This is a genomic window from Dactylosporangium sp. CA-139066 (assembly GCF_050936175.1).
Lineage (GTDB): Bacteria > Actinomycetota > Actinomycetes > Mycobacteriales > Micromonosporaceae > Dactylosporangium.
Genome location: NZ_JBNJNH010000001.1, coordinates 3,751,246 through 3,863,953, shown reverse-complemented (window position 1 = coordinate 3,863,953; position 112,708 = coordinate 3,751,246). Strand labels below are relative to the sequence as shown.

The 112,708-nt window shown below is 73.5% G+C and carries 101 protein-coding genes and 3 pseudogenes (2 of these 104 running past the window's edge); 48 read left to right on the top strand and 56 right to left on the bottom strand.

Annotation, left to right across the window (positions count from 1 at the left end; genetic code table 11):
- Positions 1 to 629, top strand: the 3' portion of a protein-coding gene (locus ACQEVU_RS17660; protein ID WP_433324739.1) for a carbohydrate ABC transporter permease. Its footprint begins 199 nt before the window's first position; only the last 629 of its 828 coding nucleotides appear in the window; its start codon lies beyond the left edge, outside the window; it ends in the stop codon at positions 627 to 629.
- A gap of 307 nt (positions 630 to 936) precedes the next feature.
- On the opposite strand, the gene ACQEVU_RS17655 is transcribed toward ACQEVU_RS17660, so the two are convergent.
- Positions 937 to 1,665, bottom strand: coding sequence for a GntR family transcriptional regulator (locus ACQEVU_RS17655; protein WP_433324737.1), 729 nt, complete (start codon positions 1,663 to 1,665; stop codon positions 937 to 939).
- Positions 1,666 to 1,762: 97 nt separating this feature from the next.
- Between ACQEVU_RS17655 and ACQEVU_RS17650 the strand changes: the two genes are divergently transcribed.
- Together ACQEVU_RS17650 and ACQEVU_RS17645 are read left to right on the top strand one after the other, a co-directional pair.
- On the top strand, positions 1,763 to 2,239 hold the full coding sequence (locus tag ACQEVU_RS17650) for a hypothetical protein (protein ID WP_433324735.1): 477 nt from the start codon (positions 1,763 to 1,765) through the stop codon (positions 2,237 to 2,239).
- 555 nt (positions 2,240 to 2,794) lie between these two features.
- Positions 2,795 to 4,111: a cellulase family glycosylhydrolase gene (locus tag ACQEVU_RS17645; protein WP_433324733.1), complete on the top strand. Its 1,317-nt coding sequence runs from the start codon at positions 2,795 to 2,797 to the stop codon at positions 4,109 to 4,111.
- Position 4,112: 1 nt separating this feature from the next.
- On the opposite strand, the gene ACQEVU_RS17640 is transcribed toward ACQEVU_RS17645, so the two are convergent.
- The 3 genes and pseudogenes from ACQEVU_RS17640 to ACQEVU_RS17630 all read right to left on the bottom strand — a co-directional run.
- A complete protein-coding gene (locus tag ACQEVU_RS17640; RefSeq protein ID WP_433324731.1) occupies positions 4,113 to 4,367 on the bottom strand; it encodes a LuxR C-terminal-related transcriptional regulator in 255 nt (84 codons plus the stop codon).
- Positions 4,292 to 6,412, bottom strand: a complete 2,121-nt coding sequence (locus ACQEVU_RS17635) for a hypothetical protein (protein ID WP_433324729.1) — start codon at positions 6,410 to 6,412, stop codon at positions 4,292 to 4,294. The genes ACQEVU_RS17640 and ACQEVU_RS17635 overlap by 76 nt, the downstream gene beginning before the upstream one ends.
- Before the next feature lie 38 nt (positions 6,413 to 6,450).
- Positions 6,451 to 6,579: pseudogene (locus ACQEVU_RS17630) on the bottom strand (hypothetical protein); the annotation flags it as partial.
- Positions 6,580 to 6,683: 104 nt separating this feature from the next.
- Between ACQEVU_RS17630 and ACQEVU_RS17625 the strand changes: the two are divergent.
- Complete coding sequence (locus ACQEVU_RS17625) at positions 6,684 to 6,932, top strand: hypothetical protein (RefSeq protein ID WP_433334970.1); 249 nt, start codon at positions 6,684 to 6,686, stop codon at positions 6,930 to 6,932.
- 34 nt (positions 6,933 to 6,966) lie between these two features.
- Here ACQEVU_RS17625 and ACQEVU_RS17620 read toward each other — a convergent pair whose 3' ends face one another.
- Positions 6,967 to 7,518 carry a hypothetical protein gene (locus ACQEVU_RS17620; protein WP_433324727.1) on the bottom strand — a complete coding sequence of 184 codons (552 nt, stop codon included), beginning with the start codon at positions 7,516 to 7,518 and terminating at the stop codon, positions 6,967 to 6,969.
- Between the two features lie 36 nt (positions 7,519 to 7,554).
- On the opposite strand from ACQEVU_RS17620, the gene ACQEVU_RS17615 reads away from it, so the two are divergent.
- Positions 7,555 to 8,130, top strand: coding sequence for a TetR/AcrR family transcriptional regulator (locus tag ACQEVU_RS17615; RefSeq protein WP_433324725.1), 576 nt, complete (start codon positions 7,555 to 7,557; stop codon positions 8,128 to 8,130).
- 28 nt (positions 8,131 to 8,158) lie between these two features.
- Entirely contained in the window at positions 8,159 to 8,446 is a 288-nt protein-coding gene (locus tag ACQEVU_RS17610) for a DUF1996 domain-containing protein (RefSeq protein WP_433324723.1), read from the top strand.
- Between the two features lie 99 nt (positions 8,447 to 8,545).
- Here the strand turns inward: ACQEVU_RS17610 and ACQEVU_RS17605 are convergent, their stop codons facing one another.
- From ACQEVU_RS17605 to ACQEVU_RS17595, 3 genes are all read right to left on the bottom strand, one after another.
- The gene (locus ACQEVU_RS17605) at positions 8,546 to 9,178 is read right to left on the bottom strand and encodes a rhomboid family intramembrane serine protease (RefSeq protein ID WP_433324721.1); all 633 of its coding nucleotides are present in this window, start codon (positions 9,176 to 9,178) and stop codon (positions 8,546 to 8,548) included.
- A 124-nt stretch (positions 9,179 to 9,302) separates the two neighbouring features.
- Entirely contained in the window at positions 9,303 to 9,920 is a 618-nt protein-coding gene (locus ACQEVU_RS17600) for an NAD(P)-dependent oxidoreductase (protein WP_433324719.1), read from the bottom strand.
- Positions 9,920 to 10,723, bottom strand: coding sequence for an inositol monophosphatase family protein (locus ACQEVU_RS17595; protein ID WP_433324717.1), 804 nt, complete (start codon positions 10,721 to 10,723; stop codon positions 9,920 to 9,922). The genes ACQEVU_RS17600 and ACQEVU_RS17595 overlap by 1 nt, the downstream gene beginning before the upstream one ends.
- 71 nt (positions 10,724 to 10,794) lie before the next feature.
- Between ACQEVU_RS17595 and ACQEVU_RS17590 the strand changes: the two genes are divergently transcribed.
- Complete coding sequence (locus tag ACQEVU_RS17590; RefSeq protein ID WP_433324715.1) at positions 10,795 to 11,685, top strand: LysR family transcriptional regulator; 891 nt, start codon at positions 10,795 to 10,797, stop codon at positions 11,683 to 11,685.
- Positions 11,686 to 11,899: 214 nt separating this feature from the next.
- On the opposite strand, the gene ACQEVU_RS17585 is transcribed toward ACQEVU_RS17590, so the two are convergent.
- The 7 genes from ACQEVU_RS17585 to ACQEVU_RS17555 all read right to left on the bottom strand — a co-directional run bounded on the left by ACQEVU_RS17585 (position 11,900) and on the right by ACQEVU_RS17555 (position 19,558).
- Positions 11,900 to 13,078, bottom strand: a complete 1,179-nt coding sequence (locus ACQEVU_RS17585) for an MFS transporter (RefSeq protein WP_433324713.1) — start codon at positions 13,076 to 13,078, stop codon at positions 11,900 to 11,902.
- Between the two features lie 54 nt (positions 13,079 to 13,132).
- The gene (locus ACQEVU_RS17580) at positions 13,133 to 13,501 is read right to left on the bottom strand and encodes a hypothetical protein (protein ID WP_433324711.1); all 369 of its coding nucleotides are present in this window, start codon (positions 13,499 to 13,501) and stop codon (positions 13,133 to 13,135) included.
- Between the two features lie 124 nt (positions 13,502 to 13,625).
- The gene (locus tag ACQEVU_RS17575; RefSeq protein WP_433324709.1) at positions 13,626 to 14,018 is read right to left on the bottom strand and encodes a nuclear transport factor 2 family protein; all 393 of its coding nucleotides are present in this window, start codon (positions 14,016 to 14,018) and stop codon (positions 13,626 to 13,628) included.
- Between the two features lie 35 nt (positions 14,019 to 14,053).
- Positions 14,054 to 15,616, bottom strand: a complete 1,563-nt coding sequence (gene murJ / locus ACQEVU_RS17570; protein WP_433334968.1) for a murein biosynthesis integral membrane protein MurJ — start codon at positions 15,614 to 15,616, stop codon at positions 14,054 to 14,056.
- Between the two features lie 98 nt (positions 15,617 to 15,714).
- Positions 15,715 to 18,495, bottom strand: a complete 2,781-nt coding sequence (locus ACQEVU_RS17565; protein ID WP_433324707.1) for a hypothetical protein — start codon at positions 18,493 to 18,495, stop codon at positions 15,715 to 15,717.
- 56 nt (positions 18,496 to 18,551) lie between these two features.
- A complete protein-coding gene (locus tag ACQEVU_RS17560) occupies positions 18,552 to 19,031 on the bottom strand; it encodes a GNAT family N-acetyltransferase (protein ID WP_433334966.1) in 480 nt (159 codons plus the stop codon).
- A 161-nt stretch (positions 19,032 to 19,192) separates the two neighbouring features.
- A complete protein-coding gene (locus ACQEVU_RS17555; RefSeq protein ID WP_433324705.1) occupies positions 19,193 to 19,558 on the bottom strand; it encodes an STAS domain-containing protein in 366 nt (121 codons plus the stop codon).
- A 166-nt stretch (positions 19,559 to 19,724) separates the two neighbouring features.
- On the opposite strand from ACQEVU_RS17555, the gene ACQEVU_RS17550 reads away from it, so the two are divergent.
- Genes ACQEVU_RS17550 through ACQEVU_RS17540 form a run of 3 tightly spaced genes read left to right on the top strand, consistent with a single transcriptional unit; the run spans position 19,725 to position 22,740 of the window.
- Complete coding sequence (locus ACQEVU_RS17550) at positions 19,725 to 21,269, top strand: SpoIIE family protein phosphatase (RefSeq protein WP_433324703.1); 1,545 nt, start codon at positions 19,725 to 19,727, stop codon at positions 21,267 to 21,269.
- Positions 21,266 to 22,288 carry a cobalamin B12-binding domain-containing protein gene (locus ACQEVU_RS17545; RefSeq protein ID WP_433324701.1) on the top strand — a complete coding sequence of 341 codons (1,023 nt, stop codon included), beginning with the start codon at positions 21,266 to 21,268 and terminating at the stop codon, positions 22,286 to 22,288. Before ACQEVU_RS17550 ends, ACQEVU_RS17545 begins: the two co-directional genes overlap by 4 nt.
- The gene (locus ACQEVU_RS17540; RefSeq protein ID WP_433324699.1) at positions 22,285 to 22,740 is read left to right on the top strand and encodes a GNAT family N-acetyltransferase; all 456 of its coding nucleotides are present in this window, start codon (positions 22,285 to 22,287) and stop codon (positions 22,738 to 22,740) included. Before ACQEVU_RS17545 ends, ACQEVU_RS17540 begins: the two co-directional genes overlap by 4 nt.
- On the opposite strand, the gene ACQEVU_RS17535 is transcribed toward ACQEVU_RS17540, so the two are convergent.
- The 12 genes and pseudogenes from ACQEVU_RS17535 to ACQEVU_RS17480 form a co-directional block, all read right to left on the bottom strand.
- Positions 22,697 to 23,353: a hypothetical protein gene (locus ACQEVU_RS17535; RefSeq protein WP_433324697.1), complete on the bottom strand. Its 657-nt coding sequence runs from the start codon at positions 23,351 to 23,353 to the stop codon at positions 22,697 to 22,699. The genes ACQEVU_RS17540 and ACQEVU_RS17535 overlap by 44 nt on opposite strands.
- 9 nt (positions 23,354 to 23,362) lie before the next feature.
- Complete coding sequence (locus tag ACQEVU_RS17530; RefSeq protein ID WP_433324695.1) at positions 23,363 to 23,818, bottom strand: hypothetical protein; 456 nt, start codon at positions 23,816 to 23,818, stop codon at positions 23,363 to 23,365.
- Between the two features lie 48 nt (positions 23,819 to 23,866).
- A complete protein-coding gene (locus tag ACQEVU_RS17525) occupies positions 23,867 to 24,856 on the bottom strand; it encodes a hydroxyacid dehydrogenase (protein WP_433324693.1) in 990 nt (329 codons plus the stop codon).
- Between the two features lie 2 nt (positions 24,857 to 24,858).
- Positions 24,859 to 25,746 carry a carbohydrate ABC transporter permease gene (locus ACQEVU_RS17520; protein WP_433324691.1) on the bottom strand — a complete coding sequence of 296 codons (888 nt, stop codon included), beginning with the start codon at positions 25,744 to 25,746 and terminating at the stop codon, positions 24,859 to 24,861.
- Positions 25,743 to 26,630, bottom strand: coding sequence for a carbohydrate ABC transporter permease (locus tag ACQEVU_RS17515; protein ID WP_433324689.1), 888 nt, complete (start codon positions 26,628 to 26,630; stop codon positions 25,743 to 25,745). Before ACQEVU_RS17515 ends, ACQEVU_RS17520 begins: the two co-directional genes overlap by 4 nt.
- A 59-nt stretch (positions 26,631 to 26,689) precedes the next feature.
- Positions 26,690 to 28,012, bottom strand: coding sequence for an ABC transporter substrate-binding protein (locus ACQEVU_RS17510; protein ID WP_433324687.1), 1,323 nt, complete (start codon positions 28,010 to 28,012; stop codon positions 26,690 to 26,692).
- Between the two features lie 121 nt (positions 28,013 to 28,133).
- Positions 28,134 to 29,036 (bottom strand): aldo/keto reductase, encoded by a 903-nt coding sequence (locus ACQEVU_RS17505; RefSeq protein WP_433324685.1) that lies wholly within the window; start codon positions 29,034 to 29,036, stop codon positions 28,134 to 28,136.
- Positions 29,033 to 29,689 (bottom strand): ThuA domain-containing protein, encoded by a 657-nt coding sequence (locus tag ACQEVU_RS17500; RefSeq protein ID WP_433324683.1) that lies wholly within the window; start codon positions 29,687 to 29,689, stop codon positions 29,033 to 29,035. Before ACQEVU_RS17500 ends, ACQEVU_RS17505 begins: the two co-directional genes overlap by 4 nt.
- Entirely contained in the window at positions 29,686 to 31,095 is a 1,410-nt protein-coding gene (locus ACQEVU_RS17495; RefSeq protein ID WP_433324681.1) for an aldehyde dehydrogenase family protein, read from the bottom strand. The genes ACQEVU_RS17500 and ACQEVU_RS17495 overlap by 4 nt, the downstream gene beginning before the upstream one ends.
- 270 nt (positions 31,096 to 31,365) lie before the next feature.
- Positions 31,366 to 31,787: pseudogene (locus ACQEVU_RS17490) on the bottom strand (ISL3 family transposase); the annotation flags it as partial.
- 114 nt (positions 31,788 to 31,901) lie between these two features.
- Entirely contained in the window at positions 31,902 to 32,822 is a 921-nt protein-coding gene (locus ACQEVU_RS17485; protein ID WP_433324679.1) for an SDR family NAD(P)-dependent oxidoreductase, read from the bottom strand.
- Complete coding sequence (locus tag ACQEVU_RS17480) at positions 32,819 to 33,145, bottom strand: DUF1330 domain-containing protein (protein WP_433324677.1); 327 nt, start codon at positions 33,143 to 33,145, stop codon at positions 32,819 to 32,821. The genes ACQEVU_RS17485 and ACQEVU_RS17480 overlap by 4 nt, the downstream gene beginning before the upstream one ends.
- Before the next feature lie 413 nt (positions 33,146 to 33,558).
- On the opposite strand from ACQEVU_RS17480, the gene ACQEVU_RS17475 reads away from it, so the two are divergent.
- Together ACQEVU_RS17475 and ACQEVU_RS17470 are read left to right on the top strand one after the other, a co-directional pair.
- Positions 33,559 to 34,164, top strand: coding sequence for a TetR/AcrR family transcriptional regulator (locus ACQEVU_RS17475; RefSeq protein WP_433324675.1), 606 nt, complete (start codon positions 33,559 to 33,561; stop codon positions 34,162 to 34,164).
- A 453-nt stretch (positions 34,165 to 34,617) separates the two neighbouring features.
- Positions 34,618 to 34,806, top strand: a complete 189-nt coding sequence (locus ACQEVU_RS17470) for a hypothetical protein (protein ID WP_433324673.1) — start codon at positions 34,618 to 34,620, stop codon at positions 34,804 to 34,806.
- A gap of 168 nt (positions 34,807 to 34,974) precedes the next feature.
- Here the strand turns inward: ACQEVU_RS17470 and ACQEVU_RS17465 are convergent, their stop codons facing one another.
- Complete coding sequence (locus ACQEVU_RS17465; protein ID WP_433324671.1) at positions 34,975 to 35,877, bottom strand: hypothetical protein; 903 nt, start codon at positions 35,875 to 35,877, stop codon at positions 34,975 to 34,977.
- Positions 35,878 to 36,171: 294 nt separating this feature from the next.
- Here ACQEVU_RS17465 and ACQEVU_RS17460 point away from each other — a divergent pair, with 294 nt between their 5' ends.
- Genes ACQEVU_RS17460 through ACQEVU_RS17450 form a run of 3 tightly spaced genes read left to right on the top strand, consistent with a single transcriptional unit; the run spans position 36,172 to position 38,487 of the window.
- Entirely contained in the window at positions 36,172 to 36,753 is a 582-nt protein-coding gene (locus ACQEVU_RS17460) for a dihydrofolate reductase family protein (RefSeq protein ID WP_433324669.1), read from the top strand.
- Positions 36,754 to 36,796: 43 nt separating this feature from the next.
- Positions 36,797 to 37,219, top strand: coding sequence for a YciI family protein (locus ACQEVU_RS17455; protein ID WP_433324667.1), 423 nt, complete (start codon positions 36,797 to 36,799; stop codon positions 37,217 to 37,219).
- Between the two features lie 2 nt (positions 37,220 to 37,221).
- Positions 37,222 to 38,487 (top strand): RNA polymerase sigma factor, encoded by a 1,266-nt coding sequence (locus ACQEVU_RS17450; RefSeq protein WP_433324665.1) that lies wholly within the window; start codon positions 37,222 to 37,224, stop codon positions 38,485 to 38,487.
- Positions 38,488 to 38,626: 139 nt separating this feature from the next.
- On the opposite strand, the gene ACQEVU_RS17445 is transcribed toward ACQEVU_RS17450, so the two are convergent.
- The gene (locus ACQEVU_RS17445; RefSeq protein ID WP_433324663.1) at positions 38,627 to 39,196 is read right to left on the bottom strand and encodes a DUF1349 domain-containing protein; all 570 of its coding nucleotides are present in this window, start codon (positions 39,194 to 39,196) and stop codon (positions 38,627 to 38,629) included.
- Between the two features lie 27 nt (positions 39,197 to 39,223).
- The gene (locus tag ACQEVU_RS17440; RefSeq protein ID WP_433324661.1) at positions 39,224 to 39,415 is read right to left on the bottom strand and encodes a hypothetical protein; all 192 of its coding nucleotides are present in this window, start codon (positions 39,413 to 39,415) and stop codon (positions 39,224 to 39,226) included.
- Positions 39,416 to 39,663: 248 nt separating this feature from the next.
- On the opposite strand from ACQEVU_RS17440, the gene ACQEVU_RS17435 reads away from it, so the two are divergent.
- Complete coding sequence (locus ACQEVU_RS17435; protein ID WP_433324659.1) at positions 39,664 to 39,786, top strand: hypothetical protein; 123 nt, start codon at positions 39,664 to 39,666, stop codon at positions 39,784 to 39,786.
- Positions 39,783 to 40,742 (top strand): ricin-type beta-trefoil lectin domain protein, encoded by a 960-nt coding sequence (locus ACQEVU_RS17430; RefSeq protein ID WP_433324657.1) that lies wholly within the window; start codon positions 39,783 to 39,785, stop codon positions 40,740 to 40,742. Before ACQEVU_RS17435 ends, ACQEVU_RS17430 begins: the two co-directional genes overlap by 4 nt.
- Before the next feature lie 2 nt (positions 40,743 to 40,744).
- Here the strand turns inward: ACQEVU_RS17430 and ACQEVU_RS17425 are convergent, their stop codons facing one another.
- Positions 40,745 to 41,269 carry a hypothetical protein gene (locus ACQEVU_RS17425; RefSeq protein ID WP_433324655.1) on the bottom strand — a complete coding sequence of 175 codons (525 nt, stop codon included), beginning with the start codon at positions 41,267 to 41,269 and terminating at the stop codon, positions 40,745 to 40,747.
- Between the two features lie 285 nt (positions 41,270 to 41,554).
- On the opposite strand from ACQEVU_RS17425, the gene ACQEVU_RS17420 reads away from it, so the two are divergent.
- Together ACQEVU_RS17420 and ACQEVU_RS17415 are read left to right on the top strand one after the other, a co-directional pair.
- Entirely contained in the window at positions 41,555 to 42,475 is a 921-nt protein-coding gene (locus tag ACQEVU_RS17420) for a DNA-processing protein DprA (protein ID WP_433324653.1), read from the top strand.
- 898 nt (positions 42,476 to 43,373) lie between these two features.
- On the top strand, positions 43,374 to 45,290 hold the full coding sequence (locus tag ACQEVU_RS17415; protein WP_433324651.1) for a multicopper oxidase family protein: 1,917 nt from the start codon (positions 43,374 to 43,376) through the stop codon (positions 45,288 to 45,290).
- Between the two features lie 19 nt (positions 45,291 to 45,309).
- Here the strand turns inward: ACQEVU_RS17415 and ACQEVU_RS17410 are convergent, their stop codons facing one another.
- The 4 genes from ACQEVU_RS17410 to ACQEVU_RS17395 form a co-directional block, all read right to left on the bottom strand.
- On the bottom strand, positions 45,310 to 46,521 hold the full coding sequence (locus tag ACQEVU_RS17410; RefSeq protein ID WP_433324649.1) for an ROK family transcriptional regulator: 1,212 nt from the start codon (positions 46,519 to 46,521) through the stop codon (positions 45,310 to 45,312).
- An 89-nt stretch (positions 46,522 to 46,610) separates the two neighbouring features.
- Positions 46,611 to 47,507 (bottom strand): M48 family metalloprotease, encoded by an 897-nt coding sequence (locus ACQEVU_RS17405; RefSeq protein ID WP_433324647.1) that lies wholly within the window; start codon positions 47,505 to 47,507, stop codon positions 46,611 to 46,613.
- On the bottom strand, positions 47,504 to 47,887 hold the full coding sequence (locus ACQEVU_RS17400; protein ID WP_433324645.1) for a BlaI/MecI/CopY family transcriptional regulator: 384 nt from the start codon (positions 47,885 to 47,887) through the stop codon (positions 47,504 to 47,506). The genes ACQEVU_RS17405 and ACQEVU_RS17400 overlap by 4 nt, the downstream gene beginning before the upstream one ends.
- Positions 47,888 to 47,959: 72 nt before the next feature.
- Positions 47,960 to 49,546, bottom strand: a complete 1,587-nt coding sequence (locus ACQEVU_RS17395; protein WP_433324643.1) for a sensor histidine kinase — start codon at positions 49,544 to 49,546, stop codon at positions 47,960 to 47,962.
- Between the two features lie 137 nt (positions 49,547 to 49,683).
- Here ACQEVU_RS17395 and ACQEVU_RS17390 point away from each other — a divergent pair, with 137 nt between their 5' ends.
- Positions 49,684 to 50,520 (top strand): glutamate decarboxylase, encoded by an 837-nt coding sequence (locus tag ACQEVU_RS17390; protein ID WP_433324641.1) that lies wholly within the window; start codon positions 49,684 to 49,686, stop codon positions 50,518 to 50,520.
- A 198-nt stretch (positions 50,521 to 50,718) separates the two neighbouring features.
- Here the strand turns inward: ACQEVU_RS17390 and ACQEVU_RS17385 are convergent.
- Positions 50,719 to 51,123, bottom strand: a pseudogene (locus ACQEVU_RS17385) (CoA-binding protein); the annotation flags it as partial.
- A 151-nt stretch (positions 51,124 to 51,274) separates the two neighbouring features.
- On the opposite strand from ACQEVU_RS17385, the gene ACQEVU_RS17380 reads away from it, so the two are divergent.
- On the top strand, positions 51,275 to 51,481 hold the full coding sequence (locus ACQEVU_RS17380; RefSeq protein ID WP_433324639.1) for a DUF1918 domain-containing protein: 207 nt from the start codon (positions 51,275 to 51,277) through the stop codon (positions 51,479 to 51,481).
- Between the two features lie 105 nt (positions 51,482 to 51,586).
- Complete coding sequence (locus tag ACQEVU_RS17375; RefSeq protein WP_433324637.1) at positions 51,587 to 52,585, top strand: Acg family FMN-binding oxidoreductase; 999 nt, start codon at positions 51,587 to 51,589, stop codon at positions 52,583 to 52,585.
- Between the two features lie 21 nt (positions 52,586 to 52,606).
- Here ACQEVU_RS17375 and ACQEVU_RS17370 read toward each other — a convergent pair whose 3' ends face one another.
- Both ACQEVU_RS17370 and ACQEVU_RS17365 read right to left on the bottom strand, forming a co-directional pair.
- Positions 52,607 to 53,260: a phosphoribosyltransferase gene (locus ACQEVU_RS17370; RefSeq protein ID WP_433324635.1), complete on the bottom strand. Its 654-nt coding sequence runs from the start codon at positions 53,258 to 53,260 to the stop codon at positions 52,607 to 52,609.
- Between the two features lie 129 nt (positions 53,261 to 53,389).
- The gene (locus ACQEVU_RS17365) at positions 53,390 to 54,517 is read right to left on the bottom strand and encodes a site-2 protease family protein (RefSeq protein WP_433324633.1); all 1,128 of its coding nucleotides are present in this window, start codon (positions 54,515 to 54,517) and stop codon (positions 53,390 to 53,392) included.
- A 206-nt stretch (positions 54,518 to 54,723) separates the two neighbouring features.
- Between ACQEVU_RS17365 and ACQEVU_RS17360 the strand changes: the two genes are divergently transcribed.
- From ACQEVU_RS17360 to ACQEVU_RS17345, 4 genes are all read left to right on the top strand, one after another.
- Positions 54,724 to 55,572 (top strand): universal stress protein, encoded by an 849-nt coding sequence (locus ACQEVU_RS17360; protein ID WP_433324631.1) that lies wholly within the window; start codon positions 54,724 to 54,726, stop codon positions 55,570 to 55,572.
- A 138-nt stretch (positions 55,573 to 55,710) separates the two neighbouring features.
- Positions 55,711 to 56,409 (top strand): hypothetical protein, encoded by a 699-nt coding sequence (locus ACQEVU_RS17355; RefSeq protein WP_433324629.1) that lies wholly within the window; start codon positions 55,711 to 55,713, stop codon positions 56,407 to 56,409.
- A gap of 123 nt (positions 56,410 to 56,532) precedes the next feature.
- Complete coding sequence (locus tag ACQEVU_RS17350; protein ID WP_433324628.1) at positions 56,533 to 57,174, top strand: MgtC/SapB family protein; 642 nt, start codon at positions 56,533 to 56,535, stop codon at positions 57,172 to 57,174.
- A gap of 113 nt (positions 57,175 to 57,287) precedes the next feature.
- Complete coding sequence (locus ACQEVU_RS17345; RefSeq protein WP_433324626.1) at positions 57,288 to 58,175, top strand: universal stress protein; 888 nt, start codon at positions 57,288 to 57,290, stop codon at positions 58,173 to 58,175.
- 38 nt (positions 58,176 to 58,213) lie between these two features.
- Here the strand turns inward: ACQEVU_RS17345 and ACQEVU_RS17340 are convergent, their stop codons facing one another.
- Positions 58,214 to 58,780: a CBS domain-containing protein gene (locus ACQEVU_RS17340; protein WP_433324624.1), complete on the bottom strand. Its 567-nt coding sequence runs from the start codon at positions 58,778 to 58,780 to the stop codon at positions 58,214 to 58,216.
- 72 nt (positions 58,781 to 58,852) lie between these two features.
- On the bottom strand, positions 58,853 to 59,314 hold the full coding sequence (locus ACQEVU_RS17335; protein WP_433324622.1) for a Crp/Fnr family transcriptional regulator: 462 nt from the start codon (positions 59,312 to 59,314) through the stop codon (positions 58,853 to 58,855).
- 257 nt (positions 59,315 to 59,571) lie between these two features.
- Between ACQEVU_RS17335 and ACQEVU_RS17330 the strand changes: the two genes are divergently transcribed.
- Positions 59,572 to 60,843: a phosphoribosyltransferase family protein gene (locus tag ACQEVU_RS17330; protein ID WP_433324620.1), complete on the top strand. Its 1,272-nt coding sequence runs from the start codon at positions 59,572 to 59,574 to the stop codon at positions 60,841 to 60,843.
- A gap of 25 nt (positions 60,844 to 60,868) precedes the next feature.
- On the opposite strand, the gene ACQEVU_RS17325 is transcribed toward ACQEVU_RS17330, so the two are convergent.
- Positions 60,869 to 61,186, bottom strand: coding sequence for a hypothetical protein (locus tag ACQEVU_RS17325; protein WP_433324618.1), 318 nt, complete (start codon positions 61,184 to 61,186; stop codon positions 60,869 to 60,871).
- A gap of 212 nt (positions 61,187 to 61,398) precedes the next feature.
- Here ACQEVU_RS17325 and ACQEVU_RS17320 point away from each other — a divergent pair, with 212 nt between their 5' ends.
- From ACQEVU_RS17320 to ACQEVU_RS17310, 3 genes are all read left to right on the top strand, one after another.
- The gene (locus tag ACQEVU_RS17320) at positions 61,399 to 62,460 is read left to right on the top strand and encodes an Acg family FMN-binding oxidoreductase (protein ID WP_433324616.1); all 1,062 of its coding nucleotides are present in this window, start codon (positions 61,399 to 61,401) and stop codon (positions 62,458 to 62,460) included.
- Between the two features lie 204 nt (positions 62,461 to 62,664).
- Positions 62,665 to 62,988 (top strand): STAS domain-containing protein, encoded by a 324-nt coding sequence (locus tag ACQEVU_RS17315; RefSeq protein WP_433324614.1) that lies wholly within the window; start codon positions 62,665 to 62,667, stop codon positions 62,986 to 62,988.
- A 66-nt stretch (positions 62,989 to 63,054) separates the two neighbouring features.
- Positions 63,055 to 64,476, top strand: a complete 1,422-nt coding sequence (locus ACQEVU_RS17310; protein WP_433324612.1) for a serine/threonine-protein kinase — start codon at positions 63,055 to 63,057, stop codon at positions 64,474 to 64,476.
- A 4-nt stretch (positions 64,477 to 64,480) separates the two neighbouring features.
- Here the strand turns inward: ACQEVU_RS17310 and ACQEVU_RS17305 are convergent, their stop codons facing one another.
- Both ACQEVU_RS17305 and ACQEVU_RS17300 read right to left on the bottom strand, forming a co-directional pair.
- Positions 64,481 to 65,923 (bottom strand): GGDEF domain-containing protein, encoded by a 1,443-nt coding sequence (locus ACQEVU_RS17305; RefSeq protein WP_433324610.1) that lies wholly within the window; start codon positions 65,921 to 65,923, stop codon positions 64,481 to 64,483.
- Between the two features lie 521 nt (positions 65,924 to 66,444).
- Positions 66,445 to 67,689, bottom strand: coding sequence for a PP2C family protein-serine/threonine phosphatase (locus ACQEVU_RS17300; RefSeq protein ID WP_433324608.1), 1,245 nt, complete (start codon positions 67,687 to 67,689; stop codon positions 66,445 to 66,447).
- A 137-nt stretch (positions 67,690 to 67,826) separates the two neighbouring features.
- Between ACQEVU_RS17300 and ACQEVU_RS17295 the strand changes: the two genes are divergently transcribed.
- The 3 genes from ACQEVU_RS17295 (at position 67,827) to ACQEVU_RS17285 (ending at position 71,598) form a co-directional block, all read left to right on the top strand.
- On the top strand, positions 67,827 to 68,234 hold the full coding sequence (locus ACQEVU_RS17295; protein WP_433324606.1) for an ATP-binding protein: 408 nt from the start codon (positions 67,827 to 67,829) through the stop codon (positions 68,232 to 68,234).
- Positions 68,235 to 68,326: 92 nt separating this feature from the next.
- Entirely contained in the window at positions 68,327 to 70,000 is a 1,674-nt protein-coding gene (locus tag ACQEVU_RS17290) for an alpha-amylase family protein (protein ID WP_433324604.1), read from the top strand.
- Positions 70,001 to 70,029: 29 nt separating this feature from the next.
- The gene (locus ACQEVU_RS17285; protein ID WP_433324602.1) at positions 70,030 to 71,598 is read left to right on the top strand and encodes a nucleotidyl transferase AbiEii/AbiGii toxin family protein; all 1,569 of its coding nucleotides are present in this window, start codon (positions 70,030 to 70,032) and stop codon (positions 71,596 to 71,598) included.
- A gap of 7 nt (positions 71,599 to 71,605) precedes the next feature.
- Here the strand turns inward: ACQEVU_RS17285 and ACQEVU_RS17280 are convergent, their stop codons facing one another.
- Entirely contained in the window at positions 71,606 to 73,066 is a 1,461-nt protein-coding gene (locus ACQEVU_RS17280; protein ID WP_433324600.1) for a sigma-70 family RNA polymerase sigma factor, read from the bottom strand.
- Between the two features lie 616 nt (positions 73,067 to 73,682).
- Here ACQEVU_RS17280 and ACQEVU_RS17275 point away from each other — a divergent pair.
- Positions 73,683 to 75,104 (top strand): endo-1,4-beta-xylanase, encoded by a 1,422-nt coding sequence (locus ACQEVU_RS17275; protein ID WP_433324598.1) that lies wholly within the window; start codon positions 73,683 to 73,685, stop codon positions 75,102 to 75,104.
- A gap of 54 nt (positions 75,105 to 75,158) precedes the next feature.
- On the opposite strand, the gene ACQEVU_RS17270 is transcribed toward ACQEVU_RS17275, so the two are convergent.
- From ACQEVU_RS17270 to ACQEVU_RS17255, 4 genes are all read right to left on the bottom strand, one after another.
- Positions 75,159 to 78,425 carry a glycosyl hydrolase family 95 catalytic domain-containing protein gene (locus tag ACQEVU_RS17270; protein ID WP_433324596.1) on the bottom strand — a complete coding sequence of 1,089 codons (3,267 nt, stop codon included), beginning with the start codon at positions 78,423 to 78,425 and terminating at the stop codon, positions 75,159 to 75,161.
- Between the two features lie 14 nt (positions 78,426 to 78,439).
- Entirely contained in the window at positions 78,440 to 80,953 is a 2,514-nt protein-coding gene (locus ACQEVU_RS17265; protein ID WP_433324594.1) for a galactose-binding domain-containing protein, read from the bottom strand.
- Between the two features lie 201 nt (positions 80,954 to 81,154).
- Positions 81,155 to 81,439 (bottom strand): hypothetical protein, encoded by a 285-nt coding sequence (locus ACQEVU_RS17260; RefSeq protein ID WP_433324592.1) that lies wholly within the window; start codon positions 81,437 to 81,439, stop codon positions 81,155 to 81,157.
- A gap of 30 nt (positions 81,440 to 81,469) precedes the next feature.
- Positions 81,470 to 82,711, bottom strand: a complete 1,242-nt coding sequence (locus ACQEVU_RS17255) for an ROK family protein (protein WP_433324590.1) — start codon at positions 82,709 to 82,711, stop codon at positions 81,470 to 81,472.
- 80 nt (positions 82,712 to 82,791) lie between these two features.
- Between ACQEVU_RS17255 and ACQEVU_RS17250 the strand changes: the two genes are divergently transcribed.
- Entirely contained in the window at positions 82,792 to 83,640 is an 849-nt protein-coding gene (locus tag ACQEVU_RS17250) for a LacI family DNA-binding transcriptional regulator (RefSeq protein WP_433324588.1), read from the top strand.
- Positions 83,641 to 83,657: 17 nt separating this feature from the next.
- Here ACQEVU_RS17250 and ACQEVU_RS17245 read toward each other — a convergent pair whose 3' ends face one another.
- Together ACQEVU_RS17245 and ACQEVU_RS17240 are read right to left on the bottom strand one after the other, a co-directional pair.
- Complete coding sequence (locus ACQEVU_RS17245) at positions 83,658 to 84,269, bottom strand: dihydrofolate reductase family protein (RefSeq protein WP_433324586.1); 612 nt, start codon at positions 84,267 to 84,269, stop codon at positions 83,658 to 83,660.
- A gap of 44 nt (positions 84,270 to 84,313) precedes the next feature.
- Positions 84,314 to 85,156, bottom strand: a complete 843-nt coding sequence (locus ACQEVU_RS17240) for an AraC family transcriptional regulator (protein ID WP_433324584.1) — start codon at positions 85,154 to 85,156, stop codon at positions 84,314 to 84,316.
- A gap of 241 nt (positions 85,157 to 85,397) precedes the next feature.
- On the opposite strand from ACQEVU_RS17240, the gene ACQEVU_RS17235 reads away from it, so the two are divergent.
- The 5 genes from ACQEVU_RS17235 (at position 85,398) to ACQEVU_RS17215 (ending at position 92,073) form a co-directional block, all read left to right on the top strand.
- A complete protein-coding gene (locus ACQEVU_RS17235; protein ID WP_433324582.1) occupies positions 85,398 to 86,705 on the top strand; it encodes an ABC transporter substrate-binding protein in 1,308 nt (435 codons plus the stop codon).
- A gap of 60 nt (positions 86,706 to 86,765) precedes the next feature.
- Positions 86,766 to 87,698: a carbohydrate ABC transporter permease gene (locus tag ACQEVU_RS17230; protein ID WP_433324580.1), complete on the top strand. Its 933-nt coding sequence runs from the start codon at positions 86,766 to 86,768 to the stop codon at positions 87,696 to 87,698.
- The gene (locus tag ACQEVU_RS17225) at positions 87,695 to 88,522 is read left to right on the top strand and encodes a carbohydrate ABC transporter permease (protein ID WP_433324578.1); all 828 of its coding nucleotides are present in this window, start codon (positions 87,695 to 87,697) and stop codon (positions 88,520 to 88,522) included. Before ACQEVU_RS17230 ends, ACQEVU_RS17225 begins: the two co-directional genes overlap by 4 nt.
- The gene (locus ACQEVU_RS17220) at positions 88,519 to 91,071 is read left to right on the top strand and encodes a glycosyl hydrolase 2 galactose-binding domain-containing protein (RefSeq protein ID WP_433324576.1); all 2,553 of its coding nucleotides are present in this window, start codon (positions 88,519 to 88,521) and stop codon (positions 91,069 to 91,071) included. Before ACQEVU_RS17225 ends, ACQEVU_RS17220 begins: the two co-directional genes overlap by 4 nt.
- A 390-nt stretch (positions 91,072 to 91,461) precedes the next feature.
- On the top strand, positions 91,462 to 92,073 hold the full coding sequence (locus tag ACQEVU_RS17215) for a hypothetical protein (protein ID WP_433324574.1): 612 nt from the start codon (positions 91,462 to 91,464) through the stop codon (positions 92,071 to 92,073).
- On the opposite strand, the gene ACQEVU_RS17210 is transcribed toward ACQEVU_RS17215, so the two are convergent.
- The gene (locus ACQEVU_RS17210) at positions 92,058 to 94,781 is read right to left on the bottom strand and encodes a CHAT domain-containing protein (RefSeq protein ID WP_433324572.1); all 2,724 of its coding nucleotides are present in this window, start codon (positions 94,779 to 94,781) and stop codon (positions 92,058 to 92,060) included. The genes ACQEVU_RS17215 and ACQEVU_RS17210 overlap by 16 nt on opposite strands.
- An 81-nt stretch (positions 94,782 to 94,862) precedes the next feature.
- On the opposite strand from ACQEVU_RS17210, the gene ACQEVU_RS17205 reads away from it, so the two are divergent.
- Positions 94,863 to 95,216 carry a hypothetical protein gene (locus ACQEVU_RS17205; protein WP_433324570.1) on the top strand — a complete coding sequence of 118 codons (354 nt, stop codon included), beginning with the start codon at positions 94,863 to 94,865 and terminating at the stop codon, positions 95,214 to 95,216.
- Here the strand turns inward: ACQEVU_RS17205 and ACQEVU_RS17200 are convergent.
- Positions 95,213 to 97,474 (bottom strand): hypothetical protein, encoded by a 2,262-nt coding sequence (locus ACQEVU_RS17200; protein WP_433324568.1) that lies wholly within the window; start codon positions 97,472 to 97,474, stop codon positions 95,213 to 95,215. The genes ACQEVU_RS17205 and ACQEVU_RS17200 overlap by 4 nt on opposite strands.
- Positions 97,475 to 97,616: 142 nt before the next feature.
- Here ACQEVU_RS17200 and ACQEVU_RS17195 point away from each other — a divergent pair, with 142 nt between their 5' ends.
- A complete protein-coding gene (locus tag ACQEVU_RS17195) occupies positions 97,617 to 98,414 on the top strand; it encodes a polysaccharide deacetylase family protein (protein WP_433324566.1) in 798 nt (265 codons plus the stop codon).
- On the opposite strand, the gene ACQEVU_RS17190 is transcribed toward ACQEVU_RS17195, so the two are convergent.
- Complete coding sequence (locus tag ACQEVU_RS17190; protein ID WP_433324564.1) at positions 98,415 to 101,810, bottom strand: CHAT domain-containing protein; 3,396 nt, start codon at positions 101,808 to 101,810, stop codon at positions 98,415 to 98,417.
- Between the two features lie 6 nt (positions 101,811 to 101,816).
- Positions 101,817 to 103,643 carry a WD40 repeat domain-containing protein gene (locus ACQEVU_RS17185; protein ID WP_433324562.1) on the bottom strand — a complete coding sequence of 609 codons (1,827 nt, stop codon included), beginning with the start codon at positions 103,641 to 103,643 and terminating at the stop codon, positions 101,817 to 101,819.
- A 47-nt stretch (positions 103,644 to 103,690) separates the two neighbouring features.
- On the opposite strand from ACQEVU_RS17185, the gene ACQEVU_RS17180 reads away from it, so the two are divergent.
- Genes ACQEVU_RS17180 through ACQEVU_RS17170 form a run of 3 tightly spaced genes read left to right on the top strand, consistent with a single transcriptional unit; the run spans position 103,691 to position 106,329 of the window.
- Entirely contained in the window at positions 103,691 to 104,245 is a 555-nt protein-coding gene (locus ACQEVU_RS17180) for a restriction endonuclease (RefSeq protein WP_433324560.1), read from the top strand.
- Positions 104,242 to 105,552 carry a CoA transferase gene (locus ACQEVU_RS17175; RefSeq protein WP_433324558.1) on the top strand — a complete coding sequence of 437 codons (1,311 nt, stop codon included), beginning with the start codon at positions 104,242 to 104,244 and terminating at the stop codon, positions 105,550 to 105,552. The genes ACQEVU_RS17180 and ACQEVU_RS17175 overlap by 4 nt, the downstream gene beginning before the upstream one ends.
- A gap of 12 nt (positions 105,553 to 105,564) precedes the next feature.
- Positions 105,565 to 106,329 (top strand): class I SAM-dependent methyltransferase, encoded by a 765-nt coding sequence (locus ACQEVU_RS17170; RefSeq protein WP_433324556.1) that lies wholly within the window; start codon positions 105,565 to 105,567, stop codon positions 106,327 to 106,329.
- On the opposite strand, the gene ACQEVU_RS17165 is transcribed toward ACQEVU_RS17170, so the two are convergent.
- Complete coding sequence (locus ACQEVU_RS17165; protein WP_433324554.1) at positions 106,330 to 108,711, bottom strand: hypothetical protein; 2,382 nt, start codon at positions 108,709 to 108,711, stop codon at positions 106,330 to 106,332.
- 87 nt (positions 108,712 to 108,798) lie between these two features.
- Here ACQEVU_RS17165 and ACQEVU_RS17160 point away from each other — a divergent pair, with 87 nt between their 5' ends.
- From ACQEVU_RS17160 to ACQEVU_RS17150, 3 genes are all read left to right on the top strand, one after another.
- Positions 108,799 to 110,619: a hypothetical protein gene (locus tag ACQEVU_RS17160; protein ID WP_433324552.1), complete on the top strand. Its 1,821-nt coding sequence runs from the start codon at positions 108,799 to 108,801 to the stop codon at positions 110,617 to 110,619.
- On the top strand, positions 110,616 to 111,824 hold the full coding sequence (locus tag ACQEVU_RS17155) for a CHAT domain-containing protein (RefSeq protein WP_433324550.1): 1,209 nt from the start codon (positions 110,616 to 110,618) through the stop codon (positions 111,822 to 111,824). Before ACQEVU_RS17160 ends, ACQEVU_RS17155 begins: the two co-directional genes overlap by 4 nt.
- A 77-nt stretch (positions 111,825 to 111,901) precedes the next feature.
- Complete coding sequence (locus ACQEVU_RS17150) at positions 111,902 to 112,450, top strand: hypothetical protein (RefSeq protein ID WP_433324548.1); 549 nt, start codon at positions 111,902 to 111,904, stop codon at positions 112,448 to 112,450.
- A 22-nt stretch (positions 112,451 to 112,472) separates the two neighbouring features.
- Here ACQEVU_RS17150 and xylB read toward each other — a convergent pair whose 3' ends face one another.
- On the bottom strand, positions 112,473 to 112,708 hold the 3' portion of the coding sequence (gene xylB / locus ACQEVU_RS17145; protein WP_433324546.1) for a xylulokinase. It continues 1,150 nt past the right edge of the window; the window shows 236 of its 1,386 coding nt (coding positions 1,151–1,386); its start codon lies beyond the right edge, outside the window; its stop codon occupies positions 112,473 to 112,475.

The following is a 112,708-nucleotide window of genomic DNA, read 5'->3' as shown; positions in this document are numbered from 1 at the left end:
GCTTCTTCCTGAACTCGGTGTACGTCACGGTGCCCGCCGTCGTCGTCACGCTCCTGCTGGCCTCGATGGTGGCGTACGTGGTCTCCCGCGTCGGCTTCCGGTTCAACATCGCGCTGCTGATCCTGTTCACCGCCGGCAACCTGCTGCCGCCGCAGGTCATCATCACGCCGCTGTACCGCATCTATCTGGCGCTGGGCCTCTACAACTCCTACGCCGGCCTCATCGTCATCAACATCTCCTTCCAGCTCGGCTTCTGCGTCTTCGTGCTCAGCAACTTCATGAAGACGCTGCCGACCGAGATGGACGAGGCCGCACTGCTGGACGGCGCCTCGCTGTGGACGCGGTACTGGCGGCTCACCATGCCGCTGTGCCGCCCCGCGCTGGCGGCGCTCGCCACGCTGCTGACCACCTGGATCTACAACGACTTCTTCTGGGCGATCACGCTGATCTCCACCGGCGACCGCCGGCCCATCACCTCCGCCCTGGCCAACCTGCAGGGCCAGTTCGTGGCCAACCAGAACCTGATCGCCGCGGCCGCACTCATCGCGGCGACCCCGACCCTGGTCGTCTACGTCCTGCTGCAGAAGCAGTTCATCGCCGGCCTGTCCCTCGGCTCGTCCAAGGGCTGACCGGCGGCTCGGCGGTGCCGGATCGGCCGCCGTGGTGCCTGACGCCGCCGGGCGGGCCGTCACACGGCCCGTCCGGGCGGAATCCGTCAGGTTGGGCGCGAATCTGCCGATCGAGGGGCAGACACCCGTGAGGTGGTGGTCAGCCGGTCGATCAGTTCAGCATCCGTCATGTCCACCTCCTGGGGCGCAGCTCTGCTCGACGTTCCGCACCTGCCGCGGATCGCTGCCGCAGCGGCAGCAGACGAAGTCGCCGTCCTTGACCATGTTCAGTTGCGCGCCGGCCTGGCTTGATCTTTGACCGGCCAAACTAGTGGGCCCGCCGTGCGCGGCGGCGGGCGCCCACGGTGTCGCCGGGGGCCGGGTCGCGCAGTGCCATCAGGGCGATCTGCTCGTTGTGGGCGAGGTGCTGGTGCACGGCGGCCGCCACGACGTCGGGGTCGCGCTGCCGGAACGCGTCGAGGAGCTCCTGGTGGGCCCGCTCGCGCCGCCAGTGCTCATCCGGGTCGAGGTCGAGGCGTCCGAAGCCGATGCGGATGTAGCGCTCGGCAGCCCGCCACAGCGTCAGCAGGATCCGCACGTCCCAGCTGGTCGCGGCGGGGGCCAGCAGGGCCAGGTGGAACTCGTGGTGCGCCTCGTAGATCTCGTGGATCGTGCGCCGCTCGTCGCCGAAGTCGGCGACGACGTCCTGCAGGCGGTCCAGGTCGGCCGCCGACAGCAGCCGGCAGGAGCGCTGGGCGATCTCCGGCTCCAGGCGGCGGCGCAGCCGGTAGATGCTCTGCAGCTCCTCGAGGTCCAGCGGGGCCACGACGGCGCTGCGGCCGGGGCGCATGTGCACCAGGCCCTGGCTCTCCAGGCTGCGCAGCGCCTCGCGGACCGGGATGATGCTGACCTGGAGCTGCTCGGCGATCTGGCGCAGCGAGAACTCACGCCCGGGTGCGAGGTCGCCGGCCAGGATCGAGCGCCGCAGCTCGGCCATGACCTGCTCGGCGACGGACCGGGACTCGATCGGGCGGACCACCGCAGCGGAACGCTCCAATGTCGCCTCCATCCGCGTGACGGGCGGCATCAACTATAACGGCGCCCGCCTCTGGAAACCGCCATCGAGACCGCTGCTATATGTGATAACAGGTCCCATGACGATGACCGCGGCGGAGGCCGAAATGCAGTGCGCAACCGTCGTCGACGGCAACGGCGACACGCTCCTGCCGGGGCTCATCGACACCCACGTGCACGCCAATGAGGAAGCTCACCTGCGGGCCTACGCCGCGGCCGGCGTGACGACCGCACTCGACATGACGGCGCCGCACTTCGAGGCGGCCATGGCGCTCACGGGCCGCCCGGCCCGCCGAGCCTGCTCAGCGCCGGCCGGCGAGCGGCCCCGGCTCGATGTTCGTCACCACGATGGGGTTTCCGGCCTCGACCGCGGTCGCCGGGCCGGGCGACCGCGGCACGGTTCGTCGCCGACCAGGTCGCCGACGGGCGCGCCCGGCTGCGTCCGCGACGCCGAGTGCCCCGACGAGATCGGCGTCACCACGCGCTTCAACGACCTCATGTGCGGCTGGTCGCCTCACGGCGGTACGCGACCGCCTACCGGGAAACGGCACGAATGAGCGCGGTCATGATCGAGACGAATCCCTTGATGATGGCGATCGTCAGGCTAAAAATGCCCGAAATAAGGGAGATGACGATTCCCATGTCGACCTTCAAAACCCCTCGGCGTCTGCAACGACAGGAACGTAAGGCATCGTGCCGGTACGCGTTCGGACGGTCACCATCCGAACGCACGGACACAGCGCGGCACAGGGACGACATCGCAGACCGAAGAGGTCGCCACCGCATCACTCGGGCGATGCGTTCCGGGAACCGGCACGGCGACGATGCGGGCGAGGCCGTTTGCTGGCTGAGGCGTACGGGAACGGCGCGACCGGACGCAGAGGCTACCCCCGGCACCGGTCGGAACTATCGCGACCCACCGGCTGGCCACCGACAGAGCTGTGGCCGGACACCGTCATCGCGAGCCACAGCCGAGCAACGACGAGGTGCGCGTGACCTACGCACACCGATCACTCTCGTGGGTCGGCGCCGCGGCCTTGGCCGGCAACCAGCGCGGCGGTTCACCCCCGCCGGGGTCATAGGGGCGGCCGGTACGGGTAGCCGAGTGAGGCGTGAGGCTCGTGCTGGTGGTTGCGTGCCTGTCGATCGGATTCAGCGGGCTGGTCGCCGCGCGCATACCGGTCGAGGTGCGCGGACAGGAGACGCCGCGGACCGGTATCCACGTACGCGGCGGTCGGCTCGTGGAGGCCAACGGCAGCGACCTCGTGCTGCGCGGCGTCAATCACGACGTCATGTGGTACCCCGACAAGCATGACGCGTTCGCCGCGATCAAGGCCGCCGGAGCGAACGCGGTACGGGTACCGCTCGGCTTCGGGCACCAGTTCCGGGAGGCCACGCCGGACGAGGTGGCGGACGTGGTCGCGGTCTGCCGGCAGAACCGCCTGATCTGCATCCTCGACGCGCAGGACACCGCCGGATTCGGTGAGGAGAAGAAGGCCGCCACGATCGACCAGGCGGTCCAGTTCTGGCTGGGGATGCGCCGCGTGCTGGAGGGCCACGAAGACCACATCATCATCAACATTGCCGCCGAGCCGTTCGGCAACGGCACCACGTGGCCCTGGGTGGAGCAGACCTCCAATGCGATCCGCGAGCTGCGCGCGGCCGGCTTCAGGCACGCGCTGATGGTCGACGCGCCCGGCTGGGGCCAGGACGAGTCGTTCATCATGCGGGACAACGCCGAGAAGGTTGCCGCCGCCGACCCCGCCGGCGACACCGTCTTCGACATTCACATGTACGGCAGGTTCGGCACCGCCGCCAAGGTCGGCAGTTATCTGGGCTCGTTCGTCGCGCGCCGCCTGCCGATCGTCATCGGTGAGTTTGCCCTCGAGCACGAGTTCGGCGACCCGGACGCGGACGCGATCATGGCCGATGCGCAGCGGTACGACCTGGGCTACTTCGGCTGGTCGTGGAGCGGCAATGACAGCAAGAACAGGAATCTGGACCTGGTCAGCAACTTCGACGCCAACGACCGCACGGCGTGGGGCAGGCGGTTCATCAACGGTCCCAACGGTCTGACGACGAATACCCGAGAAGCCACCATCTTCCGCAACGTGATGCAGCCGGTGTCATTCACGCTCGACCACAAGAGCCGGGCACCGCAGCAGCTGTCCGTGACCGATGTGACCTCAAGCAGCGTCCGCCTGACGTGGCAACGCCGGCCGGGTAGATTCGGCGGCACGGCGTACCAGGTGGTGGCCGTCAACGGCGCGACCGAGACCCCCGTCGTCTCGACCTACGGCCCCGACGTGACGCTGACCGGGCTCGACGGCTCGACGGAGTACACCTACGCCGTCTACGCCCGGGACCTGCTCGGCAAGCGCTCGCCACGCTCGACGTCGGTCGCCGCGATCACTCCACCAGCGCGTTGAGCTATGCCGGCCGGGTGAGGAACCACCGGATCAGTTCGGCTCGCGAGGTGTGCCCGGTCTTGGCCAGGATTCTCCGGACGTGAGCTTCCACGGTGCGTTCGGAGAGCACCAGGCGGCGGGCCACCTCCCGGTTCGACAGGGCCTGCGCCACCAGCTCGACGACCTCGCGCTCGCGCCGGCTCAGCGGGTCCTCGGCCCGGGTTCTGGCGGCGGCGTCGGCGAGGAATGCGTCCGCGGTACGCAGCAGCCCCGGCATGTCCAGGCGCCGCGCTTCGGCGGCGGCGCTGCGGGCCATCTCGACGGCCCGCCGCGGCCGGCCGGTGGCCGCGAGCGCCCGAGCCAGCCCCATCCGGCCCCGAGCCACGTACGGCCGGGCGCCGATCTGTGCGTCCACCCGAAGGCCGGCCTCGAAGTGCGCGACGGCGGCCTCGGCATCGCCGGAGCCGAGCTCAAGCTCGGCGAGGGTGCGGTCGACGGAGCCGGCGAAGGCCACGGTTCCGCCGCCGAAGACGGGCGAGTGCCCGAACCGTGTGGCGACGAGATGCCGAATCGTTGCGCATTCGTCTGGGTCGCCGAAGATCGGGGCGAGTTCGACGAGCGGGTGCAGGGTCGCAACGGCCAGGGCGCTTTTCGCGTCCGTGACCAGGTGCACCAGTGGCTCGTAGAGCGCGTGCGCCTCGTCGTGCCGGCCGAGCCCCACAGCTTGGCCAGCGGGCGTCGTGACTGCTCGGCCAGTTCGATCGCCCGCCGGCCGAGCTCGACCACCTCCTCGGTGTAGCCCGGCTGCCACACGAGGTCGGCGCGCGCCCGGATCGCATCCAGTTCCGCGTCCGGATCGCCACTGGCCGCCGCGTCGGCGAGCGCCCGGCGCGACCACCGCGTCGCGCCGTCGACGTCACCGGCCTCGAGGAGCGAGCACGCCAGCTGGGCCTGCACCCTTGCCCGCAGATCCGGCGCCGACTCCTCGCCCAGCATGGCCAGGGCACGGCGGCAGGTTCGCTCGATCTGACCGTTGACCTCGGGATTGCCGATGCCCTGCACGACGAGCGCGGCCCGGGCGACGACCTGCGCGCGGCCGGTGCGCTCACCCTCGCCGGCGGCCTGTTCGCTGGTGCGCACGCTCGGCCGGATCCGGCCGGCGAGGTACTGCATCCGGGCCAGGTCCAGCAGCAGCTCGGCGCGGTCGATCGAGCCTGCCTCCTCCCCGTGCGCGTCGGCCGGGCCCCGGTCGATCGCGGTCAGGGCAAGCTCGAGGTACGACACGGCCTCTTCGTAGGCGGCCGCGGCTCGCGCGGCGTCTGCCGCCCGTACCGCCCACCCGACGGCCCTCGCCGGTTCGCCGGCCCGGTACCAGTGGTGGGCCACCGCACCGGCCCGCTCGTCGCGGGCGACGGCGAGCGGTTCGAGCAGCTCCGCGGCTCGCCGGTGCAGTGCGGCCCGGCGCACGGGCGGGAGCGAGGCGTACACCGCCTCCCGGACCAGCGCGTGGGCGAAACGGATCCGGCCGCTTGCCGATGACAGCGGTGCCAGGAGACCGGCGGGTACCGCCGGGTGCAAGCGTTCGACCGCCGCGCCGGCCGGGCCGGCCTCGATGAGCCGGGCGAGCACCTCAGGCTCGGCTTCCGGGCCGAGCACGCTCAGCGCCTCGACAGCCTGGCCGGCCGCAGACCCGGCCGCGCGCATGGCGGCGGCGATCAGGTGCCGCAGCTCAGGAGCCTCACCGACCTCCTCGTCCCAGGCCGCCCGGCCGCGGAGCTGGTCGGCCGCCGTCCTGCTCAGCGTCCGCAGGTAGAGCGGGCTGCCACCGGACAGCCGGGCGGCATGGCGTACCGCATCCGGGTCGGCGCGCTCGACGGCGGCGGTCAGCAGCTCGGCCGCCTCGCCGAGGGTGAGCGGACCGAGGCTCCTCACGTCGGTCGCGTTGCGCACGAGCGCACCCGGCAGCGAACCGCCGGCTCCCTCCCGGACGGTGGCGAGGACGAGAAGCGGCAGCCGCCGGACCTCGGTGGTGACCCGCTCCAGCAGCCGCAGCGTGGCCTGGTCGGCCCACTGCAGGTCCTCGACAACGACGACGAGACCGGACATGGTCGCGGCGTGCTCGGCGAGGGCGTCCACCACGGTGGTGTCCCCGGCGAACGTCGCGGCCGCAGCCTCCTCGGCGGAGCCGTACGCCCGCGGCGAGGTGCCCGCGGCGGAGCCGTACGCCCGCGGCGAGGTGCCCGCGGCGAGGTGCCCGCGGCGACGCCGGCCAGCGCCTCGCCCGGCGCCGGCATCCCGCGCAGCGCCCTGGTCCAGGGCCACAGCGCCGGCATCCCGGCGTCGTCGACGGCCGCGCCCCAGCCGGCCGGTACCCCGTCCGCGGTCGCGACGACCTCCTCGATCAGCCGGGTCTTGCCGATGCCGGCGGGCCCACCCACGAGGATGAGGTGACCAGAGCCGGCGCGGGCGTCCGCGAGCCGGCGCCGCAGGAGAGCGAGCTCCTCACGCCGCCCGCGGGTCCCGGGAGGTCGTCACATGCGCAGTATCACTCCGTGGCCGGGGGTGTAGTACCCCATGAGGTACCACTGTCGGCCTGATGCACGCCGCACAGCACCGCGGCGCGGAGGTCTGGGTCAGCGAGGCCCGGCTCCTCGAAGCCGTCAACGGCCGGGCCCGGGCGCTCGCCCGCCGGGTACGCCTCGCGCCGTCCCGCCCGGCCGGCGACCACCGGTGGGCCGTCGCTGACCGCTGGTTCACCGACACCGGATCGGAGCATGTCTGGGTGGACGGCGCGTACCTGTTCGGCGTGGCCCTGGCGCTGGCGGCGGCCTTCACGATCTGACGGCCGTCCCTCCTGCGGCGGCTCGCGCGTCGGCTCACTGGGTGACGGGCTCCAGCGCGGCCGCGGGATCGTCGGCGTAGAAGCGGACCGTGTCGATGCGGTGCCGCCCGGCCCGCCCCAGGCCGAGCTCGGCCGGCGGCTCGATGCGGACCGCGAGGTTGGTCTGGCCGAGGACCGAGAACGACAGGGTGCCGCCGTCGACCTCGACGGTCCGCCGGTGGCTGCCCCGCGGGGCGGTGCCGGCCGGGACCAGCCGCCGGGCGGGCACGTCGAGCTCGGTGAACGCGGCGAAACGAAGGCGCAGGCCGTCGGGGCCGATGGTGTGCGGCCGGGTGTACACCGAGCAGGCCACCCCGACCGCCCACAGCAGCCCGTAGGCGCCCAGCACGGCCAGCACCCACCGCACGACGGCCCAGGGCACCAGCAGCTCGACCGCCGCGATCTCGACGGCCGACAGCGCCACGACACCGATCAGCAAGGGCCGGAGCTGGCCACCGTACGCCACCGCGCGCTCGTCCGCCCCGACCTCCCGGCGCCGGCGCAGGGCCCGCCCGATGGCGGCGAAGATCCTCAGCTCGCGTCGCATGCGGTCCCCTTTCCAATACGAGTGTATTGTAACAGCGTGCCGAAGTCGGTGGACCACCAGCAGCGCCGCGCGCGCATCGCCGGCGCGCTCCTGCGGGTCGCGGCCGAGCGTGGCCTGGAGGCGGTGAGCGTCCGGCACGTGGCCGAGGAGGCCGGGGTGTCGGCCGGGATGGTCCAGCACTACTTCTCCAACCGCGAGGAGATGATGGCGTTCGCGCTCTCCGTCGTGCAGGAGCATCACCGGGCCCGCCTCACCGCGGCGGTCGCCGCGCTCGACTCCCCCGCACCGCGCGCGCTGCTGCGCGCGTTCGGCGCCGCGGTGCTGCCCCTGGACGAGGAGCGGGTCGTGGACGGCAAGGTGGGGCTGGCGTTCCTGGCGTACACCGCGGTGCGCCCCGCCGCCGCGGACTCCGTGCGGGCCGGCACCGCCCGGATGGTGGCGTTCGTCGCCGAGCAGATCGGCGCCGCGCAACCGGATCCGCACAGCGCGGCGGTCGGGTTCCTCGCCTTCGTCGAGGGCCTGTCGCTGCACGTCCTCGGCGGCCATCACACGCCCGCCGCGGCCCTGGCGGCGCTCGACACCCACCTCGATCTGATCTTCGGCCCTTGCTAGGGAGAGCACCCCCCCGGCGGACCGTCGTATGAGCACGGACGGCGTACACCTGGACAGCCCGGACCACAAGTCGCACGTCACGACCAACACCGTCAACGGCCAGTGCGCCGGCGCGTTCCCGGTGGCGATCCCGAACATCTCGTTCGTCATCGACTACCCGACCCACGGCAGTGCGGCCGGCTACACCCTCGCGTCCGGCATGGCCTCCTCGATCCACGGCGACGTCTTCCTCGCCTGGGACAACGCGGCCATGGGGCAGTGGACGAAGGACTGCATCGTGCAGAAGGCCAAGTGCAACACGGCCGGCACCTTCTGACGAAACATGTTCTGACGAAATCGCTCTGAGGGGGCGTGGCCGCCGTCGGGGCACCGCGGCCACGCTCCGTCGTCACCGCGGCGGCGGCGAGCGTGGCGATCAGCGCGACGGCGCCGGGTATTGGTGATTCCGCCGGCGGTGCCAGGCGAGCGCCGCGCCGCCCGCGGCGCCGATGACGGCCGCACCGCCGTGGATGTCGCCGAGGACGAGCAGCACGACCGCGACGGCGAGGGCGGCGACGGCCGGCACGCGGGCGCGGCGCTCGGCGTCGAGCACGAGCGCGGCCGCGGCGAGCGAGGCGGCCAGGCCGAAGTCGACCAGCGAGGTACCGGCGCCGAGCGGCTGCACGACGAGGCCCCAGAGGTCGCCGAGGACCTGCACCACGAGCGCGAGGGCGAGCCAGCGGGCCGGGCCCCAGAGCCGCTCGGCGAGCGTGCCGATGACGGCCAGGGTGAGCAGGTTGAAGATCGTGCCGGTCCAGCCGCTGTCCTGCACCACGAACGAGGTGACCAGGCGCCACAGCTCGCCGTGGGCGATCGCCGACCGGTCGCGGCGCAGGGCCTCGAACAGCGCGGGCGCGACGGTCAGCTGCAGCAGCGAGAACACCGCGACGACCACGAACGCGCTCGCGGTGACGATCGGCCGGCGGCGCTCCAGGTCGCGCAGGTTGGCCCCGGCCACGCCCGCCGTCACGAGCAGTGCGATGTAGAGGACGGACAGCAGCGCAGCCACGCGCGGTAGGCCCCCCTTAAGTATGGAGACCGGCATCCACGGGGGAAGATGCCGGTCTCGTTGAGCAGATTAATTCTTCGGGCCGCTTTCCGCCACCCCTGAGGGCGTCGACGTTGGGTAACGGTCAGCGTTCCAGCGCCACCAGCGTCTGACCCCGGTGGCCGAGCGGGTCCTCGGCCTCGTCGAGCATCGCCGCGGCCACGGTCGCGCGGGCGATCCGGGCCGGGAAGAGCCGGCGCGGGACGTCCGCGGGGGCGACGCGGCGGCGGGTCGGCGCGGCCGGGCCGTCGGCCATCGGGCCGACGTGCAGGGCGGTGCCGCCCGCGGCCAGCACGGCGGCGTCGGCGGCGAGCTTGTCGGGCAGCTCGCGGCGCATGAACGCGCGCAGCAACAGGCGGGTCGCGGCGCCGGCGGCCGCGGCGGACCGGCCGGTGCCGAGCGCGCCGAGCCACACGATGCGGCCCGGCGCGGCCGCCGCGGCCGCGCCGGCGCCGGCGGCGAGGACACCGGGCGCCTCGCCGGAGGCGACGCCGAGGCCGGACAGGATCACCTCGGCGCCGGCGAGCGCGCGGGCGATGGCGGCGGGGTCGCGCACGTCGGCGGCGACCGGCCGCAGCCCGGCGAGCTCCGGCAGGCGGGACGGGTCGCGGGCCACGGCGCGGACGGTGTGGCCGCGGTCGAGGGCCTGGCGCACGATGAGGCGGCCCGTCGCGCCGGTGGCGCCGAGCACGGTGATCTCCATCAGTGCCCGGCCGGGGTCGGCACGGCGGCCAGCGCGGACCGGGCCGCGTCGCGCAGGGCCGGGGTCGTGACGAGCAGGTCGGCGGCGCCCGGGCGCCACGGGGCGCCGGTCAGGTCGACCGCGACGCCGCCGGCCTCCGTGGCGAGCAGGACGCCCGCGGCCACCCCGGTGAGCGCGGGCGCGTACTGCCAGAAGACGTCAGATCGGCCCGCGGCCACCGACAGCAGCGGGAACGTGGTCGGGATCGTGGTGCGCACGAGCAGCGCCGTCGACATGAGCGCGCCGATGGCCGTGCCGATGCGCGACCTCAGCGGCGCCGGCTCGTCGCCGACCTGGCTGGTCTCCACGACGGCCAGCGCCAGGTCCGGCTTGCGCGAGACGTGCAGCGGCTCGCCGCCGAGGTAGGCGCCCTCGCCCCGGGCCGCGGTGTGGGTGCGGTCCGCGACGGGCTCGTGGAAGACCGCGAGGACCGGGGCGCCGTCGCGGACCAGGGCGATGCTGACGCCCCACTCCGGGCGGCCGTGCAGGAGGTTGACGGCGCCCTCGACCTCGTCGACCGCCCACCATTCGCCGTCGGGCAGCGCGATGCGCTCCTCGGCGTCGCCGACCCAGCGGGCCGCGGGACGCAGACGATTGAGGGTCTCACGCAAGCCGTCGAGGCCCTCCAAAGCGGCCGTCTGCAGTTCGTGGGCCGAGCGCTCGATGCCGGCGCGGGACGCCGGGCGGGCGTCGGCCGAATACAGCGGCAGCAGGCGGGCGCCGGCCTCCCGGGCCGCCCGCACGACTTCGGTCAGCAGATCCATGCCTCAAGTCAAGGCCGCCGTTGACATAACCGCCAGTGCATCCTTGGTACCCCACGATTTACCCTGACGCAATGGACCTCAATCTGCTGCAGGCGCTCGACGCGCTGCTCGAGGAGGGCAGCGTCCTCGGCGCGGCCGAGCGGATGCGGGTGACGCCGCCCGCGATGAGCCGGACGCTGGGGCGCATCCGGCGGGCCACCGGGGACGCGATCCTCGTGCGGACCGGCCGCACGATGACCGCGACGCCCTACGCGCTGCGGGTGCGGGCCGACGTACACCGCCTCGTGCAGGAGGCGCAGGCGCTGCTCGCCCCCGACCGGGACGTCGACCCGGCGACCCTGGAGCGCACGTTCACCCTGCGGCTGCACGACGCGGTCACGGCGGCGATCGGGCCGGGGCTTCTGGCGGCGGTACGGCACCGGGCCCCCCTCGTGCGCCTGCGCTTCCTCGCCGAGGCGGAGGGCGACACCAGCGACCTGCGGCACGGGCGGGTCGACGCCGAGATCGGGGCAAGCGAGCCGGAGCTGCCGGAGATCCACGGCGAGGTCCTCGGCCACGACACCCTCGCGGTCGCGGTACCGGCGTCGTGGCGGCTGGAGCGGATGACGGTCCCGCGCTACGCCGCCGCCGATCACGTCATCATGTCGCGGCGCGGGCGGCTGCGCGATCCGATCGACGAGCGGCTGGGGCGGAGCGGGCTCTCCCGCCGTACCGTTGCCTCGGCTCCCACCGCCGACGCGGCGCTGGCACTGGCCGCGGCGGTCGACGCGGTCGTGACGCTGGCCGCCCGGATCGCCGAACCGGCGGCCGCCCGGCACGGGATGCGGCTGCTGAGCCTGCCGGTCAAGGCGGACCCGGCGCCGGTGATCCTGCGGTGGCACCAGCGGTTCGACACCGACCGCGGCCACGCCTGGCTGCGGTCGCTGCTGCGCGAGCAGGTCAGCGCAGCGCTGCACCGGTAGCGGACGCCGGCTCCGACGCCGGCGCGGCGACCGGCCGGCCCGCCACCGCGAGCAGGTCAGCGCAGCGCTGCACCGGAAGCGGACGCCGGCTCCGACGCCGGCGCGGCGACCGGCCGGCCCGCCACCGCGAGCAGGTCAGCGCAGCGCTGCACCGGAAGCGGACGCCGGCTCCGACGCCGGCGCGGCGACCGGCCGGCCCGCCACCGCGAGCAGGTCAGCGCAGCGCTGCACCGGAAGCGGACGCCGGCTCCGACGCCGGCGCGGCGACCGGCCGGCCCGCCACCGCGAGCAGGACGCAGCCGGCGGCGGCGAGCGCGGCGCAGAACAGCTGGGCGGGCCGGTAGCCGAGCACCTGTGCGGTCGCGCCGGCCAGCACGCCCGACACCAGCGACCCGAACGTCAGCGTGTTGGCGTAGATCGCGGTGGCCCGGCCGGGGCTGCGCGGCGCGAGATCCTGGACGTAGGTGATGCCGAGCGCGCCGACGGTGGCCAGGGCGATCCCGCGCACGACCTGCGTGGCGATCAGCAGCGGCATGGTCGCCGAGGCCGCGACCGCCACGAAGTAAAGGGCGAACATCGCCATGCCGGCCACGAGGATCCTGCGGCGGCGGGCCGCGGGAAACAGCATGGTGGCCAGCGCGGCCGGGATCTCCACCAGGGCGCAGACGCTGAACAGCAGCCCGACACTGGCGTCGGGCCGGCCCAGCGTGCCGGTGACGTACAGGGGCAGCACCACCGAGCCGGACAGCATCGCGGTGTGGAAGCACGTGAAGCCGGCGGCCGCCAGCAGCATCGGCCGGCCGAGGCGGCCCCCGGCCGGGCCCGCCTCCCGCTCGTCGCGCGCCTTCGGTGTGCGCCCGAGCAGCACCAGCGGCACGCCCACGGCCAGGAACGCGACCGCGGTGGCGGCCAGCAGCCGGCCGTAGCCGCCGGCGGCCAGCAGTGCCGCGCCGGCCATCGGCCCGACGGCCCAGGCCAGCGACCACACCGAGCGCAGCGCGGGCGTCCCCCGCCGGGTCAATGCCTCGCCGGCCCGGGTCAGATGCACCCGGGCCAGCGCGAACAGCTGCGCGAACGCGGCCGTGCCGGCGCCCAGCAGCCCGACGGCGACGAGCAGCAGCACCGGATACGACGTGGTGGTGCTCAGGATCGCGTACCCGGCGGCCGGCCCCGCGACGGCGAGCAGGGCCGGCCAGCGGCTCGCGGAACGGTCGAACCGTCGGCCGAGCCACGTGCTCACCGCGAGGCCGCTGGCCGAGATGAGCGACATGAACAGGCCCACCTGCAACGGCGACAGGCGGGCCGGACCGGCTCCGAAGAGCACCAGGTAGGAGCCGATCATGGACTCGGCGATGCCCAGCATCAGGACGCCGACCAGGAGCCAGACGAACATCGATCCCCGCATAGGTGGTCGCTTCCCCACCATGCGGGAACCGCAAACGATCGGTCAGTACTTGATGGTCACCGTCGCCGTGCCGAGGACGACCGGGAGCTTCGACATGTCGACCCGCAGGACCTCGAGGTACGGCGTCTTGCTCACCGGCGTGATACCGGCCTGCGACAGCAGCAGCTCGGCCTTCGCGGTGGGGGCGTCGCCGACGTACGCGTCGATCGACTTCGGGCCGGACGCGGTGGACACCGTGTAGCCCAGCGGGTTCACGCCGTCGCCGTTGACGTCGGTGGCGCCGCTCAGGTCGATCTCGTAGAGGTTCTTGAACGTCGCCGCGCCGGCCGCGCCCTGGTTGCCGTCGCGCTCGTCGACCAGGAACTTGCCGACGAGGGTCCGCCCGTCGGGCGTGACCGTGAGGCCCTCCATGCAACCAATCGGCGACGAGCGAACGGCAGTAGTCGGCGAGGTGTCGCGCCGAGGTCGGAAAACGGAATGGGTACTCACGTTCCGGCATCTATCTCGACAGCGCTCGCCCGGTGTCGGTACGCGGCTACCGCTTGCCTGACATCGGCTCCGCCAGGTCGGCGCGGGACGGCGGGGCGGGGAACGGGTCGGCGAAGTACTGCGTCTCGTGTACGACCTGGCCGTCGGCGAACTCCATGATGCTCACCGCGTGCGTGGGCGCGCCGTCGTACGTGATGACGCATTCGCTCACCCACAGGTCGCCGGCGCCGCGGATGCGGCGGACGGTGAAGTGGCGGTCGGCGGGGTGGCCGCCGCGCTGGGCGGCGATCGTCGCGCGGCCGCGGAAGCGCTCACCCGACTGGGGGTAGTCCAGAATGGCGTTCTCGGCGTAGATGGCGTGCTCCGCCTCGTTCTCACCTGCCTCGGACGCCCGCCAGTGCTCCTCGATCGCGGCCCGGGTCCGTGTATCGGCGTCCACCCACCAAGCGTAGGTCGGGGCACGCGCGCGAACCGTCAGCCGCTTCGGAGACCGGCGAGGGCGGTGGCAACCAGTTGCTGCAGCTCCCGTAGCCGGAGCAGGCGTGCGACGACGATGTACACGGTGGCACCCGCGACGCCCGCGGCGGTCAGCGTGATGAGGGCGGCGCTGAGGCCGGAACCGACGAGCGGCGCGAGGGCGTAGACCGTGACGGCGCCGCAGCCACCGGCGATCACCGTCGCGACTGCCACCCGTGCGTGCGTGCGGACCAGCCGGTGACCGTCGATGCGGCCCAGCCGGTGGCGCAGGAGGGCGGCGGCGGTGACGAGGCCCGCGGTGTACGCCGCGGCATAGGCCAGGGGAATCCCGATGACGATGTCCGCCGGGGGCAGCAGCCAGGTGGCGGCGAGACAGCCGGCCACGCCGACCACGGTCACGCCGGCGGTGATCTGCGCCGGGGTCTTGGTGTCCTGCAACGCGTAGAACCCGCGCTGGAGAATCATGTAGCCGGTGAACGGCACCAGCGCCACGCCGAACGCCGCCACCACGGCGCCCAGCAGTGCGGTCGCCGGCGACGAACTGTGGCCGTGGGCGAACAGCACCGTCGCGATCTGGGGGCCCAGCACCAGCATGGCCGCCGCGATCGGCGCCAGGGCCACGACGGCCAGCCGGACCGCACGGGACAGGTCTTCGGCGATCTGCCGGTGATCGAGGCGTGCGGCGCTGCGGCTGAGCCGGGGCAGCATGGCCGTCATCACGGACAGGGCGATCACCGCGAACGGCATCTGGAAGACCGCGAACGCATTCTGGTACGCGCTGATCCCGCCCGGCCCGCTGATCGACGCCGCCCGCGTGGCCGCCGCGAGCAGCACCTGCGCGCCGACGACCGACAGCAGCACCCACCCCGCGAGCCGGCCGATGCGGCGAATCCCGATCCCGCGCGGGTCGAGGCGGAGCCGTAGCGCGAAGCCGCTGGCGGCCAGCGCCCACACCACCAACGCCATCTGGGCGAACACGCCCGCGGTCGTGCCCACCGCCAGCAGCAGCAGGTCGGCGGTCGTCAGCGAGGCGATGCTGGTCGCGCCGCCGATCACCAGGTAGACCGCGCCCACAGCGATCACGATCAGGCTGTTGACCAGCGGCGCCCACGTCGGGGCGGCGAACCTGCCGCGGATGTTCAGCACGGCGCCGGCGGTGGCGCTGACCCCGTAGAACAGGATCTGGGGCAGGAAGAACCAGCTGAACACGACCGCCAGGTCACGCTGCTCGCCGGTGAAGCCGGGCGTGTACACGGCCACCAGCCACGGCGCCGACGCCATCGCCGCCACGGTCACCGCGCCCAGGCCGTAGACCATCAGCGACAGCAGCCGCTGGGCGTAGAGCACCCCGCCGTCGGGCTCTTCCAGCGCGGCCTGGGCCAGCAACGGTACGACCACGCTGGCCATCGCGCCGCCGACGACGAGCTCGTACACGGCGTTGGGCAACGTGTTCGCCACGTTGTAGCTGTCGAGCAGCCGGCCACCGAACCCCAGGGCCGAAGCCAGCACCACCAGCCGCACGAAGCCGGCGGCCCGCGCGGCCAATGTTGCCACCGCCATCCCGCGGCCCGCACGCCCGATCGAAGGTCCCTGCACCACGCCGACCTTCATACCGCATCGCCGCCACGTCCAAGGACCCAAGACCGACGAGCGGTGCTTCATCCGGCGGGAGCGATGCCGGGCGGACTTCCTACGGGCATGTCCGCGACGGGTGCGTCCAGCGCCGTACGCACCGCATCGAGGGCGGCGGCCAGGGCGGGGTCGGCCTGGCGCAAGGCGTCCAGGTCCGTGCGGGTCTCCAGCAGCTGGGACCACAGCACGCCGCGGCCCGACTCGAGCAGCGCGACCGCCCGGGCCGGCCGGTCGGCGGCGACGGCGCAGCCCGCCGCGTCGGTGGCGGTCCCGCTGCGGGCGGCGAGCAGCCATTCGCGGCTGGCGCGACCGGCGCCGCGCCAGGCCAGCAGCGGCAGCAGCGCGACCGTGGCGGCGTAGCCGTCGGCGGCGTCGGCCCACCGTCCCCGTGACGCGGCCGACCGGCCCCAGAAACCCCCGGCGTTCACTCTCACCGGTACCGACCCCGACGTCACCTCGGTGGCCTGGCGCCACGCGTTGAGCGCCGCCGCCGGGTCCCGGGCCTCGATCACGAGGCCGAATGTGGTCAGCGTGCTCGTCCGGAGGGGGTGGTCGGGCGGCGTCAGGCGCAGCGCGCGGTGCAGCAGCTGGACTGCCTCCGCGAACCCGGAAGGCCGCAGCCACAACGCGCTGGCGAGGTTGGTCAGGCACACCGGGTGCGCGGGGTGGTCCCGCGGGGTGACGTCCACCGCGGACCGTGCGGCCGCGATCGCGCGATCGAGGTCGGCCGCGTCGCCGGTCAACGCGAACCGGGACAGCGTGATGACGCCGAGGTTGGACAGGTGGATCCCGCGGTTGTGGTCGTCGGCGGGTAGCGCCCGCACCGCCCGGCCCAACAGGTCGACGGCCTGGTCGAGGTCGGCCGGCTCGCCCGCCCGCAGGAACCGGCCGCGCAGGGCCAGGCCGAGGGTGGACAGGCAGAGCGGGTAGGTCGGATGGTCCGCGGGGGTCCCGTCGACCGCGACCCGGCCCTCCACGATGGCGCGGTCCAGGTCGGACAGCTCGCCCAGCCGTTCGTACCGCGCCCACAGGGCCAGGCCGAGGTTGAACCGGGACCGCACGTAAAAGGTGTGCTGAACCGGGGTGGCGTCGACGGCGGCCTGCCCGGCCTCGATGGATCGGTGCAGGTCCGGCAGCTGACCGGACCGTTCGAACCGGGCCCTGAGCGCCAGACCGAGGTTGAACTGCAGGATCGGGCGGTCGGGGTGGTCCGCGGGGAGCGTCCGCACGGCGTCGTGCATCAGCTCGACGGCCTCGTCGAGATCGGCCTGCGCTCCGGATCGCAGGGACCTGGTCCGCAGGGCGAGCGCGAGGTCGGACAGGAACGACGCGTGTGCCACACCGTCGGTTGGCGCGGCGCGCACCGCCGCGCGAGCGGCCTCGATCGACCGGTCCAGGTCCGGCGGCCGGCCGGTGCGCTCAAACCGGGTCCGTAGCCCGACGGAGAGAATGTTCAGGCACGTCGGCCGGACCGGGTGGTCGGCGGGAGCGGCCTCCAGCGCCGCCTGCGCCGCCTCGACCGCCTGGTCCAGTTCGGGCAGCCGCCCCGTGCGTTCGAAGCGTTGTCGCAGCGTGATGGCGAGGCCGGCGAGGTGCATCGGGCGGTTGGGATGGCCGTGGGGGGTGTCCCGCACCACGCGCCGGAGCAGTTCGACGGCCTCGTCACCGTCGGCCGGCGCGCCGGCCCTCTCGTAGCGGGCGAGCAGGGAGAGGGCGAGGTTGGAACGGTACGCCGGTTGCCGGAAATGCCCGTCGGCGGTGGCGGCTAGGGCAGCCCGCCCCGCCTCGATCGCCTCATCGAGGTCCGGCCACGAGCCGGTGCGCTCGAACCGGAGCCGTAACGCGTCGGCGAGGTTGGACCGGAACGCCGCGCGGTCCACGTCGTCGGCGTCGGCGTCCTGGACCGCGCGACGCAGCAGGTCGACGGCCTCGTCGAGCAGCGGCCGGTGGCCGGACCGCGCGAACTGGGAGCGCAATGCGAGGGCGAGATTGGACAGGACGATCCCGCCGGTGGGCCACGCGGCCAACGCGGCCCGTCCGGCATCGACGGCACGGTCCAGGTCGGACGGTTGACCGAGTCGCTCGTATCGCAGCCACAACGCAAAGCACAGCAGGCTCTGGCGGACCGGCCGGGCCCTGCCTCCGGCGGAGCCGACGCGCAGGGCACGGTCCCACAGCTCGACGGCACGGTCCACATCGGACAGCTGCCCGGTCCGCTCGAACCTGTTCTGTACGGCGAAGGCGAGCCAGGACAGGGCGGACGCGTCGGTGGGGCTCGCGTCCACCACGGCGTAGCCGAGCGCGACGGCATCGTCGAGGTCGGACATCCGCCCGGCGAGCTGGAACCGGGCCTCGAGCGCTCGCGCGAGGCGGGACAGGAACGGCACGTGCCCGGGCGCGGCCACCGCGGCGGCCCGCCAGGCGTCGACGGCCTCGTCGAGGTCTTCCGGCCGTGCGGTGCGAGCGAAGCGACGCTGCAAGGCTCCGCCGAGGTGCGCCAGCCGGGGCGCGCGGGCGGGATGATCGGTCGCGATGGCGGCTACCGCCGCTCGTCCCGTATCGATCGCCCGGTCCAGATCGGACGGTTCGCCGAGGTTCTCGAACCGGCCGTGCAGTGCCACGGACAGCACAGCCAGCCAGTCGGCGCGGGCCGGGTGGTGTTCGGGCGTGGCCCCCACAGCCCGCTCGGCCAGGTCGATCACCCGGCCCAGGGCGGCCTGGTCCTCGGGGTGGTCGAAGACCCAACGCAGCATCGTCGCCGCCTGCTCGGCCGCGACATCCGGGTCCTGCACGATGCCGTCGTCCACTCGCGCGCTCCTTCACGGACTCCCCCGTTACCTGACGGACACGCGACGAGCGGTGCTCAGCTCCGCCGGTCGTGCCGGTGCAGGCGGTAGCGCAGGAACGGCCGGCCCTCGATCTCGAGCTGTCCGTCGCGGCGGAAGCCGAGCCGGGCAACGCCGCTGCCGCGAAGGCGGGTCGGTGGCAGCAGGACCGTGACCGAGTCGAACCCCAGTGGGCCGAACGCCTCGTCCAGAACGCGGTGGCAAATCATCCGGCCGTACCCCCAGAAGCGCGGATGCAGCACCAGCGCCAGGTCGGCGTCGTCACCCTCCGGCTGCAGGCCGCCCCAGCCGGCGAAGGCGCCGTCGAGGAGGAAGGCCCACGGGCCGTAGCCGTGCTCGCGCCACATCGCCTCCTTGGCCGCCACGAATGCCGCGCACTCCGCCGGCCCGAAGTCGCCACTGGCCAAGGGCATGTGCCGGCGCACCCGGGCGTCGCGCATGAGGTCGATCACCTCCGCGGGATCGACCTCGTCGAGCCGGGCCAGGCGCAGATCCATCCCGCTCACCGGCCGAACCTATCCGGTGGAGCCGGCACGTCGGCATCACCCGCCGGTTCAATCGAACGTTATGCCTCGGGCGCCGGTGCTGCTTGATCAGCTCGTTGATGTCGTGGGCCCAGGCCTGGGCCGCCTTGGGGCGGTAGGCGCCCAGGGCGGGATCAGGCGGCGCTGCTGTCCGCGTCGTCGAGCGTCAGGACCTGGGCCAGGCCGGTGATCTCGAGCTCGTCGATGACGACGGGCGGCACGGAGCGCAGCGTGTAACGCACGCCCGCCTCGCCGGCCTGCTGCCAGCCGGCGACGATCGCGCCCAGGCCCGAGCTGTCCAGGAACCGCAGGCCGGCCAGGTCCAGGATCACGGCGGCCGGGCGGGCGTCGAGCGCGGCCCGCAGGGCCTTGCGCAGCGTGTGGGCCGTGTCGTAGTCGACCTCGCCCGCGACCGACACCACAACGACGTCGGCGGACGGGTCGCGCTCGACCCTGACCTGCAGTGTCGCCGACTCGTGCTGGTCGCTGCTCGCTGGCATCGCGAGGTCTCCGATCCGGTAGTCCACGAAACGCGTCGACCCAGCGTACGGTGAGTCGGCCGGGCCCGCACCTCGACGCGTATCCCCTTCCGTGTCCTTGGACGTGCAAATGCGCTGCGCGTAGGCTGGGCCTCGGACCAGCGCGCCGGCAACGGATTGGAGCACCATGAATACACCGATGGGCGCGCCGACGGCCGCGCCCGCCGGCGCGGTCCCCGACTCCGTCCTGGTTCCGCTCCTCGAGCATCTCGAGGAGGGCGTGCTGCTGTGTGACGACGCCGGCGCGGTCCGTTACGTGAACCCGGCGGCGGCGGCGATGCTGCCCGCGGTACACCTCGGGGATCGGATCACCGAGGAAGCCCTGCACGCCGCGCGGGCCCGCCGGGTCGACGTGGCCGCGGGCCGCGTCGCGTGGTACGTCGAACGCGCGAACGACACCGTCGAGCTCCTCGCCTCGACCGCGCGGCGCCTCGGCGGGACGCTGAACGCCGACCGGGTGTGCCGGGCGACCGTCGAGCTGACCGTGCCGTCGCTGGCCGACGCCGCGATGCTGGTCCTACCGGCCCGCCGCGGCCGGGCCCGCTGCTGGCACGCAGTCGGCGGCGCGGCGGTACGCAAGGAACACATTGCGCTGGCCGACCTGCCGACGGCCGTGCGCGACACCCTCGACGGCAACCCGGTCGCCCAGCCGTTCCTGTGGCCGGGCGGCACGCCGTTCCTGGGCGGCGGCTCGGTGCCGGCCGCCTGGGTCGTGCCGATCTCGGCCGCCGCCGGCCCGGCCGCGGCGCTCGTCGTCGCCGACCACAGCGGCGCGGGGCCCGGCGGCCGCCCGCCACTGGGCACCGACGAGACCCGCCTCGGGCTGCTGCACGACCTCGCCGCCCGCGTCGGGGCGGCCCTGGAGACCGCGCAGCTGTACGCCGCCCAGTCCCGCGTCGCCACCACCCTGCAGGAGAGCCTGCTGCCCGAGGCGCCGCCCGCGGTGGCCGGGCTCGGCTGGGGCACCGCCTACCGGCCCGCCCGCTCCACGATGCAGATCGGCGGCGACTTCTACGGCGCCCACCCGATCGACGGCGGCGCGCTGTTCTTCCTCGGCGACGTGTCCGGCAAGGGCGTCGACGCCGCCGTGCTCACCGGCAAGGTCCGGCACAGCCTGCGCGCCCTGCGCCGCGTCGAGCCCGACCCGCGGCGGCTGCTGCAGCTGCTCAACGACATGCTGCTGGAGGGCACGACCGACGGCCGGTTCGCCACCATGGTCCTCGGCACCGCCCAGCCGCTGCGCGGCGGCGGGCTGCGCCTCACCCTCGCCGGCGGCGGGCACCTGCCGCCGCTCGTGCTGCGCGCCGACGGCCGCGTCGAGGCCGTCGAGCTGCGCGGCATGCTGGTCGGCGTCACCGACACGCCCGTGTTCGGCCAGGCCAGCGTGCTCCTCGGGCCCGGGGAGACCTGCCTGCTGTACACCGACGGCGTCACCGAGGCCCGTGGTGGATACCGCGGCGACGAGATGTTCGGGCCGCGCCGCCTCACCACCGCGCTCGACGGCTGCGCCGGCATGCCCGCCCCCGCGCTCGCGGAGCGTGTCGAACAGCTCACCATCGACTGGCTGGGTGGCCGCGACCACGACGACATCGCCGTGCTGGCCGTGCGCGCCGAGCCCGCCCGCACCGGATCGCAAGGCGCGTCCCGGCACCTGCATGCGGTGCTGACGTGACCTCCGCGGTCCTGACCACCGCCTACGAGCACTACGTGCAGTGCCTGTCCGACGCCGACGAGGACGGCGCCGTCGACGTCGCGTCCGGCCTGCTCAGCGCCGGCGTCGAGGCCGAACAGGTGCTGCTCGGGCTCGTCGCGCCCGCCCAGGAGCAGGTCGGCCAGTGGTGGCAGCGCAACGAATGGAGCGTCGCCCAGGAGCACGCCGCCACGCACATCAGCGAGCGCGTCGTCGCCGCCCTCGGCACCGCGGCGCCCCGCCGGCACGGGTCGAGCCGCGGCCGGCTCGTGGTCGCCTGCCTCGACGGCGAGTGGCACGCGCTGCCGGCCCGCCTCGTCGCCGAGGTCCTGCGCCTGCGCGGCTGGTCGGTCACCTTCCTCGGCGCCAGCGTCCCCGTCGCCCACCTGGTCTCCTACCTGCACCAGCAGGACGTCGACGCCGTCGCCCTCAGCTGTGCCCTGGCCACCCGCCTGCCGGCCGCGCACCGCGCCGTCCAGGCGTGCGCCCGCGCCGGGGTCCCGCTCATCGTCGGCGGCCGCGGCTTCGGCCCCGGCGGCCGCTGGGCCCGCACGATCGGCGCGTCCTGGGCCGCCGACGCGACCGGCGCCGCCGACCTGCTCGACGACCCCGAGGCGCTGCGCCACCCGCCCGCCGAGGCGCTGGCCCACCTCGCCGACGACGAGCACACCGCCCTGGTCAAGCGCCGCGCCGACCTCATCGAGGAGGCGGCCGAGGAGCTGCGCCGCCAGTTCCCGCCGATGCGGGAGTACTCGGTCGCCCAGCTCGACGCCACCATGGCCGACCTCGCGCACATCGTCGACTTCCTCGCCGCCGCCGTCTACGTCGACGACCCGGAGCTGTTCACCGGCTTTCTCGCGTGGACCGCGGAGGTACTGCAGAGCCGCCACGTGCCCGCGTCCAGCCTCACGGTTCCGGTGCGGCGGTACCAGGCGCTGCTGTACGACTTCCCCCGCACCGGCCGCATCCTCGAAGCGGCGCTGGCCGGCCTGCCACGATGAGCCCCGACCTGCGCCCCGCCCGGCCCGACGAGGCCGGCGCGCTGAGCGATCTGGCGCTGCGGTCGAAGGCGCACTGGGGGTACGACACCGGATTCCTCGACGCGTGCCGCCCGGATCTGACCTTCGGCCCGGACGACCTCGCCGCCCGCCGCGCGACGGTGGCCGCGGAGGCCGGCGCCCTCGCCGGCTTCTACACCCTGGACGGTTCGCCGCCGGCGGGCGAGCTCGGCAACCTGTGGATCGACCCGGCGTTCATGCGCCGCGGGATCGGCCGCGCCCTGTGGAACCACGCCATGGCCACCGCGCGGACGCTGCACTTCACGACGGTACTGATCGACGCGGACCCGAACGCCGAGGCCTTCTACACGGCGATGGGCGCCGAGCGCGTCGGCGCCGTCCCGTCATCCGTCATCCCGGGCCGCCTCCTGCCGCAGCTGCGCTTCCGCCCCTGAACAGCGCGCAGTGGCACAGCGGCCACCCCTGGTCGATGTGGTCGTACTCGTGCCGTATCTCGTGCAGCCTGCGGCGGAGCCACTGCAGGTGCTCGGCCGAGATCGAGCGGGCCTCCCAGATGAGCTCGACCGCCTCGGCCGTCGCCGGATCCGTGCGCCGGGCCGGCCCGGGCTTGTCGATCCCGGCCATCGCCGCGAGGTCCTCGACGGCCATGCCGAGCACGACGGCGCATGAGGCGACCAGCTCGCCGGTCGGCGCCTTGCGCCCGGCGCCGACCATGTTCAGCGTCGCCGCCGACCACGGCCCGAAGCCGGTCAGCAGGTGCAGCACCTGGACCGCGTCGAGCGTGTTCATGTTGCGGTTGGCGAACAGGCGCAGCAGCGTCCCGCCGAACCCCGGCCCCACCCAGGGCGGCACGGTCGGCGGCACCCCCGGCGGCCGCGGCGCGTCTCGCAGCACCTCGCGCAGCAGCTCATGCGCGCGGCGGCCGGCCTCCGGAGCGTTGACCAGGCCCCACACGAGCGACGACACGCCGCCGATCCCGCGTGCCGCCGGCGCCAGCTCCTCGGGCACCGCCCGCCCGGCGATCACGAGCCGGTCGGCCTCCATCATCGCTCGATCTTAGGCGGGGCAGGCCTTGCCGAGGGCTGTCTGGACGGCCTGCGCCGCCTTCGCGACGTTCGCGGCGTTGGCACCGTTCGTGGTGGCGTACTGCCGCATGGTGTCCAGCAACGTCACCAGCGCGTCGTGCAGGTCGGGCTGGGTCACCTTCGCCACCTGCGCCTCCACCAGGCCGGTCCACTCCCGCACGAGGGCATCCTGCTTCTTGAGCGCCTCGGCGGCGCCGGGCTGGTCGCCCTTCTTGAGCGCCTCGAGCGCCTTGCCCTGCACCGCGACGAACAGTGGGTAGTACTGCTCGAACACGCCCTTGACGTCCTTGCAGTCCGGCGCGCCCGACGACGGCGCCGACCCGGCCGGTGCCGCGGCGGCGGTCGTGGCCGCGGCCGTGGTGGGCGCCGCGCCGACGCCGGTCTCATCGCCGCATCCGGCGACCAGCATCAGCGCGACGGCGGTCATCAGGGTGAATACGTGGCATCGCACCGAGTACTAATACCATGATCGCCCTCAGGCGAGCAGGGGCAGTTGGGCGGCCTGGACGGCGCCGTGCAGGGGGTCGCCGGCCACGAAGCGTTCGACCTCGGCCACCGCGAACTCGCCCAGGCGGCGGACCTCGCGACCCTGGGCGCCGGCCAGGTGCGGGGTGATCCAGACGTTCGGCAGGGACAGCAGCGGGTGGCCGGGCGGCAGGGGCTCCGGGTCCGTCACGTCCAGGCAGGCGTCCAGGCGGCCGGCCGCGCAGGCGCGGGTCAGGGCGTCGGTGTCGATCAGCGAGCCGCGGGCGGTGTTGACGACGATCGCGCCGGCCGGCAGCAGCGACAGGCGGCGCTCGTCGAGCAGATGGTGCGTCTCGGGCAGGGCCGGGGCGTGCAGCGTCACCACGTCGCAGCGGCGGCACAGCTCGTCGACGTCGACCAGCTCGGCGCCCAGCGCGGCAGCCGCGGGCGGGTCGAGGCAGGGGTCCGTGACCAGGACGCGATGGCCCGCCGCGGCCAGGCGGGCGATCACCCCGCGGCCGATGCGCGACGCGCCGACGACGCCGATGACCCGGCCGTCGTTGCCGCAGCGGGCCCCGAACGGCGGCAGGCCGCCGCTGAGGTCGGCGGTCTCGCGCGCCAAGGCGAAGGCGCGCTTGCCGGCCAGGGTGATCACGGCGACCGTGAAGTCCACGACCGGGGCGGCGTTGGCGTCGGCGGCCGACGACACGGCGATGCCGCGGGCGAACACCTCGGGGCCGACGTGGCCCTTCACCGAGCCGGCCGCATGGATCACCGCGCGCAGGCGCGGCGCGGCGGCGAGCACGGCCGGGGTCAGCGGCGGGCACAGCCAGCCGGTGACGAGGACCTCGACGCCGGCCAGGGCCGCACCGTCGAATGTGGACACCGGCGGGCCGTCCAGCCGCAGGGCCGCACCCAGGCGGGTCATCAGGTCCGGGGGCAGCACCGCGGGGACGACGTCGGGCGCCATGGCGATCAGGCCGCGGGGGCGAGGCGACATGGCTAGCGCACCGCGCCCGTGACAAGGTCGATGCGCCAGTACCGTTGCAGCGACAGGAACAGGGCGATCACCGGCAGCACCGACAGCAGCGTGCCCGTGATGACCAGCGAGTAGAGCGACGCCTCGGCGGCGCCGTGGCGCAGCAGGCTGTAGAGGCCGACCGTGAGCGGGAACTTGTCGTCGTCCGCGGTCATCACGAACGGCAGCAGGAAGTTGTTCCAGATGACGATGAACTGCAGCAGGAACACCGTGATGAGGCCGGGGACCATGAGGCGCAGGCCGACGGACCAGAACAGCTTGAACTCCCCGGCGCCGTCGATGCGGCCGGCCTCCAGCAGCGAGTCCGGGACCGACGCGGCCGCGTAGATGCGGCACAGGTAGATGCCGTACGGGTTGAACAGCTGCGGCAGGATCACGCCCAGGTAGCTGTCGGTCAGGCCGACGTGGGACAGCAGCAGGTACTGGGGAATCGCGAGGACGATCTGCGGCAGCAGCACGCCGGACAGGATCACGTTGAACAGCGCCGTGCGGCCCGCGAACTCGTACTTCGCCAGCGCGTACCCGGTGGCCGCGGAGACCGCCGAGGCCAGGACGCCGCCGACGAACGCATAGAGGAAGCTGTTGAACATCCAGCGCCAGAAGATCCCGCCGTGGTACGCCGAGAGCTCCCGGACGTTGCGCACCAGCCCGTCGTCGAGGCTCGGCAGGTACGTCGCGGTGGAGAACAGGTGCGCCGGGGACTTGGTGGCGGCGATGAGGATCCACAGGGTCGGCACGATGCAGTACAGGGCGCCGAGGATCAGGGCGGCGGTCGGCAGCACGGCGACGCTCCGCCGGCTGCGGGCGGCCGCCTTGTGCACGGCAACAGCCGCGACGGTCGCGGCGGTCATCGCTTGACCCCCGCGACCCGGGACGACACCACGCGCGCGGCGACGAACGACACGGCGAGCGCGACGACGGCGAGGACCACGGAGGTCGCCGCGGCCGAGTAGATGTCGGAGTTGACGAACGCGTCGGTGTACACCTTCATGAGCGGCACCCAGGTCGAGGAGATGGCGTTGGACAACGGTTTCAGGGTGTTCGGCTCGTTGAACAGCTGGGCCGAGGCGAGCACGGTGAACAGGGTGCACATGGTGATCGCCGGCAGCACGAGCGGCACCTTGATGCGCAGCGCGATCTGCAGCTCCGAGCTGCCGTCCATGCGGGCCGCCTCGTAGATCTCCGGCGGCAGGGCGCGCAGCGCGGTGTAGATGACGACCATGTTGAAGCCGACCGCGCCCCAGACGGCGATGTTGGCGACCGCGGCGTACACCCCGGCGGGGCTGAAGTAGTTGACGTGGTCGCCGCCGATGGGGCTGGTCGCCGGGAGGTACATGAAGCCCCACAACAGGGTGGCGATCACGCCGGGCACCGCGTACGGCAGGAAGATGAGCAGCCGGGCGGCGCGGGTGAAGCGGGCCCGGGCGGTGTCGAGCAGCAGGGCGAACAGCAGCGCCAGGCCGATGGTGAGCGGCACCGTGATGGCGCCGACCTCGATCATCCGCAGGGCGCTGGACCACAGCTCGTGGTCGGCCAGCACCGCGCGATAGTTGTCCAGCCCGGCCCAGACCACCTTGGAACCGGTGCCGAGCAGGCCGCCGGAGACCTTGCGCTGCTGCAGGCTCAGCAGCACGGCGTACACCCCCGGGGCCAGGATGAACAGCACGAACAGCAGCACGGCCGGGAGTACCAGCACGTACGGCAGGGAACTGCGCCGCTTGGATTGCGTCGTCATCGTCGCTTCCGGTCATCGTGGTGAGGTGGCGGGCCCCCGTGAGCCCGCCACCGGGGGCGTCAGCCGAGGGTGAAGCCGAGCTTCTTCATGTCGGCCGTGGTGCTCTCCTGGATCGTGTCCAGCGCGGCGCCGAACGAGGTGTTGTTCTGCAGCGCGGCGCCGAACGCGTCGGTGTAGCCGCGGAACGTGACGGTGACGTTCGGGCCCCAGATCGAGAAGCTGCGCGACGAGGGCGCGACGCCCTTCACGACCGTGTAGAAGTCCGGCTGGTTGGGCAGGAACGCCGGCGGCTTCTGCAGGATCGGCAGCGAGCGGCCCGACGTCGAGGCCGGGTACACGTTGATGTTCTCGACCTGCGCGGCGACCGCGGTGTCGTCGGCGTTGAGCCACGACACGAACTGCGCGGCCTGCGCCGGGTGCGCGGAGTCGGCGGTGACCGTCACCGCCGAGCCGCCCCAGATGCCGGTCGTCTTGTCACCGGCGGTCCAGGCCGGCAGCGGCGCCGCCGCCCACTTGCCCTTGGTCTGCGGCGCGATGCCGCCGAGCTGGGCGGGCGCCCAGGCGCCGGAGATCCAGGTGGCGATGGTGCCGTTGTTCATCTGCTTGTTCCACTGCGGCGAGAACGACGGGTTCTTCAGCACCAGGCCGGTCTTGACCAGGTTCTCCCAGTAGTCGGCGACCTTCTTCGACTCGGGGCCGTTGATGTTGACCTTCCAGGTCGTGCCGCTGGCCGTCCACCAGTCGGCGCCGGCCTGCTGGACCAGGCCGGTGAACCAGCCCGGGTCGGCGGCGTCGAAGTTGGTCATCGACACGTTCGGCGCCTTCTCGTGCAGGGTCGCGGCCTCCTGGGCGTACTGCTCCCACGTCGTCGGCACCGCCAGCCCGTACTGCTGGAAGAGGTCGGCGCGGTAGAACAGCATCAGCGGCGCGACGTCCTGCGGGATGCCGTAGACCTTGCCCTCCAGCTTCGTCGCGCTCAGCGTCGCCGCGTCGAAGTTCTTCACCGCTTCCTTGGTGTACTCCGTGATGTCGCGCACCACGCCGCCGGAGACGAGGGCGGGCAGCGACTGGTACTCCACCTTGGCGATGTCGGGCCCGTTCTTGGCCTGGTGGGCGGTGATCATCTTGGCGACGAGCTGGTCGCCGCCGGCCGGGTTGGTCAGCGTCACGTGGATGTCGGGGTGCGCGTCGTTCCACAGCGCCACCACCTTGTCCATGTTGGGGTCCCAGTCCCAGAAGGTCAGCTCGACCTTGCCGCCGGCGGCGCCGCTGGCCGCGGCGTCGGGGGCCTTGTCGTCGCCGGAGCAGCCGGCCGTGAGCGCGAGCCCGGCGGCGAGGATGCCGGCCAGCAGGGGGCCGGAGCGTTTGCGGAAGAAGTTCATGGCGGTTCCTCACTGAAGGGGTGTGTGCGAGGCGCGTTCAGAAGCTTTCCCTAAGACTTAAGGTAAGTCTTGAGCATGATGGGGTCAACGGTGGTCGTGCGAAATCAGGCCGGGGCTCGAACTACGCGGGCAAGGCCCGATCGGCGCCGACCAGGCCGAGCTCGACCAGCTCGGCCCAGAACGCCGCCGGGATCGGCCGCGCCGCCGCGGCCAGGTTGCGCTCGAGCTCCTCGGCCGACTTGGCGCCGACGAGCACCGAGGCGGCCTGCGGGTGTGCGGCGGCGAACTGCAGGGCGGCGGCGACCAGCGGCACGCCGTGGCGGAATCCCACCGCCTCGATGCGGGCGACCCGCTCGAGCACGTCCGGCGGCGCCGGACGGTAGAGGAAGTGCGCGCCCGGCACGGCGCCGGTGGCCAGAATGCCGCCGTTGAGCACGGCCCCGAGCACGACGCGCACGCCGCGCTCGGCACATGCGGCGAACAGCTCGTCCGCCTCGTACTGCTGCAGCAGCGTGTAGCGGTTGGCCAGCAGCATGACGTCCATGTCGGTCTCGCGCACGAACCGGTGCAGCATCGCCGTCTGGTTCATGCCCGCGCCGACGGCGCCGACCACCCCGCTCGCGCGCAGCTCGGCCAGGGCCGGCCACGCCTCGTCGATGGCGCTTTCCCAGTGGTCGTCGGGGTCGTGGAGGTACACGATGTCGATGCGGTCCGTCCCGAGGCGGCGCAGGCTCTCCTCCAGCTGGCGGCGCACGGCGTCGCGGCCGAAGTCGAACACCGTCGTCCCGCCCGGCACCACGCTGCGGCCGACCTTCGTCGACAGCACCAGGCCTGCGGGGTCGCGGCCGGCCAGGAACGCGCCGAGGCGCTCCTCGGCCAGGCCGGCGCCGTAGAAGGGGGCGGTGTCGAAGTACCGTATCCCGAGCTCTTCGGCCCGCTCCAGGCACCGCTGCGCCGCTTGCGCGTCCACCAGGTCGGGGAGGATGCCCAGGGGCGCCGTACCGAACCCGAACGGGGCCTTCATCGACTCGCCCAAACCAGCCCGCGCGCCGTCAACGTACGCACCTGCGGCTGTTGCAGGTCCTCGATGCGGTGGCCGATGGCGGAGAAGAAGATCCGCCCGCTCCCCCACTGCCGGGTCCACACGACCGGCATCGCCACCGGCCCCTCACCCTGCCCGCCGTCGGCCGGCTCGACGATCGTGCTGGCCAGGGTGTCGTTGCGGGCGTCGGCGAGCATCCAGTACTGCTCGGTGTGCACGGTGAAGTCGCCGATCCCGGCGACGATCGGGTGATCGGCCCGCCCGGGCTCGATCCGCACCCGGTGCTCGATGAACTCCGCCGGGTGCCACAGGAACAGCCCGCCGACCATGCGCAGGTACTCGTGGTCGTCGTCGAACGTGGCGACCAGCCCGCCGTGCCAGCCCGCGAGTCCCGTGCCGGCGTGCACGGCCCTGCGCAGCCCCGCGCTCTGCTGCGCGGTGAGCGTGCCGCCGGTCCAGCACTGCACGATGAGGTCCGTGCGCGCCAGGAGGGCTTCGTCGCGGTACACCTCGAGGTCCTCGGCGACCGTGACCTCGAACCCGGCGTCAACGAGGTCGGGCCGGAACAGCTCGGTGGTCTCGACCGGCGCGTGCCCCTCCCAGCCGCCACGGACGACGAGGGCCCGGCGCGTCACCGCCGCCCCGCCGGATCGCCGGTCCAGTCGGGCAGCGTCAGCGGCGTGCGCTGCACCCCGATCCACTGCCGCTTCGTGAAGCCCGGCATCTGATTCTCGGCGCCGTGGCGCGCGTGGGCGTCGTTGACGTGGACCTCGCCGGCGTGCAGCCGCTCGGCGACGCCGAGACCGCGGATGAGGTCGGCCGAGAAGACCGAGTTCATCAGCATCGGATACCCGTTGACCAGCTCGATCGCCTCCTCGTCCGAGTCGGCCACGGTGATCGGGACAACCGGGCCGAAGATCTCGTCCCGGAACGCGGGCATGTCCGGGGTGACGCCCGTCAGCACCGTCGGGCGGTAGAAGAGGCCATCGTACGTGCCGCCGGTGACGAGCTTCGCACCCATGGCGACGGACGGCTCGACGATCTCGCGGTGCAGCCGGTCGCGCTGCGCCTCGCTGATGAGCGGCCCGAGGTCGGTGCCCGGATCGAGCGGGTCGCCGACGGTGAGCGCCTCGACGCGCCGGGTCACGGCGTCGACGTACCGTTCCAGCACCGCGCGGGCCACGATGTGCCGGCTCGCGCTGATGCAGGTCTGACCTTGAAACTCCAGCGACGCCACCATCGCGGCCGACGCCGCCAGGTCGATGTCGGCGTCGTCGAGCACCACGAACGCGTTGGAGCCGCCGAGCTCCAGCCGCACGGCCCGCAGCTCGGTCGCCGCCGACGCCGCGATCGCCACCCCGACGGCCCGCGATCCGGTGAAGTCAAGCAGGTCGATGCCGCGGTGCTCGGCCAGCGCATGCCCCGCCTCGGCCCCGTCGCCGGTGACGACGTTGAACACCCCGGCCGGCAGCCCCGCCGCGTCCGCCGCCCGCGCCAGGACCTCCCCGCCGATGATCGGGGTCAGCTCGGCCGGTTTGAGCACGATCGTGTTGCCGAACGCGAGCCCCGGCGCCACCGCGCGCATGGCGAGGTTCATCGGGTAGTTCCAGGGCGTGATGATGCCGAGCACGCCGAGCGGCACGGCCCGCGACATCGACAGCTTGCCGGCCTTGTACGGCTGCAGCAGGTCCCCCGCCGAGTCGGTCGCCTGCACCGCGGAGATCTGCAGCTGCCGGATGCTGGCGCCGACCTCGTCCTCGGCCTTGGCCCGCACGCCGCCGGTCTCGCGCATGCTCTGCCGGACCAGGTCCTCGTAGTTGGCCTCGAGGTACGCCCCGAAGCGCCGCAGGTAGCCGGCCCGTTCCGGCGCGCCGAGCGCCGCCCACCCCGGCTGCGCGGCGCGGGCGGCCCGCACCGCCAGCTCGACGTCGTCGGCGTCGCCCCGCCCGTAGGTCCCGATCGGCGCCCCGGTGGCCTTCTCCAGCACCGGCCCGGTCCGCCCACCTACGGGGTCCCGGAACGTTCCGTCGATGTACAACATGCGCGGACTCCCTCTGCACTTACGTTAAGACTTAAGGTAAGTGTCGAGCGAGGCCCCGTCAATGCCCTACCGCCGACCGCGAGAGTCCGCGCGTTCGAGTCCCGCCTGCCCCACCAAAGCGGTCCGCTGCGCCCACTCATGATCATGAGCCGACTTTGGCAGCGGCCGCTTCAGACCCCACACCCCCACGTGCTGCGCGAACTCGAGGCCGCGAACCTCCGGGTTCGCATGGCGGTCGATCTTATTCCGCTCATCGCCACCATGTCGCGGTAGACCTTCGGCGACCCGCGCGACACTCAGGTGCGCGACGACGATCCCTTCCAGCGCCCAGCGCAGCCCCCGTCGGGACAGCCTCGCGCGCGGCTCGACGGCGCGGCTGGTCTCCTGGCGCCACACGTGCCCGCACTGTGCGCATCGGTAGCGGCGGACCGTGACCAGCAGGACCGTCGGGCGCCATCCGAACGGCTCGTGGGTCAACCGCCGGACCACGCTGTCGCGCGGGGCGCCCTCGCAGCCGCAGCGCCTGCACCACCGCTCATCGCGGGCTCAACGACCCGGCACGCTAAGACCGCCCGGTCGGACTCGAGTCGTTGCCCGGTGACTTCGAGCCCGAGCTCGTCCAGGCGGCAGAACGCCGTCAGATCGGCACGGCCGAAGCCCGCATCGACAGCAACACCGGTCGCGTCAGGCACGTCGAGGTCCTCCGTGTGGGTGGCGTAGGAACCGTCATCCGCGGGAGACCTCGATGTAGCGGCCACGAATTGCGGGTCGAGGTCCAGGTCCAACGTCTCCCGGCCGACGAGTCGTCATGAAATGAACCGGTGGATGGCCTCGTTGGCGTGGTCCTGAAACGACGGGTTGGACAGGTTGGGGAGGAAGTCTGCTTGGTTGACCATGGGACCGTTCAGCTTGTTGGCCGCGCTGGCGTAGAACGCGCCGCTCGACAGGGTTGGATCGGTGACGCCGTCGACCAGTCGCTTCGCGCCCACGTCAAGTGGGTGCGCGAGACCCAGGGCGGGCAGGACGTATTTGGCCGCTAGCCGCATCGGCAAGGGGAGGTCACTGGCTGCTCGGGTGCCGGTGGTGTTGCCAGGGCTCACGGTGACGAAGCGGTGGTCGGGGTGCTGGCGGGCCAGGGAACCCATCCAAAGCGCCCCGATGTACTTGGCCTGCCCGAAGGCGAGGTTGAAGTCGGGCTTCCTGCCGGCGAAGTAGCTGCCGTCGATGACGGTGGCGAGTTCGTCCGTTGAGGTCGAGACGAACGAGGGCCCTTTCATCCGCAACTTGGGGACCCCCCTGACTGCTTCACTTCCGGCGAAGACCGCAACCTCACCAAGCCGACCCTCGGCCAAAAGACCTTCGAGGAGGACGACATGGCCAAGGACGTTCGTCGCGAACACGGTGGTGACCCCGTCGGCGGTCAGTTCCATCGACTGCGGGCCAATGACACCAGCGTTCATGACCAGCGCGTCAATGGATCCGTCGATGGCCGCGAGGCCTACGCGAACCGAAGCCAGATCGGCGACGTCCATGATGACGACGTCGAAGATGCGCCGACCGGTCGCGACTTCAAGCTCGGCCTTTGCCGCTATCGCCCGATCTTTGTTCCGACACGCCAGGTAGATCCGTGCAGTCTCGGGACGTAATGCCAGTTGCCGGGCCACCTCTTTGCCAAGCCCGGCGTTGGCGCCCGTGATGAGCACTGTCTTTCCTTGGAGCGCGCTCATTTCGATTCCTTCTTCTCGTCTGTGGGTGTGGGCGCAGGCAGGCCATCCAGCAAGCTGAAACGGACATCCATCGCGATACTCCGCACGTCGATCAACTGCTGATATTCCGGCGAGTTGTACCACCCAAGGGCCGTGTCACGGTCGGTAAACCGCACGAGCACCCCTGAACTGAGCGAGCCGTCGCCGTGCAGGACTTCCCACTTACCGGCGGCGATCACCTCACCTCCATGCTCGTGGGCCGTCTGACCAGCAATAGGGGCGTATTTCTCGCGGTATATCCCCGGATCCTTGACCGTGAATTCGACAATGACGTATGCGCTCATCGAGACCCTCCTTCGTTGTTGGTTGTGTAATGTGCTGTAGGCCGTCACGCCCAAACGGCACCGCCGACGGGCGCTTCGTCGCCACGCGACCCTCATCGACCGCGAGTCTGACGCCGCGGACGACACCGGGCGTCATCACGGGCGAGGAAGACGACCGCCGCAACGCCTTCCTCACGCCAGCTGCGCCGCCTCCTGGCGCGAGGGTTGCGAGCTGTTTCCCACTCTCGTCGGGGACGGCTTCCACCATCCGGGCGCGCGTCGGGGCCGGCGTCAACGGCGTTGCCCCAGACACCTCGTCCAGCCCGCGACCAGAGCAGATTGCCGCTTATGTCCGTCACAAAAAATGGGTTACACGACTCACTATGCCAACTCAAGACTGGGTTGTCAAACTCAGAACCTGTTAGTGTGGGTGCATGAACGACGAGACGATCGACCGGCCGAGGCTGACCCCCAAAGGGGCACGCACCCGGGCGCGGATAGTGGAGGCTGCTGCCGCGCTGATCCATGCGCGGGGGGTGGCGAACACCACCTTGGAAGACGTCAAGGTGGCGGCCGAAGTCAGCGGCTCTCAGATGTACCACTACTTCCCCGACAAGAACGAGCTCCTCCAGGCGGTCATCGCCTATCAGGCCGACTCCATCGTCAGTCGCAACAGGCGCGTGCTCAGCGGCGCGCACGGAGTCGAGGCGTGGCGGAACATGGTGATCAGCGCCGCGAGGAGAACCAAGGCAAAGGGGGGCTGCCAACTTGGCTCGCTCGTCGGTCAACTCGCCGAGACCGACCCCGAGGCCCGAGCGCTCATCGCGGCAGGGTTCGATCAGTGGTCGGCCACGATCGCCGAAGGACTCAGATCCCTTCATGCCCATGGGGAACTGCAGTCCGACATCGACCCAGACGACCTCGCTATTACTCTGCTCGCCACGCTCGAAGGTGGACTTCTACTCGCCCAGGTACTCGGGAATAGCCGCCCCTTCGAAACTGCGATAGATACCCTCCTCGCCCTTGCCATCCACACTTGAGCCCGTACTCGGCTGACGTCTCGCTTCGAGCCCGACGAGTAGCCCCGAGTACCACCGTGACCCACGCACCCTGCGAGATCCAAGCCAATACGACTCGCAACGAACAGACCGTCCTTCGGCACCGGGCAGGGACACTTCGCGAGTGTGAAGCCCAGCGAGGTGTGGCTCTCGCGGCACAGCCGGGCGACCTCAAGTTTTCGTGCACTGGCGAGGTCCTTTAGATCGGCAGCGTGAGCCACTTCCGACGTCGGAGGACCTCGACCGCCCCCCAGGGCGGTTGCGTAGTCGAGCGGCGAGGTGTTGAGCAGGGAGTTCGTGCGGTGAGGGAGCCCTGCGGAGGCCGCAGAAGCGGGTAAGGCCGCCCTGACCGCCGCCGACGCCCGACCCGCAGACCTGCAGGACTGGATCCGCCGCGCCTGGCACATCGAGAACCGCCTCCACCACGTCAGGGATGTGACGTTCCGTGAAGACCTTCACCAAGCCCGGACCGGCACCGGACCCGCCGTCATCGCCACCCTGCGCAACACCGCAATCGGCTACCACCGCACCCACGGCGCCACCAACATCGCCCGCGCCAACCGCCGCCCACACGACCTCATCGCCGCCGTGACCAGCAGTTATCCCACAACGCAATCACCCTGACCGCCACCCCGCCACCGATGCACCCACAAGCCCTACACCCTGCACTGCGAAGAGCCAGAAAACGGATTCTGCGCAAGTTCCTCAAGCATCAGGTCGCATTGCGGCGGCAGCATCCTGAGCAGGTGAAGCGGCAAAACGCCAGTGCCAACGAGTGGACTCTCGCCACTCTCAAGGCGAAGAAGGTCCTCGAATCTGCACACCGGCACGTCGCCGCCGGCCGGGAGTTTGCGGTGCCGTTCCGGGATCGTCGCGGAAAGCCAGCCCGGCCGCGTCCATCGCGGCTCGTAGGTGGCGTAGGGCGTAGGGCCCGACTCCGTGGAGTGCCTGCACCTCGGCCTCGCTGAGTTCGGCAACCTGTTCAAGGTTGACCACGCCGTGCGAGGTGAGCGCGCGAGTCGCGGCCGCGCCCAGGTGTGGCAGCCGGGTGCCCGGCTCCGGAACCGGCCGGCCGGGGGACCGCCGGGGATGCCCCTCGTGGTCCAGGACGGCGTCGCCGCGGGCCGAGAGCCGGTAGCCGATGTCGAGCGATTCGGTAAGGCCGCGCTCCTTGAGCTTGCGCACGTTCTGTTTGAACGCCGGGGTGTCGCGGCCCATCCGTTGCGCGAGGTCGGGAGCCCGGGTGGCCGGCAGCTCGTCGATCAGCAGCAGCGTCGCCCTGGTCCAGGGCCCGGTCGGCGAGGCGCGGTCAAGCCGATCGAGCCACGCGACGATCGCCTCGATCTCCGCAGCCTCGGGCACCGATTCCCGCAACGCGTGCCGCGGGTCCGCGCCTGCGTACCGCAACCCGATCCGAAACACTGGCCGGTCGGGGTGCAGGCGGTCCAACCCCAGCCGAAGCGCGGCCAGCGACACCGCGCCGGCCCGGCGGGCGTCTGCCGCGGACAGCGAGCTCACTGCCACACGGTCGACGGACGTGACCTCGACCAGTCCGACCGCCGTACGCATCCGGGTACCGATCCTGACACGAGGCCGTTCCCACCGGCGGAACGCCACGTCGACATCACCGGCACGGATCGCCGCCAGTTCCGCCGGACGTATCTGCATGCCCAAGTTCACCACATCGCCGCGCACCCGGACCGCGGTAGTTGAGGATGCCGACCGCTCGTTCAGGAGTCCGCGATGTGAGCATCGTCGAGTGACCGATGAGCAGGCGCATACACACCGCTGCGCAGCGGGCTTGAGCTGAGGGTGGGTGCGGGCCGGCCGGTTCCGGCGTTGTGACGCAGCCTCGGCCCGCGAGGGGGCCGGTGGCTCGTAGAGCTCTTGAAAAACTTGTCGGCCGGTTGTCGAAGCCGCCCTCTCCTGTTCGAAGTCTGTACGGAAGCGACCCCGCGACCCCAGACAGATACCCTGCAGGAGAGTCCCGTGCGCAAGATCATCGCCTCGACCTACGCCACCCTCGACGGCTACATCGACAATCCCCACGAATGGACGTTCCAGTACTCGGATGAGCGGTCCCAGCAGTACGCGTTCACGATGACGCTCAAGGCGGACTCCCTGCTGCTCGGCCGGGTGACCTACGAGGGTATGGCGCAGGCGTGGCCGAGCATGGGCGGCAACCCCTACGCCGACCACGTCAACTCCATCGCGAAGTACGTAGTCGCCAACGGGCCGGTGGACACCGTTGCATGGGGACCCGCGACGGTCATCGCCGGGGACGATCTCGTCGCCGAGGTCACGCAGCTCAAGGAGCGGGACGGCGGGGACATCCTCATCTGGGGGACCGGCCGCCTGACCGACGCGCTCGCCGCGGCGGGGCTGCTCGACGAGTACCGGGTCTGGATCTACCCGGTGATCAAGGGAAACGGCGAGCCCTTGTTCCGGCCGGAGAGCGCCACCGCACTGCAGCTCGCCGACTGCACCACTTTCGACAACGGCGTGGTCGTGGTCACCTACCGCCCGGTCAGCCGACTCGCCGACGTCCCGGCCAGGACCAGCGCCAACTAGCGTTACACGGACCTGGCGGAAGCGCGGACAAAAAGGAGACGACATGCGAGTTCTGGTGATGACGAAGGGCGCCGGCGCCGACGAGGAGAAGGGCACGCCGACGGCGGAGATGTTCGAGCAGATGAAGGTGTACAACGAACAACTGGTCAACGCGGGCATCATGCTCGGCGGCGAGGGGCTGCAGCCCAGCGCCAAGGGCGCACAGGTGGTCTTCACCGAGACCGGCACGTCGGTCGTCGACGGGCCGTTCGCGGAGTCGAAGGAGCTCATCGCCGGCTACTGGATCTGGGAGGTCCGCTCGCTGGAGGAGGCCGTCGAGTGGGCCAAGAGATGTCCGTACGACCCGCGGTACGGCGCGGATCAGGTGCTCGAGATCCGGCCGTTCTATGAAATGGCAGACTTCGATGCCACGCTCACCCCCGCCGGCACTGACGAGGAGAGCCCGGCGCCCGGGGAAGAAGGATGACGATGGACGTGCGGCGTACGATCGAGGCGCTCTGGCGGATGGAGGCGCCGCGGCTGATCGCCACCCTCGCCCGCCAGATCGGGGACGTGGGGGTCGCCGAGGACCTCGCCTCCGAGGCGTTCGTCGCCGCGCTGGAGCAGTGGCCGGCCGATGGCATCCCGCCCAGGCCCGGCGCCTGGCTGATGGCCACGGCCCGGCACAAGGCGATCGACCGAGCTCGCCGCGAGGAGGCGGGCCGGCGCAAGGCCGCACTGATCGCGGTGGAAGCGCAGCCGTACACGCCCGACGTCGCCGACGACTTGCCCGACCCGATCTCCGACGACGTGCTTACGCTGATCTTCATAGCGTGTCATCCGATCCTGCCCCGGGAGGCGCGGGTCGCGCTGACCCTGCGGCTCATCGGCGGTCTCAGCACCGACGAGATCGCCCGGGCGTTCCTCGTTCCCTCGGCGACGCTCGGCCAACGGATCTCGCGGGCCAAACGCACCCTCAGCGAGGCGCAGGTTCCGTTCGAACCACCCGGCGCCGACGCGCTGCCGGCCCGGGTCGGCGCCGTACTCGAGGTTGTCTATCTCATCTTCAACGAGGGCTACTCCGCGTCCTCCGGCGACGGCTGGGTCCGCCGCGAACTGGCCCAGGAGGCGATGCGGCTGGGCCGGGTGCTGGCGGCCCTGCTGCCGACGGAGCCGGAGGTGTTCGGGCTGCTGGCGCTGATGGAACTGCATGCGTCACGATTCGCCACCCGCGCCGAGCCGGACGGAACACCGGTGCTGCTGGACCGCCAGGACCGGTCGCGCTGGGACCGCATCCTCATCGCCCACGGGCTGTCGGTGCTCGACCGCGCGGCCAAGCTCGGCCGCCCGCTCGGGCCCTACGCCATCCAGGCTGCGATCGCCGCCCATCACTCCCGCGCGAGGACCTTCGCCGAGACCGACTGGACCTCGGTCGTCGCGTTGTACGACGCACTCGCCCAGGTCGCCCCCTCACCCATCGTCGACCTGAACCGTGCGGTCGCGCTGCTCTACGCGGACGGGCCGGAGGCGGCGCTCGCGGCGATCGACGCGATCCGGGACGACAAGCGCCTGGCCCGCTACCACCTGCTGGGCGCCGTCCGCGCCGACATCCTGATCCGCGTGGGCCGGGCGGCCGAGGCCGCGGAAGAGCTCGAACACGCCGCCGACCTCGCGCCGACGCGCCACGAGCGGCAACTGCTCCGCCGGCGGATGGCCGACGCCCTCGCCGGCAAGGCCGCCGACCCCGCGCATTGACGTCGAGCGCGCCGGCGTCCTGACCGAGCTTCATCTGCGCGACCGGGTCCCGGCCGTGGTGTTCGCCTCCGAGAACGGAGTGGTACGCCCCGGTGCCGCCCCGTCGGACGGGTAGCTGCTCGGTCGCGATGCCGGTGTGCTACTCGAGGCCGTCCCGGGAGATCGGCGGCCCGATGCGGAAGTCCCGGAATGTGGCTTCCAGACCGGCACGCTCCGGCGAGCAGCACATGATCCCGACGTCCACAGTGGCGGGAAGGTCGAGATGGCCGAGGCGCAGCAACTGCCACGCGCCGTCGCCGCTGCGGCAATGCACGGTCAGTGCCGAACCGAAGCGGGTGATGCGCATCGACACCTCGCCCGGAGAGCCCTCGATCGGCGCCATCGACACGTCCGAGAACGCACGGGTCACAACGGTGCTGACGTGAACAGCGCCCGACGTAACCTCCAGGCCGGTCTTCAGCCAGTTGCGCTCGTCGGCCCGGACCATCATGCCGGCCTGGTCGAAGCGTGTCGTGTGCGCGGCGGAGACGACAACCTCGGCGCTGAAGTCACCGGTTGCCGGCCGGTGGAAGAAATGCCCGTTGTCGGTGGTCCAGCCGTAGAACGTCTCACGCCAGAAGTCGGTCTTCCACTCGGTGACCGCACGAAGGACGCCGTCCTGCAATGCCCAGTCACTCGGCTCGTTCAACCACGACATGGTCTCGAACACAGCCGAGAGCGTAACCCGAATAGGCGGTTACCGATCAAGGGGCGGGTCGGCGGGATCATTGGCAAGGATGCGTTGTGCCGCCTGTGCGTACAAGCAGGGGAAGGCGACCAGCCGCGCCCACGAGGCCAGGCAGCCTTCGCAAATGCCGTCCCGCTCGATGTGGTGTTCGAGGAATGCGAGGGCCTCGCTCCGGGTTTCGGGTGCCCTGTAGTCCTTCATGACCGTCCTTGGTGAGGATGCTGAAGATCAGGTCACGGGGGAAGGATCGCGGCGCACGTTCCGCCCCCGTGGAATGCGCCTGGGCGAATGGGCGTGGAGCGGCCTACCCGGGTTACTCGCAGTGGCGGAAGTATCGGGAATGCGTCAGATCTTGGGGCTAGCCCGCGCAGGGTGAGCGAGAGGGTGAATCTGCATATCACCCTCGGACGATCTCATCGGCGTACGGCAATGGGCATTACCGTCGGCGCATGCCGCCCTACACCCTGTTGACGACGCTGTCGGCAAGCCGCGATGACGTCGAGTACCGCGACACGAGCACCGGCGCGCACCCGACCCGACGGCCGTCGGTAGCCAAGGCGGCCGGCGAATGACGTCCGCCGACCAGACGGACCTGGGCCCGGCCGGGCCGAACCTCGACGAAGAGCCGCTTCTGGTACGTCCCTACGTCCGCCTTCGTCAGGACACCGACCAGCCGACAATCGAGGTGAAGGACGTCCCACCCCCATCGGACGGCCAACCCGAGCATCACGACCGGCCCGCGACGACCGGGCGCGCCGGCCCTCCCCGCTCGCGCCGGCGAATCGGCTCGGCCCTGACGAGGCACACCTCGGCGACACACCGCAGCCGGCGTCAACTGCTTACCGTCGGCTCGGGCGCGCTGGTCCTGCTGGTGGGCACCACCGCAGTGGTACTCGCCGTCGGCGGCCGGCCGGCGTCTCCGGCGGCCGAGGCGGACGGGCCCGCGGCACCGAACGGCGGTCACCTCACCACGGGGGCCGTGCAGGCCCCGCCGTCGTCGGCGGCGTCCAACACGGCGTCAACGGCCGAAGCGTCGCCCCTGTCCCTGTCCGAATCACCGTCCGCAGCCGCCGCGCCGGCCCCGGCATCGGACACGACCCAGCCGAGCGCGCCCCCGGCTCTCGATCAGCAGCCCGCGCCGGCGCAACCACCGCCCGCCGGCTCTCGCACCGGCCGGATCACCGGCGCCTCCGGGCTGTGCCTCGACGGCAGCTCCGGCCCGCACGACGACAAGGTCCGCAGGTGGAAGTGCGACGGCAGTGCGGGCCAGACGTGGACCGTGGCGAGCGACGGCACCCTGCAGAACCAGGGCCGATGCCTGCAGGCCGCGGGCAGCCAGGTCACCGTGCAGACCTGCGACGGCGGCCTCGCCCAGCAATGGCGCCCGGGACCCGCGGGCTCGCTGGTCAGTTCGGCGTCGGGGCTGTGCCTCGGCGGGCCGGACGACGAAGAGGACGCGGACAGCCGGGCCTCGCAGCGCATGGCCGCGTGCAACCAGTCCACCGCGCAACGGTGGACCCTGCCGTAGCGTCACCGGGGCGCGGAGATGTCCGGCCCATTCGGCGGGGCGTACTGCTTGCACGCGCCGCCGGCGGTCGGCTGCCACAGGTTCTCGCTCTCGGGTTTGGCCAGCCGGTCCGGGACGGTGAACGTGCCGTCGGGGTTCGGGTCCGGCCAGTCGGCGACGTCATTGCTGCGCATGCACCGCGCGAAGGTGCGCAGCTTCTCCATGTCGGCCGCGTTGACGACGGGGCCCTTCGGCCGGTTCGGGTAGAGCGCCTTCGACTGTCGGAAGACGTCGGCGCAGTCCTCCGGCACGGTCACTCGCTCCGCGTCGGGCGGGAAGCCCCAGGTGCCGTCGGCGGCCTGGACGGGGTCCGGGAAGTTGGGTTGGCCGTGCGCCCGGAAGCACTCGGCCACCTGCCGGAACACTCCGGCCGGATCGCCGGCGCCGGCCGATGCGCTCGACGCCACCGACGGGCTGTTGCCGCCACCGGTGCACGCGCCGAGCAGTGCGGCTGCGGCAAGCACGACCAGGAGCCGGGACGTTTTCATACCGGAAGCGTCCCGTCGCCCCCCGCCGGCAACCACCCGCAAAAGTAGGGGGCACCGGCACCCGCTTCGAGGGAGCGTGGCTGCCTGGGTGCCTTAGCGCTCGCTGCGCCGAGCGTGACGGCGTCCGCGCCGGCTCGCCGAGCCGGATCGAAGCGCGAAGCTAGAGATTTGAGTCGAACGAGTGTACGAATTACACTAGATCAGCTTCGGCACCGACCGAAGGGAAGAGTGACGGTGGACCCCAGGTTCGTGCCTTCGCCAACGACGACTTCTAGGATCGACCCTATGTCGGAAGATCGCCTGGCCGAGACCGCTGCGCTGGTTGCGCTGCTGCGACGCCCCGGTGCTCGGTGGGCGGACGTGGCGACGGACGTGCTCGTGGAAGGCCGAGCCGTGACGGTGCTACGCCGGGCGATGTATGCCGGTGCAACGCTGTTTGATGATGAGGACGCAATGGACGTGGCCATAAAGGCCGCGACCGCGGAGGTGCGTGGCTGGCTGTCGGACGGAATAGCCGTGCATTGCCTGTTCGACGCCTCATATCCAGCTCAGCTGCGCGACATCCATCAGATGCCCCCACTGGTCTTCACGCGCGGAGCGCTAGCGGAGGATAGTCGGGCGGTCGCCGTTGTCGGCACCCGGAAACCAACCGAGCGCGGCCTGACCACAGCGCGGACCATAGCAGCCGCGCTCGCCGAGTCCAGGGTCACCGTCGTGTCCGGTTTGGCGGAGGGCATCGATACGGCAGCCCATGAGGCTTCGCTGCAGGCGGGTGGGCGCACTGTCGCGATCATCGGAACCGGCGTAAATCGCTTCTATCCTGCCGCGAACAGGCTGCTCCAGGAGCGAATCGCACGGGACGGGCTGCTGCTGAGCCAGTTCTGGCCCGACGCTACCCCGGCGAAGCACACCTTCCCGATGCGCAACGCTGTCATGAGTGGATACGCCGCCGCAACGGTCGTTGTCGAGGCGGCGTACCAGAGTGGCGCTCGAATGCAGGCCCGGCTAGCGCTTCAGCACGGCCGGCCGGTTGTTCTGGTCGACTCACTGCTCGTGCACGACTGGGCGCGTGAGTACGCTACGCGGCCGGGTGTGTTCGTGGTGAGCAGCGCAGAGGAGTTACTCGGGGCAGTCGACTACATCGTCAGCCAGATACCCGACGCTTCGGATCCGCTGGAGGGTCTGCCGCCTCTTGTCCACAGGTGATGATCGGTCCGCTGGACAGAGTCCAGCGATGCGGGCCGTCGAACTGCAGCGGATCTTCCTGCGCAACGCCCTACCGGCGGGGCCAGGCGTATGCAGGGTCTGCCGCGGGTCGGTTGATCCGCGTTTCGCACGGTGCTTTCAATGCACCCAGCACCGCTCTGCGTCTGGTGGCCAGACGGCCGATGTCGTAGTTCCTATCGCCTACGCGATCAAGGGCGGTCAGCATGCTCACAATTTGGCTGTGTACAAGGCGCCGTCGCCTTCCCCTCGAGCGCAGTTCAGCCTGTCCGCCCTGGGAGTCGCGTTCCTTGGTCGACATTGGAGCTGCCTCGTGTCGGCGGCCGGTGGTCCCTTGACACACGTCGCGACCGTACCCTCCACGCGAGGGCGTCAGGGTCCTCACCCGATCGAGGTAATCGTCGCGCGTCGGGTCGGTCTACCGCTGCTGCGGGCAGTTGCGAACCCCGCGTATTCGGGCACCGATCGGGACTTTCATCGCGATCGGTTCCGGCTGTCACCTCGTGTGGCTCCGGGAAGTCGCGTGCTCCTTGTCGACGACACCTGGACCAGCGGCGGGCGCCTGCAGTCGCTTGCCTTCTCACTCAAGGACGCCGGTGCCGCATCCGTCGCGGCGGTCGTACTTGGGCGACATGTAAACCCTGCCTATGGCCCGTCAGGTCCAATGCTGGAGCGTCTTCGAGTCGCGCAGTGGTTCGATCTGGAGACGTGCAGCATCGAGACGCGTTGACCTGGACAAGATCCGCAGACTCCTAGTGGATCAGGGCTGCCGTTAGCCGAGGCTGGCACGAGCGAAAGGATTTGCTCATCCGATCCGAGCGTCCGGCGGAGATCGACGCCGTCCGGTCGGGTCCAAAGAATCGCACGGTATGGTCCGCGAGTGTTTCTTTGGGTGCACTACGCCGACATGGTGATCGCGTTGGCGCAGCTGCCGGTCGCGATGGTGGCGTGGCGGGCGGCGGCGGACAGGCCGTCGCGGACGTCCGTGGTGGCGTTCGCGGTGATGGTCGGCACGGCCGTGCTGCGCCTGGCGGCAGGGCTGCTGTTGCTGCGCTGGGGGTGGGAGTTCGCCGGGCCGCGGCTGCCGTGGGTGGTGCCCGCGCTGGTGGCGGCAGCGACGGTGTACCTCGTGTGGGTGCGCCCGGCGGTGAGCCGGGCACGTGTCGCCGCGGTGGCCGGCGCCGTCGGCGTCGTCCTGGTCGCCGCGGTCGCGCAGCTCGCCGGTGTGGGCCCGGCGGTCGTCACCGGCGCCGCGGTCCTTGGGGCGACGGCGGTGGGACGGGCGTACCGGATGGCGTGGCCCGGCCCGGCGTCCGCCCGCCGCGGCCGGTGGCAGGCCGCTGTGCGGGCCGCCGCCGGTGTTGCGTTGGTCGCCGCGGTGACGGTTGGCCTGTCCACGGCCAGCGCGCTGCCGGCGCGCAGCAGCATGAGTGGCGGCACCGTGGACACCGGTGGCGGTGCCGCGGCCGGGCATGAGCACCGCGGCGGGATCAGCGTGACCGAGCTGACCGGCGCGGACTCCACAACCGACGCGGCGGTACGCCGGTTCACGCTGACGGCGCAGGAGAGCACGGTACGGCTGGATTCCGGTGCTCAGGTGGCGGCGTGGACGTTCAACGGTGTCACGCCGGGCCCGCAACTGGTGGTACACCAGGGCGATCTTGTCGAGGTGACGCTGGTCAACCGGCTGCCGGGGGTCGGGGTGACCGTGCACTGGCACGGCGTGGACGTGCCCAACGCCATGGACGGGGTGGCCGGCGTGACCCAGGACGCGGTCGCGCCGGGGGCCGGCTTCGTGTACCGCTTCCGGGCCTCGCAGGCCGGCACGTACTGGTACCACTCGCATGAAATGTCCTCCGTCCAGGTCCGCCGGGGCCTGTTCGGCGCCCTGGTCGTGCTGCCCCGTGACGCACCGGCGCCGCAGGACGCCCTCGACGAGACGGTGCTGCGGCACACGTGGGGCGACGAGGACGGGGTGGCGACGCTCGGCCTGGCGGCCGGGGTGCAACGACGGTCGGTGCCGGCCGGGCGGCCGGTGCGGCTGCGGCTGGTGAACACCGACGGCAAGCCCGCCACGTTCGCGGTGACCGGCGCACCGGTGCGGGTCGTGGCGATCGACGGCACCGACGTGCACGAACCGGGCGTGCTGTCCGGGGCCCGGATCCTCGTCGGCGGCGGGGCCCGGTACGACGTGGAGTTCACGATGCCCGACGCCCCGGTGACGCTGCGCGCGGATGGGCCGGCCATCGTCTACAGCCCGGGCGGCGATGCGGGCCCGGACCGCGCCGCGACGGCGCCGGCGCTGCTGGACCCGGCCCGCTACGGCACCCCGGCCGCAACGCCGTTCGCGCCGGGCGGCCGCTTCGACCGGCGGTTCGTCCTGCGTATCGACGAGCGGCTCGGCTTCTACGACGGCCGCCCGGCGGTGCGGTACACCCTGAACGGCGCCTCGTTCCCGGACGTGCCGATGCTCATGGTCGCCGACGGCGACCTGGTGGAGGTCACCTACGTCAACCGCAGCGGCCAGCACCACCCGATGCACCTGCACGGCCACCACATGCTGGTGCTGTCGCGCGACGGCCGGGCCGCCACCGGCAGCCCGTGGTGGGTCGACACCCTCGACGTCGGCCCGGGCGAGACGTACCGGGTGGCGTTCCGCGCCGACAACCCCGGGCTGTGGATGGATCACTGCCACGACCTCGAGCACGCCGCGAACGGCATGATCCTGCACCTCGGCTACACCGGGGTGACCAGCCCGTTCCTGACCGGATCCGGCACGCCGAACCACCCGGAGTAGCCCGCCGCCGGGCGCCGTCTCAGCGGGCCGGCGGGCGCTCCCCGGTGGCCAGCACCTGGACGACGGGCAGCGTGGCGGCGCCGAGCGCGACGGCGTCCGTGCCGAGCTCGCCGAGCTGGATCTGCAGCTGGCCGTAGAGGTACGGCAGCGAATGGCGGCGGGCCGCCGCGCGCACGGCCGGCAGGATCTGCGGGCCGATGACCTCGGCGACCCACCCGGCCAGCACCACACGGTCCGGGGCGAGGAGGTTCACCAGGTTCGCGATGCCGATGCCGAGGTACTCGGCCGTGGTCTCCAGCACGCCCGCGGCGGGCCCGGGCGCCGCGGCGCGCGCGGCGAGCTCGGCCAGCCGGGCCTCGGTGCCGATCGCGTCGATCGGCCGGCCGCCGGACATTTCGGCATACCGCGACAGGACGGCCTCCGCGCCGACGTAGGCCTCCAGGCAGCCCCGCGAGCCGCACCGGCAGGGGGCGCCGCCGACGACGATGACCGTGTGGCCCCACTCGCTGGTGCTGCTCGTCGCGTCGCGGGAGTCGGGGCCGGTGGCGAGGGCGGCGCCGATGCCGACGCCGAGCAGCGCGACCACGCTGCGGCTGGCGCCCCGGCCGGCGCCGCGCCACATCTCGGCCTGGCCGAGGGTGCGGGCGCAGTTGTCGATGTACAGCGGGACGCTCACGCTCGCCTCGAGCATCTCGTCCAGGCGGACCCCGGACCAGCGCAGCGTCGGCGCGTGGACCGCGGTCCCGGTGCCGGTCGGCTGCACCGCGCCCGGCACGCCGACCCCGACGCCGAGCAGGGTCGCCGGGTCGACGCCGGCCTCGGCGGTCACCTTGGCGATGCCGGCGCTGACCATCCAGGCCACCGCCTCGGGCTCGAGGCTGGTCTCGGCGATGGCGAACGTCGTGGTGGCGATGCGCTGCAGGGTCCAGTCGAACAGGCCGACCTGCACGTGCGTCTCGCCGATGTCGACGCCGACCACCTTGCCGAACTCGGGCCGCACGCGCAGCAGCGCCCGCGGGCGGCCGCCGTCGGAGTCCTCCGAGCCGACCTCCGCCACCATGCCCTCGTTGACGAGGTCGCCGACGACGTTGCTGACCGAGCCGGAGCTGAGGCCCGACGTCTGCACCAGCTCGACCCGGCTGGCCGCGCCGGTGTGGTAGATGTGCGACAGCAGCGCCGCCCGGTTGCGCCGGCGCAGGTCGCGCGTCGTGTGGCGCATCCCGGTGGTCACGGTGTCAATTCTGCCAGACACCCGGCCGCACGCCGATCGGTCCATTCCCGTCCGGCCCCGCGACGCCGATCCGCAGACCCGGGCCGGGGCTACGGCAGCCAGGCCCGCAGCAGCTCGACGAACTCGGCGACCGCGCCCGCGACGACCGCGAGCGACAGCGCGGCCGGCAGCACCGCGCCGGCGTCCATGAGCCAGCGCGGGACCGTCCGGCCCGGGCGGGTGAGCGCCTCGACCCGGCGCACCGTGCTGGACCCGCTGAACCCGGCCGCGCCGGCCGGCGCGTGCGCGACCAGGGCGACCTTGGCGACGGTGTGGGCGACGAGCCGGCGGTCGGCGACGCTGCGCGCGGCGTCCTCGTCCGCGCTGCGCTCCACGAGCAGCCAGACCGCCGTCGACACCGGGCGCAGCAGCGGGTTGACGGCCGCGGCGGCCGCCGCGAGCCCGGTCGTGCGGTGGTGGTGACGGTGCAGGTGGGCGCGCTCGTGGGCGAGGACGGCGGCCCGCTCGCGCCCGTCGAGCAGGCCCAGCAGCCCGCGGGTCACCAGCACGTGGCCGGGCCGTTCGCGGCGGGGCGGGACGGCGACCGCACGCGGGCTGTCCCAGTCCACGACGAGCATCCCGTCCTCGGCGGCGCCGACGGCGTGCAGGTCGCGGGCGATGCGGCGCCGGCGCAGCAGCTCGGCCGCGAGCCGGCCGGCGAGCCACGCCAGCAGCAGGCACGCGGCGACGGCCACCGCGTCGGGGATCGGTTCGGGCAGGATGTGGCCGCGGGCGCGGGCGTGGTGGGAGTACGCCTCGATGGCCGGCACGTCATCGGCGATCGTGACGGCGACGAGCGCCAGGCAGGCGACCCCGGACCCGGCGGTGATCAGCGCCGCGACGGCGAGCGCCCGGGCGGCCCGCTCGGGCGGGCCGGAGCGGGCGGCGAACTCGGCCAGCGGCAGCAGCAGGGTGGGCAGCAGCAGGGCGGGCACCAGCCAGATCACGCCCCGCCGTCCTCCGGCTCGTCGCGCAGCAGGGCCCGCAACAGCTCGGCGTCGTCCGGGTCGAGGTCGGCGGTGAACTGCCGCAGCACGGCACGGCGGTCGCCCGGTCCGTCGAGCACGGCCCGCATCTGCCGCGCGGCCGCCGCGCTCTGCTCCTCGGCCGGGAAGTAGAGGTGGCCGCGGCCGCCCGTCAGCTTGATCCGCCGGCGGACGAGACCCTTCTCGCGAAGGCGGATGAGGATGGTCTGGACGGTGTTGTACGCCAGGCCGCCGCCGACCAGCCGCTGCACCTCGGCCGGGCTGAGCGGCCCGGCGGCCGCCCACAGCACGGCCATGACCTCGGACTCCAGCGCTCCCCCGGCTCGCCGCGGCGCGCTCATCGGCCCGTACCGCATCGATCTCGGCCCATCGGCACACAGTACCGGTGCTCGCACCGCGCGACGCACCGATCCTCAGGTCAGCGGAAGGTCCGCCTGCAGGCGGGTGCCGTGCCCGGCCGGGCTGTCCACCGTGAGCGTGCCGCTGAGCGCCTCGACGCGGTCGGCCAGCCCGGTGAGGCCCGTGCCGCGCTTGGGATCCGCGCCGCCGACGCCGTCGTCGTGCACCGCCAGGCGCAGGCGGTTGCGCTGTACCTCCACCTCGACGTCCACGTGCGTGGCCTGCGCGTACTTCGCGACGTTGGTCAGCGCCTCGGCCGCCACGTAGTAGGCCGCCACCTCGACGGGCTCCGGCAGCCGGCCGTCCAGCCGCAGGTCGAGGCGCACCGGGACGGCGCTGCGGCGGGCCAGGTTGCGAAGCGCGGGGCGCAGGCCGCCCTCGGTCAGCATGGCCGGGTGCACCCCGCGGGAGAGCTCGCGTACCTCCTCGACCGACGCGTGCAGCTCGGCCGCGACGGCGCCGAGCTGCCGGCGAAGCTCGTCCTGGCCGGGCGACACGTGGCCCTCGGCCCGGCGCACGTCCAGCGCGATCGAGAGCAGGCGCTGCTGGATGCCGTCGTGCAGGTCGCGCTCCAGCTGCCGGCGGGTCCGGTCGGTGGCGATCACGAGCCGCGCCCGCGACCCGACGAGCTTCGCCGCCTGCAGCAGGGTGATGCCCTGGCGGACGATGAGGATCCCGACGACCATCGTCTCGACGGCGACCTGCACGGGGTCGATCGGGAGGCCGCCCGCGTGCTGCACGACGAACAGCACCACCATGGCCGCGACCGGGACGTACGGCAGCAGGAGGTGCCCGGGGCGTACCACCGGGCGCATCACCCATCCCGGCCCTGGCCCGGTCGGCGTGAGCGCCGCGAGGGCGACGAGCGCGAGCCCCACGACGAACCCGGCGTCGGCCACCGTCGGAATGCTGCCCGTGCCCGCCGACACGAAGTACGCGAACAGGCTGTCCGACACCGACAGCCCGAACAGCCCGGCGCCGAGGATGATCAGCTGCCACCGGTTCGCCGCCGCGCTCGCGCCGATGAGCAGGATGACGATGACGGTCAGCAGCAGGTCGGTGACCGGGTAGGCGATCGCGACGGAGTACGCGAGCCGGGTGTTGGCGCCGGTGCGCACCACGGGGCCGAGCACGGTCGCCCAGGTGATCACGAACAGCGCGCCCGTGACCATGATCCCGTCGAGGACGGTCACCAGCCGGCCGCCGGAGCGCCCCGGCACGCCCGCCGCGGACCGGTCGGCCGCCAGCGCGATGATGGCGCCGAGCGCGAACACCGGCAGCGTCAGGTAGCCGGCGTCGGCCGCCGACGGGGACGGCAGCCCGATGCCGGCGAACTGCCGGTACCACGTCCAGACGCCCTGCCCGATCATCCAGCCGCACGTCCCGGCGCCCATCCACAGCCGCCACCGCCGCTGCCCACCGGTGTGCCGCGCGGCGGCGACCCAGCAGGCAGTGGTCGCGGCGAACGCGGCGCCGAGCTGGCCGAGGTCGTCGGCCAGCAGCGCCCACCGCGGGCTCAGCAGGTCCGAACAGGACAGCCCGACCACGGCGACCAGCGCCACGGCGACCGCAAGCATGATCGACCACGGCCGGTACGACAAATAGGTCAATCTCGGCCCAATTGCGGACCAGATTCCCACGCCGCAACAGTACCTTGATCGGCCGGTGGGGTCCGCGTAACGGCGGTCACCTGCGACGGGCGGCGCCGGCCCGGCCCGCCCCGTCCAGGCTTGTTCGCATGGCCGGTGCCCGACGCCTCACCATCGTCCCGCCCGGCGGGGACTCAGCCTGGAGCCCGTCGGCGCGGCTGCCCGACGAGGGCCTCGGCGCCGACGCCGCCTACCAGCTGGTCCACGACGAGGCGATGCTCGACGGCAACGCCCGGCTGAACCTGGCCACGTTCGTCGGGACCTGGATGGACCGCTCCGCCGACCGGCTCTACGCCGAGGCCCGGCAGAAGAACCTCATCGACAAGGACGAGTACCCGGCGACCGCGGAGATCGAGGACCGCTGCGGGAAGATGCTCGCCGGGCTGTGGCACGCCCCGGACCCGGACCGCACGATGGCCACCTCCACGCTCGGCTCCTCCGAGGCCTGCATGCTGGCCGGGATGGCGTTCAAGCGCCGCTGGCAGAACCGCCGGCGCGCCGAGGGCCGGCCCGTCGACCGGCCGAACCTCGTGCTCAGCTCGGCGGCCCAGGTGTGCTGGGAGAAGTTCGCCAACTACTGGGAGGTCGAGCCGCGCTTCGTGCCGATCAGCGAGGAGCACCGCACCCTCGACGGGCATGAGCTGCAGCGGTACGTCGACGAGCGCACCATCGGCGTGGTGGCCATCCTCGGCGTCACGTACACCGGCATGTACGAGCCGGTCGGGCGCATCGCCGCGGCGCTGGACCGGATCGAGGCCGAGCACGGCTGGGACGTGCCGATCCACGTCGACGCGGCGTCGGGCGGCTTCGTCGCGCCGTTCCTGCAGCCCGAGCTGGAGTGGGACTTCCGTCTCCGCCGGGTGCACTCGATCAACGCCAGCGGGCACAGAGCCCGACCGGCGAACGCCGGTGGATCACCGGTGTGACGTCGCCCGGCCCGCCCTCGCCCGCCCGATCCTGGGCGATGCGGTCCGGGTGCGGCTCACCCGGCCACCGCGGCGCTGACACGTCCGCCCACCGTGGCGCCCGGACCCGTACGGCGCGGCGTGCGCCGGCGCGACCGCCCCGGCATCCGGCTGGTGGTGCGGGACGACGCCCCGGTACACCGGGCAGGGTGGCGTTGCGCCGCCGGCCACCATCTGGCTCAGGGCACGCTCGGTACCGATGCAGGTGTCCTCGACGTAGTCCAGCCCGGCCGCGGCGGCCAGCCGCCGAGCCTCCGGGCTGGCGATACCGGCCTGCAGCCACACCGCGCCGGCGCCGGTCGCCGCCGCCTCGCGCACGATCGCGGGCGCCTCGGCCGCCGGGCGGAAGACGGCAACGACGTCCACGTGGCACGGGATGTCGGCGAGCCGGCCGTACGCGTACACGTCGAAGAGCCGGCCGGCGCTCGGGTTGACCGGGATGATCCGCCAGCCCTGCTCCTGCAGCATTCTCGGCACCCAGTGCGCGACGTCGAGCGGGTCGCGTGACGCTCCGAGCACGGCAATGATCCGGGCGTCCGCCAGAATCCGCCTCGCGGTGCGCATCGGACTCATCTCCAATCCGGACGAGTACTCCCCACCTCCCAGCGTCGCTCGGGCCCCGGCACGCGTGCAGGCGCGTCGGTCCGGCATGGGACGGCGGGACCGGGGAAGAGAAGCCTGGCATCGTACGAACGCTGCTGAGGAGGCGATCGCCGTGCACGCAAACGTCGGAGACCGGCTCATCGAGGAAGGCAAGCACGTCGGGGACCACCGCCGCATCGGCGTCATCACCGCGCTGCGGCGCGACGACGGCGCGCCGCCGTACATGGTCCGCTGGCTGGACACCGACCACGAGGCGCTGGTGTTCCCGGGGTCCGACGCGCATGTCGAGCCGGGTGACAACGCCGGCGCGCCGCGCTGAACGGGTGCCGTCGATGGCGGACGCCCGATGCCGCCGCCCGGGCCCGGGCCGCGTGTAAGCGCCCGGCGTCCGGGTAGGCGCACCCCGACCGGAAGGGCAGGAAGCGTGGCCGAACAACAACCGAATCATCGCGAGTCGACGCCGGTGACGGCCGCGCTGCGCCGTGCGGCGGAGGATGCGACACGGGCACCGTCGGTGCTCAACACCCAGCCATGGCGGTGGCAGATCCACGACGACGTGCTCGAGCTGCACGCGGATCCGGCCCGGCAGCTCACCGCCATCGATCCCGAAGGGCGCCTGCTGACCCTGAGCTGCGGCGCGGCGCTGCACCATGCACGGGTTTCGCTCGCCGCCGCCGGCCATGAGGCGGCGGTCGAGCGCCTGCCCGACCCGGACCGGCCGTTGCTGCTTGCCCGGGTCGTCGTCGGCCCGCCCCGGCCGGCCGCGCGCGAAGACCTCGCCGCGTACGAGAGCATCCGCCGGCGCCGGACCGAGCGGCGGCCGTTCGGATCCACCGCCGCGGTGACCGCCGACAGCCTGGCCGTGCTGCGGGCCGCCGCCGAGGCCCAGCACGCGCGGCTCCATCGCATCCGGCCGGGTGACCTCGACTACCTGCGATATGCCGCGCGGGCGGCGCACACGATCGAGGCCAAGGAAGAACGACACCTGGCCGAGCAGCGGGCGTGGACGCACCGTGGCCCGCACGCCGCCGACGGCATCTCACCCGGCACCGTCGCGGCGTCGGCGCCCCGGCCGGTGCCGCTGCGCGATTTCGCGCTGGACCACGAGGCGGCGCTCGAACCCGGCCGCGGCGACGACCGCGGCGCCGAGTACCTCGTGCTCGCGACCGACCGCGACGGGCCCGTGGACTGGCTCATTGCCGGCGAGGCGGCCAGTGCCGCCTGGCTGGCGGCGACCGCGCAGGGCCTCGCCGCCTCGCCGATGAGCGAGGTCGTCGAGATTGCGGGCGCCCGGGCCCTGCTCGCCAGCCTCATCGATCGGCCCGGCCATCCGCAGCTCGTCCTGCGGGTGGGCGTCGACCCCGACCGCGCGCCGCATCCGGCGAGCCCGCGCCGGCCGCCCGGCGACGTGATCAACTCTTGACGGCCTCCCGGCACCGGGCGTTCAGCCGGCGGCGGTGTGCGCGAGCAGCTGCCGGACCTCCTCGTCCTCGGTGGGGGTGAAGTCCGCGTACCACTCCCCGACCGACATGAGCCAGTCCGGGCTCTCGACGCAGACCACCTCGTCGGCCACCCCTCCCAGCGGCTCGATCCGGTCGGCCGGCACCACCGGCACGGCCAGCACGACCCGGGCGGCGCCCCGCGCGCGGGCCACTTGACAGGCGGCCCGGGCGGTCGAACCGGTGGCGATGCCGTCGTCGACGATGACCGCGGTACGCCCGGCGAGACCCTGCGCGGGAAGCCTCCCCCGCAGTCGCTCGGCGCGGCCGGCCAGCTCGGCCTGTTCGGACTTCTCGACCGCCGCCAGTTCGTCGGCGGTGACGCCGGCGGTGCGGATCACGCTCGCATTGAGCTCGCGAACGCCGCCTTCGCCGATCGCGCCCATGCCGAGCTCGGGCTGCCGCGGTACGCCGAGCTTCCGTACGACGATGACGTCGAGCGGGGCCCGCAGCGCCTCGGCGACCTGAGCGGCGACCGGCACTCCGCCACGCGGCAGGCCCAGCACCACGACGTCTTCGCCGCGCAGGTGGCCCAGCTTGCGGGCCAGCCGCCGACCGGCGTCGACCCGGTTCGCGAAGAGCCGGCGTTTCAGCATCATGGTTGCCTCCTTCGCGGAGCAGGCCACATACCAAAGTACGCACCGGATCGCGGCCGCGGTCATCTCGGCCGGGCGAAACGGAGCCATCCGCCCAGGTTGGCCGGATTCCGGTGCCGTACGGCGGACGTCCTAGCCGGCGGCGCCGGGGCGGTCGACGTGGAGCGCGGCCCGCTCGGCGACCCGGGCGACGTCGTCTCGGTCGAGCAGCCCCAGGAGCACGCCGTCGTCGTCCACGACCAGCGCGGTTCCGGCCCGGCGCACCAGGTCGGCGACGTCGGCGAGCCGCCGGGAGGCCTCGATCACCGGCACCGCGGCCGGCGGCAACGCCACCCGGCGCACCGGCAGGCCGGCCCGCCGCCCCTCCGGGACGCGGGCGAGGTCGCCGGCCCGGGCGAGGCCCGTCGGCCGGCCGTCGGCGGTGCGCAGGGCCACGGCCCGGCCGGCCGGCTCCGCCGTCAGCGCCGCCACCGCGTCGGCGACACTGCCGCCGGGATCGACGCCGGCGACGGGCGCGCGCATCGCCGCGGACACCGGCACGTCGCCCAGGGTGACGCGGTACTGCACGGTGTTCGCCTCGGCGGCCGCGGCCGTCATCAGGAACCATCCGATCATGGCGAGCCAGACGCCGCCGAGCAGCCCCGCGAAGAGCAGCTGCGCGGCGCCGAACGCGATCAGCCCCAGCCCGATCATCCGGCCCGCGCGGGCCGCGCCGAGGGCCGCGCGGTTGCGGTCGCCGTGCCACCGCCACAGCACCGCCCGCAACACCCGGCCGCCGTCGAGGGGCGCGCCCGGCAGCAGGTTGAAGGCCGCGAGGAGCAGGTTGATGCCGGCCAGCCAGCGCAGGACGGCGACGACGCCGGCCGGCGCACCGGCCGTGGTGAGGCCCAGCGCGACGGCGCCGGCGCCCACCCCGAACAGCGCGCTGGTAGCCGGGCCGGCCGCGGCCGTCAGCAGGTCGGCCCGGGCGCTCGGCGGCTCCCCGCCGAACTCGGCGACCCCGCCGAACAACCACAGCGTCACCCGCTCGACCGGCACGCCGAAGGCGCGGGCGACGAAGGCGTGCGCGAGCTCGTGCCCCAGCAGCGACAGCAGGAACGCGACGGCGCCCGCCGCGCCGAGCAGCCACCGAAGGGCCGCGCCGGCCGGCACGACCGACAGCGCGAGCATCTGCACGATCAGCGCGGCGATGACGAGGACGGACCAGTTCGCGCCGACCCGGATGCCGGCGATCGTGGCCAGATGGAGGCTCTGTCTCACGGCTCCTCCCTCCGACGGCCGGCGGCGCCGCTCAGCGGCGTCCGAGCGCCACACCTTCCATGCTTACGTGCTCGCGCCCGGATGGGCAGGGCGAAGGGCGCCGCAGCGGATGCGCAGTGGCGCCGAGGTCCGAGGGCGCTGCCGTCGCGCCGCCCGGCGTGCCAGCGTGGAGACTGAACCTATGCTCCCCGAGCCGGGAGGACGCCATGACGACGAGCCGCCACCCAGTGATCGTCGGCGTCGACCCGTCGCCCGCCGCCTTCGGCGCGGTCCGCTGGGCCGCCGACGAAGCCGTGCGGCGCGGCGAGCCGCTGCACGTCGTGCACGCCCTGGAGGTGCACGGCCCGCTCGAGGAGGTCCCCGACCAGCACGGACCCGCCATCGACGCCGCCACGGAGATCCGGCGCTGGCAGCCGGGCCTGCAGGTGACGACCGCCACCTGGCACGGCGAGCCCGCCCGGGTGCTCATCGAGCAGTCCCGCGGCGCCGGCCTCGTGGTTGTCGGCAGCCGCGGCAGCGGAGGCTTCCACGCCCTGCTGGTCGGCTCGGTCGGGGTACACCTGGCGGCACATGCGCACTGCCCGGTGCTCGTCGTCCACCACGCCGAACGGTGGGCCGGTCCCGAGTCGCCGCTGCCGCACCGCGAACCGGTGGTCGTCGGGGCGGACGGCTCGAACGACGCCGAACTCGGGCTGCGGCTCGCGTTCGAGGAGGCGGCCGTCCGCGGCGTCCCGGTGCACGCCGTGCGAACCTGGCACGAGCCCGAACACCGCTGGGGCCGCTCGTCCGACCCCGCCGGACTCGCCGCGGCCGCCGAGCGGGCGCTGGCGACGGACCTGGAGCCCTGGCGGAGCAGGTACCCCACCGTCGCCGTGCGGGCCCGCGTCGAGCACTGCCCCTCCGCGCCCGGGCTGCTGGACGCCGGCCGCGGAGCGCTCATGATCGTGGTCGGCGCGCGCGGCCGCGGCGGGTTCCCGGGCGTGCGGCTCGGCGCGGTGACCCATCAGGTCCTGCACCACGCCGACGCGCCCGTCCTCGTGGCCCGGCACGGCTGACCGGGCCGGCCGTGTGACGCGGCCGCCGCAGGCCAATCACGTCGCAAATCTCATCCCTCGCCGGTATCACCGTGCTTCGACGGGTAGCGCGACCGGCGGCTGCGGCCCGACCGGGCCGCAGCGGATAGGAGGAAGTCGATGCCCGTCGTTCAAACCCGCCACTACAAGCTGCCCGCGCTTGACGCCACCGGATTCGTCACGCTGCCCCCGTTTGCGGGGACGCTTGATCCGAGTGAGTGGGAGAACCTGCGGTACCTTGACTGGAAATCCGGCGGGGACACCAACTTCGCCGTGCTGGCCTCGGCGCTCGGCGAGGACGACCCGCGCGGGTTCTGGGAGCACGGCCGCGCGGACAAGGACGGCGTCTGGACCGCGAACGCGTCGCTCGCGCCGACGCTTCGCCAATGGGTCCAGTCCGTGGGCGCACGATTCGGACGGGTCCGCATCATCAAGCTCGCCCCGTCGATCGACGAGGACACGGTGGTCCGGCAGCACCTGCACCTGGACGACAACAACCGGCTGAACCCGGAAGACGAGGGCTGGGTGGTGCGTGCGTGGTTGAACCTGACGGACGACCCCGACAGCTTCATGATTCTGCGCGAGAACCGTGACGATCCCGCCACCGAACATCGCATACCGCTGCCGCTCGGCGCGCAGTTCGTCGTCGACACCGAACGGCTCTGGCACGCCGCGTTCCACGTGGGTCCGCGGCCACGCTACGCGATGATCGCCAGCTTCGAGTCGGGGCCGGACCTGCAGGGCTGGATGGACGGCCGCCGGGTCTCCCAGCCGGTTCGCCAGGCGTCGCCGGCGGACCTCCCCACCGCCCGGACCTGAGGCGGGTGCGCGCCGCCCCGGACCGGTCGGGCTTGCGGACCTTCCAGTCCGGGCGGCGGCGCGCAACGCTGAAGGTCGTAGCGCGCCTGCGGCCCTGAGGCTTCCGGCGACGCGGAGGACGGCATGGTCGAGGACGGCCCGGTCATCGCCGGGCAGGTGCTGACGGCGGTCGCGCTGGGCGCCGTCATCGGGCTGGAGCGCGAGTTCGGCGCGCAGCCGGCCGGGCTGCGCACGCACATGCTGGTGTCGCTCGGCGCCGCGATCTTCGCCGCGGCCGGCACTGTCCTGCCCGGCTCCGACCCCGTCCGGCTGGCGGCCCAGGTGGCCACCGGGATCGGGTTCCTCGGCGGCGGCGCGATCCTCCGCGAAGGCGTCACCGTCCGCGGGCTCACCACCGCCGCATCGCTGTGGGTGACGGCCGCGATCGGCGTCGCCGTCGGCCTGCGCGCCTGGTCGATCGCGATTGCCGCCACCGTGCTCGCGGTCGCCGTCCTGTGGCTGGTCAAGCAGGCGGAGCTGACGTTCCTGGCGGCGCGGCGTACGCTCGTGATGCGGCTGACCCTGGGCCCGGACGAACCGCTGGACGCCGTGGCCGACTCGGTGCGCGGCCTGCTGCCCCGCGCCGAGTTCCTGCAGGTCGGTTACCAAGGCGGCCACCAGGAGATCGCGCTGGCCGCCCGCCCGCCGACCAGCGCGGCGCTGCCCCAGCTCGCCGAGTCGCTGCGCCGGCTGCCCGGCGTCATCGGGGTGGACATCTCCGGCTGACGAACGGACCGGAGAGCGGCCGGGGGGCGGGTCGGAGAGCGCCCGACGACGCCTCCCCCGCCCGGAGGAACCATCAGGTGTGAGAGGCCTGCACCTGGGAAGGGAGTACTCCGATGGTGTACAGATTCGGTCCCGTGGTCGCGGGTGTCGACGGCTCGGCCAGCAGCCTGGGTGCGCTGCGCTGGGCGGCAGACGAGGCCTGCCGATGTACACGAATGCTCCGGGTCGTCACGGCGCTGCCCAGCGGTACCGCGGACCCGGCCGGATGCGACATCGCCGCGCGCGCCGCGATCGAGGCGCAGCGTTGGCGGGTCGGCGTGGCGGCGATCGCCGAGACCCGCCGCGGCTCGCCGGTCGAGGTGCTGCGCGAGCTCGCCGAAGATGCCCGCATGGTGGTGATCGGCGGACGGGGCGCCGGAGCGGGCGACGGGCGGCCGGTCGGCTCCGTGAGCCAGGCGCTGGCCACCCGCGCCGGGGCGCCGGTGCTCATCGTCCACGACGCACAACGCTGGGCGGACCCCGACGCCGCCCTGCCCCGCACGGCGCCGGTCGTCACCGGCTTCGACGGCTCCGAGTCGAGCCGGCGGGCGCTGCGCCTGGCGTTCGAGGAATCGGCGGCGCGCTGCGTGCGCCTCGTCATCGTCCAGGCGTGGGCGGACCCCGACCTGTGGCAGCCGGGCGCGGTCCGCGGCGGGGACCTCAGCTCGCACGAGTGCGCCGTACGCGATGCGCTGCGCGCGGCCGCGGCGCCCTGGTGCGCCGAGTTCCCGCTGCTGGAGGTCGAGGTGCGAGCCGAGCCGGACGACGCGGTGCACGCGCTCGCGGTGGCGTCGCAATGGGCCGGGCTGCTGGTCGTCGGGGCCCGCTGCCCGAGCGACCGGATCCAGCCGGACGACCCGTCCGTGGTCGCCCGCCCGGTGCTGCAGTACGCCGCGTGCCCGGTCCTCATCGCGCACGGCCCGAGCCGGGTTCCCGCGCGGCCGGCCACGTTGGCCGCCTGACCGAGACGGCCGGCCGCGCGAGCGCGGCCGGCCGCAGCTCATCCGGCTCGCGCCGTGACCCGGACGGCATTGACGCCGGCCGTGGTGCGGACCAGCGCCTCCGCCACGGCCAGTTCCGTGTCGTCGTCGAACGACCCGCCGATGGTCGCCACCCCGTCGTGCACGCTCACCGGCCAGCGCCTTCGCCCGGCCGCGTAGGTGTCGAGGCGGCGCTGCGCCTCCCGCTGCGCCGCATCGTCGGTCGGCAGCAGTGTCCGCAGCACGTCGCAGCGGCTGACCACGCCGACGACGTGCTCCTCGGTGACGACCGGGACCGTGTGGACGTCCCGCTGCACCATGACCGCCGCCAGGTCGGCGAGGTCGGCGTCCGGCCAGGCCGACACCGGCAGGCCGCCCATCACGTCGCGGACGCGCCGCGGCGCCCCGGCGGATGCCGCCGGCCGCAGCACGTCGCGCTCGCTGATCAGGCCGACGAGTGTCCCCTCGTCGTCGGTGACGGGAAGGGCGGTGATCGACCAACGCTCAAGCAGCGCCACCGCCTCCCCGACCGGCGCGTCGGCCCGCACCGTGTGCGCCGGCGCGCTCATGATGTCCTTGGCATGCATCGCTCCTCCTCCGGTTCGTTCCCGGCGCCCGCGATCACGGCTCCGGCACGTCGGCGACCGGGCGCCGGTTCGTCAGACGGGCGCCTGGTACATGTCGAGCAGGCGCAGGCGGGTGGCCTGCATCCGGTCGACGACGACGGCCATGAAGCGCGTGGTGAGGTCGTAGCCCAGCACGGGGTCGTCGCGGCACAACCCGCGCACGCCGGCACCGTCGAGGGTGATGGCGAGCACCGGGCCGACCGCTACCGCGCTGAAGTGCCAGCGGTACGGCGGGAACAACCACGACCAGCCGAGCACGCTGCCCGGTCCGATCCTCGCCACCTCGACCTCGCCCCGCCCTGGCACTTTCGTCTGCAGCGCGACCGTGCCGTCGCGGATGAGCCAGAACCGCTGAGCACGGCCGTTCTCCTCGAAGATCCTCATGCCGGCCCGGAACGGTGCGCGCCGCGCCCAGCGCGACAGCCGTTCGACCTGTTCGGCGGGCATCCCGGCGAGGAACGGATGCGCGACCATCAGGTCGTAGATGGTGATCATGTCGCGTCTCCTGATTCCGTGGGGCGGATAGGTCCGCACGGAGGTGCACATCCATCTCAGCCCGCGGCGGCGGGGTCCGGCCAGGGTCTTTCGGCCCGTCCGGCGCTGGAAGCGCCTCCGGTGGCACTGCAAGCCTCGCCCAACGCGGCCGTCGGCGCGGCCTGTCAACGGCGCATACTCACCCGCTTCACCCGCCCGGCCCGTGCGCGGCGCCGAACTTCGGGTAGCAGCCGGGACGAGGTAGGGAGACGGATGCCATGCACTTCACCGACCGCATGGAGGCGGGCCGCCGGCTGGCCGGGTGGCTCGGCGAGGAGGCGGCCGCCGACGCGGTCGTGGTGGGCGTGCCCGGCGGCGGAATACCGGTCGCGATCGAGGTCGCCGCCGCGCTGCGGGCACCGTTGGAGACGCTGGTCGTGCAGCGGATCGGGGTGCCGTTCCAGCCCGAGCGCGCGATGGGCGCGCTCGGCCCCGGTGGCGTCCTGGCCGTGAACCTGCCGGTGCTGCGCGCGGCCTGGGTCGACGCCGACGAACTGGCCGCGGAGGTGAGCCACGCCGAGCCGGGCACCGCCGATCGCGCCCGCCATCTGAACGCCCGGCGGGAGGCGCTCGAGCTTCGCGGCCACACGGCGATCGTCGTCGACGACACGATGGTCACGGGGGCGACCGCGCGGGCGGCGTGCCGGACCGCCCGCGACGCGGGCGCGGCCCGCGTGGTGGTGGCCGTCCCCGTCGCCGCCTCGGCGGCCCTCGCCTCGCTGGCGGGCGCCGCGGACCGGGTGATCCGCCTCGAGGCGATCCCCGACGGAGCATCGGCCGGCGGGCGGTACGCCGACTTCCGGCCCGTGCCCGACGACGAGACCATGCGTCTGCTCACCGGAGCCCGCTGGGCCCGGCCGGCCGCCGGCGGGATCGCCGACCCGCCGGAGGAACACGGCCGCCTGACGGTGCCGGCCGGCGCGTTCGGCGCGGTGGTGCTGGCGCACACCAGCCTCGGCGCCGAGCACGGCCCGCGGTACCGCTGGATCGCCGGCCGGCTACGCGACGCCGGGCTGGCGACGCTCTCGCTGAACCTGCTGGAACCGGACGAGGAACTGGACTGGCGGGCCGCCCACGACGTGGAGCGGCTCGCCGGGCGGCTCGACGCCGGGCTGCGGCGGCTGCGCGCGGACGTGGCGGCCGGCCGGCTGCCGGTCGGTGTGTTCGCCACGGGCAGCGCGGCCGCCGCGGCGCTCGCGGCCGCGGCCGGTCCGGCGCGCGGGACGATCGCGGCGGTGGTGAGCCACGACGGGCGGCCGGACCTCGCCGGGTCCGCCCTGCCGCGGGTCGCGGCGCGGACCCTGCTCGTCGCCGGCGGCCGCGACGAGCACCTGCTCGAGCTCAACCGGGCCGCGCACGGGCGGCTGCCAGCCGGCGCCCGCCTCGCGGTCCTGCGCGGCGCCGGTCGCCAGCTGCAGGAGCCGGGCGCGCTGGACACGCTGACCCGGCTGGCCGCCGGGTGGTTCGCCGGGCGGCTCGCCGACCGTTGACGGCGCCGCCGGGTGGCGCGGCGGTTCAGCGCAGGCCGGCCTTCGGCACCCGCAGCGGATGCTCGGCGTCGTCCCGCGCCGCCAGCGCGGCCATCTCGGCCTGGTACCGCCGCCGATCCAGCTTCCCGGCCAGCAGCGAGCGCGCCGCGGCGCTCTCGTCGTCACCGCGGCGGCGCTCGGCGGCGGCCGCCAGCCACAGGGCGATCCGAGGGCGGTACCCGGCGCCGGGACCGCCCTGACCGCGGATCGCGGCCACGTGCAGCGCGATCAGCACGACGTACAGGCCGGCGACCAGCGCGGCGACGACCATGGCCCCCACCATCGCACTCAGCTCCCCTCGCATCCCGTCCACCATCGATCGTCCGGCTCGCCGGGCCGCCGGCGCACGGGTCCTGGGTCCCGAACCACGCGGTCCGCCCGGCCCTGCGACGCCCGCGGCCACGGAGGGAGGCTGCAGGTACCCGGCTCCGCCGCGCGGGCGGTCCTGCCGCCCGACTAGGCGCGTGCCGATTGGGCAGTACTGCACCAGCCCCACGACACCGAGGGGAGATGGCCATGTCCGCGAACGCACACGACTCGGCCACAAAATTCCGCATCGGAGCGACGTGCCAGGAACTGACCCGGGCGGCGCTGGCCGCCATCCACGCGCCGTCGGTGCTGAACACCCAGCCGTGGCGCTGGCGCATCACGCACGACACCGCGCTGCTGTACGCCGACCAGACCCGCCGCCTGACCGTCATGGACCCGACCGGCCGGCTGCTCGTGATCAGCTGCGGCGGCGCCCTCCACCACGCCTGCGTCACCCTCGCCGCCGACGGGGTGGACTTCGAGGTCGAGCCGTTCCCCGGCGCCGGCGACCCGGACCTGCTCGCCGTCGTGCGGTACCGCGGCGTGGCCGATCCCTCCGCCTGGGCCCAGCGGCTGTACCACGCCATCCGGGCGCGCCGCACCGACCGGCGCCCGTTCGCCGGACAACCCGTGCCGCAGGAGTTCGTCGACCGGCTGTGCCAGGCCGCCCAGCGCACCCGCGCACACCTGCACATGACGTGGGCGCGGGACATCACCGATCTCGCGCTGGCCGCCGGGCAGGCGTCCGAGGCCCTGATGTCCGACCCCGCGTACCGCGCCGAGCTCGCGGCCTGGGTCCGCCGGCCCGGCGAGGGCCACGACGGCGTCCCGCTCGACACCCTGGCGCCGCTGGGGACCCGGCCGGTGCCGATGCGTGACTTCACCGCCACCGGCCTCGGCTGGGGCGCCACCAGCCGGATCGACCTCTCCGACCGCGAGGCCCGCTACGGCGTCGTGGTCACCGACGGCGACAGCCCGCCGGACTGGCTCGCCGCCGGCGTAACGCTCTCCGCCGTGCTGCTGGCCGCGACCTCGCAGCACCTGGCCACCTCCCCCATGAGCGACCTGGTCGAGCACGAGGTCGCCCGCCGGACGCTGCGGCGGATGCTGGGCGGCGTCGGCTACCCCGCCGTCGGCGTCCGCATCGGGTGGCCCGGCCCCGGCGAGCCGCCGCCCCCGTCCCCGCGCCGCCCGGCCGCCGAGGTCATCCAGGTGGTGGCCGACGAGATCAAAGACACCGAGCCGGACACACCCGGCAAAAGCGCCTGACCGCACCGCAGCCAGGCGGATCGACCGCGCCGTCGCCGCCTCCGCGCGGGCCGCACCCGGCGATAGTCACCTCCGTGTCCGGTTCCCGCCCCCGCGGCGCCGAAGCCACCGCCGGACGTCTGCGTGCATGACCGCGGTCGACCGGCAAGGGTGAGGAATATCGGATATCGTCGAGTTCTCCGAGGAAAGTCGAGGTTGCGCGCGGTGACACTGTCCATCTCCACCGGGACGGGGTCGGCCGGCGAGCCGGTGATCGCCCTGGACGGCGACCTCGACCAGACCACCGCCGCCGGGCTGCGCGAAGCCCTCGCCGACGCGCTCGAAGCCAAACCGGCCGCGGTACACGTCGACCTCACCCGGGTGACGTTCATCGACTCCTCGGGGCTCGGCGCCCTCGTGCGCGCCCATCAGTACGCGCTCGGCCTCGGCTGCCGGCTCACGCTGGACGGCGTGAGCGACACGCTGTACGAACGGCTGCAGATCGCCGGGGTCGCCGATCTCCTCGCGGTGCGCGGCCCGACCACCTGACGGGCGCCGCGGGCCGTGACCAAATAGTGATGTTTGGAAATTCACCGAACGGGAACGGCGGGGCGCGTGCAGAGGCGGACGCTCGGTGGTCGGTACCACCTCGACGAGGTGCTGGGCGAGGGCGGCATGTCGGTGGTGTGGCGCGCCCGCGACCAGGTGCTCGGCCGCGATGTGGCCGTCAAGCTCCTGTCTGGCCGCTATGCGGCCGACGCCGGGGCGCGCGCCCGCATCCGGGCCGAGGCCCGCGCGGCCGCCGCGCTGGCGCATCCCAACGTGGCGCAGGTGCACGACTTCGGTGAGACCGTCGAGGACGGGCGGCGCACCCCGTACGTCGTGATGGAGCTCGTGCCCGGGCCGACCCTCGAGCAGCACGCCGCGGACGGCCCGTTGCCGGTCGCGGACGTGTTCCGCATCGTCGCCGAGGTGGCCACGGGGCTGGCGGCGGCCCACGCCGACGGCCTGGTCCACCGCGACGTCAAGCCGGCCAACGTGATCCTGGCGCCCACCGGCGCGAAGGTGGTCGACTTCGGCATCGCGGCCGCCGCCGCCCCGTCCGGCGGCGGGGACCTCGACGACGACCAGGTGCTCGGCACCCCCGAATACCTGGCCCCCGAGCGCCTCGCCGACGACGCGGTCACGCCCGCCTCCGACGTGTACTCGCTCGGCGTGCTGCTCTACCGGCTCGTCGCCGGGCGGCCGCCGTGGACGACCAGCGGCACCACCGACCTGCTCGAGGCCCACCTGCTCGTGGCGCCGACGCCGCTGCCGGACCGGCCGGGCCTCCCACCGGCGGTGGCCGCCCTGTGCCGGCGCTGCCTGGCCAAGGACCCGGCCGACCGCCCGACGGCCGCACAGGTCGCCGAGGCCCTCGCCGCTGCCGCGACCACCACCGACGCCGCTCCCGCCGAGCCCCGCCCGGCCCGGCGCCGGCGGGTCGGCGTCATCGCCGGCGTGGCGGGCGCGGCGGCGGCCGCCACGCTCGCCTGGCCGCTCGTGCCCGTGCGCGACCAGGTCACGCCGGCCGAGGCGCAGGTCCGGACCGAGACCCGGACGCTGGGCACCGCATCCGGCGACCCGGCACGCACCGCCGGCACCGGCCCGGGTCCGGCGTCACCGTCGGCGGCGGTCGCCGCGGCCGCGACGCCCGGCACCGGGCAGCTCTCCGCGGCGGCCTCGATGTCCGCGGCGGCCTCGATGTCCGCGGCGGCGTCCCCGGCCGCGAGCGAGCCGGCCGCCGAACCCCCGCCGGCCACGCCGCCGGCGACATTCACGTCGCCGGGCGGCCGCGTCGAGGCCGAGTGCACCCCGGCCGGCCTCGCGCACCTGCTGTCGTGGACGCCGGCCGCCACCTACAGGGTCGCCTGGGTCAACGCCGGCCCGGCCGCCGCCGCCACGGCCGCGTTCGTGCACGGCAACCAGACGGTCGACGTGACCGTGACCTGCGACGGCACGACGCCGACGGCGGCGACCGGCGTGCACACGAAGTGACGGGCTACAAACCCGCCAAAGCGACCTGGTTGCGGCCCGCGCCCTTGGCGGCGTAGAGCGCCTCGTCGGCGCGGGCCACGATCTCGTCGGAGCTCTCGCCGTCGCGCAGGACCGCGATGCCGGCCGAGAAGGTCTGGCCCAGCGGGGTCGCCTCGCGCATCCGGTCCAGGATCATCCGGGCCTGCTCGGCGGTGGCGTCGGGCAGCAGGACCACGAACTCCTCGCCGCCGAAGCGGGCCAGGTGATCCACCGTGCGCAGGTGCGCCTGCCAGGCGGCGGACGCCTCCTTGAGCAGGCGGTCGCCGGCCGGGTGGCCGTAGCTGTCGTTGAACCGCTTGAAGTGGTCGAGGTCGACGAGCGCGACCGACAGCGGCGTGCGGTCGCGGCGGGCCCGCTCCAGGGCGCGGGGCAGCTCGGCGTTCCACGCGCGCCGGTTGGGCAGGCCGGTGAGCTCGTCGGTGACGGCCAGCTCGCGGACCTTCTGCGACTGCAGGTCCAGCTGGGCCAGCAGCTGCGTCATGCGGGTCACGACGAGCAGGAACAGCGCGGCGCAGCCGATGGAGATGGCCAGCGCGTCGGTGACGCGGTGCGTCAGCGCCTCGGCGAGCAGCAGGGCCGGCGCGATGAGCGAGGTCGCGGTGAGCAGCACGAGCATGCGACGGCTCGGCCGGGCCGGGCGCGGCGGCGCCGGGCGGGCCACCGCCCGCACGTCGGGGTGCAGCGCGGCCGCGCCGAAGGTGAGGTAGCCGGCGAGGAACACCGCGGCGAGCAGCTTGTGCGCGAACGGCCCCGGCTCCCAGCTCATCTGGTTGACGACCGCCCACGCGGAGTCGCCGCCGAGGAAGCACAGCAGCGCGGCGCACAGCAGCCGGAACGAGACGTTGCGGGTCGCGCCGTCGAGCAGCAGGCGCACGGTCATGGCGAGCAGGACGATGTCGCCGACCGGGTACGCGACGCTGACGATGTGCCCGAGCAGCCCGATGCTCGGGTCGGCGGCGGCCGGCTGGATCATGAAGATCCAGGCCAGCAGGCCGATGCCGGTGGTGAGCGTCGTGGCGTCGACGGCGGTGGAGCGGTTGCGGTGCGGGCTGCGGCGGCGCACGAGCAGCGTCAGCCCGGCGGCGGCGAACGGGTACAGCGACAGGTAGGCCGCGTCGGCCCACGACGGGAACCCGGGATCGGTCATGGTCCGGGTCAGGATCGTCTCGACACCGATCCCGGCGGCGTTGCCGGCGACCCCGGCGGCGATCAGCCACCAGGTCGCCGAGACGTCCGGCCGGCGCCGGCGGATCCCGACGACGACGGCCGCGGCGCCGAGGAACCCGACGGCTACCTGCCACACAACCTGCATCAGGCTGCCGTCCGGGACGACGAGAAAGCCGGCCAGGCCCACCACACCAGTGGCCAGGTAGGCCGCGATCAGGCGGCTGCGCACTGTGTACCCCACTTCGTACCGACGTTTGCTGTCGTCGTATGTCTTCGGCAGGGCCGCGGCGAGGCTGCGTTGCGCGCCAGGTGCAACCGGGTCGTGGTCAGGTGGGCTGTGTTCTATACCCGGGGGAACCGCCGCCTGACCCCGCCCTCCTCGACGACGCCGACGGACCGTTTTGACCCGGTTCGGAGATGAGTCTGGTGACCCCCGAGCGCCCCGGCCCGCCACGCTCCGGCATCGAACGAGGTTGAACGATGCCCGACCCGCCATGGCCGCACACGGCGGCGATTTGGTTGGCCGGGGCCGCACCGGGTATCGGCGAGGGCGTGCGACGCGTCGCTGAGCCGTCTCCCGGCGGACGGGCCGCACACTCCTGATGGGCGTCCGGCCGGTACCGGTCCAGCCGGCCGGACGCCGCTGCCGGGACCGAGCGGCCCGGCTATGCCGGCGCGAGCGCGGCCTCGCGCAACAGGCGCGGCCTGCGCGACCGGGCGCAGCGGCGCGGGCCGCTCAATCGACCGGCGTGCGGCCGTGGGTCAGGCGGTGCGCTGCAGCGCGAGCAGGGCGATGTCGTCCGTCGGGGCCTGGTCGTCGAGCATGGCCTCCATGACGGTGTTGCACACCGCGTCGGGCACGCCGCGAGTGACGACCTGGACGAGGCGGGCCAGGCCGGCGTAGATCGGGCGCGTCCGCCGCTCGACGAGCCCGTCGGTGTACAGCAGCAGCGTCCCCCCGGCCGGGATCGGCAGCGTCGTGCTGTGCCGCTCGGCCCCCGGGTGGGCGCCGAGCGGCAGGTCGGGCCGGACGACGGCGAGGCGGGCGGGGCCGTCGGGGTCGAGGAGCACCGGCGGCGGGTGCCCGGCGTTCGAGATCGTGATCGAACTGCGGTCCGGGCTCAGGACGGCGTAGACGGCGGTGGCCATGGCGTCGGGCTCGAACCGCTGGATCTTGCGGTCGAGCCGGGTCAGCACGTCCGCCGGGTCGTCTGTCTCGAGGGCATAGGCGCGCAGCGCAGAACGGATGCGCCCCATCACCACGGCCGCGCGCAGCCCGTTGCCGGCGACGTCGCCGACCGCCACCCCCACGTTGCCGGAGGGCAGCTCGAACACGTCGTACCAGTCGCCGCCGACGCCGACCTCGGCCCCGGGCACGTACCGCACGGCGAGCTCGAGCCCGGCGATCTCCGGCGGCCGGGACGGCAGCAGGCTGCGCTGCAGCGCCACCGCGGCGGCGCGGTCCAGGCTGTGCGCCCGTGCCTGGGTGGCCGCGGCCACCCGGTCGGCGACGAGCTGCAGCAGCTCGACGTCGCCCGCGCTGAACCGGCGCGGCGTGCGGGCGCCGACGTACAGCACCCCGATGACCTGACCGGCGGTGATCATCGGCACGCCGAGGACCGAGACGATGTGCTCGCGCAGCAGCGCCGGACTGAGCACATTGGTGTGATCGACGTGCTCTATGGCGAGGGGCTCGGCCCGGGCGGCGACCGTGCCGGCGAAGCCGCGGCCGACGGGGATGCGGATGTCCTGGTACACCTCGCGCTCCAGGCCGCTGGTCGCCGTCGCGCTGAGCTCGCTGCCGCTCGCGTCCAGCAGCATCACCGTGGCCGAGTCGGCGTGCAGCAGCTCCCGGGCCCGCACCAGCAGCTCCTGCAGCAGATCCTCCAGGCCGAGCCGGGACAGCGCCGTGTCAGTGATCAGCTGCAGCCGGCGCAGGTGCTCGCCGCTGTCCACCGTCGCGCTGCTGGCGAAGCCGTTGCGCACCTCGCCCGTCGGATCACTCACGCCGCTTTTCTCTCCTGGCTGGTTAGGACATCCGCCCGATCCTACCCACCCGCGGGCGAGCGCGCCCTGGCCGAGTCCGCATAGCCACCGGGCGGTTGGGTATCTCGCCTGCATTGCGGTGGACGAGGAGAGCGCGCGTGACCGGTGGCGAGACGGCCCGACGGAAGCGGTGGAGCGACGACCGCGGCCGCGACCCGTCCGCTGTGTCGGCCGCGCGCGCCTGGTGTCACGACGCGCTGCGGGCCGTGCTGTCCCGGCCCCCCGGCGAGCAGCTGGAAGGCGAGGTCGAGCTCGCGGTCACCGAGCTGGTGGCGAATGCCGTACGGCACGGCGGCGGCGTCGAGGAGCTGGCGCTGTCCACCGACGGCGAGACGCTGCAGATCGCGGTCCGCGACCACGACCCGGCCGAGCCGGTGGTGCCGGCGGCGGAGAGCGACGACGAGCACGGCTGGGGCCTGCTGATCGTCTCCCGCCTCGCCACCGCCTGGGGCGTCCGGCAGCACCCCGGCGACGGCAAGTCGGTCTGGCTCGACTTCGCCCTCTGACCCTCGCACGCCGTGCGGAGATCCACCGGCGTAAGAACTGCGCGTCTGGGGTACCACCTCATGATTGAAGGGGGTCGACGCGAGGAGGGTCGTTGACGGAGCGATGGTATCGCAATGCGGTGATGTACAGCCTGGACGTCCGGGCATTCCAGGATTCCAATGACGACGGCATCGGCGACCTGCAGGGCGTCATCAGCCGCATCGACTACCTGAGCCGCCTCGGCATCAACACGCTGTGGCTGAGCCCCATCCATCCGAGCCCGTGGCGCGACGGCGGCTACGACGTCACCGACCACTACGACATCCATCCGGCGCTCGGCAGCCTCGGCGACTTCGCGGAGCTCATGAACGTGGCCGACGAGCGCGGCGTGCGCGTCATGCTGGACCTCGTCCTCAACCACACCAGCGACGAGCATCCGTGGTTCGACTCCGCGCGGTCCGACCCGGATTCGCCCTACCGCGACTGGTACGTGTGGTCCGAGGAGGAGCCGCCGGACCGCACTGAGGGCATGGTCTTCCCCGGGGTCCAGGAGACGACGTGGACCTACTGCGAGAAGGCCGGCGCGTGGTACCACCACCGCTTCTACGATTTCCAGCCCGACCTCAACATCCGCAACCCGCAGGTGCGCGCGGAGCTGGCCAAGGTCGTGTCGTTCTGGCAGCGGCTCGGCGTCAGCGGCTTCCGGGTCGACGGCGCACCGTTCGTGATCGAACGGACCCGGCCCGGCTCGTCGCCGCAGCGCGGCGAGCCGACCGACCGCGACTACGCCTTCCTGACCCAGCTGCGCGAGGGCACGTCGTGGCGCCGCGGCGATGTGGTGTTCCTCGCCGAGGCCAACGTGCCGCAGGACGAGCTGATGCGGTTCTTCGGCGACGCGGACGGCGCGGCCAACCGGCTGCAGATGCTCTTCGCGTTCGAGCTCAACCAGGCCCTCATGGTGGCGCTGGCCCGCCGGCAGCCGCGGGCGGTGGTCGAGGCGCTCGCCACGCTGCCCCCGCTGCCGCGGCACGGCCAGTGGGCGACGTTCCTGCGTAACCACGACGAGGTCGACCTGTCCGGCCTCGACGAGCGGGCGCGCCAGGACGTGTTCGAGGCGTTCGGGCCGCGGCCCGAGCATCAGCTGTACGGGCGCGGGATCCGCCGGCGGCTGGCCGCGATGCTCGGCGGCGACCAGCGGCGGCTGCGGATGGCCTACAGCCTGCAGTTCACCATGCCCGGCACGCCGGTCCTGCGCTACGGCGACGAGATCGGCATGGGCGAGGACCTGCGCCTGCCCGAGCGCGACGCCATTCGCACGCCGATGCAGTGGTCGCCGATCGCCCACGCGGGTTTCACCTCCGCCGACGTCGCGGCGGAGGACCTCATCCGCCCCGTGATCGACGACGGGCCCTTCGCGTACCGCGACGTCAACGTCACCGACCAGCGCCGCGACCCCGACTCGCTGCTGGTGTGGTTCGAGCGGATGCTGCACACGCTGCGCGAGTGCGAGGAGATCGGCATCGGCGACCACGACGTCCTGCCGGTCGAGGCCGAGCACGTCCTCGCCCACCGCGCCGAGGCGCCGAGCGGCGCCGTGCTGTTCATCCACAACCTCGCCGACCGGCCGGCGCGGTTCTCGCTGCCGCGCGACGTCGACTGCGGCGAGGAGCCGGTCGAGTTGTTCAGCGACCGCGAGTACGACCACCTCGACCTGCGCGAACTGTGCGTCGAGGGGTACGGGTACCGCTGGATCCGGCTCCGGCGTACACACTCGCGCCTGACCTGAGAGTGGCCGACGGCCGCTACGCTGCCCCGGTGGCCGAGATCACCGGGGCGTTCGAGATCCATCTGACCGTCGAGGCGCGCCAGGGCGCCGACCTCGCCCGGTTCGCCGAGCAGCACGACGTCAAGTTCGTGCACATCGTCCTGGACCGCGGCCGGTTCCCGTCACAGCCGATGCTCACCCTCCCCGCGTACGGCACCCTCGGCGAGGCGCGGAAGGTGGCCGGCAGGTGGCGGGAACAGCTGCTCAAGCGCGGGCTCGTACCGGCCCGGCTGAAGATCGAGGCGGCGCCGTGGTGCGAGGGCCTGCCGCAGACCGACGACGAGGCCGCCCAGGAGCCGGCGGGGCGCTACTTCGAGCACCACGTGAAGCTCGCCCTGCCGGCCGCCCCGGTCGCCGCGATGCAGGCCGCCGCGGACATCGGCGCGGCCTACGACGCCCGCCTGTCGCGCAACGCACGGCGCCGTCACGACGACGGCCGGCAGGAGCGGTTCCTCACGCAGCGCTGCCACCACGTCGGGCTGGCCACCGCGACGCAGCGGCTCGACTGGCTCACCGCCGCCCTGCGCGATGCGGGCCTCGAGGTGGTCAAGGTCGAGCAGGAGTACGTCGTCGAGGACTCCAACCTCGGCCACGACCGCGGCTGGATCACCCGCGAACCCGAGACCTTGCGCAACGACTCGCGCGAGGCCACCATGCGGGCCGCGCCGGCCGGCTCCCGGGACTACCCGCCGACCTACCTGCCGGTGAAGGCCGGCGGGTCGGTGCGGCAGACGGCGGCGTTCGACCCGGCCCTGCGGCAGTACCAGAACGCGTACCGGGCCGGCGAGCCCGCCTTCGCCGACGAGGGCACCGACCGGCGGTGGCGGCGGACCCGCCGGGCCGCCCTCGAGCACGCCCTCGGCGCGATCGCCCGCAGCCGCTGGGCCGGCCACCTCGTGCTGCGCGGCAGCGTCACGATGGCCGCGTGGGTCGGCGACGCCGCGCGCGACCCCGGCGACCTCGACTTCGTCGTCACCCCGCACACCATCACCAGCGGCAGCAGGAAGGCGCGGGAGCTGCTCGACGGCATCACGGACGCGCTCGCCGCCGACCCCGGCGCCGGCCTGCGCCCCGAGCGCACGGTGCACTCGGAGATCTGGACCTACGAGCGCGCCGACGGCCGCCGCCTCGCCGTGCCGTTCACGACCGGCGACGGCGGCCCCGGCGGCAGCATCCAGATCGACGTGGTGTTCGGCGAGCCGCTGCCGCTGCCGCCCGAGCCGATCGTGCTGCCCGGCGTCGACCGCCCGGTAACGGCCGCGCCGGCCGAGCTCGCCCTGGCCTGGAAGCTGCTGTGGCTGGCCACCGACACCTACCCGCAGGGCAAGGACCTCTACGACGCCGCGCTGCTGGCCGAGCTCGCGGCGCCCGACCTGGATTTCGTCCGCGACCTGCTGCGCCCCGAACTGGGCGCGGAGGCCGACACGTTCGGCGCCGAGAGCGTGCTCGCGCTGACGGTCGACTGGCCCAACTTCACCGACGAATACCCATGGGCCGACGGTACCGCGGAGCAGTGGCGCTGGCGCCTCGCGCTCGCCCTGGAGCGCGCCTGGGGGTGAGCCCGGTCTACGCCAGCGCGGGACGTACGCGGAAGGTGCTGTCGGCCCGGAACTGCGCGGTGCCGTCCGCTTGCTGGACCCACAGCTGATCGCCCTCGCAGTGGATGAAGTAGCCGCGGTAGTTCGACGACTCCAGCAGCACGTCGCCGTTGCCGGGGCCGAGCGGGCAGAAGGTGGCGTCGCCGCGGAACAGCTGCGTACCCTCGTCGCGGCTCAGGCGCAGCCGCCACGAGGCATGCCGCAGGTACCGCCCGTCCGCGGCGCGCAGCGAGTAGCAGTCGGCGTTGGCGAGGCCCGGGACCGCCTCGAAGGTGGCCCGCTGCCGCGCCGGCGCGGCGTCGGCCGTGACGAGCACGCCGAACTCGCCGTCGGTACCGAGATAGCGTCCCGGTGCGCCCCCGAACTCCAGCGACAGCGGCCCGGGAGACAGCGACGGCGGCGTCGACGCGGGCGCGGTTGCCGCGGACGCGGTCGGCGCAGGCCCGGCGGACGGCGGCGGCTGATCGTGGCGCGGCCAGGCGACCGCGGTGGCCGCCACCCCGGCGACGAGCGTGCCCACGGCAATCTTCGCGACGGGCACGCCGGCCAGCCACCCCGCCTTCGCGGCCCCGCCCGGGACGGCGTTGGCGGTGATCGAGGTGCCGGCACCGGTGCTCGACGTCGACGCGACCGGGCCGCCGGCCAGGACCGCGGCCAGTGTGGCCGGGACGGGCAGCAGCGCGAAGCCGTTGAGCAGCCGCTCGGTGTCGACCATCCCGTCGGCGGCCCGGGCGCAGGTCACGCACGAGCGGGTGTGGCGGGCGATCCGCTTGCGCCACAGCGGGCTCGGGATGCCGTCCCAGTCGGCGACGACCGTGTCCAGCCACGGGCAGCGCGGCCGCGCGTCCAGCGTCGCGACGAGCGCGCGGGCCTGCTCGAGCCGGTTGCGCATCCGCTGGATGCGCACGCCCGCGTGGGCGACGCTGACCCCGAGCGCGGCGGCGACCTCGGCCCGGGTCAGCTCCTCGCCGATCTCCAGCCACCACAGCGACCACAGCACCCGGTCGGCCGGGTCCAGCCAGCCGACCGCCTGCCCCACCTGCCGGCGCTGGCCGGAGAGCTCGACGCGCAGCACGGTCAGGTCCTCGAAGTCCTCGGCGTCCTTCGCGTCCGCGAGGTCGTCCAGCGGCGCCCGCCGCTCGGCCACGACGCGCTCGCGCTGCAGATAGGTGCCGGCCTGGCGCACGGCGATCGAGGCCAGCCACACCCGGAAGCTGTCCGGCTCGCGCAGCGAGGGCAGCCGGCGCAGCGCGCGCAGCATCGTGTCCTGGACGACGTCGTCGACGGCGCCCGGGTGCCCGGCGAGGGCGCGGCGCACGATCGTGTACACCAGCGGCAGGTGCGCCGCGGCGAGCTCGTCGAGGGCGCGTTTGTCCCCGGCCTTCGCCGCGGCCGCCAGCGACGCCCGGTTCGTCTTCGTTGTTCGCAAGTACCACCCCCGGCGGCGAGGAAGCGGGTTGTCATTCTCCGCACACCGCCGGGCCCGTTGTCAAAGCCCCCGCACCGCGAGTTTCGGCAGCTCGCGGCCCGGATCAAGGCGACTCGCGCGGGCCTCGCGGCATAACACTTTTTTCGGGGTCAGCGATGTCCGGCCGGATGGCGTTGCTCGGGTAACTGCAGCGACGCGGTGACCGTGCGCAACGCGCGAGCCCGTAGCACGGGGCGTCCGAAACTTTCCGGAAGCCCCGCATCATGTCCGGCCCGAGTGTCGCCCGATCGCCCGTCTCAGGACAGCCTCGCTGGACCGGGCATCAGGTCACTGCACAGGCCAAGGTCCGGGAGGCGCGCGAACAGGTTGTTTCCGGAAATTTTCCGGAAGATATTGTTTCATCGATACCGCTCGTGCCAGCATGTGCCTCACATCGAAGCGCACCGTTCCGGTCCGGGACGAGCCATCCATCGACACCCCTTCACGCACGGCGGCCGCCGGCCGCCCGGCGCCGGATGGCCGCGGCCTGAACGCGAAATCGAGCAGGAGGTAACCAGTGGCCCCCAGTCCCCCAGTTCATCCGGGCAGCCGGCGGCGACGTTCGCTGCGAATCCGGATGGCGATCGGCGCGGCCGTCACCGCGGTCGCGGCCGCGGGCGCAGTGACGATGATCCCGGCCGCGAACGCGGCGGCGAGCACGCTCGGCGCCGCGGCCGCGCAGTCGGGCCGGTATTTCGGCACCGCGATCGCGGCGAGCCGGCTCGGTGACTCGACGTACACCACGATCGCCGGGCGTGAGTTCAACATGGTGACGGCCGAGAACGAGATGAAGCCGGACGCGACCGAGCCCCAGCGCGGTCAGTTCAACTTCAGCGCCGGTGACCAGATCTACAACTGGGCCACCCAGCGCGGCATGAAGGTGCGCGGGCACACCCTTGCGTGGCACTCGCAGCAGCCGAGCTGGTGGGGCGGGCTGTCCGGGTCCAGCCTGCGCCAGGCGATGATCGACCACATCAACGGCGTCATGGCCCACTACAAGGGCAAGCTCGCCTACTGGGACGTCGTCAACGAGGCCTTCAACGAGGACGGCAGCCGCCGCCAGTCCAACCTGCAGGCCACCGGCAACGACTGGATCGAGGTCGCGTTCAAGACCGCCCGCAACGCCGACCCCTCCGTCAAGCTCTGCTACAACGACTACAACATCGAAAACTGGTCCTACGGCAAGACGCAGGGCGTGTACAACATGATCCGGGACTTCAAGTCCCGCGGCGTGCCGATCGACTGCGTCGGGCTGCAGACCCACTTCACCGGCGGCTCCTCCCTGCCGTCCAACTTCCAGACCACGCTGTCGAGCTTCGCCGCCCTGGGCGTCGACGTGGCGCTGACCGAGGTCGACGTCACCAACGCCTCGACGTCGCAGTACTCCGGGCTGACCCAGGCCTGCATGAACGTGTCGCGCTGCGTCGGCATCACCGTCTGGGGCGTGCGTGACAGCGACTCCTGGCGCTCCAGCGAAAGCCCGCTGCTCTTCGACGGCAGCGGCAACAAGAAGGCCGCCTACACCTCCGTCCTCAACGCCCTCAACGCCGCCAACCCCACCACCACGCCGACCGTGACGACCTCACCGACCGGTGGCGGCACGTCGTCCCCGCCGCCGCAGGGCGGCGCGCAGCGGATCGTCGGGTCCCAGTCGGGCCGCTGCATCGACGTGCCGAACGCGTCGCACAACAACGGCACGCGGGTGCAGCTCTACGACTGCAACGGCCAGACCAACCAGGCGTGGACGTACACCTCGAGCCGCCAGCTGACGGTGTACGGCAACATGTGCCTGGACGCCGCGGGCTCCGGCAACGGCGCGGCGATCCAGATCTACAGCTGCAACGGCCAGGCCAACCAGCAGTGGAACGTCAACTCCAACGGCACCATCAGCGGCGTGCAGTCCGGACGCTGCCTGGACGTCTGGGGCACCGGCAACGGCCAGCAGGTACAGCTCTACGACTGCTGGGGCGGGGCCAACCAGCGGTTCAGCCTGAGCTGACGGCAACAGCCGGTGCGCGGCCACGCCGCGCACCGGCTGTTACCGGCCGTTGGTTCAGTAGACCTGCAGCTCGTACAGCGAGTAGCCCCACTGCCCGGACAGTTGCGTGCCCTGCATCCGGACGTACCTGGCCTGGCCGCTGACGGTTATCCGCTCGGTGCCGCCGGCGCCTGACGTCGTGGTGTACATGTCTCGCCACGAGGAGCCGTCGGTGGAGGCCTGCAGCTTGTACCCCTTCGCGTACGACGTCTCCCACAGCAGGTCGACCTCGCTGAGGTTGTACGTGCCGCCGAGGTCAACCTGGATCCAGTTGTTCGGGTCCTGGCTCGCCGCCCAGCGCGACGCCGTGTCACCGTCGACCGCCTTCGCCGGACCCTGATCGGCGTTGGACTGCGACGACGCCGTGGCGGCCTTGTTGAGGGCCAGGTTGGTCCGGCCCGCGGTCGTGGTGATGTTGAGCGTGGTCGCCCGGCCGGCCTGCAGCGGCACGACCCGGGCGATGTTGCCCAGCGGCGAGCTCTGCACGGCGCTGCCGTCGGTGGTGATCGAGGCGATGCCGTTGCGCTGGATCAGCGTCAAATTCTGGTTGATCTTCGACGTCAGCGTCACCTTGATGGTGTGGGCGTTGTTGTCCCAGGTCAGGTTGTTGATGGTGAACTGGCCCTTGCCCAGCATGCCGTTGATGGAGCCCTTCGGCAGGCCCGCGGGCATCGCCGGCAGCAGCTCGATGGTCCCGGGCTGGGTGGCGGCCGCCATCTCCATCATGATCGTGGGGACGGAGTTGACCACGTCGGTGGCGAACACGCTGTGGTTGTTGTAGTGCGACGTCGCCATGCTGCTGTAGTAGTAGTCCTCCTTGGCGAAGCGCAGCAGCTTGGCGTTGACCGAGCCGGCGTCGTTGGTGTCGGCGGCGATCAGCGCCCCGTGCAGCAGGCCGTGGCCGGCGTTCTCGTAGCTGCCCTGGTCCTTCTTCTGCAGGAAGACGTGGGCCGCGTTCCACTGCGCCCGGTTGGTCTCCGGCGTGAGCTCGCGGTACGGCCAGATCGGCATCAGCCCGCTGGAGTGCCGGTGCTGGTACTGGTTCTGGTTGGCCAGCCCGGGCGTCGCCCACTCGGCCAGCGCACCGTCGTTGTTGACGATGTACGGCGGCAGGTTGTTGAGCTTCTCCTGCCAGACCGGAATCTTGTCGGCGTCGCGGCCCAGCGCCTGGCTCGTCTGGATCAGCGTCGACAGCGCGAAGCGGGCACCGGAGATGTCGTACACCGAGTTGACCGCCAGCGGCACCCCGTTCGGCGGCCGGTTCTCCGGCGAGATGGAGCCGGCCAGGATGTACTTGCCGTTGGCGTCCTTCTTGACGAGGAAGTCCTCGTAGAAGTCGCCCATGTCGCGGATGAGCGGGTAGTACTTGTCGGCGAGGAACGTCTTGTCGCCGGTCACCTCGTAGTACTCCCACAACGGGTACAGCAGCCACGACTCGCCGCCCGTGACGTACTGGTACGGGTAGTCGAAGTTGATGTTCGAGATGAGCCCTTCCTCGTTCGGCGTGTTGCCGCCGGTGAGCATGCCCCGCGTGCCGAGCAGCTTGCGCGCGTTGGTCCGGAAGTCGTTCTGCCACTGCTGGTTGAGGTAGAAGTACCCGGCCATGGCCTCCGGCATGTTGCCCACGTTGCCGCTGGAGATCTGCAGGTTGAGGTTGGCGTCGAGATGGTAGTAGCCGTCCCACCCGACGTTGCTGTCGCCGGTCCAGTTGCCCAGCAGGTCCGGCGCGGCGGTCTCGTTGGACGAGGCCAGCAGGTGGTAGCGGCCGGCGTAGAACATCCGCTCGTACAGCGCCGGGATCGGCGTCGACGAGTTCTTCTGCTCCGCCAGCAGCTGCTCGGTGGGCTTGGCCCGGTCGGCCGCGCTCGCCCCGAAGTCGACGGACACCCGGCCGAAGATCTCCCGGTGCTTGCTGGTGTGGCGGTTCAGCAGCGTCTGGTAGCTGTCGGTGATGCCGGACAGCCGCTGCTGCAGCAGCTGCCGGTTCCACTCCGTCTCCGCGGTGACGCCGCCGTTGTACGTCCCGTTGTACCGCTGCGTGAGCGACAGCAGCATCACGTAGGTCGCGTTGGCGACGGTGACGTTGCCGCCGGACAGCGTCTTCGTGCCGTCCGTGACGATGCGGGTGACGCCCTCGTAGCCGGCGTTGTAGGAGCCGCTGGGGTACTTCGCCCGCAGGTTGAGGAAGTCGGTGGTGGAGTTGTTGGTGTACGTCACGCCCTTGTTCGTCAGGTTCATGCCCGGATCGATCGACAGGCCCAGCGTGACGTTCAGCCGCTGGCCGCTCGGGGCCGCCATGTTCTGCACCGTGACCCCGTCGGTGCGCGACACGAACGAGTCGCGCTGCCAGCTGCCCTTGTCGTCCGTCCAGTTCACCGACACCACGCCCGAGGCGTAGTCCGTGGACCGGGAGTAGTTGCGCACGGTGCCGGCGTCGGGCATCTGCATGGTCATCTTGAAGCCCGGATGCTTGCTGCCCTCACCGCCGCCCTGGTACCCCTGGACATCCGCGGCGAGCTGGTTGGCCGACTGGTACTGCCCGGCGATCAGCTGGTCGCGGATCTTGTTGATGTTGTCGGCGCTGACGGTGTTGAAGGTGCGGTGCGGCCGCGCCTCGGTGCGCGCCATGAAGAACCGCTTGTCGTTGAAGACCACGGTCTCGTTGCGCGGGTTGCCGAAGACGATGATGCCCTGCTTGCCGTTGCCGGCCAGCAGGCCGTTGGCCCAGTCCGCGTACGTCTGCGGGTAGCTGTTCGACGGCGCCACCGCCGGCGAGCCGCTGCCGCCGCCGGTCGAGCCCGTGCCGTACACCTCGAACTCCCACAGCGAGTAGCCCCACTGCGTGTTCGGGGTGACGCCCTGCATGCGCACGTAGCGGGTGCTGCGCCCGACGGTGACGGTGTCGGATCCGCCGTCGCCGGTGGTGGTCGAGTAGACGTCCGTCCACTGTGTCGCGTTGTCGGAGACCTGGATCTTGTACCCCTTCGCGTACGCGGCCTCCCAGACGAGGTTCACCGTCGACACCGCGTAGGCGGCGCCCAGGTCGACGTAGATCCAGGCGTTGTTGTCGTTGCTGTGGTCGCTGGACCAGCGGGTCGAGGTGCTGCCGTCGATCGCGTTGGCGGCGGTCAGCGTGCCGTCCTGGTAGGAGGCGACGGCCCGGGCGCCGGCGCCCCGGGCGAGGTTCACCGGCGTGTCGGCGGACGCCGACGGCAGCCGCACCGCGGCCCCCGCGATCAGCACCGCGGCGATGCCGACGGCGCACTTGATGGCTCTGCGCATGGCGGTTCCCTTCTTCACCGGGTCGCCACCCGCAGCGAGGAGATGGCGTCGTTGTTGCCGGTGTTGAGCAGGTTCGGCGTGTCGGCGGTGAACGTCCACGCGGTGCCGGAGAAGCCGGCGTCGGCGTAGGCGGTCACCTGGTAGCCGGCGGGGACGCGGATCGAGGAGATGCTGTCGTTGGCGATGCCGGCCGCCTGGAGCTGGGCCAGGTCGTAGCTGCCGACGCCGAAGGTCGCCGACGGGCCGGTGTAGTTGGCGTCGCCGTAGACCGTCGGGCCGGTCCCGCCGCTGATCGGGGTGCCGTACACCTCGAACTCCCACAGCGAGTAGCCCCACTGCGTCGCCGGGGTGACGCCCTGCATGCGTACGTAGCGCGCGTTGCGCCCGACGGTGACGGTGTCCGTGCCGCCGTCGCCGGTGGTCGTGGAGTAGACGTCCGTCCACTGTGTCGCGTTGTCGGAGACCTGGATCTTGTACCCCTTCGCGTACGCCGCCTCCCAGGAGAGGTTCACCGTCGACACCGCGTAGCCGGCCCCGAGGTCGACGTAGATCCACGCGTTGTTGTCGTTGCTGTGGTCGCTGGACCAGCGCGAGGACGGGTTGCCGTCGATCGCGTTGGCGGCGGTCAGCGCGCCGTCCTGGTAGGAGGCGACGGCCCGGGCGCCGGCACCCCGGGCCAGGTTCACCGGGACGTCCGACGGCGGGGCCGGCGGCTTCGGCACGGTCTGCCCGGCCGGCGGCCACAGCGCGAACGTGTTGGAGCCGTTGCGGGCGTTGGCGAACGGGCCGGCCATCGTGTTGGTGGACGCGACCGCGTTGCCGAAGAAGTCGGTGGTGACGTCGGCGGCGATGCTCTCGTTCGCCTTCGGGATGGTGCCGACCCGGGCCCGGGTGACCGGGGTGAGGCCGGTGATCCCGGCGGTGTTGAGGTTGAACGTGAGCTGCACCGACGTGTTGGTCGCCGTGGTCTGCACGCCGGAGATGACGTTGGTGAAGTTGCCTTCCTTCACGAAGGTCTTGTTCGTCGAGTTGTCGGGCAGCGTCGAGCCCTGCACGAGGTTGTTGTAGAAGAAGTCCTTCGTCGGCGACGTGAGCGCGGTCGTCTCGTTCATCGTGCCGGGCTGAAAGTAGTAAGCGTCGCGGCCCGACCCGTCGATGTTGATGTTGTGGTTGTCGATGAACAGGTTGTTGGCGAAGACGATGCCGGTGGCGTCCAGCGTGCGGATGTCGCTGTTGCCGATGAAGACGTTGTTGTCGACCAGGATCGGGCCGAACACCGCCTCGGCGTAGTAGCCCCACGGCGCGTTCATGACGATGTTGCCCGTGATGCGGACGTTCTGGTTGCCCCAGTCGGTCCAGATGCCGGCGGAGTTGCCGCCGCGGGAGTTCTTGACGTAGTTGCCCTTGATGAGGCCCTGGTTCATGTAGTGCACCTTGATCGGGGCCGTCTCCGCGCCGCTGAACTCGTTGCGGTAGTTGGTGTCCTCGATCATGTTGTAGAGGATCTGGGAGTTCCACGAGAAGACCCCGGCGATGCCGGACTGCCCGGACTTCGCGATGTAGTTGTTGCGCACGATGTGCGAGCCGTACTTGGACGTGTCGTGGAAGTTCGTCCGGGTCGTACCGGGCCGGTTACCGGCCCACTCGTCGCAGCCCAGCCCGATGTCGATGGCGATCGTGCGGGCGTTGATGACGATGTTGTTCTGGATGATCCAGCGCAGGCCGCCGTTGACGCTGATCGCGCCGGCCTGCCGGCGGGACGGGCTGCTCGGGAAGTCGGAGTACGTGCCGGCGGCGTGCTTCACGGTGAAGCCGTCGACGGTGATGTACCCGAGCCCCCACACGTCCGGCGCGAAGACCTGCCGGCGCACGTTGATCTCGGCGAGCTTGGCGTTGGGGTCGGCGCCGCCGAAGTTGGCCCAGATCGTCGTGTTGGAGCCGGAGACCTGCGTGAACCACGTGCCGGCCGCGTTCTGCACGTCGGCCTGCGTGGGCTTCTCGAGGTACGCCTGCTCGCTGAGGTACACGTCACCGGCGGTGTATCCGGGGAACGTGTCGCTCCCGCCGCCCATCGGCTGGCCGGTCGCATACGGGTTGTAACTGCCGAAGTACGAGTTGGGCAGCGTGACGCTCCAGACGTTGCCGCTGCCGCGCACCCAGTTGCTGATCTGCTCGGAGCCCTTGACGACGACCTCGCCGTCGCCGGCGTTGGTGTAGGTGATGCGGTGGGCCTCGTCGGTGCCGCCGCGGGCCGGCTTGACCGTCTCGCGGTAGAGCCCGGCGTGCACGAAGACCTTGTCGCCCGGCTGCGCGTCCTGCGCGGCCTTGTTGATGGTCAGGTAGGGGGCGGCCTGCGTGCCCGGGTTGGCGTCGTTGCCGTTCTTGGCCACGTGGATGACGCGGGGCGCCGCGGCGGCGGACTGCGCGGCGATCGAGGGCACGGCGACCCAGACGACCGCGGCGGCGACGCCGAGCGCGGCGATCCCGGCGGCGAGGCGGGCGGCCCGCCGGGTTCTGCTGTGTGTCATGGGGCTCCTTCGGGGGGCGGATTCCCACCGTGAACGCCGGTCACGGTCGAAGCGGGCACGGCGGCGCCCGCCGCCTGGCGAGGCTTCAGGCGGGGGTGGCGGGCGACCGCGGCGGAATTGACGGCACACCGGGGCTGCCGAATGGCCCCATCGCGTACCGAAGAAGTTACATTATTAATCTATGATGATCCGAGAGCGTCGTCAACCGCATGGCGGGCGGCCGATCAACGGCACGCTACCCGCCTCCCGCCGATCGCGCCAGAGCCACGAACGATCCCGGGCGCCGCGGCCGCCGTGGTCGGCCTCCCAGGCGGCGATGAGCCCCTCGCGGCTGAGATAGCGCTGCATCTCGCGGATGACGTCGTCCCACGCCGGCACGTAGCCCGCCACGTGCAGGCGGCCACGGTCGTCGCAGATCTGCAGCTTGGGCGTGACGTAAAGGGTCTCGTACACCGTCCGGGAGAAGTCGCCGTGGCTGTGGGACACGGCGTCACGCCGCGCCCCGGCCGGCGTGCCTCAGAGGCGAGCGGCGACGTCGGGGCCGTGGCCGGGGGCGACCGAGGCCTGCAGGACCAGCGCGGCGCCGCCGATCGCGGCCGAGTCCCGCGGGTTGCTCGACAGGTCGACGCGCACGTCGTGGACCTCGCGGGCGAAGGCGCGCTCGGCCAGGCGGCGGCGGATCTCGGTGACGTAGATCGAGCCGGCCACCGCGAAGCCCGGGCCGGCCAGCACGAGCCGGTCGATGTCCCACAGGTTGGCCAGGGCCAGGGCGGCCTCGGCCAGCAGGGCCGCGGACTCGTCGACCAGCGCGCGGGCGGCCTCGTCGCCGTAGACGGCGGCGCGGGCCAGCACGTCGAAGGCGCGGGCGTCCGGGTCGTCGGCGCGGATGCCGAGGCGGTCGGCGAGGCCGCCGGTGGCGCGGGCGCGGGCGACCAGGACCCGCGGGGCGGCGTACTGCTCCAGGCAGCCGCGGTTGCCGCAGTGGCAGCGCTCGCCGTCGCGGACGACCGCGATGTGGCCGAGCTTGCCGGCGTTGGAGCTGGCGCCGCGGTGCAGGGCGCCGTCGAGGACGACGCCGGAGCCGATGCCCGAGTTCATGTACAGGCAGCCGAAGGTGCGCTCGCGCGAGACCTGCCGGCCCCAGAACTCGCCGACGGCGGCCGCGGCGGCGTCGCTGTCGACGAGGACCGGGACGCCCAGGCGGCCGGTCAGGGCGTGGGCCAGGTCGAGGCCGGCCGCGCGCCGTTGCGGGTCGGGAAGGGCCTCCGGCAGCGCCAGGAAGCGGCCCCGGGCGACGTCGACCGGGCCCGGGCCGACGACCGCCATGCCGGCCACGCTCTGCGGCGGCAGGCCCAGGCCGCGGGTGATGTCGTGGTACAGCGCGGCGAGGTGGGCGGCCATGCTCTCGGGGCGCCCGTCGGCCGGGCCGGCGACGAGCTGGCGGCCGACGGTGCCGCCGCGCGTGTCGGTGACCACGCAGGTGAGGGTGTCGACGCCGACGTGGATGCCGACGCCGTACGCCGCGCGGGAGTTGATGACCAGCATCGAGCGCGGCTTGCCGCGGGTGGCCACCGTGTCGCCGGTCTCGCGCACCACGCCGTCGTCGATGAGCCGGCGCACGATGTTGGAGATCGTCGGCTGCGTCAGGCCCGTCGCGTTGACGAGCTCCACCCGGCTGATCGGCCCCGACGAGCGGATGAGGTCCACGATGAGCGCCCGGCTGCCGGGGCCCGCGGCCGCTGACTCCCGTCTCGCCACGCCCACCGCCCTTCCGTCTCGCCGTACGCTGTCGCACGACTACGTTACGGGGACGAAGGTTAAACCACGAGGAGGACCCAATGGCCGCGGCAGCGACCCCGCAGCAGGGCACGCCGGTCGGGCTCGCCCTCGTGCGCGACGCGGAGGTCCTCGGCGCCGAGCCGTTCTTCCACGAGTTCATCGCCGGCATGGAGCGGGTGCTGGTCCCCCTCGGCGTGCCGGTGCTGCTGCAGGTCGTGGCGACGATGGCGCAGGCGGTGGAGCGGATGCGGGCCTGGGCGCAGTACGGCCAGGTGCAGGGCGTCATCCTCATCGACCTGCTGCCCGGGGACGAGCGCGTCGCCCTCGTGAAGGACCTGGGCCTGCCCTGCGTCGTCATCGGCGACCCGGAGACCGCCGACGGCCTGCCCACGGTGTGGACGCAGGACGAGGTCGCCATGCGCGACGTGGTCGGCGAGCTGGTCGCGGCCGGCCACACGCACCTGGGCCACGTCGGCGGCCCGGCGCCGATGGCGCACACGATCATCCGCCGCCGCACGTTCGAGTGGGCCGCCGCCGAGCACGGGGCGCGCACCACCTCGTTCGACGGCGACTACTCGGAGGCGGCCGGGGTGCGCGCGGTGGCCGCCCTGGCCGCGCTCGAGCAGCGCCCGACCGCCCTGGTGTTCGACAACGACGTCATGGCGCTCGGCGCGCTGCACGAGGCCGGCCGCCTGGGCCTGGCCGTGCCGGCCGACCTGTCGCTGGTGGCGTGGGACGACTCGGCGCTGTGCCAGCTCGCGGTCCCGCCGCTGAGCGCGGTCAGCCACGACGTGCAGGAGCTGGGCGAGCTGGTCGGCCACCGGCTCGCCGACGCCCTGTCCGGGGTGCCGGCCGGCATCGTGCGGGCGGCCCCGGCGAGGCTCATCGTGCGCGGCTCCAGCCGCTGACCGACCCCGGCGGCCGGCTACCGGCGCACCTTGAACCGCAGGTGCAGCACCCCTTCGCCCTGGATGACCACGTGGGGATCGTCCAGCAGGTGCTGCCCCTCGATGCGGCCGAAGTAGCGCTTGCCCGACCCGAACACCACCGGCACCACGTCCATCGCCACCTCGTCCACGAGCCCGGCCGCGAGGATCTGGCCGCCCACGTCGCCGGCGTTCACCGCGACGTCCCGCTCCCCGGCGAGCTGCCGGGCCCCGTCGATCGCCGCCTTCACGTCGTCGACGAAGTGGTACGACGCCTCGGGGTGCCAGCCGCCGGGCTTGGGCCGGTGCGACACCACGACCACGTGCTCGCCCGCGGGCGGACGCCCCTCCCAGCCGTTCACCAGGTCGAACAGGCGCCGCCCCATGACGATCGTGCCGAGGCGGTCCCAGGTCGCCCTGACGTACGGCGCCGAGGCCCGCGAGACCTTGAAGAGGCTGCCGGAGCCGGAATGGTCGAACTGCTGGTCGACGCCCGGGGTGATCGGGACCTCGCCGTTGCAGTACCAGTCGTGCAGCGGTCCGACGCCGTCGTTGTCGTCGGCGATGAAACCGTCGACCGACACCACGTTGTGCATGATTACCGTGCTCACGGCGTCGATCCTGCCCGCACCGGGGCGGGCACGCTTGTAGAAAATCAATCGGCGGGCATGGGGCCGTTGTCCGGCGGGAAGCCGGGCGCCGGCGGGAACCGGCGCCGCAGGGCCAGGAATTCCGTCGGGGTGTGCCCGGTGAAGTCCTTGAACTCCCGGCTGAAGTGGGCCTGGTCGAAGTAGCCGGCCGTCTGCGCGAGCCGCGACCAGTCGACCGGGCCCCGGGGGTCCACCGACACGATCAGCTGCGCGAAGCGGTAGATCCGGGCCACGAGCTTCGGGGTCACCCCGACGTGGGACTTGAACTGCGCGGCCAGGTGGTTGCCGCTCACCCCGGCGGCGTCGGCCAGCGCGCCGACCGGGACGGCGCCGTGCAACGTCTCCAGGCGCCCACCGACGCGCTGGACCAGGCCGAGACCGCGCGACGGCGCCTCGGCCAGCCGCGAACGCAGCTCCCCCTCCAGGGCCCGCAGCGCGTCGGCGGGCGAGGCGAGGTCGCCGACCTGGTTGCGCAGCCGGTCCAGGGACCGCTGCCAGACGTCGTCGACCGGCACCCACCGGTCGCGCAGCTCGGTCGCCGGCAGGTCGGCGAACGGCGAGATGCCCCACGGCTTGAAATGCACGCCGACGAGCCGCACCGGCGTCGGGTACTCGAAGAGGAAGCGCCGGGTCCAGACGCCCATGAACCACCCGTCGGTGAGTACGGCCGGCGGCACCGACGGGTCGCAGTCCCAAAGGCGGACGGGCCCGCCGAGGTTGAGGAACAGGTGCGCGGACGGCATCGGCGGGACGTTCATCCGGCGGTGCCGCGGCACCCCGGTGAGGCAGTAGACGTCGTCGATGAAGAGGTCGAGCGGCGGAGCCGGCACCCGGGCGACGTACTGCACGAACCCCAGTGTGGCCGAGCACCTCCCATCCTCGCCCGCAGCGCACCGCCGGCCCGGTTCCGCGCTCGTTACGAGCCTGAGCGGGCAAGGGCATGCAGCACTTTCATAGATTAAAAATCTTTGTTGTTGACTTCGGGCCGGGCGGCGGGGACGCTGTGTGGCGAACACCCCTCCGGCGCCGGACGTCGACCCCGACGCGCGCCGTCTGCATTCGCCTGCCCGAGACGTAAAGGACTCCTCTATGGACCACCGCACCAGGCCACGGGCCGTGCGCGCGGCCGCGGCGTTCGCCGTCGCCGCGTTAGGGCTCGGACCCGCACTCGTCGCCTGCGGCTCCGACGATCCCGCCGCCGCCCCCACCTCCATCGACGTCGTCACCCGCTGGTCGTCGGGCAACTCCGCCAACGCCGCGCAGAAGCGGGTCTTCGACGCGTTCACCGCCGAGACCGGCATCAAGGTGAACGTCACCGAGGGGCTGGAGACCATCGACGACCAGGTCGAGAACGCGGTCGCCGCGGGCAAGTCGCCCGACCTCGTCATCGTCAACCTGTTCGACAAGACGCTCGGGTGGCTCGACGCCGGCGTCACCGTTCCCGCCGACCAGTACGTCAAGGACTGGGGGCTCGAGGGCAAGATCAAGCCCGCGGCCCTGGACGAGTGGCGCGTCGGCGGAGCGGCCGGCGGCAAGCTGCAGGGCCTGCCGTTCTCGGGCTTCAGCTGGCCGCTGTGGTACAACACCGACCTGCTCAAGCAGGCCGGCGTCGACAAGATCCCGGCGACCACCGACGAGCTGGTCGCCGCCGCGCAGAAGCTGCGCGCGAAGGGCATCGGGCCGCTCACCGTCGGCGGCAACGACTGGACCGGGCAGAAGCTCTTCTACCAGATCGCCCAGTCGTACACCGACGCCGCGACCATGAAGAAGGTCATGCAGTCGGGCGGCTACTGCTCGACGCCGAGCGTCATGGACGGCATCAAGCTGTTCACCCAGCTGCGCGACGGCGGCGTCTTCGTCGACAACGCGGCCGGGCTCATCGCCGACGGGATGTACGCGGCGTACTACGGCGGCAAGGCGGCCATCATGCCGGCCGGCTCGTGGGCCTACACCGAGTCGACGGCCGCCGGCACCGGCATCGACAAGAAGACGACGCTCGGCGGCTTCCCGGTGCCCAGCGGCTCGACGTTCAAGAAGCCCACGGCGTACCGCGGGTTCACCGGCGTCGGCTTCATGATCACCAAGAAGGGCGCCGAGGCGGGCCACATCGACAACGTCAAGAAGCTGGTCACGAAGTTCTACGCCGACACCGCGGTGGGCGACTTCGTCAAGGACTCGGGCATCCTGCCGCCGACCACCGGCGACTTCGGCTCCTACGCGACCAACCCGCTGCTGTCGCAGTCGCTCGGCCTGGACAACAGCGTCGACTACGCGGTGCTGCCGGACGTGTGGATCGGCTCCGCCTCCGACCGCATCATCCAGGTCCTCACCGGGGCCTACGGCAAGTCGACGCCGCAGCAGGTCTGCGCCGGCCTCGACACCGCAACCAAGGGCTGACCAGGCACGGCCGGGGGCCGCACCAACGGCCCCCGGCCGACGGCATAAGGAACTGCAACGATGTCATCGACCAGCGTCCTGCCGCGCGCCGCCGCGCTGCACGCCGCCGCGCCCAGGAAACGGCGGAAACAAGGCGTCCTGTGGCTCACCGTCCCGTCCCTGGTGTGGTTCGCCGTGTTCTCCGTCGGCCCGCTCGCCGCGATGTTCGTCATCGCCACGCTGCGGTGGAAGGGGCTGCTGTACGAGCCGTCGTACGTCGGCACCGAGAACATCGCGCACGTGCTGGACGACCCGGCGTTCTACGACGCCCTGCGCAACAGCGCGGTGCAGGTCGCCGTCGTCATCCCGGTCATGATCCCGCTCGCGTTCATGCTCGGGTACCACCTCAGCACCAAGCCGCGCGGGTACCGCATCCTGTCGATCCTGTACTTCTCCCCCGGCCTCATCTCGATCTCCGTCACCGGCATGATCTTCTACGGCGTGCTGTCCCCGGACGGCGGCGTCAACGGCGCGCTGCGCGCGATCGGCCTCGACTCGCTGGTCACGCCCTGGCTCGCCGACCCGGCCACCGCCCTGCCCAGCCTCATCGCCATCGACCTGTGGCGCGGCGTGGGCTGGACCGCGGTGCTGTTCGCCGCCCGGCTGGCCAGCCTGCCCGCCGACGTGGTCGAGGCGGCCCGCATCGACGGCGCCGGGCGCCTGCGCATCATCTGGCAGATCGCGTTCCCGATGGTCAAGGACTACGTGCGGACGCTGACGATGCTGCAGTACCTCTGGACGCTGTTCACCTCCGCCGCCCTCATCCTGCTGCTGACCAAGGGCGGGCCCGGCACGTCCTCGACGACCCTGTCCTACCTGGTGTACGCCAAGGCGTTCGCCCAGCGCGACCTCGGCTACAGCCAGGTGGTCGGCGTGGTGCTGCTCGTCCTCGGCGTCGCCGGCATGCTCCTCATCCGCGCGCTGCTGCGCAGCTCAATGGAGAACACCCGATGACCGCACAAAAACAGGGAGGGTCGCTGGCGACCGTCCTGTCGTGGCTGTACGCGCTGCTGCTCGCGCTGCCGCTGTACTACCTCGCCGTCAGCGCCCTCAAGACCAACGTCGAGATCTTCACGCGGCCGTTCGCGCCGCCGGCGCACTGGCTGTGGGGCAACTTCGCCACCGCCTGGCGCACCGCCGGACTCGGCCAGGCGCTGCTCAACTCGCTGCTCATCTCGGCCGTCGCGATCGTGCTGACGCTCGTGCTCGCCGTGCCGGCGGCCTACGCCCTGGCCCGCTCCGACAACCGGCTCGCCCGGGCCGTCACCGGCGCCTTCTCGGCCGGCTTCCTCGTCCCGCCGTTCGCCGCGCTGATCCCCACGGTGATCCTGGCGATCCGGATGGACCTGTTCTACACCCGCGAGTTCCAGATGCTGTTCCTGCCGGCCAGCGCGCTGCCGCTGTCGGTGCTGCTGCTGACCCAGTTCATGCGCACGGTACCGCGGGCGCTCGTCGAGTCGGCCGCGCTGGACGGCGCCGGGCACTGGCGGCTGCTGTTCAGCGTGTTCATCCCGATCGCGATGCCGGGCCTGGTGAGCGTGACGATCCTGCAGCTGCTGACCTTCTGGAACGAGTACCTGTTCTCGCTCACCATCACCGGCACGGGGCCGGACGTGCGCACCGTCCAGGTCGCCCTGCCGACGCTCGTCTCCGACGCCACCAACTTCGGCGTGCTCACCGCCGGCACCGTGCTCACGCTGCTTCCGGTCTATGTCGCGTACTCGCTGTCGAGCCGCCGCATGCAGGAGGCCCTCACCGCAGGGGCGGTCAAGGGATGACACTGACCACGCAGGCCACGACGGCCGCGCTGACCCGCCACGACCTCGGCGGCGCCTGGGAGCTCACCTGGTCCGGCGGCCCGGCCGGCGTCCCCGGCGCGGTGCGCGACGCGGTCGTCCCCGCGCAGGTGCCCGGCGAGGTGCACGCCGCGCTGCTGGCCGCCGGCCTCATCGCCGACCCCGACGCCGGCTGGGGCGAGGAGGGGCAGCTGTGGGTGGGCCGCTCCCGCTGGACGTACCGCCGCCACGTCCACTGGTCGCCGGCGCCCGGCGCGCGCACCGACCTCGTCTGCGACGGGCTCGACACGTTCGCCGAGGTGTACGTCAACGGGCGGCCGGTCGGGGCGGGCAAGGACCAGCACCTGGTGTACCGCTGGAACGTCGACGACGCCCTGCGCCCCGGCGGCAACGTGATCGAGGTCCGCTTCGCCTCGGCCTGGGACGCCGCCCGCGAGCACGAGCGCGCCCACGGCCCGCTGCCGAGCCCCTACGACGAGCCGTACGCGCACGTGCGCAAGGCCGCCGCGAACTTCGGCTGGGACTGGGGCCCGCACTTCGTGACCGCCGGGATCTGGCGGGACATCCGCCTCGAGACGTACACCGGCCGCATCGAACACGTCCGGCCCCTCGTGCGCCTGGACGCCCGCGGCACCGCCCGGATCACCGCGCACGTGCGCGTCGACGCCCCGCCCGGCGCCCGCGTGCGCGCCGAACTGCTCGACCCCGCGGGCCTGCCCGCGGCGAGCGGCACGAGCCTGATCGAGGACGGCGAGGCGGCGATCACGCTGCTCGTCGTCGAGCCGCAGCTGTGGTGGCCGGTCGGGCTGGGCGGGCAGCCGCGGTACGGGCTGCAGGTGGAGCTGGAGCACGACGGCACGCTCCTCGACGCCGCGAGCGCGCGCATCGGCCTGCGCAGCGTCGAGCTCGACGAGTCGCCGGACGCGCTCGGCACCCGCTGGGCGATCGTGGTCAACGGGCGGCCGGTGCGCGTGCGGGGGTACAACTGGATCCCCGACGACACCCTGTCCAGCCGCGCGACGCCCGAGCGGGTCGCGGCCCGCATCGACCAGGCCCTGGCCGGCAACGCCAACCTGCTGCGCGTATGGGGCGGCGGCCACTTCGTCACCGAGGCCTTCCTCGACGCGTGCGACGAGCGCGGCATCATGGTGTGGCACGACTTCCTCTTCGCCTGCGCCGCCTACTGCGAGGACGAGGAGATGACCGCGCTCGTCACCGCCGAGGCCGAGCAGGCCGTGGCCCGCATGTCGGCCCACCCCAGCCTGGTGCTGTGGTGCGGCGGCAACGAGACCGTGCTGGGCCGCCGGCACTGGGGCTGGGCCGACCAGATCGGCGAGCGCGCCTGGGGCGCCGGGTTCTATCTCGACGTCCTGCCGAAGGTGCTGGCCCGGCTCGACCCGACCCGCCCGTACGTGCCGAACTCCCCGTGGTCGGGCTCCCTCGAACGCGACCCGGTGGCCGACACCCACGGCCCGAGCCACCTGTGGGACGCCTGGAACGAGGCCGACTACGTCCACTACCGCGACCACGACCCGTCGTTCGTCGCCGAGATGGGCTGGTGCGGCCCGGCCGCGTGGACCACGCTGGAGCGGGTGCTGGACGGCGAGACCCCCGGCCCCGCCTCCCCGCTGACCCGCCACCACCTGCGGGCCATCGACGGCATGCACAAGCTCACCCGCGGCCTGCAGCCGCACGTCCCCACCCCGGCCGACGGCCCCGACTGGCACTTCGCCACCCAGGTCGTCCAGGCCCGCGCGGTCGCCGCCGGCGTCGAGTGGCTGCGCTCCCGCGAGCGGTGCGGCGGCGTCGTCGTGTGGCAGCTCAACGACTGCTGGCCGGCGATCAGCTGGTCGGCGGTGGACGTCGCGGGCATCGAGAAGCCGCTGTGGCACTCACTGCGCCGCGCGTTCGCCCCGCGGCTGGCCACGATCCAGCCGGCGGCCCCCGGCCCGACCCACGACCCGACCGGCCCCGACGGCCTCGTGCTCGTCCTCGTCAACGACGGCGTCACCGCGTGGCGCCCGGACGTGCTCGTCCGCCGGGTCGGCCCCGACGGCCGCGAGCTGGCCCGGGCCCGCCTGCGGCCCGAGTGCCCGCCCGGCGCGGTGACCCGCCTCGCGGTCGGCCCCGAGGTCGGCCGCCCCGAGGACCCGGCGGCCGAGCTCCTCGTCGTGGACGCGGACTGGTCACGGGCGACGTGGGTGTACCGCCCGGACCGCGACCGCACGCCCCCGCCGCCCCAGCGCCGCGTCGACCTGGCCGTGCTGGACGGCCGCCTGCACGTGGGCGTCACGGCGGCCACGATCCTGCGCGACGTGTGCGTGTTCGCCGACCGCCTGGCCGCCGCCCTGGACACGCCCCCGGCGGGCCTGGTGGTCGACGACGCGCTCGTCACGCTGCTCCCCGGCGAGCGCCACGTCTTCCACGTGGCCCGCCGCGACGGCCGCCCGCTGCCCTCGACGGCGGCCACGGCGATCCCGTCCCCGCTGCTCGGCGAGGTGGTGCGCTCCTTCGACGAGCTCACCACCTGACCGGCGGGCCGGCACTGCGCATGGCTGCGGCAGCGCTCGATCTTCGTCCCGAACGGCATCAGCTCCCCCACTGGGGATGCGCTCGACGCCCGGGACGACGATCTTGCGCTGATCCGCGACCGCCGGGCCGGCCGGTCGAGCTCGGCGATCGCCTCGTCGCAGCGGCCGGCCGTCACCTGCCCGGCGAGCGCCCCGCGCCAGAGCGCGACGACGTCGTTCTCCAGCGCGGTCCGGAAGCGTCCCGTGGCCCGCAGAGCGGCGGCGCGAGCGGCCGGGCCCTCGTAGCCGGTGACCACGTCGCCCCGGTCGAACGCACGGTCGGCCGCGAGCCGCTGCACCGACGTCGGGTCGCCGATCGGGTTCTCCGCGAGAAACTTGTCGGGCCGACTGATGATCCGTCCGGAGGTTGTACGCGAGCCGGCGGGTCGCGGCCCGGCGTACGTCATCGGGAAGCTCCGTCTCCAGCAGCCGCTCGAGGTGAGCCCGGCGCGCGGCGGAGCCGTCCCCACGCCAGGTATCGAACATCCGCCGGACATGCCACATCCACGTTCCGTCGGGCGCCTCCGGAATCCGTTCCGCCGTCCGGGTCAGGCTGGGCAGATCGGTCAGGGCGTTGAGGAGCCACGGTACGCGCAGCCGCTGCTCGGCGGCGACCCACGCGACGAGCTCGAGGACGTCGAGGCGGGCGTGCGCATCGTCGGCGATCTGGTCGTGGCGTTCGAGCCGTCGCGACAGCTCGGTCTTGCCGACGCCGCCGATGCCGTAGTACACGAGCACGTTGTGCCGCTCACTCGTCGCCAGCGTGGCCGTGCCGCCGGTCAGGTGCTCGACGTGCCGCAGCAGGGCGTCCGCCAGCGCCTGGCTCTCGCCCACGCGATCGGTGAACAGATCCGCCGCGCTGTATCCGGGATCAAAGAGGCTCGCCAGGTTGTCCATCGATGCCGACGATGGCACACCGCCACCCGGCATGGGGTCATCCTTCCGGCTCAGGCGCCGGTGTAGGCGAAGGCCGCCCAGTAGCGAGGGTCGATGTACGGGCGTTCCGCGGCGCCGACGGGTTCGACGTCGGGCAGCAGGGCGCGTAGGTCGGCCCGGGTTGCGGTGCGCAGCCACTGCTGGGCGCGGTTCAGGGCCACGGCCGGCTCCGCGCCCTCGCCGCACCACCGCTGGTAGAAGGCGGTCATCAGGTAGGTGGTGGCGAGGTCGTCGACCGACCAGGCGGTGGCGATCACGCCCGCGAAGCCGAGCTCGATGAGGGCCGACGGCAGGCCGACCACCTCGTTCGGCGTGGCCGAGCCGGAGACGTTCGTCTGGCAGGCCGACAGCACCGCCAGGCGGCGGCGGGCCGGGCGCAGCGTGCGGCGCAGGTCCTCCAGGGTGACGTGGCGGTCGGCGAAGTACAGCCGGGTGTCCATGATGGACTCCGGGCGGGCGGCGCCGTGGCAGGCGAGGTGCCACACGGTGTGGTCGTCGGCCGCGGCCTGAAACTCCGCCCACGTGCAGGCATGGAGGGGCTGGGCCGGGCGGCCCGTCCACCGGCGCGTCACCTCGGCCGTTTCCCGGGCCACGTGGTGCAGGTAGCCGCCCGGGGCGACGCCGGGGCCGCCCGGCGCGTCGACCGCGAGCAGCGTGTCGTCCCGGGTGGCAAGGTCGCGGGCCGTGTCGCGGCAGCGGCGCAGGGCGCGGGCGTTCGGGGCGTACCGCACCGCGAACTGCCGCCCGACGTGGTGCCACACGAACCACTCGTCCCCCGGGGCGCCGGCCGCGTGGATGGGCAGGAGGGTGAGCAGGCCGACCGGGACCAGGGTCACGATGCGGCCACCGGCCATGGTGGCGACCCGGTCCAGGCCGCCGTCGAACAGGCTGCGCAGCGCGGTCACCATCGCGTCCGCCCGCGGGGGCCCGATCGGCTCGACCTCCCGGGCGCCGGCGGTCCCGGGCAGGAGGTCGGCGGCCAGGGCGGCGACGGTGGCGCGGTCGAGGCGCGGGAGGTCGATGTACTGCGGGGCGTGCTTCGCGGCGACGACGAACGCGCAGCCGCCGGCCCGCGCGGCGGCCACGTACACGATGGCCCCGTCGCCCGTCTCGGCGGTGATGTCGTCGTAGCGCACCTCGGTGACCGGCGGGTCCGATCCGGCCGCCGCGGCGAGGGCCTCGGTCAGGCCGACGGCGCGCCCCGTCTCCAGCGCGACGACCGCGTCCCGGTACCGGCCCGCGCGGCCCAGCCAGTAGCCGGCCTCCTCCGCATACTCCTGCGCCGCCGCGATCACCCGCTCCTTCGCCTCGGCGCCGGTGCGCGTCACGGCGTCCTGGGCGGCCAGCGCGACGAGGCGCTGGTAGGCCTCGGCGGCGAAGTCAGGGTTGCCGCTGCCGACGGCCCATTCGGCCCACGCCACCGCCAGCCGGGCCTTCCCGGCGGTGCTCCGGGGCGCCTCCACGGCCGACCGCCACGTGCGATGGCGGCGCTCGACCGGGCCTCGCCCGGTGAGCCCGTCGCGCGCGCCGAGGGCCTCCTGGCGCAGCAGCCGCTGGTCGGGGCCGGGCGCCCGGCCGATACGGCGGGTGAGCCGCACCGCCTCGCGCACGTCGGCGGTCCGCTGCGCGGGCGGCGTTGCGGGGTGCAGCGCCCGCTCCAGCAGCAGCCGGGCCAGGGCGCCGTCGGCCGCCGTCGTGCGCCGCCACCAGCGCCGGCCGGCCCGCCGACCCGACCGGCACAGCTCGATGCCGCGGTCGAGAGCCGCCGGATCGAGCCGGGCCCACACCAGCCCGAGCGTGGCGAGGGTCTGCGGCCGCAGCCGGCCGGCGGACCGGTCCATCAGGCTCAGCCCGAGCTCCCGCACGGCCGCCGACAGGTCGCCGGTGACGATATGACGCCGGGCCCGGACCAGGTGCACGAGCCCGTCACGGTCCAGCCGGTCAAGCAGCTCGTCGAGCGGGCCGAGGTCACCGTGGATCTCGGCGGCCTCGATGGCGTCGTCGATGCTCGCCGGCCCGACCCGGGGCAACCCGTCCAACATGGACGACCGCCGGGTCTGCGCCAGGTTGACCCGGGCGTGGTGGAGGTCCCGGACCTCGGCGGCGCGCTGCATGTCGCGGTGGTGGTAGTACACCAGCACGCCGTCGGCGCGGCTCGCGACGTCGCGCATCGCGGCGTAGACCTCGTCCGCGCGCGGATGGTCCATCGAGGACTCACGCACGAGCACGGCGGCGCACGCGCTGACGAAGTTTGCCGCAATCACCCCTTTGCCGTGGTCGCCCTCGATGTCGCGGGTGTCGACGTGCGGGTACTGGTCCATGATCTCGCGCACGGCCCGGTCGATGTCGTCCAGCTTGGCCGCAAGCTCCAGCATCGGCAGCATCCTCGGCGAGGCGCCGCGGTACGCCGCCCAGGCCGCGTCCGCCGCCGGACCATCGTCACGCCGGAGCGCCTCCTTGTACGCCCAGACGTGCTGCTCCAGCTCGAAGTACTCCCGCAGCCGACAGTCCGGATCGTCCAGATTGTGGCGGATCCAGTGTCCCCGGGCATCGTGCGCCCAAGGCTCCTCGAAGGCGGCGTCGGCCGGGCGGCCACAGTTCGGGCACGGATACGGCCACGACCGCGGCGCCGGCTCGTCGCTGACCGCGCAACCGCGGTTGCACTCCCAGCCCCGGACGCGCGCGCCGGGCGGGGCGAGATAGCCGTAGGAGGTGCGCGGCGGTCGTCGGCTCACACCATTCTCTGACGGACCGGTCCGTCAGAGAGGGGCATGGGACTGTTCCGCTGTACACCCCGGCCGCGGTTTCGCGCCGACATGGCCGGTTGGCTGGAGAAGTTCGGCCGGTACACGCTCGGCCCGTTCGACAGCCGCGTCGACGGCATGGAGGTCGTGACCCGCTTCGACGAGCTGCGCGACTACGCGACCGCCGACCCCGACGGCTTCCTGGCCGAGCTGCAGGCCGTCATTGCGGGCGACGACGGCGGCTTCGCGACCTACGGCGCCGCCTGTCTCGTCTGGCAGATGCTCGACTACTGCCTGTGGCGGCCCGCCGCGCTGCCGCTGCTCGACGCGGGGCTCGACTTCAAGCTCGATCGCGGCCTGCGGCCCGAAATGTTCAGCGCCGACGAGCGGACGCGCCTCGCCGAACGCCGTGCGCAGCAGGGTTAGCCGGGCGCGTGGGTGGCGGTCCAGGCCTGGGTGTGCAGGATCGCGCGGCCCTGCTCCAGCAGGGCGAGGGCCTGGACCAGGCCGGCGCCGGACGGAGTGCCGTTGAGCGCCGCGGCGGCGCCGGCCGTGGCCGCGCCGGTGAACCGCTCCAGGTGGTACTCCTGGCTTTCGCGGCCGATCCGGGGGCGGGTCAGCGGGCCGAGCAGCCGCACCGCCCAGGCGTACGCCAGGGTGGCCTCCTCCCACCGGCCGTGGCGGGCCGCGAGATCGCCCCAGCTCATGGCGGTGGTACAGCGGATGAGTGCCGGCGCCGTCGGGTGCTCGGTGGCGGTGCGCAGCGTGGCGAGGGCCGCCGCGAGGCCGCTCGGGTCGCGCTGCTCGTACGCCTCGGCGAGCACGATGGCGATGCGGGAGCGGTCGGGATGGTCGTCGTCGAGCGCGGCGAGCGCGGCGGCGGCGTGGTCGATCACCCGCTCGAGGATCTCGGGGCGCGGGGAGTGCTGGAACATCCCGTACTCGGCGGTGGCGAGGTTGGCCAGCGCGCCCGGGTAGGCGAAGTGGCCGGGGCCGGTCCGGGCGAGGGCGCGCGTGGCGGCGTCGATCGCCTCGCGCAGCCACGCGGGGTCGTGGCCGGGGTCGTCGGCGGCGATCCAGCGCAGCCGGAGTGCGTTGCTGAGGTTCACCCAGAACTGGGGGTTGTCCTCGGCGGCGGTGGCCGCCCGCAGGTGGTCGATCGCCTCGTCCAGGGGTGCGATCCCGTCGGTGCGCAGGTGCAGCTCCTGCAGGTGGGCGCCGAGGGTGGCCCGGTAGCCGGGGCGCGCGACGTGGCCGGCGGGGGTGGCGGCCAGCGCGCGGCGCATGCGCTGCACGGCGGCGTGCAGGTCGCGGACGTCGCCGAGCTGGACGTACCGCGCGTGCAGCGCGTTGGCGGCGTGCAGGTCGGCGGTGCCGGGGTGGGTGCCGATCCGGGGCGGCCGCGCCGCGGAGGTGGCGACCGCGTCGTCGGCGTCGTCGACCCGGCCGCCGCGCTCCGCCCGCAGCCGCAGCGCGTGGGCCAGGTTGGCGCCGACCAGGTCGGTGTCGGGGTGGCCCGCCGGCAGCCGGGACAGCGCGTCGCGCAGGTGGCCGATGCCGGCTTCGAGGTCGGCCGGGGCGCCGGCCCGCTCGTAGCGGGTCACGAGCAGGGCGCCGAGGTTGCCGACGTACCCGGGGAGGCGGGCGTCGCGCCGGTCGGTGCCGGTGAGCGCCTCCTCGGTCGCCGCGATCGCGTCGGTCAGGTGGCGAGGGTCGTGCTCGTGGCGGTACACCTGCTGCAGTGCGACGCCCAGATCGCCCGCGATGGCGGCCCGCCGGCCGGGGTCGGCGCACCCGTCGCGCGCGGCCGACAGCAGCGCGGCGGCCCGGCGCAGGTCCTCGACGGCTCCGGCGATCTGGTGGCGGATCAGCAGCGCCAGGGCCAGGTTGACGGCGCCGGCCTCGCCGGTGGCGCGCTCGCCGGCCGCCACCGCCTCGTCGAGGGCCTCGGGACCGCCGTGGCCGAACTCGTAGCACAGGCGCAGCGCGTCGCACAGCGCCGGCAGCACGCGTTCGTCGCCCTGCTGGGCCACGTGCCGCCCGACGTCGACGGCCATCGCCAGCTCGTCGGCGCCGCCGGTGAGCTCGAAGCGGGAGACGAGCCCCTCCACGAGGTCCACCGCGACGTCGCGCCAGGCCGCGTCGCTCTCCGGCGTCGCCATCAGCGCCCGCATGAGCATGGCGAGGGCCTGTTCGAGGTGGGCCGGGTCGCCGCTCACCCGGTACCCGCTCATCGCGTTACGGCCCAGCACGCGCAGGGTGGCGGCCGGCAGTTCGGCCTCGGGCGCCGGCCCGTCGAGGTCGGCGAGCGCGGCGCGGATCTCGCGCTCGCTGTGCCCCGCCGTGAGCAGCCCGACGAGGTCGACGTCGCCGGGGTCGGTGGTCTCGCCGAGGGCGAGCGCGACCAGGTGGCGCACCGCGGCCGGCGTCGCGGCGTCACGGCCGGACCGCATCCGCTCGAGCACCGGGGCCGCGAGCGGGTCGGCGGCGCCGGACAGCTGCTCGCGGAGCTCGAGCAGGTGATGCAGGACGACCCGGGCGAGCGGGTCGTCGCCGTACTGCCGCCAGACCGCGCCGGCCTCGGCATAGGCGTCGGCGCCGAGCACCGCCGCCGGCGCGCCGGCGTTGGCGCGCCCGATCCGGAAGAGCAGCCTGAGCAGCGCGAGGCCGATGCGTCGGTCCATGCCGTTCTCTGACGGACCGTCGAGGTGCCAGGTCCGGAGATTTCGGATGAATACGAAACGAACGGCGGGTGTCCGGATCCGCCGGCCTCGTGATCGAATACGGCGGTACCAGTAGCGGGAACGCCGTGACCGACGGGAGAGGGTGTTGAACCGACGCGCGCTGTTTCGAGGTGGTCTGCTCCTGACCGCCGGCGCCGCCATCGGAGCGGCCGCCGCGACGGTCCCCCAGGTGTGGCCACAGCGTCACCTGCCGCTCGACGGCGGATATGCGCCGGCCGCCGACCGGTTGGACTACGACAACCAGGGGCGCGTGTCGGTCACCTGGCACGTCGAGACGACCGAGCCGGTGGTCGCGTTCACGTTCGACGACGGGCCGGGCCCGAAGTGGACCTCCGAGGTGCTGGACACGCTGGAGCACTACGAGGTGCCGGCGACGTTCTTCCTGGTCGGGCAGAACGTGGCGGCCCACGGCGACCTGCTGCGCGGCCGGCTGGACCGGCACGAGGTCGGCAACCACACCTGGTCGCACCCGGACCTGGCGAAAATGGACGCGCCGGCCGTCGGCCGGGAGCTGGCCCGCGCCCACGACACGATCAAGTCCGTGACCGGGCGTGAGCCGAAGCTCTTCCGCCCGCCGTACGGGCACCTCGGCGGGTCCACGCTCCTCGGGGCCGACCGGGCGGGCTACAACCTGGTGCTGTGGTCGACGAAGATGAACGAGGACCTGTACGTCAAGAACCCGCCCGGTCAGGCGCAGGACATCGTCGAGCACGCCCGTCCCGGTCAGATCATCCTGGCCCACGACGTCGGCTCGCCCAACCGGTACGTGGCGCTCAGCCAGCTCGGCACCATGTTCACCGGGCTGCGCCAGCGCGGTTACCGGTTCGTCACCGTGTCCGAGCTGATGGCCCTCGGCCAGCCGGTTTCCGGCAAGAGCTGATCAGGGTCCGCTGTGGATCAGCGGGGCCCACAGGTCGGGGCGGTCCGGGTTCGCCGCGCGTAGCCGGCGGGTCACGTGGTGCAGGACGGTGGCCGCACCGTCCGCGACCGGTGACTCCGGCAGCGCCCGGTAGAACGCGCGGGCGGCCCGCACGGCGGTGCCGTCGTCGAGCGGCCACAGGCTTGCCACGACGTGCCGGAAGCCGGCGAGCTGGAACGCGGACGCCAGGTGCAGCACCTCGTCGGCGTACCGGATGCCGTGGTTGGCGGTGGAGCAGGCGGACAGGTACGCCAGCTCGGCCTCGGCCAGCCGCAGCCCGCCGACCTCGGGCAGGCGCAGCGTCCGGTCGAACAGCCGCAGCCCGCCGCCGGCCTGGGAGGCCGGGTCGACCACGGCGTGGCAGGCGAAGTGCGCCCACGTGGCCGCCTCGACGGCCGGCACCACCCGGCCGGCGGTGGCCTGCTCGCCGGTGAGCACCGTGCCGCCCAGCGCGGCGGCCTCGCGGGCGGCTCCGGGCAGCGGGGCGAGCCCGGGCGTGTGCGGCAGCGCCACGGTGAGGCGCCGCCGCCGGGTCGCCGGCGGCCGGTCGCGGGCGGCCCGCAGGGCGCGCAGGGAGGGCACGTAGGACGAGACCAGCACGTCGGGGGCGGCGCCGGCGGCGTGCAGCGGCAGCAGGCCGAGCGGGCCGGTCGGCAGCCACCACACCCGGCACGGTGCCGCCGGCGTCGCGGCCAGCGCGGCGACGACCGGGCCGACGACCGCCTCGTCCAGCCAGGCCAGGATCTCGCGCACCACCCGGCCGCGGTCCGGCACGCCGGCCGGCGACGGCTCGCCCTCGAACGCGCCGAGCAGCCGCGACCCATGGGTGTCCACATCGGACAGTCGCAGGCCGGGCAGCTCGACCAGCGCGGGCTCGGCGCCGGGCCGCACGACGACCGCGTCGCCGCGGTGCCGGCTCGCGTTGACCAGGACCGCGCAGCCGCCCGCCACGGCGGGGCGCAGGTCCGCCAGGCGCGGCGCGGCCAGGAACCGTTCCAGGCCGGGCCGCCGCCGGATCTCGGCGAGCAGCGCGTCGTAGTCGGCCCACCACCGCCGCCGTTCCTCGGCCGGGAAGTCCGGCGTGTTGAGCCGTTCGCACACCCAGCCGAACCGGTCGGCGAGGCCGGGGGCGTGAGCGGCCAGCGCCACCAGGTCGACGCGGGTGCTGGCCTGGCTCGCCAGCAGCACGCCCCGGCCGAGCTCGGCGATCTCGACCGCCCCACCCGGGTCGCCGGCCGCACAGTGCGCGGCGACCGCGTCGCCGACGAGGCCCGCCGGCCGGCCGAGCCGGTGCTGCTGGTCGGCCCAGCCGGCCTCCCGTGGCGCCGCGGACGGCAGCAGCGCGACCGCCCGGTCCAGCAGCCTCACGGCCAGCGTCGCGTCGCCGGCCGCCAGCGCGAGCGAGCCGGCGGCGTGATGGGCGGCGATGCGGTCCAGCGGCGCCGCACCGTGCGCCTCGGCGGCCCCGGCCGCCAGGTCGCGGAGCCGGTCCGGGTCCAGCGCGGCGGCCCCGCGTTCGAGGCGGGCGGCGCAGACGGTGGCGGTGAACCGCGAGCGGGCGGGGTGGCCGGCCGGGACCATGGCCAGCGCCCGCTCGGCGAGGTCGACCGCCGCGTCCGCCTCGCCGTCGCCGTCCGCCTCGCCGGTGGCGCCGAGGCGGTGCCGGTCGAGCCGCATCTCGGCGAGCAGCGACAGACGGCCGGGCAGCTCGACGTGGTCGGCCGGGGTACCGGACACGGCCCGCTCGCCCAGCTCGACCGCCCGGTCCAGATCGCCCGGCCGGCCCGCGCCGCGGTGGCGGCGCCAGTACGCGGTCGCGAGCCGCACCTGCCGCGCGGCGAGGGCGAAGCCGGGACCGACCGCCGCCCGCTCGCCGAGCGCGATCGCCCGGTCGAGGTCGCCGGCGTCGCCGGTGACGACGTAGCGCTGCTGGTAGGCGTCGCTCAGCGTGGACAGCCACGCCGGCGGCCCGCCGGCCGCGAGCGCGTCCTCGGCCAGTTCGACGGCGCGGGCCAGGTCGGCGAGCACGCCGGTGTGCGCGTGCCGGGTCAGGTGGACGGCCGCGAGGTCCATGGCCGCGGCGGCGCGGTCGGGCCGGCCGGGCGGGACGGCGGCGAGCGCCCAGCCGGCCAGGGTCACGGCGCGCTCCAGGTCGGCGCCGTCGCCGGTGGCGAGGTGCCGCTGGTGGAGCGCCCCGGCGAGGCCCCGCAGCAGCGGCGGGCGGGCGCGGTCGTCGTCGGGCAGGGTCGACAGCGCCTGCTCGTACAGGTCGACGGCCCGGTGCACGTCCCGCGGCGACCGGCTCCGCTCGTGCCGCGTGAGCAGGACCGACGCCGCGGCCGCCAGGTGGGCGCCGCGGCCGGGGGCGTCCGGCGGCGGCGCGGCCACGATCCGTTCGCCGAGCTCGGCCGCGCGCCACAGGTCCGGCGGGGCGCCGGTCCGCTCGTACCGCCGCAGCAGCGCGCCGCTGAGGGTGGCCAGCAGCGCGGGGTCCGCCTCGTCGCCGGCCCGCGCGACCGCTTCGCCGGCCAGGACCACGGCCCGCTCGACGTACGCCGGGTCGCCGGTCTGCTCGTACCGCAGCCGAAGGACCTCGGCCAGCTCGGCCGGCGCGGCCACGTCGGCGCCGGCGACGGCCAGCCGCCGCTCCAGCAGCCCGACGGCCCGCCGCAGGTCGCCGGCCCCGCCGCGGAGCTGGTGGCGGCACCGGTACGCGGCGGCCAGGTGCGTCCACGCCGCCGGGGCCGGCTCGCCGCGCCGGTCGGCGATCTCGACCGCCTCCTCGCCGGCGACGACGGCGGCGTCGAGGTCGGCCGCGGCGCCGTCCCGCTCGTGCCGGCGCCGCAGCGCGAGGCACAGGTGCGCGAGCCGCGCGCCGCGGCGCGGGTCCCGCCGCGGCGTCGCCTGCGCCGCCGGGGTCATCAGCAGGATCGCCGCGTCGAGCAGGGCCGGGTCGGGCCGGCGCGCCGAGGCCGCCAGCAGCGCCACCGCCGCCTCCGCCTGGGCCTCCGGGTCGGTGAACCGCCCGACCAGCGGGTGCAGCTCGGCCGGCACGGCATGATGGTCGTCCGCGACGGCCTCCAGGCACAGCAGCGCCCGGGCCAGCTCGGCGTCGCCGCGATCGCCGGCCGACTCCCGGTGCCGCCAGTAGTGCAGCCGGCCCAGCACGCGGGACCCCGCCAGATACAGGGCCTCCAGCGGCGCCGAGGCGCTGTCCGGGTCGACGGCGCGCACCGCCCGCCACAGCGCCGCCGCGTCACGGTCCGCGGTGGCGTCGAGGATCGCGGCCGGATCGCCGGACCGCCGGTACTCCTCGACCCAGGCGCTCACCCGCACGGCGAGCTCCTCGATGGACACCGGCCCCTACCAGCGCGGGCTCAGCCGCACGACGCGGGCCGGCGTGTCGCCCTCCCGGCCGGTCGCCAGCAGCAGCGCTCCGTCCGGCCGGGCCACCAGGCCGACCGGCTCGTGCCATCCCTCGCCCGCATGGTCCACCGTGGCCAGCGGCGCGCCCGATTCGGTGTCCCAGACCAGCGTCTGCCGGCCGCCGGTCGTGGCGACGGCGACGCGCAGGCCGGGCAGCACGGCCAGCGCGACGTGCCCGTCACGCCGCCCGCCGGGCGCGGGGAACGTGCGCACCACCTCGCCGGTGTGGCCGTCCCAGATCCGCACCACGCCGCCGGCGGCGGCCGCGACCCGCAGCGAGCGGTCGGCGAGCGTCGCCACCGCCACGTACGGCGGCCGGATGCCCGGCTCGGCGCGCTCGAACACGAACTCGTGCGCGACCGTGCCGGCGGTCGCGTCCCAGACGTACACGGTGGACCGGTCCGAGTCGTCGACGCCCGCGACGACGCAGACGTGCCCGTCGGACCGCACGGCCGCGGCCACCGACCACACGATGTCGACGCCGCGGGCGCCGACCTCGAAGACGGCCCGGGTCTCCTCGCTCGCCACGTTCCACACCCGCACGGTCGCGTCGTCGCCTCCGGTGACCAGCCACGGCACGTCGCCGGGCGGGCCGGCCCAGGCGACGGCGTTCACCGGTCCGTCGTGCCCGAGGAGGTCGGCGACCGATTCGCCCTCCCGGGTCGTCCAGACGCGGGCCGCGCCGTCCTGTCCGCCGGTGGCCAGCACCGCCTCGCCGTCGGCGAGCACGGTGAGCGCGACGGACAGGACCCGCTCGGTGTGCCCGGAGACGGTACGGATCCGGCGGCCGTCGCCGGCGCTCCAGACGTGGGCCGCGGTGTCCTCGGCCGCGGCGAGCAGGTACCGCCCGTCGGGCAGGGCGGCCAGGGCCAGGTCGTTGGGCGGCGGGTCGGCCGCCTCCCGCCACGGCGGCGGGGTGACGTCCCGGACGTCCACCGACTCCGGCCCCCAGTCCCTCGGCCGGGCCGTCATGGCGCACACCGGGCGCGGCGGCCCGGCCGGCGCCGGTGTCCGCGGCCAGACGATCCGCGGCGGCAGCAGCCCCAGGTACCGCAGATCCTCGGTCACGCCGACCTCGCCGGACGGCGAGACGCTCAGGCCGTGCGGGGGCCTCGACCGGCGACTGACCGGCACGTCGACGATGTCGCTCGACCGGTAGGGCAGCTCCGGGTCGGCGTTGGACCACACTTCCCGCTCGTACTCCGCGTCCGCCGCGGCGCGCTCGCGGTAGTCGACGACCCGCCAGTCCGAGCCCGCCTCGACGGCCGTGCAGACCGCGTACCGCGGCGATCCGTCGATCGGATCGCGGTACCGGATCAGCTCGATGACGCCCTCGAGCAGCGAATGCGTCTCGGTACTGCGCAGCGTCTCACCCGCGTCCATGGCGGCCGTGTAGGCGTTCCAGCGCTCGTCCTTGCCCCGGCCCCAGCCGGCGTGCAGCGACTCGTCGTCGTGCGTGTCGTACAGCACCCGTGAACCATCCGCACGCCACAGCGCGCGGAACGGCCCGGAGTCGACGCCGACCCGCTCCCAGCGGCCCTCGTGCCGGTCCATCAGCCCGCGAACCGCCTGCCAGGCGGCCGTCTTGCCGGGGAAGCGCCGGTCACCGAAGCCCAGGTGGCGCACGTACCAGCCGTCGCCGACGGTGCCGACCTGGATCTGCACCGCCATGTCCAAGGGGCCGTGCTCGCGCAGCTCCCACTGCGCGACGGGATCGTGCGCCTCGTGTTCGAGATCGATCGCCGTGTCTCGGTCAACCTCCACCGGCCGCATCTTAGCCACTCGGCGCGCGGCCGGTTAGGATCCAAGCGGTGCAGGACGATCACTGGCCGGCGTTCGACATCACGCCCAAGGCCTACGAGGAGGCCGTCGCCGCGATCGCCCGGTCGATGGACCTGGAGCTGGCCGGCTGGGACGTCAGGCACCTCGATCCGCTCGAGGGCCTCGACGGGACCTACATCATGGACGTCACGGCGCGCTTCCGGCTGGCCGGCCTGGACTTCCTGATCCTGTTCGAGTGCAAGCGCCACAAGGACCCCGTCAAACGCTCCGATGTCCAGGTACTGCTCACCAAGCTGCAGTCCACGGGCGCGCAGAAGGGCGTCGTGGTGGCCGCCACCGGCTTCCAGAGCGGCGCCCTCGAGTTCGCCGTCGCGCACGGCATCGCCTGCGTGCGGCTGGTCTACGACGCGTGGACGTATGTGACGCGCCACGCCACAACGGCGGCCCCGGCCGTGCTCACCGGGGTGTACTGCGGCTATGCGATGACCCCCGACGGCGACGGCGACTACGAGTACACCTTGCTCAACGGCAGCCCCGGCAACGCGCGGTCGGCGCTTCTCAGGCCGGCCGGGATGGTCCCGTGAACGTGCGGGTGGCCGGGGATCCGCGGCCGGCCGGCCTCTCCTCGCCGCTGGCGGTCGCCGAGTGCGCCGTGGCGTCCGTGTCCGCCTGCCTCGACGCCGCCGCGGAGCTGGCACACGCGCGCAGCGGGCGGCGGCCCGAGGTCGTCCTGGACACCGCCCACGTGGCGGCCGCGATGCGCAGCGAGGCCCTGCTGCGCGACCCGGCGGGCCGGGGCATCGACGGGTTCGCGCCGCTGTCGCGGCTCTGGCCGGCGGCGGACGGCTGGGTGCGGACGCACGCGAACTATCCCTGGCACCGCACGGCGCTGCTCGCGGCGCTCGGGGTCGGCGACGGGCCGGACGACGAGGTTCAGGCCCGGCTCGCCGAGGCGGTCGGCGCCCGGCCGGCGGCGGAGGTGGAGCGGCTGGTGTACGAGGCCGGCGGGCTCGCGGTTGCCGCGCGCACCCAGGAACAGTGGCGCGCCGACGGGCCGGCCACGGACGCATCCCCCTTGGTTTCCATCGTGCCGGCTGGCGCCGGGCCTCCCATGCCGCGGCCGGGCCCCCTTCCGGCGTCGGGGCTGCGGGTGCTGGATCTGACCCGGGTCATCGCCGGGCCGGTCGGCACCCGGATGCTCGGCGCGCTCGGCGCCGACGTGCTGCGCGTCGACGACCCGGGCCGCCCGGAGCTGCCGCTGCACGCGGTCGACGGCGTGATCGGCAAGGCGAGCACCCTGCTGGACGCGAGCACCGGGCCGGGCCGGGAGGCCCTGCACCGGCTGGTCGCCGGGGCCGACGTGGTCGTGACCGGCTACCGGCCCGGCGCGCTGCGCCGCCTCGGCCTCGAGCCGGACCAGATCGCCGAGGAGCACCCGGGCACCGTCGTGGCCACGCTGTCGGCGTGGGGAACGGCCGGCGAGTGGGGCCGGCGCCGCGGCTTCGACAGCCTCGTCCAGATCGCCACGGGCATCGGCTGGGCGGCCACCGCCGACGGCGCCCGCCCCGGCGCGCTGCCGTGCCAGCTGCTCGACCACGCCTCCGGGTATCTGCTGGCCGGCGGCGTCCTGACCGCGCTGGCCCGGCGGGCGCGGACCGGGGAGGTCGCGCACGTGTCGGTGTCGCTCAACCGGACGGCGCGATGGCTCCTGGACCAGGGGGTCCGCGCTGACGTCCGGGACGGCGAACCGGACCCGGACGCCTTCCGGGTCGCGCTCGGCGACGGATGGAGCGGCATCAGCCCGCCCGGGCAGCTCGACGGCCGGGCGTTGAGCTGGCCCGGTCTGCCGCCGGCGTACGGGCGCTCCCCCGCCGCCTGGCGCGACGCCTGAGGAGGGACGACCATGCAGGGCCCCGTCGACTACGACGCCGAGCTGACCCGCTACGGCGCGGTGCTGCGCCGGGCTTGGGACGTCCGGCCCGGCGACCGCGTCCTGGACATCGGCTGCGGCGGCGGCCGGACGACCCGCGACGCGGCGCGCGCGGCCCACGCCGGCCGTGCGCTCGGGCTCGACGTGTCCGCGCGGGCCGTCGAGCGGGCCCGGGCGCTCGCCCGCGCCGAGGGCCTGGGCAACGTCGCGTTCGAGTGCGCCGACGCGCAGCGGTACGACTTCGCGTACGACTCCTTCGACCTGGCGATCAGCCGCTTCGGCACGATGTTCTTCGCCGACCCGGCCGCCGCGTTCGCCAACATTGCGCGGGCGCTGCGGCCCGGCGGCCGCCTCGTCATGGCGGTCTGGCAGTCCGGCGACCGCAACGAGTGGGACGTCACCATCCGCCGCGCCCTCGGCGACCCGCAGCCGCGGGGACCGGACCCGTTCTCGCTGGCCGACCCGGCGGTGGTGGAGGAGATCCTGCGCGGCGCCGGGTTCGCCGGCGTCACGTTCACCGACGTCGGCGAGCCCGTGTACTACGGCCCGGATCCGGACGCGGCACTCGACTGGGTCCGTGGCTTCTCGTGCACCAGCGCGGCGCTGCAGAATCTCGACCCCGCGGCGGCGGCCGCCACCCTCGACCGCCTGCGTGACGCGCTCGCCGAACACCTGACCGCCGACGGCGTCTGGTTCGACGCCCGGGCCTGGATCGTCCACGCGAACCGCGGGCGGTGACTACGGCGGGGGCTGGGCGAGCGCGGCCTCGAGGCGGTCGGCCAGGGCCGGCGCCGCGTCGCGCAACCGGGTGAGCTCGGCCCGCTGCTCCAGCAGCTGGCCCCACAGCACGGTCCGCCCCTGCTCCAGGCACTCGACCGCGGCGTCCGCGCGGCCCGCCGTGATGCCGGCCTCGGCGGCGTCGGTCGCGACATCCGCCAGCCAGGCCAGGCGGAGCTCCTGGTCCGTGCGGTCCAGGCCGCGCCAGGCGACCGCGGGCAGCAGCGAGACCGCGACGGCGTACATGTCGGTGGCGACGCCGGCCGCGCGGTGGCGCAGCGCGAGCCTGGCCGCGTCGATGGCGGCGCGGATGCGCTCGACGGCCGCCGCGTGCTCGTTCATCGCGGCCGACCGGAACGCCGCGACCGCCTCGGTCGCGGATCGCGGGTCGGCGCGGTACAGGGAACCGGCCACGATCTGCAGCGAGGCGTGCGCGGGGGTGCCGGGGGCGACGGCGGCGAGCAGCGCGGTGACGTGGGCCAGGGCGTCGCGCCGGGCGTCCTCGTCGCCGTCGAGCTCGTAGCGGGCGAACTGCACCTGGGCCAGGTTGAGCGGCACCATCCACCAGTCGGCGTCGTCGCGGCCGCCCGAATCGAGGGAGGTGCGCAGCGCGTACTCCGCCTCGTCGAGGTCGTCGCGGTCGCCGGTGACCTCGAAGGTGCGGTGCAGCACGATGCCGACGTTGTTGAGCAGTGATGCGTACATCGGGTCGTCCGGGCCGGCATCGCGCAGCGCCGCGCGTGCGGCGTCGGCCGCGCCCCGCAGGTCCTCGGGGTCATCGGTCAGGTCGTGGCGGGTCTGCAGCGCGTTCGCCAGTGCCGTCAGGTGCATCGTCCGGCCGGCGCCGTCCGACGCCTCCCGCAGCACCTCCACCGCCTCGTCGATGTCCGAACGCGCGCCGTGCAGGCCGTAGCGGTACCGCAGGGCGACCGACAGCCGGGACAGGACCGCCCCGCGGATCGCGTCACCGGGCGCCAGCCGCTCGGCCGCCGAGCGCAGCAGGTCGACGGCCTCGTCCAGGTCGGCCGGCGCCCCGGTCGCGGCGTACCGGGCGGCGAGGGCGGTGCCCAGGTGGTCGAACAGCACCAGGCGGCGCTCGAGCTCGGCCGGGTTCGCGTCGCGCATCGCGGCCCGCAGCACCTCGATGGCTCGCTCCAGGTCGCCGAGGTCGCCGGAGCTGAGGTGCCGGGTGAGGTAGGCCAGGCCGGCCGCGGACCGGTCCGAGGTGTCGCCGCCGACCAGGTGCCGGCCGATTTCCACGGCCCCGTCGACGTCGGCGCGCGCGATCAATGCATTGACCAGTGCGCCCCGATGCGCGGGCCCGGCCTCCCGCAGCAGCGCGATCGCCTCGTCGAGGTCGGCCCGCGCGCCCAGGTGCGTGGCGCGGACGGTGAGCGCGGTGGCCAGCCAGGCCAGCCGGTCCGGGCGGCCGGGCGCGCCGGTGGGCAGGCCGGCGACGGCCGAACGCAGCGCGGCAACGGCCGCGCTCAGGTCCGCCGGGTCGCCGCGGGCCTCGTACCGCGCGAACAGCACGACGCCGAGGTCGTGTTGCGCGGCCAGCCGGTCGAAACCCGGATCGGCCTCGGCGCCGGCCCGGCGGGCCACGTCGACCGCCTCGTCCAGCAGCGCCGGTTCGCGCCGGATGCGGTACTGCCGCACCAGCGCCTGCGCCAGCTCGCCGCAGCGCAGGGCCCAGCCCTGCTCCGTCTGGTCGGCGGTCGCCCGCCGCAGCAGCCCGACGGCCTCGTCGACCGCGGCCGGGTCGCCGCGCCGGGCGTCCCGCTCGAGCAGCGCGTCGGCCAGCAGCGCGTCATCGTCGGCGGCGGCCCGCGCCGCCTCGATCGCCGCGTCGAGGTCGCCCGGGTCGCCGTCGCGGCGGAACCGGTGCAGCAGGCCGGCGCCGAGCGCGCGGGTGACCCGGGTCCGCCCGGTGACGTCCACCCCGGCCGGCACCTCCCGGCGCAGCAGCTCGATGGACCGGTCGAAGTCGGCCCGCGAACCGGTCCGCCGCAGCGCCGACGCGAGCTCCGCGGTGGCCTCGGCGTACTGCTCCGTGTCCGGCGGGTCGGCCGACAGCACCCGTTCCAGGGCCTGAATCCCGGTCGCCAGATCGGAGGCGTTGCCGGTGCGCCGGAACCGGGCGATGCGCAGCGTGGCGGAGCGCACCAGGTAGCGGTTGCGGCGCGGGCCCGGCGGGGCCTGCTCGGCCGCGATCGCGAAGCTGGCGGCCGCCTCGCCGAGGATCTCCATGTCGTCGCCGGACCTGCGGGCGCCGGCGGCCTCCATGAACGCCAGCACGTTGTAGGCCCGGGAGCCGACCTGCCGCGCCCACCAGCCTGCCACCGCGCCAGGCTACCGAAGGGCCGCCGGGGCGTTCGACGGGCGAACGGACGATCGTTTCCGGCTCGGACCCGATGCCATCCTGGGCGCATGCGATGGCGCTCCGGGCCGGCACTGGACGCGACGGCCGACCGGCTGGCCGCCCTGCACCTCGAGCGCGCCCGGGCCGAGCTGCTGCGCCACCGCGTGTACCGGCCGGCGCTGGCCAACGGGGCCCGGCTCGCCGGCGACGCACCGTCCGATGTGGACCTGAGCGAGCTGGCGCCGGCCGAGGTGTACGCGGCGATGCCGACCGGGCGGCTCGTCGTGCTCGCCGGGCCGGTCAGCGGCAAGACGGTGTTCCTCCTGCGGCTCGCCGAGGCGTACGACGGCGGGCCGGTCCCCGTCGTGGTGCCGGTCGCCGGCTGGGACCCGGGCGGCCGCGACGTCGCCGACTGGGTCGCCGCCCGCGTCGCCGTCGACTTCCCGGAGCTCGGTGGCCCCGACGCGCGCGGCGTCACGCCGGCCCGCCGGCTGGTCGCCGCCGGCCGCGTCCTGCCGCTGCTCGACGGCCTGCACGAGCTGCCGGCCGCCGCCCGCGCCGCCGCCCTCGAGCGCCTCGACGCGTACGCGGGGCCGTTCGTCCTCACCAGCGACCCGCACGCCTACCGCGAGGCGGTCCGCGCGGCCGGCGACCCGGCCGGAACCGCCGCCGTCGAGCTGCGGCAGCTGCGCCTCACCGAACTCGACGCCTACCGCCGCGCCGACCGGCCCGCCGACGACGGCGGCGGCGCCGAGGACGTCCACGCCGACACCGACATCCGTGCGGCCCTGGACCGGGTCTTCTCCGACGCGTACGGGCCGCCGAGCCCGTACCGGCCGGACGAGGCGCGCCGGTGGCTCGCGTTCATCGCGCGCGGGTTCGACCGGGCGCACCAGTACGACATCCCGTGGGCGGGCCTCCCCGTGCTGATCCGGCCCGCCCCCGCGGCCGCCGTCGGGGCGCTCCTGGCCGTCGTGGCCTTCGAGGCCTCGCTCTGGCCGGTGTACCACCTCTGCGAACGCCTGCGGCCCGGCTTCCTCGGCGACCTGCGCGCCACCATGAACACCACGTTCGACGCCGCCACGTTCGGCCTCGGCGGGGTCGCGTCGCCGCTGACCGCCGCCGGGCACCTCAAGTGGCTCGCGGTCGTCGCCGCGCTCGGCGCGCTGATGTGGGCCGCCGGCACCCGGCCGGGTCGCGACAAGCCGCGCCGCGCGGCCGGGCGGCGCATCGGCGACCGGCGGGCCGTGATCGCCGGCGCCCGCAAGGGGCTGCTGTGGGGCGTGTACCTCGCCGCCGTCGAGCTGCTGTCGTACTGGCTGCGCCTGCCCGAGGACGCGTGGCGGGTCTTCGAGGACGGCCTCGCCCGCCACGGCATCGAGCTCACCGCCGGCATCGTGGTGACGTTCATGGCGGCGCTGGTGCCGGTCGCCGCCGCGATCGGCGCGGTCCGCGGCCGGCTGCGTCGCGCGCCGGGCGCGGTCGTGACGGATGCGCCGCCGCCGGACCCGGGCCGGGACGTGCGCGCGAGCCGGCGGCGCCTGCCGCGGTTCGTGATCGTCGCCATCGCCGTGTCCGCCGGGCTGTGGCCGCCGTACGTGCTGCTGCTGGACCTGACGTACGGGCTGCCGTCCCGTCCCGGGATCGCGGTCACGGCGGTCCTCGGTGCCCTGTTCGGCGCCGGGGCGGGGGGCTTCGCCGCGGCCACGTTCCTGCCCTGGCCGCGCTTCGCCGTGGCCCGCCTGTACCTCGCGGCCCGGGGGAGGCTGCCGCTGCGGCTGATCCGGTTCCTCGACGACGCCTGCGAGCGTCAGGTGCTGGAGCCGGCCGGCGGCGCGTACCGCTACCGCGACCCGGTCCTAAGAGATCGGCTGGTGTCCCACGGATGATGCCCGACAGTGCCCGGCAGCTGGACCGGCGGATGGCCCGCGCACGGGCCTGGGACGACGTCGTCGCCGAGATCCGCCGCCTCGAGGGCTTCGCCGACTTCCTGCGCCCGCCGCGCCTGGCCGACCTGCTGCCGGCCGCCGAGGGCGGGCCGGTCGTCATCGTCAACGTGGGGTCGGGCCGCTGCGACGCGCTCATCGTCCGCACCGGCGGCGTGGAGGTGCTCGACCTGCCCGACCTGCGCAAGGACGACGTCGTGGAGCGGGTCGAGGGGTACCTGCTGGCGCTGGGCGGGCTGGGGCGGGAGCGGGAGGTGGTGCCGTACGGCACCGGCGGCCTCGGCCCGGACACGCTGCGCGACACCGCGGCCTGGATGTGGGACGCGTTCGCGCGCCGCATCCTCGACCACCTCGGGCACAGCGGCGCCCCCGACGGGCCCTGGCCGCGGCTGTGGTGGTGCCCGACCGGCGCGCTGAGCCTGCTGCCCCTGCACGCCGCCGGCCGCCACGGCATACCGGGCGCGGCCGTCGTCGACCGGGTCGTCTCGTCGTACACGCCGACGCTGCGCGCCCTGCTCGACGCCCGCCGATCCGGCCGCCCGGACGATCCGGGCGACGAACGCCTGCTGGTGGTCGCGCTGCCGGACGCGCCCGGCCAGCCGCCGCTGCCGTCCGTCAGGGACGAGGTGGCGCTGCTCGCCGCCGCACTGCCCGGACGCCGCCGCACGCTGCTCGAGGGTCCCGCCGCAACCCGGGATACGGTACTCGCCGAGCTCGGCCGGCACCGCTGGGTCCACTTCGCCTGCCACGGCTCGCAGGACCTCGACGATCCGTCGACGGGCGGCCTGGAGCTGTACGACGGCCCGCTCACGGTCACCGACCTCGGCCGGCAGGCGCACCGCAACGAGTTCGCGTTCCTGTCGGCGTGCAAGACCGCCACGGGCGGCGCCGCGCTGCCGGACGAGGCGATCACGCTCGCCGCCGCGCTGCACTTCACCGGCTTCCGCCACGTGATCGCGACGCTGTGGTCGGTCGGCGACCGCACCGCCGCCGAGGTCGCCGCCGCCGTCTACGCCGACCTGGCCACCGGCGGCACCCTGCACCCGCAGCGCAGCGCGGTGGCCCTGCACCACGCGGTCCGGGATCTGCGCGAGCGCAGCGGCGGCGACCTCACGGCCTGGATGCCGTTCGTCCACATCGGACCGTAACCCGGCCCGTCCCCCGAGGGTCAGCGCGACGGGCCGCGGCCGCGTATCGTTGGCGACCGATTTACGGGGGAGGAATCATGCAACTGTCCGTTGCCGCGCGGCGGGTGGTCGGGTTCGCGGTGGCCTACGCCGTCGTCGAGCTGGCCGTCGCCGCGCTGCTCGCCGCGACCGGAAACGTCCCGTCGTCGCTGCAGGCCCGCGCGGTGGTCGTCACCCTGCTGGTCATCGGTCTGGTCGGCTTCGCGGTCGTGCTCGGCCTGCTGATCTCGGGCATCTCGTGGCTCGTGGCCGCCGCCCGCGAGGCCCGCGAGCAGGGACGGCCGACCAACCGGCTCATCGGGTTCTACGTCTTCGGCGCCTTCGTCCTGCTGTTCGTCCTCGGGTTCTTCGACCTGCCCGGCGGGGTGTACGCGGCGATCGCGGTCCGCATGCTCGGGGTCGCGGCGCTCATCGCCGGCGTGCGGCACTCCACCGCGGTGCTGCGCCAGGGCGCCGGGGTCAAGCGGCCCTACTCCGAGGAGCCCCCGATGGTGGCCCGGCCGACCGCCGAGGACTGGGACGCCTCGGTGTGGGACCCGGACGTCCTCAAGGACATCGACCGCCGCCGCCACAAGGAAGGTCGCTGACGAGGTCCTGGCCGCGACCGCGTTACGTCAGCAGCCGTAGGGACCGTTGGCGGACGTCGGCGTAGCGCTCGTGCACCTCCGGGGTACCGGCGGCGGCTACCTCCTCGGCCGCGAGAGGCCACTGCGGCGGCTCGGCACCGCCGGACAGCGCCCAGGCGGCCTGACGCGCCGCGCCGCGCGCGACGTACTCGCCGGGGCTCGGCACGCTGACCGGCGCGTCGAACAGCGCCGGCGCCACCGCCCGTACGGCGCGGGACT

What these genes read in the sequence shown, in the direction of transcription:
- ACQEVU_RS17425 (WP_433324655.1), bottom strand. Translation starts at nt 41,269, where the DNA reads ATGAAAACGTCCCGGCTCCTGGTCGTGCTTGCCGCAGCCGCACTGCTC.
- ACQEVU_RS17515 (WP_433324689.1), bottom strand. Translation starts at nt 26,630, where the DNA reads ATGACGACGCAATCCAAGCGGCGCAGTTCCCTGCCGTACGTGCTGGTA.
- ACQEVU_RS17205 (WP_433324570.1), top strand. Translation starts at nt 94,863, where the DNA reads ATGGCCGGTTGGCTGGAGAAGTTCGGCCGGTACACGCTCGGCCCGTTC.
- ACQEVU_RS17390 (WP_433324641.1), top strand. Translation starts at nt 49,684, where the DNA reads ATGGCCGGTGCCCGACGCCTCACCATCGTCCCGCCCGGCGGGGACTCA.
- ACQEVU_RS17345 (WP_433324626.1), top strand. Translation starts at nt 57,288, where the DNA reads ATGGTGTACAGATTCGGTCCCGTGGTCGCGGGTGTCGACGGCTCGGCC.
- ACQEVU_RS17450 (WP_433324665.1), top strand. Translation starts at nt 37,222, where the DNA reads ATGGACGTGCGGCGTACGATCGAGGCGCTCTGGCGGATGGAGGCGCCG.
- ACQEVU_RS17560 (WP_433334966.1), bottom strand. Translation starts at nt 19,031, where the DNA reads ATGGATCTGCGCCTGGCCCGGCTCGACGAGGTCGATCCCGCGGAGGTG.
- ACQEVU_RS17420 (WP_433324653.1), top strand. Translation starts at nt 41,555, where the DNA reads ATGTCGGAAGATCGCCTGGCCGAGACCGCTGCGCTGGTTGCGCTGCTG.
- ACQEVU_RS17475 (WP_433324675.1), top strand. Translation starts at nt 33,559, where the DNA reads ATGAACGACGAGACGATCGACCGGCCGAGGCTGACCCCCAAAGGGGCA.
- ACQEVU_RS17555 (WP_433324705.1), bottom strand. Translation starts at nt 19,558, where the DNA reads ATGCCAGCGAGCAGCGACCAGCACGAGTCGGCGACACTGCAGGTCAGG.
- ACQEVU_RS17530 (WP_433324695.1), bottom strand. Translation starts at nt 23,818, where the DNA reads ATGACCGCCGTCGCGCTGATGCTGGTCGCCGGATGCGGCGATGAGACC.
- ACQEVU_RS17430 (WP_433324657.1), top strand. Translation starts at nt 39,783, where the DNA reads ATGACGTCCGCCGACCAGACGGACCTGGGCCCGGCCGGGCCGAACCTC.
- ACQEVU_RS17580 (WP_433324711.1), bottom strand. Translation starts at nt 13,501, where the DNA reads ATGGAGGGCCTCACGGTCACGCCCGACGGGCGGACCCTCGTCGGCAAG.
- ACQEVU_RS17620 (WP_433324727.1), bottom strand. Translation starts at nt 7,518, where the DNA reads ATGCGACGCGAGCTGAGGATCTTCGCCGCCATCGGGCGGGCCCTGCGC.
- ACQEVU_RS17550 (WP_433324703.1), top strand. Translation starts at nt 19,725, where the DNA reads ATGAATACACCGATGGGCGCGCCGACGGCCGCGCCCGCCGGCGCGGTC.
- ACQEVU_RS17485 (WP_433324679.1), bottom strand. Translation starts at nt 32,822, where the DNA reads ATGAGCGCGCTCCAAGGAAAGACAGTGCTCATCACGGGCGCCAACGCC.
- ACQEVU_RS17220 (WP_433324576.1), top strand. Translation starts at nt 88,519, where the DNA reads ATGACACTGACCACGCAGGCCACGACGGCCGCGCTGACCCGCCACGAC.
- ACQEVU_RS17150 (WP_433324548.1), top strand. Translation starts at nt 111,902, where the DNA reads ATGCAACTGTCCGTTGCCGCGCGGCGGGTGGTCGGGTTCGCGGTGGCC.
- ACQEVU_RS17265 (WP_433324594.1), bottom strand. Translation starts at nt 80,953, where the DNA reads ATGACACACAGCAGAACCCGGCGGGCCGCCCGCCTCGCCGCCGGGATC.
- ACQEVU_RS17535 (WP_433324697.1), bottom strand. Translation starts at nt 23,353, where the DNA reads ATGATGGAGGCCGACCGGCTCGTGATCGCCGGGCGGGCGGTGCCCGAG.
- ACQEVU_RS17325 (WP_433324618.1), bottom strand. Translation starts at nt 61,186, where the DNA reads ATGCGAGGGGAGCTGAGTGCGATGGTGGGGGCCATGGTCGTCGCCGCG.
- ACQEVU_RS17230 (WP_433324580.1), top strand. Translation starts at nt 86,766, where the DNA reads ATGTCATCGACCAGCGTCCTGCCGCGCGCCGCCGCGCTGCACGCCGCC.
- ACQEVU_RS17590 (WP_433324715.1), top strand. Translation starts at nt 10,795, where the DNA reads ATGGACCTCAATCTGCTGCAGGCGCTCGACGCGCTGCTCGAGGAGGGC.
- ACQEVU_RS17320 (WP_433324616.1), top strand. Translation starts at nt 61,399, where the DNA reads ATGTCCGCGAACGCACACGACTCGGCCACAAAATTCCGCATCGGAGCG.
- ACQEVU_RS17600 (WP_433324719.1), bottom strand. Translation starts at nt 9,920, where the DNA reads ATGGAGATCACCGTGCTCGGCGCCACCGGCGCGACGGGCCGCCTCATC.
- ACQEVU_RS17370 (WP_433324635.1), bottom strand. Translation starts at nt 53,260, where the DNA reads ATGATGCTGAAACGCCGGCTCTTCGCGAACCGGGTCGACGCCGGTCGG.
- ACQEVU_RS17505 (WP_433324685.1), bottom strand. Translation starts at nt 29,036, where the DNA reads ATGAAGGCCCCGTTCGGGTTCGGTACGGCGCCCCTGGGCATCCTCCCC.
- ACQEVU_RS17350 (WP_433324628.1), top strand. Translation starts at nt 56,533, where the DNA reads ATGGTCGAGGACGGCCCGGTCATCGCCGGGCAGGTGCTGACGGCGGTC.
- ACQEVU_RS17170 (WP_433324556.1), top strand. Translation starts at nt 105,565, where the DNA reads ATGCAGGGCCCCGTCGACTACGACGCCGAGCTGACCCGCTACGGCGCG.
- ACQEVU_RS17335 (WP_433324622.1), bottom strand. Translation starts at nt 59,314, where the DNA reads ATGATCACCATCTACGACCTGATGGTCGCGCATCCGTTCCTCGCCGGG.
- ACQEVU_RS17435 (WP_433324659.1), top strand. Translation starts at nt 39,664, where the DNA reads ATGCCGCCCTACACCCTGTTGACGACGCTGTCGGCAAGCCGCGATGAC.
- ACQEVU_RS17250 (WP_433324588.1), top strand. Translation starts at nt 82,792, where the DNA reads ATGGCCGCGGCAGCGACCCCGCAGCAGGGCACGCCGGTCGGGCTCGCC.
- ACQEVU_RS17480 (WP_433324677.1), bottom strand. Translation starts at nt 33,145, where the DNA reads ATGAGCGCATACGTCATTGTCGAATTCACGGTCAAGGATCCGGGGATA.
- ACQEVU_RS17155 (WP_433324550.1), top strand. Translation starts at nt 110,616, where the DNA reads ATGATGCCCGACAGTGCCCGGCAGCTGGACCGGCGGATGGCCCGCGCA.
- ACQEVU_RS17225 (WP_433324578.1), top strand. Translation starts at nt 87,695, where the DNA reads ATGACCGCACAAAAACAGGGAGGGTCGCTGGCGACCGTCCTGTCGTGG.
- ACQEVU_RS17455 (WP_433324667.1), top strand. Translation starts at nt 36,797, where the DNA reads ATGCGAGTTCTGGTGATGACGAAGGGCGCCGGCGCCGACGAGGAGAAG.
- ACQEVU_RS17650 (WP_433324735.1), top strand. Translation starts at nt 1,763, where the DNA reads ATGACGATGACCGCGGCGGAGGCCGAAATGCAGTGCGCAACCGTCGTC.
- ACQEVU_RS17640 (WP_433324731.1), bottom strand. Translation starts at nt 4,367, where the DNA reads ATGCCGGGGCTGCTGCGTACCGCGGACGCATTCCTCGCCGACGCCGCC.
- ACQEVU_RS17540 (WP_433324699.1), top strand. Translation starts at nt 22,285, where the DNA reads ATGAGCCCCGACCTGCGCCCCGCCCGGCCCGACGAGGCCGGCGCGCTG.
- ACQEVU_RS17400 (WP_433324645.1), bottom strand. Translation starts at nt 47,887, where the DNA reads ATGAGCGCGCCGCGGCGAGCCGGGGGAGCGCTGGAGTCCGAGGTCATG.
- ACQEVU_RS17160 (WP_433324552.1), top strand. Translation starts at nt 108,799, where the DNA reads ATGCGATGGCGCTCCGGGCCGGCACTGGACGCGACGGCCGACCGGCTG.
- ACQEVU_RS17520 (WP_433324691.1), bottom strand. Translation starts at nt 25,746, where the DNA reads ATGACCGCCGCGACCGTCGCGGCTGTTGCCGTGCACAAGGCGGCCGCC.
- murJ (WP_433334968.1), bottom strand. Translation starts at nt 15,616, where the DNA reads ATGGCGGTGGCAACATTGGCCGCGCGGGCCGCCGGCTTCGTGCGGCTG.
- ACQEVU_RS17610 (WP_433324723.1), top strand. Translation starts at nt 8,159, where the DNA reads ATGAGCACGGACGGCGTACACCTGGACAGCCCGGACCACAAGTCGCAC.
- ACQEVU_RS17200 (WP_433324568.1), bottom strand. Translation starts at nt 97,474, where the DNA reads ATGGACCGACGCATCGGCCTCGCGCTGCTCAGGCTGCTCTTCCGGATC.
- ACQEVU_RS17525 (WP_433324693.1), bottom strand. Translation starts at nt 24,856, where the DNA reads ATGTCGCCTCGCCCCCGCGGCCTGATCGCCATGGCGCCCGACGTCGTC.
- ACQEVU_RS17330 (WP_433324620.1), top strand. Translation starts at nt 59,572, where the DNA reads ATGCACTTCACCGACCGCATGGAGGCGGGCCGCCGGCTGGCCGGGTGG.
- ACQEVU_RS17235 (WP_433324582.1), top strand. Translation starts at nt 85,398, where the DNA reads ATGGACCACCGCACCAGGCCACGGGCCGTGCGCGCGGCCGCGGCGTTC.
- ACQEVU_RS17495 (WP_433324681.1), bottom strand. Translation starts at nt 31,095, where the DNA reads ATGTTGTACATCGACGGAACGTTCCGGGACCCCGTAGGTGGGCGGACC.
- ACQEVU_RS17270 (WP_433324596.1), bottom strand. Translation starts at nt 78,425, where the DNA reads ATGCGCAGAGCCATCAAGTGCGCCGTCGGCATCGCCGCGGTGCTGATC.
- ACQEVU_RS17340 (WP_433324624.1), bottom strand. Translation starts at nt 58,780, where the DNA reads ATGCATGCCAAGGACATCATGAGCGCGCCGGCGCACACGGTGCGGGCC.
- ACQEVU_RS17215 (WP_433324574.1), top strand. Translation starts at nt 91,462, where the DNA reads ATGATCCGTCCGGAGGTTGTACGCGAGCCGGCGGGTCGCGGCCCGGCG.
- ACQEVU_RS17355 (WP_433324629.1), top strand. Translation starts at nt 55,711, where the DNA reads ATGCCCGTCGTTCAAACCCGCCACTACAAGCTGCCCGCGCTTGACGCC.
- ACQEVU_RS17275 (WP_433324598.1), top strand. Translation starts at nt 73,683, where the DNA reads ATGGCGATCGGCGCGGCCGTCACCGCGGTCGCGGCCGCGGGCGCAGTG.
- ACQEVU_RS17440 (WP_433324661.1), bottom strand. Translation starts at nt 39,415, where the DNA reads ATGAAGGACTACAGGGCACCCGAAACCCGGAGCGAGGCCCTCGCATTC.
- ACQEVU_RS17595 (WP_433324717.1), bottom strand. Translation starts at nt 10,723, where the DNA reads ATGGATCTGCTGACCGAAGTCGTGCGGGCGGCCCGGGAGGCCGGCGCC.
- ACQEVU_RS17360 (WP_433324631.1), top strand. Translation starts at nt 54,724, where the DNA reads ATGACGACGAGCCGCCACCCAGTGATCGTCGGCGTCGACCCGTCGCCC.
- ACQEVU_RS17510 (WP_433324687.1), bottom strand. Translation starts at nt 28,012, where the DNA reads ATGAACTTCTTCCGCAAACGCTCCGGCCCCCTGCTGGCCGGCATCCTC.
- ACQEVU_RS17585 (WP_433324713.1), bottom strand. Translation starts at nt 13,078, where the DNA reads ATGTTCGTCTGGCTCCTGGTCGGCGTCCTGATGCTGGGCATCGCCGAG.